Source organism: Agrobacterium sp. MA01 (assembly GCF_009650195.1).
GTDB lineage: Bacteria > Pseudomonadota > Alphaproteobacteria > Rhizobiales > Rhizobiaceae > Allorhizobium.
The window spans coordinates 115,343-230,685 of record NZ_CP045856.1; the positions used below are offsets into that span (position 1 = coordinate 115,343).

At 58.1% G+C, this 115,343-nt stretch carries 102 protein-coding genes, 1 tRNA gene and 4 pseudogenes (2 of these 107 running past the window's edge); 80 read left to right on the forward strand and 27 right to left on the reverse strand.

Annotated elements, in window-relative coordinates:
• Both GH983_RS23205 and GH983_RS23210 read right to left on the reverse strand, forming a co-directional pair.
• On the reverse strand, positions 1-129 hold the 5' end (the start) of the coding sequence (locus GH983_RS23205; RefSeq protein ID WP_194842867.1) for an Atu4866 domain-containing protein. 234 nt of this gene lie to the left of the window's left edge; the window shows 129 of its 363 coding nt (coding positions 1-129); it begins with the start codon at positions 127-129; its stop codon lies off the left edge, out of view.
• 46 nt (positions 130-175) lie between these two features.
• Positions 176-898 carry an SDR family oxidoreductase gene (locus tag GH983_RS23210; RefSeq protein ID WP_153763836.1) on the reverse strand — a complete coding sequence of 241 codons (723 nt, stop codon included), beginning with the start codon at positions 896-898 and terminating at the stop codon, positions 176-178.
• Positions 899-1,001: 103 nt separating this feature from the next.
• On the opposite strand from GH983_RS23210, the gene GH983_RS23215 reads away from it, so the two are divergent.
• The gene (locus GH983_RS23215) at positions 1,002-1,892 is read left to right on the forward strand and encodes a LysR family transcriptional regulator (protein ID WP_069044123.1); all 891 of its coding nucleotides are present in this window, start codon (positions 1,002-1,004) and stop codon (positions 1,890-1,892) included.
• Between the two features lie 130 nt (positions 1,893-2,022).
• Here the strand turns inward: GH983_RS23215 and GH983_RS23220 are convergent, their stop codons facing one another.
• The gene (locus GH983_RS23220; RefSeq protein WP_069044124.1) at positions 2,023-2,940 is read right to left on the reverse strand and encodes an AraC family transcriptional regulator; all 918 of its coding nucleotides are present in this window, start codon (positions 2,938-2,940) and stop codon (positions 2,023-2,025) included.
• Positions 2,941-3,131: 191 nt separating this feature from the next.
• Here GH983_RS23220 and GH983_RS23225 point away from each other — a divergent pair, with 191 nt between their 5' ends.
• Positions 3,132-4,214 carry an aldo/keto reductase gene (locus tag GH983_RS23225; RefSeq protein ID WP_069044125.1) on the forward strand — a complete coding sequence of 361 codons (1,083 nt, stop codon included), beginning with the start codon at positions 3,132-3,134 and terminating at the stop codon, positions 4,212-4,214.
• Between the two features lie 104 nt (positions 4,215-4,318).
• On the opposite strand, the gene GH983_RS23230 is transcribed toward GH983_RS23225, so the two are convergent.
• A complete protein-coding gene (locus GH983_RS23230) occupies positions 4,319-5,335 on the reverse strand; it encodes an NAD(P)H-binding protein (RefSeq protein WP_246727657.1) in 1,017 nt (338 codons plus the stop codon).
• A 286-nt stretch (positions 5,336-5,621) separates the two neighbouring features.
• On the opposite strand from GH983_RS23230, the gene GH983_RS23235 reads away from it, so the two are divergent.
• The 9 genes from GH983_RS23235 to GH983_RS23275 all read left to right on the forward strand — a co-directional run bounded on the left by GH983_RS23235 (position 5,622) and on the right by GH983_RS23275 (position 16,655).
• A complete protein-coding gene (locus GH983_RS23235; RefSeq protein WP_069044126.1) occupies positions 5,622-6,623 on the forward strand; it encodes an AraC family transcriptional regulator in 1,002 nt (333 codons plus the stop codon).
• 305 nt (positions 6,624-6,928) lie between these two features.
• The gene (locus GH983_RS23240) at positions 6,929-8,053 is read left to right on the forward strand and encodes a DNA repair exonuclease (protein WP_069044127.1); all 1,125 of its coding nucleotides are present in this window, start codon (positions 6,929-6,931) and stop codon (positions 8,051-8,053) included.
• The gene (locus GH983_RS23245; RefSeq protein WP_069044128.1) at positions 8,050-10,674 is read left to right on the forward strand and encodes a DNA-binding protein; all 2,625 of its coding nucleotides are present in this window, start codon (positions 8,050-8,052) and stop codon (positions 10,672-10,674) included. Before GH983_RS23240 ends, GH983_RS23245 begins: the two co-directional genes overlap by 4 nt.
• Positions 10,675-11,043: 369 nt before the next feature.
• A complete protein-coding gene (locus tag GH983_RS23250; protein WP_069044129.1) occupies positions 11,044-12,030 on the forward strand; it encodes a C4-dicarboxylate TRAP transporter substrate-binding protein in 987 nt (328 codons plus the stop codon).
• 70 nt (positions 12,031-12,100) lie between these two features.
• The gene (locus GH983_RS23255; protein ID WP_171901625.1) at positions 12,101-12,583 is read left to right on the forward strand and encodes a TRAP transporter small permease; all 483 of its coding nucleotides are present in this window, start codon (positions 12,101-12,103) and stop codon (positions 12,581-12,583) included.
• Positions 12,583-13,869 carry a TRAP transporter large permease gene (locus GH983_RS23260; protein ID WP_069044131.1) on the forward strand — a complete coding sequence of 429 codons (1,287 nt, stop codon included), beginning with the start codon at positions 12,583-12,585 and terminating at the stop codon, positions 13,867-13,869. Before GH983_RS23255 ends, GH983_RS23260 begins: the two co-directional genes overlap by 1 nt.
• Entirely contained in the window at positions 13,866-14,681 is an 816-nt protein-coding gene (locus tag GH983_RS23265; protein ID WP_069044132.1) for an NAD(P)-dependent oxidoreductase, read from the forward strand. Before GH983_RS23260 ends, GH983_RS23265 begins: the two co-directional genes overlap by 4 nt.
• Positions 14,678-15,775 (forward strand): mandelate racemase/muconate lactonizing enzyme family protein, encoded by a 1,098-nt coding sequence (locus tag GH983_RS23270; RefSeq protein ID WP_236759408.1) that lies wholly within the window; start codon positions 14,678-14,680, stop codon positions 15,773-15,775. The genes GH983_RS23265 and GH983_RS23270 overlap by 4 nt, the downstream gene beginning before the upstream one ends.
• Position 15,776: 1 nt before the next feature.
• The gene (locus tag GH983_RS23275; protein ID WP_083229769.1) at positions 15,777-16,655 is read left to right on the forward strand and encodes a hypothetical protein; all 879 of its coding nucleotides are present in this window, start codon (positions 15,777-15,779) and stop codon (positions 16,653-16,655) included.
• Here GH983_RS23275 and GH983_RS23280 read toward each other — a convergent pair.
• Positions 16,600-18,159 carry an IclR family transcriptional regulator C-terminal domain-containing protein gene (locus tag GH983_RS23280; RefSeq protein WP_194842868.1) on the reverse strand — a complete coding sequence of 520 codons (1,560 nt, stop codon included), beginning with the start codon at positions 18,157-18,159 and terminating at the stop codon, positions 16,600-16,602. The genes GH983_RS23275 and GH983_RS23280 overlap by 56 nt on opposite strands.
• A gap of 151 nt (positions 18,160-18,310) precedes the next feature.
• On the opposite strand from GH983_RS23280, the gene GH983_RS23285 reads away from it, so the two are divergent.
• From GH983_RS23285 to GH983_RS23295, 3 genes are read left to right on the forward strand one after another with little or no spacing between them, the layout of a single operon-like run.
• Positions 18,311-19,057 carry a dimethylmenaquinone methyltransferase gene (locus GH983_RS23285; RefSeq protein WP_069044134.1) on the forward strand — a complete coding sequence of 249 codons (747 nt, stop codon included), beginning with the start codon at positions 18,311-18,313 and terminating at the stop codon, positions 19,055-19,057.
• On the forward strand, positions 19,057-19,521 hold the full coding sequence (locus GH983_RS23290) for a nuclear transport factor 2 family protein (RefSeq protein ID WP_069044135.1): 465 nt from the start codon (positions 19,057-19,059) through the stop codon (positions 19,519-19,521). Before GH983_RS23285 ends, GH983_RS23290 begins: the two co-directional genes overlap by 1 nt.
• Positions 19,521-19,808 carry a YciI family protein gene (locus GH983_RS23295; protein ID WP_069044136.1) on the forward strand — a complete coding sequence of 96 codons (288 nt, stop codon included), beginning with the start codon at positions 19,521-19,523 and terminating at the stop codon, positions 19,806-19,808. The genes GH983_RS23290 and GH983_RS23295 overlap by 1 nt, the downstream gene beginning before the upstream one ends.
• Before the next feature lie 134 nt (positions 19,809-19,942).
• Here GH983_RS23295 and GH983_RS23300 read toward each other — a convergent pair whose 3' ends face one another.
• Positions 19,943-20,617 carry a GntR family transcriptional regulator gene (locus GH983_RS23300; protein ID WP_069044137.1) on the reverse strand — a complete coding sequence of 225 codons (675 nt, stop codon included), beginning with the start codon at positions 20,615-20,617 and terminating at the stop codon, positions 19,943-19,945.
• A gap of 78 nt (positions 20,618-20,695) precedes the next feature.
• On the opposite strand from GH983_RS23300, the gene GH983_RS23305 reads away from it, so the two are divergent.
• From GH983_RS23305 to GH983_RS23355, 11 genes and pseudogenes are all read left to right on the forward strand, one after another.
• A complete protein-coding gene (locus GH983_RS23305) occupies positions 20,696-22,414 on the forward strand; it encodes an IlvD/Edd family dehydratase (protein ID WP_150127573.1) in 1,719 nt (572 codons plus the stop codon).
• Complete coding sequence (locus GH983_RS23310; protein WP_069044139.1) at positions 22,411-23,172, forward strand: SDR family NAD(P)-dependent oxidoreductase; 762 nt, start codon at positions 22,411-22,413, stop codon at positions 23,170-23,172. Before GH983_RS23305 ends, GH983_RS23310 begins: the two co-directional genes overlap by 4 nt.
• Positions 23,173-23,239: 67 nt before the next feature.
• A complete protein-coding gene (locus GH983_RS23315) occupies positions 23,240-24,202 on the forward strand; it encodes a sugar-binding protein (protein ID WP_069044140.1) in 963 nt (320 codons plus the stop codon).
• Positions 24,203-24,265: 63 nt separating this feature from the next.
• On the forward strand, positions 24,266-25,771 hold the full coding sequence (locus GH983_RS23320) for a sugar ABC transporter ATP-binding protein (RefSeq protein ID WP_069044141.1): 1,506 nt from the start codon (positions 24,266-24,268) through the stop codon (positions 25,769-25,771).
• A complete protein-coding gene (locus GH983_RS23325) occupies positions 25,771-26,742 on the forward strand; it encodes an ABC transporter permease (RefSeq protein WP_069044358.1) in 972 nt (323 codons plus the stop codon). The genes GH983_RS23320 and GH983_RS23325 overlap by 1 nt, the downstream gene beginning before the upstream one ends.
• Positions 26,739-28,178: an aldehyde dehydrogenase family protein gene (locus GH983_RS23330; RefSeq protein ID WP_069044142.1), complete on the forward strand. Its 1,440-nt coding sequence runs from the start codon at positions 26,739-26,741 to the stop codon at positions 28,176-28,178. Before GH983_RS23325 ends, GH983_RS23330 begins: the two co-directional genes overlap by 4 nt.
• Before the next feature lie 180 nt (positions 28,179-28,358).
• Positions 28,359-28,805, forward strand: a pseudogene (locus tag GH983_RS23335) (transposase); the annotation flags it as partial.
• 300 nt (positions 28,806-29,105) lie between these two features.
• Positions 29,106-30,077, forward strand: coding sequence for an NAD(P)H-binding protein (locus GH983_RS23340; RefSeq protein ID WP_083229798.1), 972 nt, complete (start codon positions 29,106-29,108; stop codon positions 30,075-30,077).
• Positions 30,078-30,206: 129 nt separating this feature from the next.
• Positions 30,207-31,136, forward strand: a complete 930-nt coding sequence (locus tag GH983_RS23345) for an alpha/beta fold hydrolase (RefSeq protein ID WP_371418524.1) — start codon at positions 30,207-30,209, stop codon at positions 31,134-31,136.
• A gap of 483 nt (positions 31,137-31,619) precedes the next feature.
• Positions 31,620-31,847: a helix-turn-helix domain-containing protein gene (locus tag GH983_RS23350; protein WP_083229771.1), complete on the forward strand. Its 228-nt coding sequence runs from the start codon at positions 31,620-31,622 to the stop codon at positions 31,845-31,847.
• Positions 31,844-33,106, forward strand: coding sequence for a type II toxin-antitoxin system HipA family toxin (locus GH983_RS23355; protein ID WP_069044144.1), 1,263 nt, complete (start codon positions 31,844-31,846; stop codon positions 33,104-33,106). Before GH983_RS23350 ends, GH983_RS23355 begins: the two co-directional genes overlap by 4 nt.
• A gap of 208 nt (positions 33,107-33,314) precedes the next feature.
• Here the strand turns inward: GH983_RS23355 and GH983_RS23360 are convergent, their stop codons facing one another.
• The 3 genes from GH983_RS23360 to GH983_RS23370 form a co-directional block, all read right to left on the reverse strand.
• On the reverse strand, positions 33,315-35,117 hold the full coding sequence (locus GH983_RS23360; RefSeq protein WP_069044145.1) for an NAD(P)/FAD-dependent oxidoreductase: 1,803 nt from the start codon (positions 35,115-35,117) through the stop codon (positions 33,315-33,317).
• A gap of 118 nt (positions 35,118-35,235) precedes the next feature.
• Complete coding sequence (locus GH983_RS23365) at positions 35,236-36,309, reverse strand: 2,3-butanediol dehydrogenase (protein ID WP_069044146.1); 1,074 nt, start codon at positions 36,307-36,309, stop codon at positions 35,236-35,238.
• Positions 36,310-36,473: 164 nt separating this feature from the next.
• The gene (locus GH983_RS23370; RefSeq protein ID WP_236759409.1) at positions 36,474-38,168 is read right to left on the reverse strand and encodes a sigma-54-dependent Fis family transcriptional regulator; all 1,695 of its coding nucleotides are present in this window, start codon (positions 38,166-38,168) and stop codon (positions 36,474-36,476) included.
• On the opposite strand from GH983_RS23370, the gene GH983_RS24430 reads away from it, so the two are divergent.
• Positions 38,163-38,393 carry a hypothetical protein gene (locus GH983_RS24430; protein WP_236759410.1) on the forward strand — a complete coding sequence of 77 codons (231 nt, stop codon included), beginning with the start codon at positions 38,163-38,165 and terminating at the stop codon, positions 38,391-38,393. The two genes, GH983_RS23370 and GH983_RS24430, sit on opposite strands and share 6 nt — an antisense overlap.
• Positions 38,394-38,748: 355 nt before the next feature.
• Here the strand turns inward: GH983_RS24430 and GH983_RS23375 are convergent, their stop codons facing one another.
• The gene (locus GH983_RS23375; RefSeq protein WP_069044147.1) at positions 38,749-39,648 is read right to left on the reverse strand and encodes a LysR family transcriptional regulator; all 900 of its coding nucleotides are present in this window, start codon (positions 39,646-39,648) and stop codon (positions 38,749-38,751) included.
• Positions 39,649-39,929: 281 nt separating this feature from the next.
• Here GH983_RS23375 and GH983_RS23380 point away from each other — a divergent pair, with 281 nt between their 5' ends.
• The 10 genes from GH983_RS23380 to GH983_RS23430 all read left to right on the forward strand — a co-directional run bounded on the left by GH983_RS23380 (position 39,930) and on the right by GH983_RS23430 (position 50,586).
• Positions 39,930-40,706, forward strand: coding sequence for a 5-oxoprolinase subunit PxpA (locus tag GH983_RS23380; RefSeq protein ID WP_083229772.1), 777 nt, complete (start codon positions 39,930-39,932; stop codon positions 40,704-40,706).
• 12 nt (positions 40,707-40,718) lie between these two features.
• Positions 40,719-40,961: an acetyl-CoA carboxylase gene (locus GH983_RS23385; RefSeq protein ID WP_069044148.1), complete on the forward strand. Its 243-nt coding sequence runs from the start codon at positions 40,719-40,721 to the stop codon at positions 40,959-40,961.
• Entirely contained in the window at positions 40,958-42,340 is a 1,383-nt protein-coding gene (locus tag GH983_RS23390; RefSeq protein ID WP_153763837.1) for an acetyl-CoA carboxylase biotin carboxylase subunit, read from the forward strand. Before GH983_RS23385 ends, GH983_RS23390 begins: the two co-directional genes overlap by 4 nt.
• Complete coding sequence (locus GH983_RS23395) at positions 42,340-43,215, forward strand: allophanate hydrolase subunit 1 (RefSeq protein ID WP_069044150.1); 876 nt, start codon at positions 42,340-42,342, stop codon at positions 43,213-43,215. The genes GH983_RS23390 and GH983_RS23395 overlap by 1 nt, the downstream gene beginning before the upstream one ends.
• Complete coding sequence (locus GH983_RS23400) at positions 43,205-44,173, forward strand: biotin-dependent carboxyltransferase family protein (RefSeq protein WP_069044151.1); 969 nt, start codon at positions 43,205-43,207, stop codon at positions 44,171-44,173. The genes GH983_RS23395 and GH983_RS23400 overlap by 11 nt, the downstream gene beginning before the upstream one ends.
• A gap of 28 nt (positions 44,174-44,201) precedes the next feature.
• Positions 44,202-45,275 carry a TMAO reductase system periplasmic protein TorT gene (torT, locus tag GH983_RS23405; RefSeq protein ID WP_153763838.1) on the forward strand — a complete coding sequence of 358 codons (1,074 nt, stop codon included), beginning with the start codon at positions 44,202-44,204 and terminating at the stop codon, positions 45,273-45,275.
• A 74-nt stretch (positions 45,276-45,349) separates the two neighbouring features.
• Positions 45,350-46,864 carry a sugar ABC transporter ATP-binding protein gene (locus GH983_RS23410; protein ID WP_153763839.1) on the forward strand — a complete coding sequence of 505 codons (1,515 nt, stop codon included), beginning with the start codon at positions 45,350-45,352 and terminating at the stop codon, positions 46,862-46,864.
• The gene (locus tag GH983_RS23415) at positions 46,861-47,895 is read left to right on the forward strand and encodes an ABC transporter permease (RefSeq protein WP_153763840.1); all 1,035 of its coding nucleotides are present in this window, start codon (positions 46,861-46,863) and stop codon (positions 47,893-47,895) included. Before GH983_RS23410 ends, GH983_RS23415 begins: the two co-directional genes overlap by 4 nt.
• Positions 47,896-48,900: 1,005 nt before the next feature.
• Positions 48,901-49,626, forward strand: coding sequence for a DUF6088 family protein (locus GH983_RS23425; protein ID WP_153763841.1), 726 nt, complete (start codon positions 48,901-48,903; stop codon positions 49,624-49,626).
• 327 nt (positions 49,627-49,953) lie between these two features.
• Positions 49,954-50,586 (forward strand): hypothetical protein, encoded by a 633-nt coding sequence (locus GH983_RS23430; RefSeq protein WP_069044155.1) that lies wholly within the window; start codon positions 49,954-49,956, stop codon positions 50,584-50,586.
• A gap of 175 nt (positions 50,587-50,761) precedes the next feature.
• Here the strand turns inward: GH983_RS23430 and GH983_RS24500 are convergent, their stop codons facing one another.
• The gene (locus GH983_RS24500) at positions 50,762-50,884 is read right to left on the reverse strand and encodes a hypothetical protein (protein ID WP_256367286.1); all 123 of its coding nucleotides are present in this window, start codon (positions 50,882-50,884) and stop codon (positions 50,762-50,764) included.
• 295 nt (positions 50,885-51,179) lie between these two features.
• On the opposite strand from GH983_RS24500, the gene GH983_RS23435 reads away from it, so the two are divergent.
• Positions 51,180-52,106: an ArdC family protein gene (locus tag GH983_RS23435; protein WP_069044156.1), complete on the forward strand. Its 927-nt coding sequence runs from the start codon at positions 51,180-51,182 to the stop codon at positions 52,104-52,106.
• An 11-nt stretch (positions 52,107-52,117) separates the two neighbouring features.
• Here GH983_RS23435 and GH983_RS23440 read toward each other — a convergent pair whose 3' ends face one another.
• Both GH983_RS23440 and GH983_RS23445 read right to left on the reverse strand, forming a co-directional pair.
• Positions 52,118-53,353, reverse strand: coding sequence for a type II toxin-antitoxin system HipA family toxin (locus GH983_RS23440; protein WP_069044157.1), 1,236 nt, complete (start codon positions 53,351-53,353; stop codon positions 52,118-52,120).
• On the reverse strand, positions 53,346-53,942 hold the full coding sequence (locus GH983_RS23445) for a helix-turn-helix domain-containing protein (RefSeq protein WP_069044158.1): 597 nt from the start codon (positions 53,940-53,942) through the stop codon (positions 53,346-53,348). Before GH983_RS23445 ends, GH983_RS23440 begins: the two co-directional genes overlap by 8 nt.
• Before the next feature lie 525 nt (positions 53,943-54,467).
• Here GH983_RS23445 and GH983_RS24620 point away from each other — a divergent pair.
• A pseudogene (locus GH983_RS24620) lies at positions 54,468-54,647 on the forward strand (DUF6538 domain-containing protein); the annotation flags it as partial.
• Between the two features lie 93 nt (positions 54,648-54,740).
• Positions 54,741-56,300 carry a hypothetical protein gene (locus GH983_RS23450; protein WP_153763842.1) on the forward strand — a complete coding sequence of 520 codons (1,560 nt, stop codon included), beginning with the start codon at positions 54,741-54,743 and terminating at the stop codon, positions 56,298-56,300.
• Between the two features lie 424 nt (positions 56,301-56,724).
• Here GH983_RS23450 and GH983_RS23455 read toward each other — a convergent pair whose 3' ends face one another.
• The 5 genes from GH983_RS23455 to GH983_RS24215 form a co-directional block, all read right to left on the reverse strand.
• Complete coding sequence (locus tag GH983_RS23455) at positions 56,725-57,021, reverse strand: helix-turn-helix transcriptional regulator (protein WP_153763843.1); 297 nt, start codon at positions 57,019-57,021, stop codon at positions 56,725-56,727.
• Positions 57,022-57,032: 11 nt separating this feature from the next.
• Entirely contained in the window at positions 57,033-58,361 is a 1,329-nt protein-coding gene (locus GH983_RS23460; RefSeq protein ID WP_153763844.1) for a type II toxin-antitoxin system HipA family toxin, read from the reverse strand.
• A 367-nt stretch (positions 58,362-58,728) separates the two neighbouring features.
• Positions 58,729-58,974 (reverse strand): helix-turn-helix transcriptional regulator, encoded by a 246-nt coding sequence (locus tag GH983_RS23465; RefSeq protein ID WP_153763845.1) that lies wholly within the window; start codon positions 58,972-58,974, stop codon positions 58,729-58,731.
• A 619-nt stretch (positions 58,975-59,593) separates the two neighbouring features.
• The gene (locus GH983_RS23470) at positions 59,594-59,944 is read right to left on the reverse strand and encodes an antitoxin Xre/MbcA/ParS toxin-binding domain-containing protein (protein WP_153763846.1); all 351 of its coding nucleotides are present in this window, start codon (positions 59,942-59,944) and stop codon (positions 59,594-59,596) included.
• A gap of 313 nt (positions 59,945-60,257) precedes the next feature.
• Positions 60,258-60,611 (reverse strand): hypothetical protein, encoded by a 354-nt coding sequence (locus tag GH983_RS24215; protein WP_194842855.1) that lies wholly within the window; start codon positions 60,609-60,611, stop codon positions 60,258-60,260.
• Between GH983_RS24215 and GH983_RS23475 the strand changes: the two genes are divergently transcribed.
• Positions 60,603-61,547: a GGDEF domain-containing protein gene (locus GH983_RS23475; protein ID WP_194842856.1), complete on the forward strand. Its 945-nt coding sequence runs from the start codon at positions 60,603-60,605 to the stop codon at positions 61,545-61,547. The genes GH983_RS24215 and GH983_RS23475 overlap by 9 nt on opposite strands.
• A 602-nt stretch (positions 61,548-62,149) precedes the next feature.
• Here the strand turns inward: GH983_RS23475 and GH983_RS23480 are convergent.
• The gene (locus tag GH983_RS23480) at positions 62,150-62,356 is read right to left on the reverse strand and encodes a cold-shock protein (RefSeq protein ID WP_069044165.1); all 207 of its coding nucleotides are present in this window, start codon (positions 62,354-62,356) and stop codon (positions 62,150-62,152) included.
• Positions 62,357-62,501: 145 nt separating this feature from the next.
• Positions 62,502-62,684 carry a hypothetical protein gene (locus tag GH983_RS23485; RefSeq protein WP_153763848.1) on the reverse strand — a complete coding sequence of 61 codons (183 nt, stop codon included), beginning with the start codon at positions 62,682-62,684 and terminating at the stop codon, positions 62,502-62,504.
• 35 nt (positions 62,685-62,719) lie between these two features.
• On the opposite strand from GH983_RS23485, the gene GH983_RS23490 reads away from it, so the two are divergent.
• Positions 62,720-63,040, forward strand: a complete 321-nt coding sequence (locus GH983_RS23490; RefSeq protein WP_153763849.1) for a helix-turn-helix domain-containing protein — start codon at positions 62,720-62,722, stop codon at positions 63,038-63,040.
• Between the two features lie 125 nt (positions 63,041-63,165).
• Here GH983_RS23490 and GH983_RS23495 read toward each other — a convergent pair whose 3' ends face one another.
• Positions 63,166-65,226: an ATP-dependent helicase gene (locus GH983_RS23495; protein WP_153763850.1), complete on the reverse strand. Its 2,061-nt coding sequence runs from the start codon at positions 65,224-65,226 to the stop codon at positions 63,166-63,168.
• A 486-nt stretch (positions 65,227-65,712) separates the two neighbouring features.
• The gene (locus GH983_RS23500; protein WP_069044168.1) at positions 65,713-65,976 is read right to left on the reverse strand and encodes a helix-turn-helix domain-containing protein; all 264 of its coding nucleotides are present in this window, start codon (positions 65,974-65,976) and stop codon (positions 65,713-65,715) included.
• A 110-nt stretch (positions 65,977-66,086) separates the two neighbouring features.
• Here GH983_RS23500 and GH983_RS23505 point away from each other — a divergent pair, with 110 nt between their 5' ends.
• The 3 genes from GH983_RS23505 to GH983_RS23515 all read left to right on the forward strand — a co-directional run bounded on the left by GH983_RS23505 (position 66,087) and on the right by GH983_RS23515 (position 69,150).
• Positions 66,087-66,977, forward strand: a complete 891-nt coding sequence (locus GH983_RS23505; protein WP_153763851.1) for a LysR family transcriptional regulator — start codon at positions 66,087-66,089, stop codon at positions 66,975-66,977.
• Between the two features lie 427 nt (positions 66,978-67,404).
• A tRNA-Ser gene (locus tag GH983_RS23510) sits at positions 67,405-67,494 on the forward strand.
• A 390-nt stretch (positions 67,495-67,884) separates the two neighbouring features.
• On the forward strand, positions 67,885-69,150 hold the full coding sequence (locus GH983_RS23515) for an MFS transporter (protein ID WP_069044170.1): 1,266 nt from the start codon (positions 67,885-67,887) through the stop codon (positions 69,148-69,150).
• A 175-nt stretch (positions 69,151-69,325) separates the two neighbouring features.
• Here GH983_RS23515 and GH983_RS23520 read toward each other — a convergent pair whose 3' ends face one another.
• Both GH983_RS23520 and GH983_RS23525 read right to left on the reverse strand, forming a co-directional pair.
• The gene (locus GH983_RS23520; protein ID WP_246727639.1) at positions 69,326-70,168 is read right to left on the reverse strand and encodes a bifunctional diguanylate cyclase/phosphodiesterase; all 843 of its coding nucleotides are present in this window, start codon (positions 70,166-70,168) and stop codon (positions 69,326-69,328) included.
• A pseudogene (locus tag GH983_RS23525) lies at positions 70,120-70,629 on the reverse strand (transposase); the annotation flags it as partial. The gene GH983_RS23520 and the pseudogene GH983_RS23525, both read right to left, overlap by 49 nt.
• Before the next feature lie 104 nt (positions 70,630-70,733).
• On the opposite strand from GH983_RS23525, the pseudogene GH983_RS23530 reads away from it, so the two are divergent.
• From GH983_RS23530 to GH983_RS23695, 34 genes and pseudogenes are all read left to right on the forward strand, one after another.
• A pseudogene (locus GH983_RS23530) lies at positions 70,734-71,083 on the forward strand (DDE-type integrase/transposase/recombinase); the annotation flags it as partial.
• A gap of 135 nt (positions 71,084-71,218) precedes the next feature.
• A complete protein-coding gene (rfaH, locus tag GH983_RS23535; RefSeq protein WP_069044172.1) occupies positions 71,219-71,716 on the forward strand; it encodes a transcription/translation regulatory transformer protein RfaH in 498 nt (165 codons plus the stop codon).
• Positions 71,717-71,756: 40 nt separating this feature from the next.
• On the forward strand, positions 71,757-73,700 hold the full coding sequence (locus tag GH983_RS23540) for a nucleoside-diphosphate sugar epimerase/dehydratase (protein WP_069044173.1): 1,944 nt from the start codon (positions 71,757-71,759) through the stop codon (positions 73,698-73,700).
• A 424-nt stretch (positions 73,701-74,124) separates the two neighbouring features.
• Positions 74,125-75,132: an NAD-dependent epimerase gene (locus GH983_RS23545; RefSeq protein WP_069044174.1), complete on the forward strand. Its 1,008-nt coding sequence runs from the start codon at positions 74,125-74,127 to the stop codon at positions 75,130-75,132.
• 11 nt (positions 75,133-75,143) lie between these two features.
• Positions 75,144-76,418: a Vi polysaccharide biosynthesis UDP-N-acetylglucosamine C-6 dehydrogenase TviB gene (gene tviB, locus GH983_RS23550; RefSeq protein WP_069044175.1), complete on the forward strand. Its 1,275-nt coding sequence runs from the start codon at positions 75,144-75,146 to the stop codon at positions 76,416-76,418.
• Between the two features lie 7 nt (positions 76,419-76,425).
• Positions 76,426-77,478, forward strand: a complete 1,053-nt coding sequence (locus tag GH983_RS23555) for a Gfo/Idh/MocA family protein (protein ID WP_153763852.1) — start codon at positions 76,426-76,428, stop codon at positions 77,476-77,478.
• A 13-nt stretch (positions 77,479-77,491) separates the two neighbouring features.
• Positions 77,492-78,073 (forward strand): acyltransferase, encoded by a 582-nt coding sequence (locus tag GH983_RS23560; RefSeq protein WP_069044176.1) that lies wholly within the window; start codon positions 77,492-77,494, stop codon positions 78,071-78,073.
• Positions 78,070-79,164, forward strand: coding sequence for a DegT/DnrJ/EryC1/StrS aminotransferase family protein (locus GH983_RS23565; protein ID WP_069044177.1), 1,095 nt, complete (start codon positions 78,070-78,072; stop codon positions 79,162-79,164). The genes GH983_RS23560 and GH983_RS23565 overlap by 4 nt, the downstream gene beginning before the upstream one ends.
• A 54-nt stretch (positions 79,165-79,218) precedes the next feature.
• Complete coding sequence (locus GH983_RS23570) at positions 79,219-80,220, forward strand: NAD-dependent epimerase/dehydratase family protein (RefSeq protein ID WP_069044178.1); 1,002 nt, start codon at positions 79,219-79,221, stop codon at positions 80,218-80,220.
• 8 nt (positions 80,221-80,228) lie between these two features.
• The gene (locus tag GH983_RS23575; protein ID WP_335622549.1) at positions 80,229-81,401 is read left to right on the forward strand and encodes a DegT/DnrJ/EryC1/StrS family aminotransferase; all 1,173 of its coding nucleotides are present in this window, start codon (positions 80,229-80,231) and stop codon (positions 81,399-81,401) included.
• On the forward strand, positions 81,401-83,272 hold the full coding sequence (gene asnB / locus GH983_RS23580) for an asparagine synthase (glutamine-hydrolyzing) (protein ID WP_069044180.1): 1,872 nt from the start codon (positions 81,401-81,403) through the stop codon (positions 83,270-83,272). Before GH983_RS23575 ends, asnB (GH983_RS23580) begins: the two co-directional genes overlap by 1 nt.
• Positions 83,269-84,222 carry a methionyl-tRNA formyltransferase gene (locus GH983_RS23585; RefSeq protein WP_153763853.1) on the forward strand — a complete coding sequence of 318 codons (954 nt, stop codon included), beginning with the start codon at positions 83,269-83,271 and terminating at the stop codon, positions 84,220-84,222. Before asnB (GH983_RS23580) ends, GH983_RS23585 begins: the two co-directional genes overlap by 4 nt.
• A gap of 47 nt (positions 84,223-84,269) precedes the next feature.
• Positions 84,270-85,547 (forward strand): N-acetyl sugar amidotransferase, encoded by a 1,278-nt coding sequence (locus tag GH983_RS23590; RefSeq protein ID WP_246727640.1) that lies wholly within the window; start codon positions 84,270-84,272, stop codon positions 85,545-85,547.
• Between the two features lie 46 nt (positions 85,548-85,593).
• Entirely contained in the window at positions 85,594-87,174 is a 1,581-nt protein-coding gene (locus tag GH983_RS23595) for a hypothetical protein (protein ID WP_150127574.1), read from the forward strand.
• A complete protein-coding gene (locus tag GH983_RS23600) occupies positions 87,161-88,534 on the forward strand; it encodes a glycosyltransferase (RefSeq protein WP_069044183.1) in 1,374 nt (457 codons plus the stop codon). The genes GH983_RS23595 and GH983_RS23600 overlap by 14 nt, the downstream gene beginning before the upstream one ends.
• Positions 88,531-90,360 (forward strand): ABC transporter ATP-binding protein, encoded by a 1,830-nt coding sequence (locus GH983_RS23605; RefSeq protein ID WP_153763854.1) that lies wholly within the window; start codon positions 88,531-88,533, stop codon positions 90,358-90,360. The genes GH983_RS23600 and GH983_RS23605 overlap by 4 nt, the downstream gene beginning before the upstream one ends.
• Positions 90,357-90,965 carry an imidazole glycerol phosphate synthase subunit HisH gene (hisH, locus tag GH983_RS23610; protein ID WP_069044184.1) on the forward strand — a complete coding sequence of 203 codons (609 nt, stop codon included), beginning with the start codon at positions 90,357-90,359 and terminating at the stop codon, positions 90,963-90,965. Before GH983_RS23605 ends, hisH begins: the two co-directional genes overlap by 4 nt.
• A gap of 4 nt (positions 90,966-90,969) precedes the next feature.
• Positions 90,970-91,728 (forward strand): AglZ/HisF2 family acetamidino modification protein, encoded by a 759-nt coding sequence (locus tag GH983_RS23615; RefSeq protein WP_069044185.1) that lies wholly within the window; start codon positions 90,970-90,972, stop codon positions 91,726-91,728.
• A gap of 57 nt (positions 91,729-91,785) precedes the next feature.
• Positions 91,786-92,895 (forward strand): class I SAM-dependent methyltransferase, encoded by a 1,110-nt coding sequence (locus GH983_RS23620; RefSeq protein WP_153763855.1) that lies wholly within the window; start codon positions 91,786-91,788, stop codon positions 92,893-92,895.
• Positions 92,896-93,186: 291 nt separating this feature from the next.
• Positions 93,187-94,152: a glycosyltransferase family 4 protein gene (locus GH983_RS23625; RefSeq protein ID WP_194842857.1), complete on the forward strand. Its 966-nt coding sequence runs from the start codon at positions 93,187-93,189 to the stop codon at positions 94,150-94,152.
• A 246-nt stretch (positions 94,153-94,398) separates the two neighbouring features.
• Entirely contained in the window at positions 94,399-95,370 is a 972-nt protein-coding gene (locus GH983_RS23630; RefSeq protein ID WP_069044188.1) for a glycosyltransferase, read from the forward strand.
• 49 nt (positions 95,371-95,419) lie between these two features.
• A complete protein-coding gene (locus tag GH983_RS23635; RefSeq protein ID WP_069044189.1) occupies positions 95,420-96,295 on the forward strand; it encodes a bifunctional 2-polyprenyl-6-hydroxyphenol methylase/3-demethylubiquinol 3-O-methyltransferase UbiG in 876 nt (291 codons plus the stop codon).
• Positions 96,296-96,354: 59 nt separating this feature from the next.
• Entirely contained in the window at positions 96,355-97,203 is an 849-nt protein-coding gene (locus tag GH983_RS23640; protein ID WP_236759417.1) for an NAD(P)-dependent oxidoreductase, read from the forward strand.
• 132 nt (positions 97,204-97,335) lie between these two features.
• On the forward strand, positions 97,336-98,439 hold the full coding sequence (locus tag GH983_RS23645) for a glycosyltransferase (protein ID WP_153763856.1): 1,104 nt from the start codon (positions 97,336-97,338) through the stop codon (positions 98,437-98,439).
• Positions 98,440-98,446: 7 nt separating this feature from the next.
• A complete protein-coding gene (gene asnB / locus GH983_RS23650) occupies positions 98,447-100,333 on the forward strand; it encodes an asparagine synthase (glutamine-hydrolyzing) (protein ID WP_069044191.1) in 1,887 nt (628 codons plus the stop codon).
• A gap of 69 nt (positions 100,334-100,402) precedes the next feature.
• Positions 100,403-101,476, forward strand: a complete 1,074-nt coding sequence (locus GH983_RS23655; protein WP_153763857.1) for a glycosyltransferase — start codon at positions 100,403-100,405, stop codon at positions 101,474-101,476.
• Between the two features lie 45 nt (positions 101,477-101,521).
• Positions 101,522-102,634, forward strand: a complete 1,113-nt coding sequence (locus GH983_RS23660) for a glycosyltransferase family 4 protein (protein WP_069044193.1) — start codon at positions 101,522-101,524, stop codon at positions 102,632-102,634.
• The gene (gene wecB, locus GH983_RS23665; protein ID WP_153763858.1) at positions 102,631-103,725 is read left to right on the forward strand and encodes a non-hydrolyzing UDP-N-acetylglucosamine 2-epimerase; all 1,095 of its coding nucleotides are present in this window, start codon (positions 102,631-102,633) and stop codon (positions 103,723-103,725) included. Before GH983_RS23660 ends, wecB begins: the two co-directional genes overlap by 4 nt.
• A 54-nt stretch (positions 103,726-103,779) precedes the next feature.
• The gene (locus GH983_RS23670) at positions 103,780-104,577 is read left to right on the forward strand and encodes a hypothetical protein (protein WP_150127578.1); all 798 of its coding nucleotides are present in this window, start codon (positions 103,780-103,782) and stop codon (positions 104,575-104,577) included.
• A gap of 68 nt (positions 104,578-104,645) precedes the next feature.
• Positions 104,646-106,460 (forward strand): glucosamine 6-phosphate synthetase, encoded by a 1,815-nt coding sequence (locus GH983_RS23675; RefSeq protein ID WP_153763859.1) that lies wholly within the window; start codon positions 104,646-104,648, stop codon positions 106,458-106,460.
• Between the two features lie 6 nt (positions 106,461-106,466).
• The gene (locus GH983_RS23680; RefSeq protein WP_069044197.1) at positions 106,467-107,708 is read left to right on the forward strand and encodes a glycosyltransferase family 4 protein; all 1,242 of its coding nucleotides are present in this window, start codon (positions 106,467-106,469) and stop codon (positions 107,706-107,708) included.
• Position 107,709: 1 nt separating this feature from the next.
• The gene (locus GH983_RS23685) at positions 107,710-108,303 is read left to right on the forward strand and encodes a sugar transferase (RefSeq protein WP_069044198.1); all 594 of its coding nucleotides are present in this window, start codon (positions 107,710-107,712) and stop codon (positions 108,301-108,303) included.
• A complete protein-coding gene (locus GH983_RS23690; protein WP_069044199.1) occupies positions 108,300-108,932 on the forward strand; it encodes an acetyltransferase in 633 nt (210 codons plus the stop codon). The genes GH983_RS23685 and GH983_RS23690 overlap by 4 nt, the downstream gene beginning before the upstream one ends.
• 13 nt (positions 108,933-108,945) lie before the next feature.
• Positions 108,946-110,124 carry a DegT/DnrJ/EryC1/StrS aminotransferase family protein gene (locus tag GH983_RS23695; protein WP_069044200.1) on the forward strand — a complete coding sequence of 393 codons (1,179 nt, stop codon included), beginning with the start codon at positions 108,946-108,948 and terminating at the stop codon, positions 110,122-110,124.
• A 2-nt stretch (positions 110,125-110,126) separates the two neighbouring features.
• Here GH983_RS23695 and GH983_RS23700 read toward each other — a convergent pair whose 3' ends face one another.
• Positions 110,127-111,230: an NAD(P)/FAD-dependent oxidoreductase gene (locus GH983_RS23700; RefSeq protein WP_069044201.1), complete on the reverse strand. Its 1,104-nt coding sequence runs from the start codon at positions 111,228-111,230 to the stop codon at positions 110,127-110,129.
• Between the two features lie 302 nt (positions 111,231-111,532).
• On the opposite strand from GH983_RS23700, the gene galE reads away from it, so the two are divergent.
• Positions 111,533-112,525 (forward strand): UDP-glucose 4-epimerase GalE, encoded by a 993-nt coding sequence (galE, locus tag GH983_RS23705; RefSeq protein ID WP_069044202.1) that lies wholly within the window; start codon positions 111,533-111,535, stop codon positions 112,523-112,525.
• Between the two features lie 370 nt (positions 112,526-112,895).
• Positions 112,896-113,510 carry an IS5 family transposase gene (locus GH983_RS23710; RefSeq protein ID WP_069044203.1) on the forward strand — a complete coding sequence of 205 codons (615 nt, stop codon included), beginning with the start codon at positions 112,896-112,898 and terminating at the stop codon, positions 113,508-113,510.
• Between the two features lie 254 nt (positions 113,511-113,764).
• On the opposite strand, the gene GH983_RS23715 is transcribed toward GH983_RS23710, so the two are convergent.
• On the reverse strand, positions 113,765-115,027 hold the full coding sequence (locus GH983_RS23715) for a glycosyltransferase family 1 protein (RefSeq protein ID WP_069044204.1): 1,263 nt from the start codon (positions 115,025-115,027) through the stop codon (positions 113,765-113,767).
• Positions 115,024-115,343 carry the 3' end of an O-antigen ligase family protein gene (locus GH983_RS23720; protein WP_069044205.1) on the reverse strand. 1,039 nt of this gene lie beyond the right edge of the window, so the window shows 320 of its 1,359 coding nt (coding positions 1,040-1,359); its start codon lies beyond the right edge, outside the window; it ends in the stop codon at positions 115,024-115,026. Before GH983_RS23720 ends, GH983_RS23715 begins: the two co-directional genes overlap by 4 nt.

Consider the following 115,343-nt stretch of genomic DNA (forward strand, 5'->3'; position numbering starts at 1 on the left):
CTGATGTTGGGGGCTGCTGGTTGATTGGGTGGGCATTTCATTCTCTGTTTTTGCGTTTTGAGCCAGTGCGCCGAAAGCGGCGGCAGCGGCAATGATTGCGAGGACAATAACCGGTAGGAAATTTTTCATGACCTAGCCTCCGCAGGGTTGATGTCACCGTGCCTTACGCTGCTGCTCAGAATGGTGTCCGGGTCGGCCGGACCACCATCTCGTTCACGTCGACATCTTCGGGCTGCTCAACCGCAAAGCGCACGGCGCGGCCGATCGCATCCGGGGTAAGCGCAATGGCGCGATAGGACTTCATCGCTTCAGCCGCCACCGGGTCGGTGATGTTGTTTGCAAGCTCACTTTCCACGACACCTGGATGTATACAGGTGACGCGCAGCTTTTCGTTTTCCTGGCGAAGCCCATCGGAAATCGCGCGGACAGCGAATTTTGTCGCGCAATATACGGCCGCGGTCGGCGATACGGACAGGGCGCCGATAGAAGCAATGTTGATGATATGTCCGGAACCGCGTGCGTTCATCTCCGGAAGCACCGCGGCAATGCCGTAGAGTACGCCCTTGATGTTGACGTCCACCATTCTATCCCATTCGTCGACCTTCAATGACGACATGAGCGACAGAGGCATAACGCCAGCGTTGTTCACCAGCACATCGATGCGGCCGAATTCCTGGCGTGCTTCATCTGCGAAAGCTGCGACCTCAGCACGATTGGTCACATCGACCCTGCAGGTCTTGACCTTGCCACCCGCCCACCGAATTTCTTTTGCAACGTCCTCAAGGCGGTCAGTGCGACGCGCGCCGAGTACGACGGTCGCGCCTGCCCGAGCAAGTTCGCGGGCAATCCCGACGCCGATGCCACTGGATGCGCCGGTGATGAGAACAACCTTGTCCATGACTTTTCTCTCTCGCTGTTGAATGTTGAACATGAGAATAGACTTGGGGTATTGTCGCGATAAGCCGCTTTCTGTTTAACTCAGAGGGAAGAAAAACTAACCAATGCCGCCAGACCTGAACGCGCTTGCTGTCTTTGCCCTGGTCGCAGAAGAGCGCAGTTTTCGCGCCGCAGCAGACCGCATGGGCGTGACGCGTTCAGCCGTCAGTCAGACGATCCGTAAGCTGGAAGAGACACTCGGTATCGCGCTTGTTAATCGCACAACCCGTAGCGTCGCGCTGACGGAAGCGGGCGAGAGACTGTATGCCGAGGCCGCGCCGGCCTTGGCTGAGGTGCAAGGCGCGCTGGAGGGTGCGGCAAATCTGAGCGCAACTCCGCGGGGACGGCTTAATCTTGCGGTGTCATCGATCGCCGAAAGTTTTCTTTCCGGCCCGCGCCTCGCTACCTTCTTGGATCAGAACCCGGATGTGAAATTGCACATCACCGTTACCGACGATGAGTTCGACATCGTTGCGCAGGGGTATGATGCCGGCGTGAGGCTGGGAGAGGTGATCGCCCAAGATATGATCGCAGTGCCGGTCTCAGGTGAGCAACGTCAACTCGCTGTGGCATCGCCCGCATATCTTGAGCGTCACGGGACACCTCAGCATCCAAGCGAGCTTGCAGGCCGCCGTTGCATCGGTTGGCGCCGGTCGGCGAATATTGCGCCCTATCGGTGGGAGTTCTCAAAGAATGGGCGAGATTTTTCGGTAACGGTGGCGGATACGTTCACGACAACCGACATGGCGCTGATGATAAAGCTCGCGGTCGCTGATGCGGGCATCAGTTTCGGCATGGAAGATAGCTTTCGACCGGCGATCAGCCGCGGTGAGCTCGTTCCAGTTCTAGAAGATTTCTGTCCGTATTTTCCTGGTTTCTATCTTTATTACCCCAGCCGACGCAATATGGCGCCGAAGCTTAGGGCCCTGGTCGAGCATCTTCGTAGCTCCCGCTGAGTGACATGTTGATATCAAATGTCAGATATCATTTCTCCGGTCGAACGAATTGCCTCGAAGCGTTGGCTACCGTAGCTCTCGCTACAGCTACCGACGTCCCGCAAAAAACAGTCTTCAAACAAGCAATGGGTCAATCTCCAGACTGGACCGACCGTCTGAGGCTGACAATGCTAGAGATAGGAGGCTGGCCGAATTCGCGACGATACTCGCGACTGAATTGAGCAGGACTTTCGTAACCGACATCATACGCCGCAGATGCCGCGTCGAGGCCGGTTACAATCATCAGGCGGCGCGCTTCGTTGAGTTGTAAATGCTTGCGATACTGAACCGGGCTCATGTCGGTTATGGCTTTGAAGTGCCGATGAAAGGTCGACACGCCCATGCGAGCAATCTCGGCCAGATCATCTGTTGATCGGCGCTCACGAAAGTTTTGCCTGAGCCAGTCCAACACCCGGACAATCCCGCTGGAGGCTCCTTCCATCGACGCCAGGGCAACGAGGCGTGAACCGACGGAGCTCGTGATCAAGCGATAAATGATTTCTCGTTGTATGGGCTCAGCAAAGAGCGAAATTTCGTTCGGCCGCTCTGTCAACCGGCACAGACGGAACAATGCTTCGAGAAGATCAGGGGTCACAGTTGCGCTGGCTATGCCGAGAGGCGTCGCCTCCCCAAGCTTCTTGCGCTTGATCTCCGAGGTTAAGGTGCGAACAACGCTGAGATCTATCCGGAGCAAGGTTCCAAGATACGGCTCGGTCGGACTAGCATGCGTGACCCAGGCCGTCACTGGAAGGTCGATTGACGTGAGGAGGAAGTGCGTGAAGCCATAGTCATAGGTGTTGCTGCCAAGGACAACACGCTTTCTGCCTGTAATGACCAGCGACAGACTCGCTTCCATCATTCCGACATGAGGGGCTGTCGGTGACAGATGACGGTGGAAAGTAAGCCCGGGAACCTGCGAGTCGGTCGCGCCCTCGCTCGGTGCCCAGCGCTTGAAACCGTCTACCAGAGATTGCTGCAAATGCTCGATCATCTTCTTAGATGGTTCCATGGCCGTTGTACCGAGCTCTTTCGGTTAGAGGATCATTGGCTAGGGCACCCGCTCACGTCGGACAATCAGAAAATCATTGAGGAGAGAGGATCGTGCAATCATGCGAGTGAAACGTGCTACTGCTCCCTCATCCCGCACAAGTAGTTTCTTCAGGGGCGCGCAAACTGCTGCTGGCCCCGAGGAGAGATTAGATGCGCTATAATAAGTTGGGACGTACGGGCTTGCTTGTGTCTGAGTTGAGCCTCGGCACGATGACATTCGGGAAGAGCCAATGGGGTGCGATTGGCGGGGTAGATCAGACTGGCGCCGAGCAGATTATTCGGTGCGGGTTGGATGCAGGCGTGAACCTGCTCGACACAGCGGATGTTTATTCGAACGGTCAGTCTGAAGAAATCACCGGCTTCGCTCTTCGTAACCTGGGAGTACGAAGGCACGACGTTTTGGTTTCGACCAAGACATTTGGACAAGCGAGTGGCGGGCAAAATGACCGCGGATCGTCACGAGCGCATATTCTGGATAGCCTTCACGCCAGTCTCAAGCGCATGAAGCTCGATTACGTCGACCTTTACCAGCTGCATGGCTTTGATCCACTGACCCCAATGGAAGAAAGCTTGCGTGCGCTCGATCACCTCGTGCGCCAGGGCGCGGTACGCTATATTGGCGTTTCGAACTGGGCTGCGTGGCAGATCGCACAGGCCATGGGAGTGACCGAGCGCCTCGGGCTCTCTCCACTCTCCAGCCTGCAGGCCTACTATTCGCTGGCCGGGCGGGAAATCGAGCATGAAATCGGCCCCCTCGTTTCGGCCACCGGATTGGGGCTTGTCTGTTGGAGCCCATTGGCAGGGGGAATGTTGAGTGGCAAGTTCGATCGGGACTCCGAGGGTGACAAGCAGGCTCGTCGAGCCACGACGCCTTTTCCGCCTCTCGATCTCGACCGCACCTATGACCTCATCGACGAGCTGCGCAGCATTGCGGCTCCGCATGACGCATCGCCAGCCCAGATTGCATTGGCGTGGCTGCTCCACCGCAAGACCGTCTCGACGGTATTGCTCGGCGCGAAGAGGCTAGAGCAGCTGGAAGATAATCTCGGCGCGACGACGATCGAGCTGAAGCAGTCTGATCTTGACCGACTTGACGCAGTGAGCAAGCTCGCTTCGATCTATCCGCAGTGGATGCAAGAGGTTTTCGATGGCGGACGGAGTGAGCAGATCGCCTCGTTAGGTCAGCGTAATCGTCTGTCACTCGGTAACAGAAGTTTCCAGAGAGAAGTTTAGTTGGACGGCCCAAAACCGGGCGATGCAGTCAATTGACAATGTATTGGGAGCATTGCGAGCGACGTAGCAATCGGACGTCGCGGGCCTTTGATCGATCAACACGATCAGCAAATGCGCATATATTGCGGATAGGGCATATGAGGCAAGTCGTTGCATTTCGCGCTGTTGGAGGAAGGCTCAAAGGGCTTGGACGATCTCGGCGACAGTGAGCATGCGCCAAGATCGTCGGTAGCGGTTACCCCCCTCACCAGTGGAAGCAGCTCGCATGCGCACCACGTCCGGAATGTGGTCGGTGTGTCGCGCCTGGAGGCTGAAGTGACGAGGTGATCCATCCCTTCGTTCTTGGCCGTCAGCATTTCGACATAGGCTTGCGCCATACCGTCGCTCGCGCCTAACTCGCGCATCATCTGACCGAAATGGGCCATAGACAGTTCGGATGCCACGATCTCGCGACCGAGAACCTCCGACATAATCGCAGCCATCTGATCAAACGACAGGTCTTCAGGCCCGAGAAGCGGGATTGTCTCGACGCCCGTCCACTCTGGGTCCAGCAGCAAGTCTGCCGCAACCTGCGCCACGTCGGCCTTGGCCACATGTGGCAGCTTTAAGTTCGCTGGTGTCGGCTGGAAGAATTGGCCGATGGTGCGGATCGGTTCGGCCTGGCGGCCAATGTTGTCCATCAGTGAGGCGCAGGCCAGGGCGCGATAGTGGGCTCCCGTATTCGCGATCATATCGTCGACCGCCAGCGTAGCCGTCACATGACCGGCAGGCTTCGGCCAACCGCGGCCGAGAGCTGATATGCCGACGATATGGGTCACTCTGGATCCAGGAACTGCGTCACAAAATGCCTTGGAGACACCGCCATAGGCGGCCTCTGGCGAGGGCAGGGTGGCGTCGCCAGGCGGCAGCCAAAACACGCGGGTCACGCTGGGCAGCGCCCGCGCGATGGTATCGGCGTCAGCCATGGAGCCCTCGACAACGTCCAAGGCAGGATTTAGCGGCAGTTTCGACGCATTGCGGGCGATGACGCGCACACTGGCACCGGCTGTGAGCAGCCGAGAAAGGACGCGGCGACCGATATCGCCCGTGGGGGTTGTTAAAAGAATCAATGCGCTCTCCATAGGGGGTTTTTGACGTTAAGTTCGCGCCAAGGTTGTTGTTCATAGTCGAGTTGCTCAGCACAACGACCCTTTTGAAATCGACCGGAACCGAAACATGAGCCTTCGTTATCAGTGAGCGGCCAAATACGCGGCGCACAACGTTCGTTTCCTGCACCCACACATCGGTGTGCACCCGCTGAAGGTCATGACTTCAAGGCGAGCCAGAATACGTGCAGCTGCCAGATCACCTTGGTTGCCCTTTTGTTTGATGACCCAACGTAAACTCGGTTGAATGAACGATCTATATATGTCAGTTCTCATTTCTGTAGAGTTCGTTCAGGATCATGTCGTGAGCCTCGCTGTCGCCGATCCCCTTTCCGACATTCTTGCTTTGCTGAGGCCACACGACTGCATCGCTGCGGGCCTTGATGCGGGTGGCGACTGGTCAGTACGGTATGCCCATCACCCAGGTGTAAAATGCATCGGAATCCTGAAGGGGGGCTGCTGGTTGGCGATCGAGAGCCGGGGCAAACCCGTCTGGCTCGACACCGGCGACTGTGTGATGCTGCCGCGCGGCAGAGCGTTCGTCATATCTGCAAGCGGCAGCCGTATTGGTGATGCCGCAGAGACGGTGCATTCCGCGCCATCGCATGGTGATACTGCGACGCTTGGTGGCGGCGGTGACTTCTTCATGACCGGGGCACGGTTTCTGCTGAATGGCCCGGCCTCGGAGATTTTGATGGCGACGCTGCCAGATGTGATCGCGATCCGTGCTGCGGCCAACGACCAGTCTGTAAGTGGGGAGACCGTACGCTGGGCCATTGCACAGATCGGCGTCGAGCTTCAGTTGCGCCGCCCCGGTTACGCGAGTGCGATCGAGCATCTGTCTCATATTCTACTTACTGAGCTAATGCGGCGGCACCTGGAGGAGGGCGATGGGGGGCAGGTTGGATGGACCGCCGCGCTTGCGGACCCATTCCTTCGACGTGCTTTTGCCGCCATGCATCACGACCTCTCTAACCACTGGACCGTCGCGACACTAGCCGAGCGGGCAGGCCTGTCACGTACCGCTTTCGCGGTTCGGTTCGCGCGGATCGTCGGGCAACCGCCGATGAGCTACATGACACTTTGGCGGATGCTATGGGCAGCCAAGAGGCTCGATCGGGATGGTACGACGGTTGCCGAAGTTGCAGCTGAGGTCGGATACTCCTCAGAAAGTGCCTTCACTGCAGCGTTTAAACGGACTTTAGGAAAGACGCCGCGACGGTTCGTTGGCAGCACCGTGAACTCGACCTCCGGCCAAAGCTAAGCGGCTCGGCAACTGGTTTTCAAAGTCAGTGAACTGCAACGACGTGTTCGTTGAACAAGATCTTTGCACGCGCCTGTCAAGCGCCCAAGTTTCGACAGCCGTCCAATATGCCGAGGGGCCTCGGCTCGTCTTTCTATCGGCTTGGCTCTTTTTAGAGCGCCGGAAACTTGCGGTGGAAACAACGATTGAAAACGACTGCGCATTGCGCGAGACATACCGCGTCCGCTTCAGTTCAAAGCGCAGTTAGAGGGTACGGTCAATCTGTCGCCGCTGCACATGTCAGCCGTCCCATCACTCGAGTAGCTATGTTTCATTTTATCCATTCCAGCGATCTTCATCTCGGAAAGCGTTTCGGCAACTTCGAGGGTGACCTGCCCAGCCGGTTGCGCGAAGCGAGGCACCACGCAATCGCGCGGCTGGCTGCACACGCCCGCGAGCAAAACGCCAAAATGGTCCTGCTGGCTGGAGACACCTTCGATACTGAGACACCTGCACCGCATGTGCGACGACAGGCGTTTGCCGAGATGGCGGATGATCCTGCGATCAAGTGGGTGATCTTGCCAGGTAATCACGATTCCTTGCAGGCCTCACAGCTCTGGACAGCGTTGAATGCAGAAGCGCCAGAAAACGTCGTCCTCGCCGTTGAGCCCCGGCCGATCGAACTTGCGACAGGTGTGGTCCTGTTTCCCGCACCGTGCACGACGCGCCGGCCTGGCCGAGACCTGACGGAGTGGATGGACGGTCAAGCCACACCCGATGGGACGCTGCGTATTGGGCTTGCCCATGGTGCCATTCGCAATTTTTCGGAAGAGGCAGCCGCCTCCGAGGTTATTGCACCAGACCGGGCAAGGCGCGCAGGGCTCGACTATCTCGCGCTCGGCGATTGGCATGGCATGGTCAGTGTGGACCCGCGAACCCATTATTGTGGGACGCCAGAGCCGGACCGTTTCAAACATGATGCGCCCGGTACGGCTCTGCTGGTCACGATCGCCGGCCCATCGAGCATACCGGATATTCGAGCCTTGCCCACGGAGACATTCGCCTGGCGTCGCCTCGATCTTCATCTGCTTGAAGGCGACGCTCCAGAGCCTGCTCTCAATTCCTTGCTACCCGCCTCAAGGGAACGCAGGAACTCGCTGATCCGGGTGGTGGCATCAGGGCATAGCCGCTTGGCAGGGCGCGCGGAGCTTGTCGCTGCCGTGGAAAGGGCAGTTCCGGATTTCGCTTTTCTGGAGCTGGACCAGGATGGATTGGTCACGGAATGCGAGCTGGAAGACCTAGACCAGATCGATCGCGGCGGCGCCCTGCGTGAAGCTGCCAATGCGCTGCTTGCCGAGTCTACAGATGAACGTCGACCCTTGTCTGAGCGCGGGATCGCGCGGGCGGCCTTGATGCGCCTCTACTCCTATACGCAGGCGGTCACATCATGAAGATCTCGGCCATACGCCTCTTCAATGTCAAACGGTTCGCCGGTCGCGGCGTTGCCATCGAAGGTATCGGAGATGGCGTGAACGTGCTTTGCGCCGCCAATGAGTTCGGCAAGTCGACGAGCTTTGAAGCCTTGCATGCACTCTTTTTCCAACCTCATTCAGGCACTCCGGGCGATGTCCAGAAATTGCGCCCCTATAGCGGTGGGAATCCGTTGGTCGAGGCCGATATCACGACCGGCGAGGGCAGCTTCCGAGTTACCAAGCAATACTATGGTGGGCGGTCAGCCCGAGTGGTGGATCTGGCATCGGGCCGGCTCGTCGCCCAGGCCGATGAGGCAGAAAACTTCATCACCAGCCTGATCAGGGGAGGGACCTCCGGACCTGCGGGTCTCCTCTGGGTGCGCCAAGGCATCACCGGTATTGAGAAGCGAAGCCGCACCGAGGAAGAGGGGGAAAAACAGGTTCGTCAGAGCTTGCTCGAATCCGTCCAGGGAGAGGTGGAAGCCGTCACCGGCGGGCGCCGGATGGCCGAGATCATGGCGGCAGCCAAGGAAGCCCTCTCAGACATGGTCACGGCGACCGGCAGACCGAAAGCTGGCGGTCGCTATGCAGCTGCGATTGAGGAACGGGATAGGCTCGCCAATGATGAGGCGCGGCTGGCAGCTGACGTGAGCCGCTTGCGCCAAGCGCTGGACCAACGTGCGAACGCTGCAGCGAGGCTTATCGAAGTCGACAGCCCTTCAGAAAGAGAAGAACGCAGGGCGGCCATTCAGAAAGCCCAGAGCAGATTCGATGCCGTCAAGGCGCAGAACGAGAAACTTAAGACGGCGGAAGCGGAACTGAAGCTCGTTCGTGAGAGGCGAAACGCAGCAGAGCGGGAACTGAAGGCGTTCATCGAAGCTCAGGAAAGGGCAGCCGTTCTGCAAGAAAATCTAGCTTCTGCACAGAGCAAGAGGACCGAAGCGATAACGCGGCGCCGCGAGGCAGCTGACACTATTAAAAAGACACGTGACGACGTTGAGCGCGCGGAGACTGAGGAGCAGGAGCTCCGGGAGCGGCTTGCCCGCTTCGACGCGGCAACAAAGGCACGCGAGGCGTACGAGCGTCTGGCAGACCTGAAGCAACGCTTGGCCGAGGCAGAGAAGGTCCGTCAGAGCATTGAAGAGAGTGAGGCGCAACGCGTCCTCCTGCAAATCTCGGCAAGGTCCATCGAAGAGCTGCAAGCATGCGAAGTCGAAATCGCCAAGCTCCGTGCCTTCGATGAGGCCGCTCGCCCCTCAGTCTCAATCCACTACGAGGCAGAGGCGGCCGGAAGGGTGACCCTCGACGGCAAGCCTTTGACAGATGGGGAAGACCGGACCTACGACGGACAGGCTTGGCTTGAAGTCGAAGGAATTGGGACAATCATCCTGCGATCCAACCGCCCTGGTCGGGATGATAATCAACTGGCGCTGGGAGAAGCGGCACGAACCGCCCTCCTGGCTTCAATGGGCGTCGATAGCCTCTCTGCAGCGCGAGACAGGCAAGCCAGGGCACAGCTGGCCGATGGTGACCTGCGGGGATTGCGGGCCCGGCTGTCCTTCATTGCTCCAGAGGGTTTGGCGAAACTCAGACAGGACGTGGCTACGGGTGACGCGATCAGCCTCGAGGTTCTCGACCTGAGCGAAGATCCGACATTGCTTAGCACCCAGCTGGCACAAGCCGAAGACCGCCGCAAGCAGGCGCGTCTCGCCCTCCGAGAGGTAGAGCCAGACCAGTCTCGTGCCGATGAAGCTTTCGTCGCCACTGAAACGACATTGACCTCCCTCCTGTCCGATCGGGCGCAGGTGGATGCTATCCTGGGGCCGGAAGAAGCTCGTGCAGAGCGCGCGCGCTCGTTGTCGACCACGCTGACCGATCTGGATCAATCCCTTTCTGAGGCGGAGGCACATGTCCTGAAATTGGGTGCAGATGCCGGGGATCTCGCGTCGATCGAGGCGGCGCTGACGCGTGCTCGCTCGATCGAAGCAGCAGTCGACAAAGAGATAAATGCGCTGCGGGAGACCATGGCCGGACTGAACGCAGAGATACGGGCGCAATCCGAAGAGGCCGTGGAAGAAAAATGGCGCGAGACTTCGGAGGCGCTCACTGCGGCGACCGCGCGGGTGGCTGCATACGAGAAGGAGGTGGCGGTCCTGCAGCGTGTGACTGCCGCCTTGGAAAATGCCAGGTCTGAGGCTCGCGAACTCTACCTCAAGCCTGTCATGGCTGAGCTCGGACCGCTGCTGAGACTTCTTTTCGACGATGTCTCGATCACCTTTGATGACAGGACGCTTCTGCCCCAGACCATTTTGCGTAATGGACAGGAAGAAGACGTCGACCGCCTGAGCGGCGGTATGCGGGAGCAGCTGTCCATACTGACGCGATTGGCCTTTGCGAGGCTTCTCGCACGTGACGGCCGGCCCGCGCCCGTCATCCTCGATGATGCCCTGGTCTATTCGGACGACGACCGCATTGAGAAGATGTTCGACGCCCTCCACAGGCAGTCTCGGGACCAGCAGATTATCGTGTTCTCCTGTCGGCAGCGTGCGTTTCAGAAGCTCGGAGGAAATGTGCTGCAAATGAAGGACTGGCAGACGTAGGGCCGCTTCGACAGCGTTCTATGTTCGTATCCCCCTCAAGACCTCAGTGAAGAACGTATCAACAGATACTGCCTTGTGACCGCGTGGCCCGATGGACCGCGAAGCTTGAGCGTCACACAGCGATGCAAGTCGGGCTGACCAAACCTCTGAAAAGTGCCTGGATCAATGACACGTCAATAGGCGCTTGTATGGACGCGAGGCTCCTATGATTGCGAAAGCAGGCCGCTCGTCTGAATTCCCCACGTGATCGACGGCTCTTACAATGTGAGACGCAATGGAAAGCCAAGATTGCGGACGAAGTCCCTTTCTGTAGGCTTGCACAAGAGCTGGATCATGCCAATCGTGCCAGTCGACAATAGGGAGGATACTATGAGACACACAATCTTCGGAAGCATCGCTGCACTCGTCATTGCGGGTTTGACCGCCTCTGCAGGTCCGACTGCAGCGCAAGAACACAGTCTTCGCATCGGCTCGGTTCAAGCTGAAAACGATCCAATCATTCGCGGCTTTAACGAATTCAAGCGTCTGGTCGAGGAGCGTTCGAACGGCCGGATCGAGATTCTGGTATATCCAAACGGCCAATTGGGCGACACGCAGGAAGTCCAGGATCAGGCATTGGCGGGTGGAAACGTCGCGGCCTTTACCGACCCAAATCTTCTGGCGACCTTCAAGCCTGAATTCGGCATTATCGGTGCACCCTATGTCTTTGAGAGCTACGAAGACGCTGACCGCTTCACTTCATCGCAGACCTTCAAGAAATGGGCTGAAGACCTGCGAGCTGAGAGCGGGTTCGTGACGCTTGCCTTCAACTGGTATCAAGGTCCTCGCAACTTGATGACCAAGAAGCCGATCGCAAGTCGAGCTGATGTGAACGGTTTGCGGATACGCACCCCGGGCGCGCCTGTTTGGGTCGCCGCGGGCAAGGCGCTTGGCGGCACGCCAACCCCCATGGCCTGGGGCGAAGTCTATTCCGCACTGCAATTGGGAGCCATTGATGGTGTCGAATCCCAGCCTTCGGGCGCCGTCGGATCGAAGTTTCACGAAGTCACTACGCACGTTACCAAGACGGAGCACATTCACCTGATTACCGGGATAGTGGTGGGAGACCTCTGGTGGAAGACACTTTCCCCCGAAGATCAGGCTTTGGTGCAAGAGGCGGCAGTTGAGGGAGGTCGCTTCATGTCGAACCTTGTTGTCGGCCAGCTGGAGCAAGACTTTGCAAAAATGCAGGCTGCCGGCGTCACCATCTCCGATATCGATAAGGCTGAGTTTAAGGCTGCTGCCGCCGTAGAGCTTGAGGCACTCGGACTGATGCCGGCCCTGGAAGCCGTCCGGTCAGAACTCGGTCGAAACTGAGCGTTCAGGAATTAAGGCGGCGCCGGCTTGAATGGAGGCGGCGCCGTCGTCTGTGAGGAGGCAGAACAAAATGGGCGAATTCTATCTCAGACTGCGTAAGGCTGAGGTTTGGCTCGCGGCGCTCGCACTTTGTGGCGTAGTCGGGCTGGTGACATGGGCGACCCTGACACGGGTTCTGGGTGTACCCAGCATTTGGGTGATCGAAGTAACGCAGATACTCTTCGCCTGGACATGCCTTCTATCGGCATCAGTGGCTTATCGGAACGCGACCCTGTTTTCTGTCGATTTCCTCTCGATGCGGTTACCGAAACGGTACAGGGCAGCCTTGCGGCTTGTTCAAGCGATACTTGTCCTTGGTATGGTCGTTTGGCTTGCAATCGTTGCGCTCGATTTTGTTGCTTTGGCGGATCGCCGGACGCTCCCTTTGACCGGGATACCGTTTTCCTTTGTGGCGGCAACCATCCCTGTTGCATGCATAATGATGGCACTGACCAGCCTTGAAACAATCATGGACGTCCTGCAGAGCGCGAGTGCGCCGGAAGAGAGCTTGTAATGCTGCTGCTTGGTGTCGGACTTTTTCTCTTGGCCGTCTTGATCGGCTTGCCTGTAGCCTTTGCGCTTCTCCTAGCATCAGCACCAACATTCCTGACGGGCGAATACCTGCCGCCGCAAATCGCCGTTCAAAAAATGGTAGCGGTGACGCAATCCTATTCCTTGATGGCAATTCCGTTCTTTGTCTTGGCGGGCAATATCATGGTTGCCTCCGGCATTGCCGAGCGTCTGGTTCAGTTCAGCAAGGTGATGGTGGGTTGGACTGTGGGAGGCCTTGCCCAGGTGTCCATCATACTGAGCCTGGTCATGGGCGGGATATCAGGATCTGCCGTCGCAGATGCGGCCATGCAATCGCGCCTGCTCGGGGGGCCGATGATTGCCAAGGGGTATTCTCGCGGCTTTGCAGCCGGCGTCATCACCTATTCATCGATCATCACGGCCCTTATCCCGCCGTCGATTGGGTTGATCGTTTTTGGTGTGATTGCAAATGTCTCGGTTGGCCGTCTTTTGCTTGCGGGGATCATTCCCGGACTGATTCTGACGGTCGCCCTGATGGTTTACACCTGGATTGCTGCCGCACGCGCTGGTTACGGCGCTGATGACATGCCACGGCCGACCTTGAAGGATGTGACCAATGCCACGCTGCGCGCGTTCTGGGCGTTGATGTTCCCGGTCTTTCTGCTCGTGGGTTTCCGTTTTGGGATCTTCACCGCCACAGAGGCCGGTGCATTCGTGGTGTTGTATTCTACGTTTATCGGCTTCTTCGTCTATGGTGAATTGACCTTCTCCAAATTGGTCGAGGCTCTGCGCCAGTCCCTTTCCGATATCGGCATGATCATGTTCATAATCATTGTCGCGGCTGTGCTGGGCCACGTAATCGTTTTGGAACAGGCTCCCGCCGGAATGGCGCAAGCGCTTGGGGCGGTAACGCAGAACCCCACGCTCACTCTTTTGCTGGTGCTGGGTTTCCTGGTGATTGCAGGCATGCTGATGGAGGCAACGGTGAACGTACTTTTGTTGACGCCGATTTTCCTGCCAATTCTCACCGCCCAAGGTCATGATCCGATCCATGTCGGTGTACTCATGGTGACAATTATCACGATGGGCAGCAACACGCCGCCACTTGGAATATCTATGTTTACCGTCTGCGGTATGCTGAATGTGACGATCAGGGAATATATTCGGGGATCAACGCCTTTCTTTCTGGTTATGATGGCCGTCTTCCTGTTGCTGGCATTGGTGCCGGCACTGGTGACCTGGCTACCCTATCAGGCGATGGGCCAATGAGGCGGCTGTTGATCACAGGGGCCGCCGGTGGACTTGGGCAGGGCATTCTCGACTTTTTGCGGCCGCACTTTGCGCTGCGCCTTTTGGATATTGTCCCCGTGTCTAAGCTTCATCCGGGCGATGAAGAGGTCACAGGGGATCTGGCGGATCCAGATTTCGCGACACGAGCGGTGGCCGGCTGCGAAGCAGTCCTTCATTTGGCCGCCGTTCATGGACTGACGATCCCCTTCGAAGCCACGCTCAATAGCAATTACCGAGCGGTCCTGAACTTGATGGAGGCGGCGCGGGTAGAACGCATTCGACCGATTGCTTTTGCAAGCAGCAATCACGGCTGGGGATTTCATCCACGAACAAGTGCTCCTTTGGCTGTGACATCTCCCCCTCGTCCGGACGGCTGGTATGCCGTCTCAAAGGTCTGGGGTGAGGCGGTCATGGCGCTCTATGGTGATGCCTATGGAATGGCGACCACGAGCCTGCGGATCGGAAATTGCGGGCCGGATGTCCCTGATGAGCGACGAAGTCACATGTGGATCTCATATCGAGATCTCGCTTCGCTCATTGTCATCGCTCTGCAGCGAGAGGATCCTGGGCATCGTGCGCTCTTCGCCTGTGGTGAATGCCCGGATCCTTTTTTTGACACGAGCAGCGCCAAGGAATTAGGCTTCAGTCCGCTTGACCCTGCCATTGATCATTTGGCCGATCCTGGGATCGCCGATCAGTCGCCATCGGATGGTATGGCTGGCCTTGCTATAGGCGGTGCTTTTGCTGCGGCGAACTTCCAGGCCGACATTCACAACTGGAGCAAATCGTGAGATCTGAGACCATCCGCAACGTTGAGACAATCTTGCTGTCGATTCCATTTACCGATGGCGGCGCGGGGGAGGGATTGACCCCTTCGCGTTGGAACGCGCTCGATATCGTGCTGATCCGCATCGAAACCAGCGAAGGCCGCGTTGGCTGGGGTGAAGCATTTGGTTATTTTTGCGCAGAGGCCGTAAAGGCGATGATGGACAGATCCATTGCACCTTTGCTGATCGGTCAGCCCACCTTTGATCCAGCAGCCCTGGGAGAGGAACTTCAGAGGCGGATGGCCTTATTTGGACGCTACGGTATAACGATGTTCGCCCTTTCGGGTGTGGATATCGCGCTTTGGGATCTAAAAGCAAAAGCTGCGGGGCAGTCGCTGGGAGACCTCTTGGCTGTTACTCCCCGCGACAGCATTCCTGCCTATGCGAGCCTCGTTCGCTATGGAGATGCAGACGTGGCGGCAGCATTTACTGAGCGTGCGTATAGCGAAGGTTATGGTCATATAAAGTTGCATGAGGTCACAAGGCCTGAGATCGCAGCCTGTGATGCCGCCCGCGGCACGAGCGCACTGATGGTCGACGTCAACTGCAGTTGGTCCATGAGCGAGGCGCGCAAAATGGCGCGGTGGTTGGGCGAAATCGGATGTTTCTGGTTGGAAGAACCGATTTTTCCTCCGGAAGATTTCAGCGGTCTTGCGGATCTGGCAGGGCATGGCCTTGCCCTTTCGGCGGGCGAAAACCTCTGTACCCACTGGCAATTCGCTCAGATGATTTCATCGGCAGCCGTCAGCTATCCGCAGCCATCGGTCACAAAGGTTGGGGGTGTATCGGAATTCCTCAAGATTGCCGCGCTTGCGGAAACGGCCGGACTGACCTTGATGCCCCACTCACCGTATTTCGGTCCGGGTTATCTAGCCACCTTACAGCTCTGCAGCATTCTGTCAGGCGACGCGATCTTCGAACACTTGTATATATGGCCGGAGGCAGAGCTCTACCCCGACATGCCGTTGCCGATCTCTGGACGCATCACGCGTCCGAAGGGGCCAGGGCTGGGGATCGAACCTGATCCGGCTGTTATTGCCCAGTATCGCACGACGTAATATGGTGGACGTTGTCCTGCAGGCCGGGCCCCTCAGCCTCACCTTGCGGCCGGCCTGGGGAGGTCGGCTCACTTCTTTTTCTCACAGGAGCGGTGGCGATATCTTGCTGCCGGTTGTCGACACAGTTTTTGATCCTGAAAACTGGCCCCGCGCCGGAGCCTATCCGCTGGTCCCTTTTCACAATCGTGTCGCCAATGCTCGCTGCCAATTCGCGGGGCGTGAAGCGCAACTGGAGCCGCACCCGTCCAGTCTTCCCCATGCACTCCATGGGATGGGTAGCCGATTGCCGTGGATGCTTGGCAGGCGGACAGGGCAAATGGCCGAATTGAAGCTGTGCCGCCGCGGTGACAAGACATGGCCATGGAGCTTCGAGGCAGCTCAGGTGCTTGAGCTTGACCCAAACGGTCTATACGTCACTCTGCGCCTCACCAATATTGATGAGGTCCCGATGCCAGGGGGGCTCGGCTGGCATCCCTATATTCCACGCCCGATCCGCATTCGCGACGATGCATTGATCGGCTGGCCAATCCAGGCGGACTATCTGCCCGGCTCCGGCCCTGTTGAGCGTGGCGAACTGAGCGGCGAAACGCTTTATCTTGCACAATGGACCCGCGTGCGCCTGGATCTTCCCACTGGATTATGTTTGAGGTTTCATAAACCAGTTGAGTTGCCGCATTTGGTGATCCATCAACCGGTTGGGCGCCATGCTTGTGTGGAGCCGGTCAGCCATTTGGCGAATGCCCTGACACAGCCAGGCATACCGGACATGGGGCCGATTGCGCCGGGTGCCACCATGGTATGTCATTTCCGCTTTGATGTTATGCTCAACCCGTTCCCACCGGTAGACGGAATACATGACCGGATAACGGCGCGTGAATGAGCTCTTCACGACGCAGTCTGTGACGCGCCGAGGTCACGAAGAGCGCTCGACCATCCTCGCCGACACACAAGCCGGTCGCGTCTGCAATTGGCAATGCCGAGCTTTGAGAAATTTCACCGACATCATTCAGGCGCAGAACGCTCCAACCACCAGTCAGTGCCAGCCAGTATCCTCCATCGCCGGCGTCTGCCACTCCTGAAGGCATCCCCGCGGCGCGTGAGATGTTCGCAAACAATCTCAGTCGACGCGTCGTCGGGTCAAAACGATGCAGGCTGCCGCCTTCTGCCGATACAACAAAAACGCTTCTATCCTGCATGGCCGCGAGGGATGTCGCTGCGCAGGGTAAATCGATCGTGTCGATCAAACTTCCGTCTGCGCGCAAACGCCCGAGCCGGTTCTCAGATGTGGAAACCCAGAGATTGTCAGCCTGATCAGCACATCCTGCCAGGACCTTGAACCCGATAAAGGGCGTGCGGCGACCGAGTTCTGGAAAGACGACCTCGTCTTCATGGAAAACGGCAGGTCCTACTGCTTTTGTCATCGCGAACGCCTCAATTCGCTTCGAAAAAGTAGCAGCTTCTGTCACCAGGCCCGATGTATCCCGCTGGAGCAATGCAGAAGCATAGCGATCTGCCCAACTCAAAACCCCCGATTTTGCGTTCCAATGAGGATCAAGTCCATGAAATCCTGGTTGTTCCGTCACAGGCAGGTAGTCGAGCGCACTGACCTGCCCCACCTTGCGAGGGGTCAGTCGTGCAGCGATATGGTGAGCGGCCTCCTTAACCTCCTGCCCAAGATACTCTGTCCGCGCGAGAGTTATGCGAAAACTTGGACCGGCCACCGAGACCGCAGCAATGGGCATTCCGCTATCGTCAAGCACTGGTGCGCCAACGCAACGAGTACCCATGACGATCTCTTCGTCATCAAGCGCATATCCACGCGCACGGGTCTTGGCGAGCTCAACGTCAAGGAGAATAGGGTCGGTAATCGTGCGCTCAGTCAGCGCGACCAAGGAGCCCTCAAGCAGGCGATCCCGCTGAGCCTGCGGTAAATGTGCCAGAAACGCCTTGCCTTGGGAGGTGCAATGCAGCGGTTTGACTGAGCCAAGTGCAGCTGAAGAACGTTTGGAATGCGCACCCTGAAACCGACCTATCGAAAGTACGCCCGCACCTTCCATCACAGCCAGATAGGCCGTCTCACCAGTGATATCTCGCAGGCGCTTCAGTTCGCCGGCCGCAACCGTGGTCAGATCGGAAGACGCCCATACCTGGGTTGCCATATCCAGAAAGCCGTATCCAAGCATGAACTGACTGTCAGCTGGACGAACGAGGCCGCGCGCAGAGAGCGCCTGTAGAATACGGTAGAGTGTCGGTCGCGACAGATTGCAGGATTTCGACAACAGCGCATGATCAGCCGCCCCCCCATTGTGGCTGATGGCTTCCAATATATCAATCGCCTTGCCGATCAGTGCGGCTCCGGCAGGTATCGCCTTGGGATCTTTCACACTGATGGTGTCCCTTTGGTTGAGGGAGCGGCATAGACGCTCGACCATCTCATATCATGAGACTCCTGATCCGCCTACTGTTGAAGTCCTGTGATCTCCATGACACCGTTCCCTGACGCCCTCACCGGACCAGTCGATACAGGAGAAAGACATGGATAGAGGTTTTCGGGACAGTGACCCGGTTTCTGAGGCTGTGCTCGACATGCTGAGGCAATGTGGACAGGGAACGCTGACGACCCAGCTGTTCAAGCGAGGCTACCGTCAACAGTTCCTGGTCGGATTGGCCCCGCTGAGCCCAACCACTGGACGCTTTGCCGGCGAGGCCTTCACGTTGAGGTTCATTCCCAGCCGTGAAGACAAGGACTGGGACCTGGGGGATCTGCACAAACGCGGTGTGGATAATCTGCAATGGGAAGCCGTTGAAACCATAGGTCCTGGCCAGGTTCTGGTCATCGACAGCAGGAATGATCCGCGTGCAGCGTCAGCAGGAAATATGCTGCTGACACGGCTCATGCGGCGCGGTGCTGTGGCTGCGATCACCGACGGTGCTTTCCGAGACGGCACCGAAATTAAAGCCATGCCAATTCCCGCCTATTGTCGGGCCAATACGGCATCGACACGGCCGGCATTCCACCGTGCTGTCGGTATCAATGAGCCGATCGGTTGCGCGGATGTGGCGGTGTATCCCGGTGATATCATCGTGGGCGATGCTGACGGTGTGACGGTAATACCTCGCCATATTGCCGCAGATGTTGCCCAGGACGCGCTGGAACAGGAACAGCGTGAAGCATTCCTGTTTACCAAGATCGATGCCGGGGCGCCTCTTTGGGGGACTTATCCGGCTAACTCCGAAACGCTGGCCGAGTTTGAAACTCTGCGGTCCAAGGGAGCTCCATGATGACTGGTCCAGAGAAGGCTGAAGCGCTGATCCGTCACTATTTCATGATGTGCAATGCGGCAGATCGGCAAGGATTGATCGATTGCTTTACACCGGATGGAACCCATTACTTTCCTCCCGGTTTGCCGGGCGCTCCATGGCGGGGTGCCGAGGCGGTCGCGGACGGATGGTTGCGGTGTGTGGAGAATCTAGGCTCGAAGTGGACAATCGAAAAGGTTTTGGCAAGCTCTGACGGGCGCGAGGCGGTGATCGAGTGGACCCATTGGAAAACGGCGCTCGGCCAAGTCTTGCGCGGCGATGAGTGGTACATCTTCAACCATGACATCACGCGGATCGTTGAGATACGTGCCTATTATGCGAGCCCTGTGAATCATGATCGGCCGATCAATTGTTTGCAAGACTTCGATTATGAAGAAAGGGGATATCACCTGTCGCCCCCGAGCGTTCCGGGGAGATCCGACTGATGCAATTCGCACTGATCTGCCGTGATGGCACAAATGCACTTGGTCGCCGTCTTTCTGCTCGCACGGAGCATCTGGCAAGCGTCAAACGCCTCAAGCAACAGGGTAACATCATCGATGGCGGAGCCATTCTGGATGACGTTGGTCGCATGGTGGGCTCTGTGGTTCTGTGCGACTTTCCAAACAAAGAGGCCCTTGATGCTTGGCTATTGACCGAACCGTTTGTACGTGAGGGGGTCTGGGAGCAGATTGAAATCCTCGAGTTTCAGCGGGTAAACTGGGATCTATAGCATCGGCCATTGTGACACGGCATGAAAGCCGGATGTAACGCATCGCGCGCTTTCCTCATCCACGCTATGCGCAATCATGTTTCTTCCCGCTTGCCGCCTCAAGCGGCAGCGAGTCGCTCGTGTAGCTAAAAAACTCAATCACGCCGGCGCTTCAGTGAAGCGCTTGCAATGTAAACGTCACGCGATGGTAGGATGTGCGATCTGCAAAGCTCCACCAGGGCCTTTCTGTCACCTTGCTCCAGTGCACCGATGATGCCCCAGTGCTCTTTCCGCGCGCGCTCGAGATAGTCCGGATTGACCGCGGTGAGCGAGCGTGCGCCATGTACTTTCTGTGCGGACAGACGGATCATTTCGGCCAGATGCAGGTTGCCGCAGGCGGCGAAGAAGGTTGAGTGGAACTGCATGTTTGCCCGAAAAGCCCCGCGGGGATCCGCACCGGCGACAGCCCCGTCATGTCTGGCCTGAACCCGACGGAGTTCCTCGAGAATTTCCGGTGGTGGTGGCAAGGGAATTCGTTCGGCAGCGAGGGTCTCGAGGGAGATGCGCACTTCATAGATCTGTGCGACCTCATCCGGATCCAGTACGCGAACAAACGCGCCCTTGTTGGGCTGTCTTTCTGCGAGCCCCATCCGCTCCAACTCGAAGATAGCCTCGCGTACGACATGTCGCTTGACCGAAAACCGTTCGGCAATCGTCTCTTCGACAAGCCGTTCGCGCGGCTGGAGCCAGCCAAGGACGATTTCTTCTTCTAGTGCGCCGACCAGTTGGGCAAGGCGATCGGGGGTGTCTGCAGGCGTCGATTCAAGCATGATGGCACTTCTGCGAAAATTGTTGACAATCTTGTTAGCAATCTTGTAGCTCTGTTATGGAGAATGGCGGAGGTTAACATGGCACACAAGACCGGGATGCAAAAAGCGCTGGCAAACTACGGCGACGCGGCATTCTCGGTGTTCCTGCGCAAGGCCTTCATCAAGGCTATGGGATATACCGATGATGCGCTTGAAAGACCCATCATCGGGATCATCAATACAGCTTCCGACTACAATGCCTGCCATCGTAATGTTCCGGACCTCATTGAGGCCGTGAGCCGAGGCGTATTGCTTTCTGGTGGTATTCCGATGAGCTTCCCGGTGATCTCCATCCATGAAAGCTTTGCATCGCCCACTAGTCTTTATCTTCGCAATCTGATGGCGATGGACGTAGAGGAAATGGTCAAGGCTCAGCCCATGGATGCCGTGGTTTTGATCGGTGGCTGCGACAAGACTGTACCTGCTCTCCTGATGGGCGCTGCCAGTGCCAACATACCTGCAATCTTATTGGTGACGGGGCCAATGCTTGCTGGCAACTGGCGCGGTGAGCGGGTCGGTGCATGTACAGACTGCCGCCGCTTCTGGGCAAGGTTTCGGGCAGGTGACCTCGATGAGGGCCAGATCGCCGAGGTGAACTCTGAACTGGCTCCAACCGTTGGCACCTGTGGTGTCATGGGCACTGCAAGCACCATGGCTATGGCAACCGAGGCGATGGGAATGATGTTACCAGGCGGCGCTGCCATTCCCGCCGTATTTGCAGAGCGCCGCCGCAGCGCTGAGCGCACCGGCGCACGCGCAGTGGCAATGGCCGCAGAAAACCTGACACCGGACAAGATCATTACACCGGCTGCCATCCGTAACGCATTGCGGGTTGTTCTGGCGTCAGGTGGATCAACAAACGCGCTTATACATCTGACGGCCATAGCTGGACGACGAGGCATCAGCGTCAGCCTGGACGAGTTTGATGCCATGGGGCGACAGACCCCAGTACTTATCGATCTGAAGCCAAGCGGACAACACTATATGGAAGACCTGCACGAGGCCGGTGGATTAGCACCACTCCTGCGGGAACTGGGTGACCTGATTGAGGGCAATTGCTTGACCGTCACCGGGCGCACGCTCGCAGACAATCTGGCGGACGCCCCACCGTCGTTTGCCCAGCATGTGGTTCGTCCGATCTCCGACCCTGTCTATAGTGGCGGTGCCATGGCGATCTTGCGGGGCAATCTGGCGCCAGGCGGAGCCGTCATCAAGCAGGCGGCGGCCTCGAATGCCTTAATGAACCATGTCGGGCCTGCTATGGTCTTCAGCGATCTGGCCGATCTGGCTGCACGCATCGACAGCGACGATCTCGATGTAACGGCGGATAGTGTTCTCGTCTTGCGAAATGCAGGTCCCAAGGGAGCACCGGGCATGCCCGAGGCAGGCTATCTGCCGATCCCCCGTAAGCTTGCACGCCAAGGCGTCAAGGACATGGTCCGCATCTCCGACGCGCGCATGAGCGGAACGGCGTTCGGGTCTATTGTTCTGCACATCACGCCTGAGGCCGCAGTCGGCGGACCACTTTCTTTGGTACAGACCGGTGACTTGATCCGGCTCGATGTGCCGGGACGGCGGATCGATATGCTGGTTGACGACGCTGAGCTGTCACGCCGCAAAGCAGCCTTGCCTTCCCCTGGACCAAGCGCCACACGGGGGTTCGAATGGTTGCACATGCATTCTGTGCTGCAGGCCGACAGGGGCTGTGACTTCAACTTTCTTACCTTTGAAGGAATTGATGAGGAGGCTGGTCGATGACCTATGCAATTTACCCCGATCTTGCAGGCCGAGCCGTTTTGATAACCGGGGGTGCCAGCGGTATCGGCGAAGGACTGGTCGAGGCCTTCGCATACCAGCAAGCCAAAGTTGGATTCATCGACATCGATGAGGCGCGGGGCAATGCCTTGGCCGATACTCTGACCAAAAAGGGTTTCCTCGTGAGGTTTGAAGCGGCCGATCTGACAAGTACGGCCGCGCTTCAGGCCGCAATCGGGCGCATCCGCACAGTGTTTGGCCAGATAACAGTGCTTTTGAACAACGCTGCCAACGATGAACGTCACCGGATCGAGGATTTAACAGACGCCTATTTCGAATCCAGGATCTCGGTGAACCTCAAGCATCAGGTCTTTGCAGCGCAGGCAGTATTGCCAGACATGATCGAGGCCGGAGGCGGATCCATCATCAATTTCGGATCGCATTCCTGGATCCTCGGGATGGGGGGGATGCCTCTTTACTCGGCCTGCAAGGCCGCAGTCCTCGGCTTAACTCGAGCAATGGCTCGTGATTATGGCCGCCACAGAATCAGGGTGAACCACTTCGCGCCCGGTTGGACGATGACCGAACGACAGCTGACGCATTGGCTCACTCCGGAAGCCGACGCAATGCGCGCCGAGCGCCAGTGCCTGCCGGAACGACTTTACCCAGCCGATATTGCGCGCGTCGCACTGTTCTTGGCTTCTGACCAATCTGCCGCGATCACTGCGCAAAGTGTGATCGCTGATGGCGGCTGGGCCTGACACCGAGCTTCAAAAACAAGAAGCGGGAAACCGCCACAAGTCATTCAACCCCGAGGAGGAGAACTCGATGACCACCAAACTGACCCGCCGTATGGCTCTCATTAGCTGTGCAGCAGCCATTGCACTGACCTCGCTTCCCGCTCTTTCGCAGGAGAAGCCGATCCTGGCCTTCGTGACGAATGCATCAGCCGATTTTTGGACAATTGCCCGCCGTGGCGCTGAAAAGGCGCAAACTGAGCTTCCCGACTATCAGGTCGAATTCGTCGTACCTGCCGAATCCACGCCGGCCGAACAGCGTCGTATCATTGATGACCTTCTGGCGCGGGGCGTGAAGGGCCTGGCGATCAGTCCGATCAACCCTGAAAACTCGACAGAGATTCTCAATAAGGTCGCTGCCGCTGGCGTGTTGTTCACGTCCGACAGCGACGCGCCGAATTCCAATCGTACGGTCTATATCGGGACCGATAATGTTGCCGCCGGAGTACAAGCGGGCGAGCTGATGAAGGAGGCCATGCCCGAGGGAGGAGATGCCATGCTCTTTGTCGGCACGATGGACAACGCAAACGCTCGCGAGCGGGTTGAGGGGATCCGCAAAGCACTTGAGGGCTCGAACATCAAGATCATCGATGTCAGGACGGACGAGATCGACTTTGTTAAGGCGCGTCGAAATGTCGAAGATACCCTGACGGCCTTTCCGGACATCGATATGCTGGTTGGGCTCTACAGCTACAACCCGCCACAGATTGTCGAAGCTGTGGCCGCCGCTGGGATGACAGGCAAGGTGAAGATTATTGGCTTTGACGAAGATGTTGTCACCCTGCGTGGCATCAAGGATGGTGCTGTCTACGGCACGATCGTGCAGCAACCCTTCGAGTTTGGCTACCAGTCGATTATCGGCATGGCCAAAGTGATTGGGGGCGACAGTTCCTGGATCCCCGAGAACAAGCTTTCGATCGTCCCCACCCGGGCTATCACCGGGTCTAACGTGCAGGAGTTCGAAGACAGCATGAAGGCGATGCTGGCGAACTGAGGCGCGTCGGGGCTGGCTACACCTCCCTGGGTCAGCCCCCATCTTCATCGAAAGAGCTTTCCCATGATCCCCGTTTTGTCGATGCAGGGTATTTCCAAGACCTATCCCGGCGTCACAGCCCTCAATGGCGTGTCTTTTTCCGTGTCGGCTGGCGAAGTGGTCGGCCTGATTGGCGAAAATGGTGCAGGCAAGTCGACATTGATGAAAATCCTGGGTGGAGTCCTGGCACCCAGTGCGGGGACCGTAACGATCGACGGCGTATCCTTCAGTCGCCTGACGGTCAGCCAGAGCCAAGCGGCCGGTATCGCGTTTGTTCACCAGGAGCTCAACCTGTTTGAGAATCTGGACGTCGCGGGAAACATTTTCGCAGGCCGTGAGCCTCGCAACCGTCTCGGTTTGCTTGACCGTGGGCGGATGAGATCAGAGGCCCGAGAGTTTTTGGCGCCGCTATCTGTATCCTATGGACCCGATACGCTCGTGGAGAGCCTGTCCATCGCTGAGCGCCAGATGCTTGAGATCGCGAAGGCTCTCTCGATGCAATCGAGGTTGATCATTATGGACGAACCAACCTCTAGCCTCTCCTTGACCGAGACGGAGCGTCTTTTGACGGTGGTGCGCGGTCTCCAGGCACGCGGCGTGGCCGTCATATTCATCACCCATCGTCTCTCTGAGGTGCGTAGTATCGCCGACCGGGTGGTCTGTCTGCGTGATGGGCAGGTGGCTGGGCATCTTGCCAAAGGCGAGATCACGCAGGACGCTATGGTGCGCCTGATGATTGGCCGCGAACTGCAGTCGCTTTACACGGCTCCGAAGGTGTCGACGTCAGAAGCGATCTTGACTGTGACAGATATGGTCATGGGATCTTTTCCCGCGCGCGAGCTGTCTCTGGAGCTGCGGGCGGGTGAGATACTCGGCCTGGCGGGCCTGGTCGGATCGGGACGGACAAGCCTTGCCAATACGCTTTTCGGCATCACCCCAGCCTTGTCCGGTCAGATAACTTTGGGTGGTACCCCTCTCAAAGTGACCTGTCCTGGAGACGCAATTCAAGCTGGCATCTTTCTCGCGCCGGAGGATCGCAAACGGTCCGGTGTCGTGCTTGATATGTCGATCCGCGAAAACATAAGCCTTTCAGACCTGCCTCGATTGTCGCGCTTCGGTTTGATCCGCCAAAAGGCGGAACTAGCGCTGGCTGAAAGCCAAAAATCTGCATTGAAGGTCAAGGCCCCTAGTGTGGATACCTTGGTAGTTACGCTCTCAGGCGGCAACCAACAAAAGGTGGTTCTCGCCAAATGGCTTGCTATGTCCCCGCGTGTCCTGATTTTCGACGAACCAACACGCGGCATCGACGTGGGTGCGAAAGCGGAAATCTACACATTGATGCGCAATCTCGCAGATCAAGGCACCGGTGTGTTGATGATCTCCAGCGACCTGGAAGAGGTCGTCGGCGTCTCTGACCGCATCGCTGTGATGTGCGAGGGGAGAATTTCTGGCCTCCTGAACCGTCCGGAGTTCAGCGAGGATGCGGTCATGCGATTAGCTGTCGGAATGCATGAAAGGCACGTGGCATGATTTCGAAGAAGGAACTGGCTCTGATCGTGCTGATCTTGGCAGTGGGAGCGGTGACGTATGCACTCAACCCGCGCTTCCTCTCGCCAGTCAACATCATCAATATGGCCAATCTAACCGGCCTTTTTGGTATATTTGCAATTGGGGTCGGCCTGGTCATCATCTCTGGTGGGATCGAGCTATCGGTCGGCTCTATGTTTGCACTGTTAGGCGTGGTCTTTCTGGATCTTTTCGCCAATGCCGGTCTGCCATGGACGGCCGCGTTGCTACTGGCTGTGGGCATGGGTCTTCTTTTGGGACTCATTCACGGTCTGCTGGTCACCAAGGTCGGCCTGCAGCCGTTTGTCGTGACGCTTTGCGGCTTGTTGATCTATCGGGGTATTGCCCGCTACTACACCTCAGATTCCACCATGGGCTTCGGTTATGGGACCGATGATGAAACTCTGCGTTGGTTGATGTCGGGACGAACACTAGAGGTCCCCCACACGTTCATCGCCTTTGTGATAATCGCTATCGTCATGGCTGTCGTGCTGCATGGCTCGGTCTTCGGTCGACATCTGTTCGCGACGGGAAAGAACGAAGAAGCGGCTCGCTATTCAGGCATCAACACCACCCGCGTGGTGGCGGCGACATACGTCATTTGCGGTGGGCTTGCAGGCCTCGCATCGGTGTTTATCGTCTTCTATACCAACTCAGTATCGCCATCATCTCACGGCAATTTTTACGAGCTCTATGCGATCGCTGCGGCGGTGCTGGGCGGCTGCTCTTTGCGGGGAGGTGAAGGCTCCATCCTTGGCATCGTGTTGGGCACGGTGTTGCTACAGATCCTGCAAAATCTGGTCAATCTGCTCGGCATACCGTCTTCGCTGAACTTTGCGGTTATGGGCTCGGTGATTTTGCTTGGCGTCCTGGCAGATCAGGAACTGACGAGGCGGCGAAAGCGAGTGCTGGCACAACGGGGAGCAAAACTATGATGGCACATCCGAATTATATCGGCGGCAACTGGGTAACCGGGGAGGCTGTTGAGAACATCAACCCATCCGATACGTGCGAGGTGGTTGGACTGTATGCCGGTGGGAGTGCCCTCGATGTGGCGTCGGCAGTCGACAGTGCCCGCACAGCTTTTGCGGCATGGTCTACTTCAGTCCCCCAGACCCGCGGTACCATTCTCGCCCGCGTCAGTGCTGAAATCGGCGCACGTTCCGAAGAGCTTTCCACGCTTTTGGCGCGCGAAGAGGGAAAAACCCTCGTGGATGCGCGCGGAGAGATTGGTCGGGCCGCCGACATTTTTGCGTTCTTCTCAGCTGAATGTGTAAGGTTGACTGGCGAAACGTTAGCCTCCACGCGCCCTGGCGTCGGAGTTGACGTCACGCGCGAACCCGTAGGTGTCATTGGTCTGATCACACCTTGGAACTTCCCAATGGCAATTCCGGCATGGAAAATCGCGCCGGCTCTGGCTTACGGAAATTGTGTCATCCTGAAGCCAGCCGAGATCGCAAGTGCCTGTGCATGGGAGCTTACCAAGATCCTTTCCGATTGTGGTCTTCCTGCAGGTGTATTCAACCTTGTTATGGGCAAAGGAAAAATTGTCGGCGAGGCGCTCGTCAATCACCCGGGCATCGACGCGATCTCATTCACCGGATCGGTTGACACCGGCCGATCTATTGCGCTCGCCTGCATCTCCAGCAATCCGATGAAGAAGATCCAGCTGGAAATGGGTGGTAAGAATCCACTGGTAGTTCTAGATGACGCTGATCTTGATCAGGCGGTGTCCGTTGCCTTGAACGGAGCCTTCTTTCAGACCGGGCAACGCTGTACGGCATCCTCGCGATTGATCGTAACTGAAGGTATTCACGACCAGTTTGTCGCTGCCTTGACCTCCGCAATGGCAAAGTTGCAGATTGGCCATGCCCTTGACCCAACCAGTCAGATTGGCCCGGTGGCAGACGCCCGGCAGCTCGAAACCGACCTGCGATACATTGCTCTTGGCCAGTCGGAAGGCGCGCGGCTTGCGTTTGGCGGAATGCTCTTGAACCGGCCGACCCCAGGTCATTATCTGCAACCAGCGCTGTTTACGGAGACGACGCCGGAGATGGCAATTGCACGCGAAGAGATTTTCGGACCAATCGCCTGCATCATCCGTGTGCGGGACTATGATCATGCTTTGGCGGTGGCCAATGATACGCCATTCGGTCTCTCTTCTGGCATTTGCACTACCAGTTTGAAACATGCCACCCATTATCGTCGCCACGCCCAGGCAGGGATGGTTATGGTAAACCTTCCAACAGCAGGAGTGGATTTCCATGTACCTTTTGGTGGTCGAAAGGCTTCAAGCTATGGCGCACGCGAGCAAGGTCGCTACGCACAAGAATTCTTTACCACCGTCAAGACTGCGTATTCGTTTGCTTGATTGAGCTTGCCTTCAGTCTGAGGTGAACCCCCAGTCTGTTGGGACTTTGAGGGATAGGTGTGAAGCCTATTGTCCTTGGTCGTGGATCGTGTCCCGGGAAGTGGTGTAGCTGGATTTCATAGCCATCGGTGATTTCCGGTGGGGTCAGGTTGCTTAGAGCCAACCTGAGGGACACCACCGATGACCGACGACATGATGAACCTGCGCTCACTCGTTGAGAAGAGCGCTGACGCCGATTTGCTGCGCGAGATGATCGGCTTTGCTGCCGAGAAGCTGATGGCGCTGGAGGTCGGTACCAAGACCGGCGCGGGCTATGGCGAGAAGAATGGCTTCCGTCTTGCCCAGCGCAACGGCTACCGCGATCGAGACTGGGAGACGCGTGCAGGAACAGTCGAGCTGCGCATTCCCAAGCTTCGCACAGGCAGCGACTTCCCGAGTTTCCTGGAGCCGCGCCGGGGGGCGGAGAAGGCTCTGACGGCGGTCATTCAGGAGGCTTACATCCAAGGCGTTTCGACCCGATCCGTCGATGATCTCGTCAAGGCCATGGGCATGAGCGGCATCTCCAAGAGCCAGGTATCGCGGCTCTGCGAGGAGATCGACGAGAAGGTGAAGGCCTTCCTCGACCGTCTCTTTCGCCCTTTACTCTCCCGGCTGGCCTCCGGGCTAGTCGGCGACGATCAGGCGTTTTGCTGCGCTTGAAAGTCAGCAAAGGCCGTTGAACAAGAGGTGCGGTTTCGCCGGGTCGTTGTTCGCTTTTGGATGACTGGCAATTGCTGCGTGGGCTTTCGTTAGAAACGCGACTAAAACAGGTGGCTGTAAACTGCACCTACTGCAGGCTCACGCGATGGGGGCAATGTGACTGGCACTCGCACTGGCACTTCGGTAATACCGGGCCGTTCCGGCCTGCAAGCGTCTAAGCGTGTTTGCCTGCTGGGCGCCACCGGCACGATCGGTCGCGCGACATCTGCGGCTCTCGTGCGGCAGGGATATGAGGTGGTCTGTTTTGTCCGGCCGCCCGCTGGTTCCAGTGGAGCGAGCGTGACAACGACACTCTCTCATGTGCTAGAGGGTGCATCCGTCCGGTTGGTCGATGTTTCCGATCCGGTATCACTGGATCGCGATGGATTTTCCGGCTCCAGGTTCGATAGTGTGATCTCGTGCATGGCCTCACGCACCGGGGCGCCCAAGGATGCCTGGGCCATAGATCACCGCGCGCAGCTGAACGTGCTGGAAGCGGCACAGCGTGCAGGCGTTGAACATTTCGTCCTTTTGTCTGCCATCTGCGTGCAGAAGCCGCTTCTCGCCTTTCAACAGGCCAAGCTGGCGTTTGAGGCAGCCCTGATGGCATCCGGTCTTCGCTATTCCATCGTGCGCCCGACCGCTTTCTTTAAATCCTTGTCCGGCCAGATCGAACGCGTCCGCAATGGTCGCCCCTTTCTGATCTTCGGAGACGGCACACTGACCTCCTGCAAGCCCATCAGCGATGGCGATCTGGGCGGTTATCTTGTCGACTGCCTGGAAGATGCACGCCTCTGGAACTGCATCTCGCCGATCGGCGGGCCGGGTGAGGCGATCACCCCACGCCAGCAAGGTGAGGCACTCTTTGAACTTCTCGGGCGCCAGCCGAAGTTCCAATCCGTTCCAGTCGCCTTGCTCGACGGCATTATCGCTGGCCTTTCAACCCTTGGTCTGGTCGCACCGTCGCTGCGCGAGAAGGCGGAACTGGCACGGATCGGCCGCTACTACGCAACCGAATCCATGCTTGTGCTCGATCCGCAGACAGGGCTGTACGATGCAGAAGCCACGCCTTCGACAGGGACCGAGACTTTGTTCGACTTCTACCGCTCGGTTGTGGCCGGCGGCGACCTGCCTGACAGAGGCGACCATGCCGTCTTTTAGACTGCTGTGAGGCCGGGACGATTTGCGGTCTGATTATGTAGGAGGCCATTGCCATGTCAGCGCCCGGTGGACGTTGGTTTGGTATAATCTGAAGGCATCACGGGGGAGGACATGGCCAGAAGAGGGAAGATGATGATGACGATCTTTGCCTGGCTGGCCGGGTTCATTGTCCTTGGGATCATCGCCATGGCGGTCTGGCTTTATGAGCCCGACAAACAGCGTGCCGCATTGGAGGAAATCTATGCAGGGGAATATCGCATTGTCGACGGGGCTCGTCTGCGACTGCGCGACACCGGCCCTACGGCCGCCCAGGCCATTGTCATGCTCCACGGTTTTGGCGCCAGCCTGGATACCTGGGAGGATTGGGCACAGGCCTTGTCGACACGGTACCGGGTTATTCGCTTCGACTTGCCGGGATTTGGGCTGACCGGTCCAGATCCGACGGGCGACTACACCGACGCTCGCAGCATGAAGATCCTGGGCGACCTGATGGACCAGCTGGATGTGGCCCGCGTCAGCCTGATCGGCAATTCCCTGGGTGGACGTATTGCCTGGCACTTTGCCGCCTTGCATCCGGATCGGGTTATCAATCTCGTCCTGGTCTCCCCCGATGGTTTCGCCAGTCCGGGCTTTGGCTATGACAAGCAATCAGAGACGCCGCTGATCATGCGTGCTTTGCCCTACACGGCACCGCGCAGCATGTTGAAGGCCAATCTGGCCGCCGCATATGGAAATCCGGACGTCCTGAGCGAGGCAAGCGTGACCCGCTACCACGACATGATGCTGGCACCTGGCGTGCGGCCAGCAATCCTCGCACGCATGAGCCAGGTAATCCTGCGCGAACCCGGTCCAACACTCGCCCGCATACAGGCCCCGACGCTGCTTCTATGGGGTGAGAAAGACAGCATGATCCCGACCAGCAATGCGGATGATTATCTGCAAGACCTGCCAAATGCCACGCTGGTGCGCCTGCCGGGCCTTGGCCATCTGCCCTTTGAGGAAGATCCGGTTCAATCACTTGTTCCCTTGGAGCGCTTCCTGTCAGGCGAGACGCCATAGAGCCTCCATTGAGGCTGCGTTGCAAAGTCTGGATGGCGTACGCTTACCAACCAAATCTTGCCGCCGTCTCAAGGATCCTTGGCGCCTGTGGTCGGCCGGCGAATGATTTAGCGCCCTTCATGAGCTGGCTCGAAACGCAGACAGACACGCCAAGTGGATGTTGGCCCTATCTTCCTGCCACCTTAGCTTGACCTCAGCATGCGCACTAGCAGACCGTCCTTGAGCCAGAACTGGTGATGGAGCGAAGCGGCGACATGCAGCGCTATGGGGACGATGAATGGCCTGCTGCCGGTTAGTGGTCAATGCACATATGCTCGACGACGGCGACCTTGAGCATTTAGAGTAGTCCTGCGGAGTTGTAGATTCATCCCGATCGGTTCTATTTCGGTCAGTTGGCGCTATTAATCCTAAAATCATCCCGATCGGTTCTTTTGACTTCCCTTCATACCATCTGATGATATCATCATCCCGATAGGGGTGATTATGGAAACGATCAAAGATACGAAAAGCCTCGGAATGCTGATCCGTGAGGAGCGCAAACAGCAGGGTTTAACCCAGGAGCAACTCGCCGGGGTGATTGGTGTGGGCGTACGGTTTGTGCGTGAACTCGAGGCTGGCAAAGAGAGCTGCCAGATTGGCCGTGCGATGCAAGTCTTGGCTGGTTTGGGCCTCGTTGTTTCGGTCGGGCGTCGCCAGGGCCCGCGATCATGACACGCGTCTTGGACGTCTATTTTCGCGACACCAAGGCGGGCGTACTCGGCCGGCTTGATGACGGCCTGCTGACTTTTGCCTATGACGGCGCGTATCTCCTGGACCAACGATCGCGTGCGATCTCGTTCTCGATGCCCCTGCAAGAAAAGCCATTTGGTGATCAGGTGGTGCGCCCGTTTTTCTCCGGCCTCTTGCCGGACGAAGGCGCACGGCAACGCCTAGCCGGCGCGCTCGGCCTTTCGGCAGGCAATGCTTTCGGGCTACTGGAAATTATCGGGGGTGAATGCGCAGGTGCCTTGTCACTCTATCCCCCCGGCACGGCGCCCGAACCTCCCGGCCAGTCCCAAGCCGAAATTCTCACTTCGGAACGTCTGGATGAAATTCTCAGCAGGTTGCGGACCCGCCCTTTGCTTGGTGGAGACGAGGGCATTCGCTTATCGCTCGCCGGCGCGCAGGATAAACTGGCGGTCATTGTCGATGGAGATTCCATTGCCTTGGCGAGAGATGGTCGACCAACGACCCATATCTTGAAACCGCTCATCCAGGCGTTGGAAGGCACGGTGGAGAACGAGTATTTTTGTATGCGGCTGGGTGCCCGCCTCAAGCTGCCGGTACCCCATGTCGAGATACGCCTAGACGGGGCGACTGCCTTTCTCCTGGTTGAACGTTATGATCGGACGAAGGCTGCAGACGGCATCATTGAGCGCCTACACCAGGAAGACTTTTGCCAGGCCCTTAGCGTACCGCCGGAGCTGAAGTATGAGGCCGAGGGCGGACCGGGAACAGAACGGGCTCTCGGGCTGATCGACCAGGTCTGCGCTAGACCTGCCGCGGATCGGTTACAGTTCATCCGCATGCTGATCTTCCACTATCTCGTCGGCAACGCCGATGCCCACGGCAAGAACTACGCCCTGCTTTACGGCTCCGATGAACCGGATCTGGCACCGATCTACGATGTCGTTTGCACGGCCGTTTATCCTCGCTTGTCAAAGAGGCTCGCCATGAAGATTGGCGGCCGCGATGTGCCCGACACGATCCAGATGAAGCATTGGACGACATTGGTGCCCGAAACCAAATCTTCTCAGCGCATCCTTGTTCGCGATCTTGCCCAAATGGCCGAAAGGATTTTGAGCGAGGCCGATGCCCTTGTTGCAGAACTGGCCGACGAGGGGATCAGGCACCCCATCCTGAGCGCAATTCGCAAGGTCATCTCTACTCGGGCTGGTTTGCTACAGAAAGCCGCGGAGCAGGTGTCTTAAGCAGTTAAGGGTCGCGGATATCCACCGCTTTGTCCTTGGACAAACGGGTCGGTGGTTCGAATCCTTTCAAGATCGAAGACGACTGGTATCGCACAGAACGCGGAGACAACTATCCCATTCGCCAAGAGCATCGCCGATTACGATTACGACGACGCCACTGGCGGGGAAATCCGGGGGCGCCGGCGGAACCGGCGCCCTTTGATCGGCATCACGACATATGGTGCGGCTCGCTGAGGCCGTAGACGGGGGTGTCGATCCCGGCCTGACGTGCCTTCAATTGCAGTGACAGGTATTGCGAGTAGTGGCGTGACTGGTGAAGGTTGCCGCCATGGAACCACAGCGCTTCCTGTCGCGTCGGCTTCCACATGTTGCGCTGTTCACCCTCCCAGGGACCGGGGTCCTTGGTCGTGTTCGAGCCGAGGCCCCAGCACTTGCCGACCTTGTCAGCCACTTCGCGCGAGATGAGATCGGCAGCCCAGCCGTTCATCGAGCCGTAGCCAGTCGCGTAAACGATGAGGTCCGCCGGAAGCTCCGTGCCGTCCTTCAGCACGACGGCATTCTCCGTCAGGTGCGAGACATCGACGCCCGACTTCAGCTTGATCGAGCCGTCGATGACGAGATCGCAGGCCCCGACATCGATGTAATAGCCCGACCCCCGGCGCAGGTATTTCATGAACAGGCCTGAATCGTCATCGCCGAAATCCAGCATGAAGCCAGCCTTTTCGAGCGCCCGATAGAACTCAGCATCCTGCTCGCGGATCCTGTTGTAGATCGGGATCTGGAACTCGTGCATGATCCGGTAGGGCAGGGACGCGAAGATCAGGTCCGCCTTTCGCGTCGTCATGCCGCTCTGGACTGCCCGTTCGGAGTAAAGATCGCCTAGTCCGATCTCCATCAGCGAGTCCGACTTGACGATATGGGTGGACGAGCGTTGCAGCATGGTGACGTCGGCGCCGGCTTCCCAAAGTGCCGCGCAGATGTCATGGGCGGAATTGTTGGAGCCAATCACAACGACTTGTCTGCCGGCATAGGCATCCGGTCCTGGATGCTGCGAGGAATGCTGCTGTTCGCCCTTGAAGATGTCCTGACCTTCGAATTTCGGAACATTGGCCTTGCCCGACATGCCGGTTGCCAGCACCAGCTGCTTAGGTTTGAGCACCACTTCCTTGCCGTCGCGCTCGACCACCACCGTCCATTCGCCTGTCGCCTCGTCATATTGCGCTGACTTCGCCGTGGTCGAGCCCCAATAGTTGAGCTCCATGACCCGGGTATACATTTCCAGCCAGTCGCCCACCTTGTCCTTCGGCGTGAAGACCGGCCAATTTTCCGGGAAAGGGATATATGGCAGGTGATCGTACCAGACCGGGTCGTGCAGGCAGAGTGACTTGTAGCGTTTGCGCCAGCTGTCTCCGGGTCGTTGGTTCTTCTCTATGATAATGGTCGGCACGCCGAGCTGGCGAAGACGCGCGCCGAGCGCAATGCCACCCTGGCCGCCGCCGATGATCACGACATAGGGCTGGATGGTGTAGCCGAGTTCGGCTGCCTCGGTGTCCTGCTTCTCCTTCCAGGTCCGGCGGTTGCGGTCATGGCCGTGCTCTGCCCCCATTGGGCGACGGAAACCCCGGGGCTCCTCGTGACCCTTGAGTTCCGTCATGGTGGTCAGAAGCGTCCAGATCAGGCCCTCCCTGAGGCGGATATGGCCATAGCCACGGGCAACGTCGGTTTCAAATTCGAACCAGCCCTCGGTGACGCCGCCGGCTTCGGACGCCGCCTCTTTGCTATCCTGGACAAAGTTGGAAGGTTTGGTTGTCGCAAGCTGGCTCGCCAGCATGTCGCGGATCTGCTTATGGCCTTCCAGCGTCTTCAGGTTCCAGGTGAAGGTCACCAGGTCGCGCCAGTAGCAGTCGGCCTGAAACAGGTTGACGGCGGTGTCGATGTCGCCGCTTGCAAGCACCCCCTCGAGTTTTGCAAGTGCCGTATCGATCTTGGTTGCGGGGCTGATATCAAGCATGTCTTCTCCTCCATGAATGCTTGGGTGTGGTCAGGAGAACGCCCGTGCGGGGCGTTCCGTCAAAGCGTCCAGGCCGCCGCCTTCTGGGCTCCTCTCCCTGAAGGCTTGGCCAAGGTGCTTATTTCGAAAGATCGATGAGGATCTTCAAATGGGTGCCGGCTGGGTCAAGGAGGGCGTCGAAGCCCTCCTTGACCGCCGAGCCGAGCGTGATGCGCTTGGTGACTATCTTGGTCGCCGGCAGCAGGCCGGAGGCGATCAGGCTGATGACGCGCGGCCAGTAGTGGGTCGGATAGGCCCAGGAGCCCTTCACCTCAAGATCCCGAAATGTGACCTGGAACCAGTCGATGGGGTTTTCGTGCGGATGCAGACCTGTCTGCACGACGACGCCCTGCTTGCGTACGGCATCGACGCAAGCCTTCAGCGCATGCTCGTTGCCCACGCATTCGATCGCGACGTCGCAACCGACCTGGCCCTCGGTCTGGGCGCGCACGACATCGCCGACCTTGTCGCGCTTCGGATTGATCGTGATGACGTCGGGCAGCACCTTCCTGGCAAGTTCGAGCCGTGAGTCGTTGAGATCGGAGACAAACAGCTTGGTCGCGCCGGCCGCGCGGGCGGCGAGCAGCGTCAGCATGCCGATCGGGCCGGCGCCGGTGACGAGAACGCTGTTGCCGGCGGTCACGCCGCCGCGGTCGCAGGCATAGACGGCAACGGCCGTCGGTTCGACGAGCGCGGCCTCCTCATCGGTCATCTCGTTCGGGATCTTCTGGACGTTGTATTCGTTGACAGTGGCAGCTTCGGCCATGCCGCCGCCGTCCCAGCTCAAGCCCACCAGTGCCAGCTGCGTGCTCAGGTGGAACAGGCCTCGGTCGGCGAAATAGTCGCCGGAGCGCGGCATGACGAGCGGCTGGATCGAGACGCGATCGCCAACGGCAACCGAGTTCACACCTTCCCCGACGGCTTCGACAACGCCGCCGAATTCATGGCCGAGCACCTGCGGGCCGTGGGCGCCGGTAAAAGGATGCGGCTTTGTTGGGATGAAGATCGGGCCATAGCTGTATTCGTGAAGATCGGTTCCGCAGATCCCGACGAAGCGGTTGCGAACGCGAACCTGACCTGGTCCCGGCATCTTCGGCTCGGGGATATCTTCGAGCCGCAAGTCCTTGGCGGCATAAAATCTCAGGGCACGCATGTTTCCTCCACAAGGCTGCTTTTGATATCCTCAAGGAGAGCAACCCCTGTGCCAGCTGTGCAGGTCGTCGAGATGACTGAAATTGCAGCGCTTTTAGAAACCACGCAGGTGGAGGGCGCCACAGGTGTGGCGCAACAGCTGTGGCCGGTGCCGCAGTGGCCTGTTTAGTGTGGGCGGTCTATGCCAAATCGCTTCATCCGACGATGAAGGGTCGTGCGATCGATGCCGAGACGGCGTGCGGCTTCCGAGACATTGCCCTTGCAGCCGATGAGTACGGCCCTGAGCTCCGCTTCCTGTCCATGTTTGTGACGGTCCGGAGCCGATCGGATTAATTGATCCGGCAGGTCCGTGACCTCGATCATGCCGTCGTCGCAAAGGGCTGCCGCAAAGGCTATGGCATTGTCGAGCTCGCGGATATTACCCGGCCAGCGATGGGCCAGAAGCAGCGTCCGGGCCACGCCGGAAAGCGTGAGGGGCCGGCCGCGCGTGCCGTGTTTATCGAGCATTCGTTCGAGTAGCCAGGGCAGGTCCTCGCGTTCGCACAGCCGTGGCAGCGCCAGGACGGCGGTGTTCAGCCGATAATAGAGATCTTCCCGAAAACCGCCCGATGAGACCATGTCGGCCAGCGCATGATGCGATGCGGAGAGGATGCGGAAGTCGATCTTGCGGGCGACCGAGCCGCCGACGGGCAAAACCTCGCCTTCGGCCAAGACCCTCAGCAAACGGCTCTGCGCCGCATAGGGCATGTCGCCGATCTCGTCGAGGAACAGCGTTCCGCCTTCGGCCTCCTCGATCAACCCCTTTCGCCCCTTGGCCAAGGCGCCGGTGAAGGCGCCCGGTACATAGCCGAAGAGCTCGCTTTCGATCAGCTGTTCTGGGATGGCGGCGCAGTTGACCGCCACGAAGCGGCCGGAAAGGCCGCTCACCTCATGAATGATGCGGGCGAGATATTCCTTGCCGGTTCCGGTCTCTCCCTGCAGCAGGATCGGCAGGCCGCTGGGGGCGAGCCTTGTTACCTTGCGCCGGAGGGTGTCGATCGAAGGCACGATGCCGCCGAGCCGGCTGAGAGCCGGCGGCCGGTCAGACGAATGGACAAGCGGCAGGCTCGCCGTACGCTGCTGCGGCTCGATGGCATGGGCAAAGAGCAGCGAGCCGTCGCGCACCGCGATCCGCCGGTCCTGAGGCAGGCTGGCGCGGGTGAGCGAAGCGAGTTCGTCGAGCCCGGCCTGGAAGAAGTGAGTGACCGGCTGTCCGATCAGAAGCTCGGGCGATCGCCAGTCGATCCCGGAAGATGTGGCCAGAAGTCGGGCGCCTCCGTGGGTCATGCCGGTGATCCGTCCCGCGCCGTCGACGGAGATCGCGGCTTCCGGGTCGACGTCGAGAAACTCCGGCGCCCCTGCAAAGCGCAGTACCAGATCGTGGCGGCTGTTTGCCATGAGATTGGCCAGTTCGATGCGCCGCACGGTCGATGAGACGAGATGGCGCGCCATATTCTGGCTTGTCTTGAGGATGGGTGAGCTCAGAAGCGAGATATCCAAGACGGCAGCCAGCGTCCCTTGCGTATCGTAGATCGGCGCGGCAGTGCACGAGAGCGGCGTGTGGGTAATGTCGAAATGATCGGTCTGATGGATGGTCAGGGCCTCGCCGGTCGCGAGGCAGGCACCCACTGCACAGGTGCCGGCGCGTGGCTCGGACCATTCCGAGCCAAGATAGAGCCCCGCCTTGCGCAAATTGTTGTTGAAGGACGGGTCGCCCAGAAATTCAACGGTAACACCCTGCCGGTCCGATAGCAGCAGCACATAGTTCTGCTCGGCAACCTGCCGGTAAAGCCGCTCCAGACCGGAGCGGGCGATATGCACAAGGTCTTCTGCCTGCTGGCGATGTTCGCGCAGCCGAGTCTGAGAGACGATGACCGCCTCGCGCGCCTGCGCAGGATCAAGCTGATAGGTTTCCAGGCAGCGGCGCCAGGATTCAATGACAATGGCGTCGCGACCCGTGTTGCTCCCTCGTCCAACCTGCTCGATTTCTTTTATGTGATCCGCAAAACCCATCAAATCACCGGCCTTCAAGGCCGCCTCCCGTGATCACAGATTGGTCGTAGACGCATCGGCTTTGCTGCCTTACGCTCACTGGAAATGTCGCCTGCATCTGGTGCGCCTTCGGCCCACAGAGACTGCGATGTTTCAACGCCAAGAGCAACCCTGGCCCTAACCTGATTTCCTTGGCAACGGAGAAGTCGCGGTTCTATTGCATGCCGCGACAGAGCCGCGGTCGCATCCCGTAGATCCCATTCTCAGACCTCTGGAGCGAATAGGGTTGTCTGGGGTCGAAAGAAATCACGCTTAGAGTGGGTGACGACGGGGGAGTCCGTGAGTTTCCCTTTGAAACCTTGACTGCCGGAGCGAAGGCTTTCATCGGGTCCGCCCATCGAACTTTTTGTCATTCAGGCACGTTGAACGAACGGCGGAAATAGCCTCTCACCGCATCCATCGCGGGGCTGAACTCCGCGTTCAGTTTCCAGGCGAGGCCCACATCCATCGACGGGATCGGATCGGTAAGCGAGATGGTTTCGATCCGTTTGCCTTCCAGCGACCAGGGGCGATGCACCATGTCCGACAGGATGGCCACGCCCTGGCCGTTTGCCACCAGCGAGCGCACGGCTTCGACCGAGGAAGTGCGCAAGGATATTTTCGGCAAATAGGGGGTCTGGCTCCAATATTTCATTGAACTATGTGAGGCCTCGTCCACTGTCAGCATGATATAGTCTTCCTCGGCCACCTCCTTTAGGCCGATCTGGTTTTCGCTGAGTAGCCGGTGGCGCGCCGGCACCCAAAGGCGACGTTGCGAACTCAAGAGCTTTTCGGCGACCAGCTCCGGGTTTAGGATGTTGGAGGTCAGCATCACCGCAATGTCGTAGCGATTGGCAAGCAGCCCTTCCTCAACCGATTCCCGGTTCATCTCGAATAGCTGGATCGACAGGTCGGGGAACCGACGTTTCATCCGCTCGATATGGAAGGGCAGAAAATAGCCGATGACGGTATAGGTCGCCGCGATGCTGAGCGTGCCGCTGACCTCTTCCGAAACAAGGCTGAGCTGCGTTGCCTCCTCAACCTTCTGCAGGATTTCATAGGCTTGGGACAGAAAGCGCCGACCGGCGCCGGTCAGGTCCATGCCATGCGGCGTGCGCTCAAAAAGAGCAGCGCCAATCGTTTCTTCCAGATCCTTGATCGCGGTTGTCACCGCCGATTGCGAGATCGCCAAGTTGACGGCGGCCTGGGACACCTGGCCCGCTTCTGCCGTTGCGACGAAGTAGCGAATTTGGCGAAGGCTGAGCGACATCACAGTTCCATTCTGTTTCGCGGATATCCTGTATCGGAAAACCAGATGAATATTCCAAAAAATTGAAATTATGCGCTGCGCAACCGAGACTGTCTCTCGCCAAATCCCTATTTTCGAGAGCTATTTGGCTTTGGAGCGCAATCGTGGCGCCATCTGAATTTTCGATATGATGCTTCTGAAAATAGAATTTTTCAAATGAATTAATTCTTCCTACCATCTTCTGACCAAAACAAAAGCACCGCTGTTATGTGCGTAAAAATCAGGCAAGGCAGGGACGAAACGTGGCACTCGAAGTCGTGGACATCAATTGCGATATGGGCGAAGCCTTTGGTCGCTGGCGCGTCGGGGATACGGACGACGATGTGCTGATGGGGCTGATCAGTTCCGCCAATATCGCGACGGGCTTTCATGCCGGTGACCCCAATCTGATGGACCATACGGTGCGCATCGCTGTCCAGCATGGGGTCGGGATCGGTGCGCATCCCGGCTATGACGATCTGCAGGGTTTCGGTCGTCGCAAGATCAATGGCACGGCCCGCGAACTGGTCAACGACATGGTCTATCAGGTCGGAGCCTTGCGCGAATTTGCCCGCCGTCACGGCGCGAGCCTCCAGCATGTGAAGCCACATGGCGCGCTCTACATGGAGATGGCGGTCAATCCCGAGTTGGCGCAGATCTTCGTCCAGTATATGCGCACCGTCGCACCCAATGCCTATGTGCTGTGCATGGCAGGGTCTGCCACAGAAAGGGCAGCGATCGAAGCGGGCCAGCCGGTCGTTCGCGAATTCTATGCCGACCGGGATTATGACGAGAGCGGATCGATAGTCTTTACTCGCGATGTCGGCCGCCCGGATGCTGCAGCGATCGCCCGCAAGGTGGTGCGGGCCTGCACGCATGGCACCGTCACGACGGTGACCGGCAAGGACATAGACATCCCCTTTGAAAGCATCTGCTTCCATTCCGACACGCTCGGCGCACTCGATATCGTCCGCCAGATGCGTGAGGCGCTGGTCGCGGAGGGCATTCGTATCGCGCCCCTGTCCGAAATCGTCAAGTAACCGGAGACAAAGATGAGCAAGCTCGAGATCAGATCGCCACTTCCCGGCACCTTCTACCGCAAGCCGGCTCCGGATGCCGCTGAGTTCATGGCCGATGGCGCAACCGTCGCCGTTGGCGACGTGATCGGCCTCATCGAGGTCATGAAGACCTTTCACGAGATCCGCGCCGAAGTTGCCGGTGCAGTCGTCGTCTTCATCGCCGAAGACAGTGAGCCGATCATGGCGGGCCAGGTGATTGCCGAGGTCGAGGCATGACCATCCGCTCGATCCTTATCGCCAACAGGGGCGAAATTGCGGTCAGGATCATCCGGGCCGCCAAGGCGCTTGGCATCCGCACCGTGCAGGTCTATTCCGCCGCCGACCGAGACATGTTGGCGGTTAAGATGGCTGATGCCTCGGTCGAGATCGGGCCGCCGTCTGCCGCCAAGTCCTATCTCAATATCGCTGCTGTGATGAAGGCGGCGGTCGATGCGGGCGTCGACGCGGTCCATCCGGGTTATGGCTTCCTGTCGGAAAACGCAGCCTTTGCGCAAGCGGTGGTGGATGCTGACCTCATTTTCATCGGGCCGAGTGCTGACGCCATCCGGTTGCTCGGCGACAAGGTCGAAGCCCGCAAGGTCGCGAAGACTGCCGGTGTGCCGACTGTTCCCGGATCGGATGGTCGCATCGAAGATCTCGACGCCGCCCGCGCTGTTGTCGCCGGGATCGGGTTTCCGGTGATGATCAAGGCGGCTGCTGGTGGTGGTGGTCGCGGCATCCGCATCGCCGAGACCATGGAGGATTTCGAACGCCATTTTCCGCAGGCTTCCGCAGAGGCGCTCGCTGCCTTTGGTGATGGCGGACTTTATGTCGAGAAGGTCATCACCCGCGCCCGCCATGTCGAGGTCCAGGTACTCGGTGACGGCGTGGATGCGGTCCACTGCTTCGAGCGCGAGTGCTCGCTGCAGCGTCGCCGGCAGAAGGTCTGGGAAGAGGCCCCCGCCTTTCGCCTGCCGGATGCCGTGCGTGCGAACCTCTGCGCCAGTGCGGTCGCGCTTGCCCGCGAGGTCAAGTATCGCGGCGCCGGCACGGTCGAGTATCTCTATGACGAGGCGAGCGGCGAATTCTATTTCATCGAGGTCAATACCCGTATCCAGGTCGAGCATCCGGTGACGGAAATGGTGACGGGCATCGATCTCGTCCAGGAAATGATCCGCATTGCAGGCGGCGCCAGGCTTTCTGTCCGTCAGGACGAGATCAAGGTCCAGGGACATGCCATCGAATGCCGCATCAATGCCGAGGACCCGGCGCGCGGCTTCCTGCCGGCACCTGGCACGATCGAGGCGCTGACGATCCCGGAAGGCGAGGGCATCCGTTTCGACACCATGCTCTATGCCGGCTACCAGGTGCCACCCTTCTATGACTCGCTGCTCGGCAAGCTGATTGTCTGGGGCGAAACGCGCGAAAGCTGCATTGTCCGCTTGAGCAGGGCGCTTCAGACCCTAGAGATCAAGGGGCTCGCCACGACGATCCCGTTGCACCAGGCGCTGGCCGCGGACCCCGCCGTTGCCTCTGGCGATGTCCACACCCGGTTCCTCGAACCCTGGCTGGACACCGCGTTCCAGACCGCTGTTCCACCAAAGGAGGTTGCGTGATGCCCATGCGATATACATTCGGCGGCGATGAACACCTGTTCGTCGAATGCTCGGACGAAATGTCCCTCGATGCCTTCTTCAATTCGATGTCGATGACCAGCGGCATCCGGCAGGCCGGCATCAAGGGCGTTACCGAAATCTGCCCGGCCAATGCATCCTTCCAGATCAAGTTCGATCCCGACGTCATTCATCCCAACGACATTTTGAAGGAAGTGCAGGCGATCGAGCTGGCGGCGGCCAAGGCCGAGCCGGTGATCTCCACCCGCATCGTCGAAATCCCGGTCTTCTATAACGATCCCTGGACCCATGAGACGTTGATGCGTTTCCGCGAGCGCCACCAGGATCCCGTAGGCACCGATCTCGACTATGCAGCCAGGATCAACAATTACGGCTCTGTCGACGATTTCATCAAGGCTCATGCCGGTTCACCCTGGTTCGTCTCCATGGTCGGCTTCGTATCCGGGCTGCCTTTCATGTATCAGATGGTCGAGCGCCAGCGGCAGATCGAAGTGCCGAAATACTTGCGCCCCCGCACAGATACCCCGCGCCTGACCATCGGTCATGGCGGCTGCTTCGGCTGTATTTATTCGGTGCGTGGTGCTGGCGGCTACCAGATGTTCGGCATCACGCCGATGCCGATCTACGACCCGACCCAGACGACGTCCTACCTGAAGGACTTTATGGTCTTCTTCCGCCCCGGCGACATCGTCAAGTTCAAGCCGGTGGATCGCGACGGCTATGACCAGGCGGTGGAAGACGTCGACAAGGGCCGCTTCTCCCCGCCCATCCGCGAGGTGAAGTTTGACCTCACCGAATTCAGCAAGGACATCGACGGCTACAACGCAAAGCTGGAGGGCATTCTCCATGGCCATTAAGGTTCTTCATCCGGGTCTTGCCACCTCCATCCAGGATCTCGGCCGCCCCGGCTATTTCCACCTCGGCATCCCGCTTGGCGGCGCCATGGATCGACTGGCGCTCAAGGCCGCCAATCTGCTTGTCGGCAATGACGAGGGAGCTGCCGGCCTCGAAGCCGTCTTCATCGGACCAAAGCTCGAGTTTGAAACGGATGTCATGGTCGCCGTCACCGGCGCCGAAATGCCGATCAAGGTCGATGGCGAGGAAAAGCCCGGCTGGACGGCCTTCAAGGTCAAGGCAGGCCAGGTGCTGACCTTCGACTACCTGAAAACCGGTGCCCGTATCTATATCGCCGTCTCCGGCGGTATCGACGTGCCGCTTGCACTTGGCTCCCGCTCGACCTATGCCATCGGCGCGCTCGGCGGCCTGAACGGGCGGCCGCTGGCTGCCGGCGACGATCTGCCCGTCGGGCAAGCGCGGGATGCCGTTGAAGGAAAGTCCATTCCGGAGGCCCTGCGGCGCAGGCCCGGAATGCCGGCTGAACTGCGCGTCCTGCCGGGTCTCTACTGGGATCGCATCACCGAAGAGGCCGGTCGCAACTTCTTCGAGGACACCTGGAAAGTGGCGCCGGAAGCCGACCGCATGGGCTACCGCTTCCGCGGTGGTCGCAAGCTTGATTTCGTCGATCGCACGCCGCCCTTCGGCGCAGGCTCCGACCCCTCGAACATCGTCGACAGCTGCTATCCCTATGGCTCTATCCAGGTGCCGGGCGGAACAGAGCCCATCATCCTCCACCGCGATGCCGTCTCCGGCGGCGGCTATTTCATGCTCGGCACGGTGATTTCCGCCGACATGGATCTGATCGGCCAGTTGCAACCACACACACCCACCCGCTTCGTCAAGGTCGACATGGAAACCGCCCTGACGGCGCGCAAGGACCGCACCGCGCTGATCGACCAGATCCGCGCATTCTTCTGATCATCAATAACCAATAAGGGGAACGATCATGACGCATAAACTCGCATTGACACTGGCAAGCTCGCTGCTTGCGCTGTCCATCGCCAGCCCGAGCTTTGCCGATAGCTGGTATCCCTATCCGGCCCAGGCCATGGAACCGCCCTTTGCCGCCGATGCCAAGCCCGTCGGCGTCGAATACACGCCGCTGGAAAAGGCTGAGAAGTCCTGGAATATCTGCGTTTCCTTCCCGCACATGAAGGATGCCTACTGGCTCGGCGTCGATTATGGTGTCGCCGAACAGGCCAAGGACCTCGGCGTCAAGATGAACCTCGTCGAGGCCGGCGGCTACACCGAGCTCAACAAGCAGATCAGCCAGATCGAAGACTGCGTCGCCGGTGGTGCTGAGGCCGTGGTTATCGGTGCCATCTCGTTTGACGGATTGAACAACCTCATCGGCGAGATCAAGAAGAAGAACATTCCGGTGATCGACGTGATCAACGGCATGTCATCTCCGGATATCACGGCGAAGTCGCTCGTCTCCTTCTACACCATGGGCTACGAGACCGGCGCCTATCTCGCCAAGAAACACCCGGCGGGTTCGGAAGAGGTCAAGGTCGGCTGGTTCCCTGGTCCGGCCGGTGCCGGCTGGGTGGAGGCCGCCAATAGCGGTTTCCTTGATGCCATCAAGGGCTCCGCCGTCAAGGCACTGGAGCCGAAATATGGTGATACCGGCAAGGAACTGCAGCTGAAGCTGGTCGAAGACATGCTGCAGGCTGAGCCGGATGTCCGCTATGTCGCCGGCACTGCGGTGACTGCAGAAGCCGCCCAGGGCCTCATCCGAGAACGTGGCCTGCAGGGCAAGGTCGATCTGCTCGCCTTCTACATGACGCCCGGCGTCTATGAAGGCATCAAGCGCGGCTTTATCCTCGCAGCCCCTGCCGATTCCATGGTCATCCAGGGTCGCATCGCCATCGACCAGGCGGTTCGTGCGCTCGAAGGCAAGGAGCTGGTCAAGCATGTCGGTCCGAAGATCTTCGTCGTCGATCCGGACAACATTGCAACCGTGCCGCAGACCAACATTCTGCCGCCGGATGGCTTTGCACCGGTCTTTTCGGTCAACTGATACCTCCCCCCGAGGCAACCCCGGCGCGCGAATGCGCCGTGGGTATTTATTTGAGCGTTGAGGAACCAGTGCGGATGACCGTGACCGAAACTCTTGTGCAAATGTCGGGCATCGCCAAGGTCTATCCGGGCGTGCGTGCGCTCGACGGTGTCGACTTCGATCTAAGATCGGGGGAGGTGCATGTCTTGTTCGGGGAAAACGGCGCGGGCAAGTCGACGCTGATCTCGATCCTCGCCGGTGTAACTCCCCAAAGCGAAGGCCGGCTGGTCATCGATGGTAAGGAACGGCATTTCCAGTCGGTGGTTGATGCGCGCCGGGCCGGCATCGGCGCCGTGTTCCAGGAGTTTTCGCTTGTCCCGACCATGAGCGTGGCCGAGAACATCTTTCTCGGACAGGAGCCCCGCCGCTTTGGCCTCGTCGACCGCAGCCGGATGAACCGCGAGGCGAAGGCGCTCTTTGTCCGGCTGGGCTTTGATATCGACATTCGCCGCTCGGTCATCTCCCTGTCGCGCGCCGAGCAGCAGATGGTCGAGATCGCCAAGGCCCTGCACCAGGACGCACGGATCCTGATCCTCGACGAGCCGACCGCCTCCCTGACAGAGCGCGAGACGGAAAGACTCTTCGAATTCATCGGCAATGCGAAGGCGGCAGGCGTTGGCATTGTCTACATTTCGCACCGGATCCAGGAGTTCAAGGCAATCGCCGACCGTATCACGGTGCTGAGGGACGGACGTCTGATCGGCACCATTACCGGACACGAGCTGACGGAAACCCGACTGGTCGAGATGATGACCGGACGCCGTATGGAGGAGACCTATCCGCAGATCATCCGCAATCCTGCCCCGCACCCGATCATGACTGTCCGCGGCTTGAGGGCCTGGGGTGTTGCCGGCGTCGATATCGATATTCACCGTGGCGAAGTGCTGGGCGTTGCAGGGCTCGTCGGATCGGGCAAATCGCGCAGCTTCCGCGCCCTGATGGGTCTCCTGCCGGTTCAGGCAGGTTCCGTTACACTGAACGGCGTGAGCTGCACCGGGGCCACCACCCGCCACATGATGCAGCATGGTGTCTTCTTTCTGCCTTCCGACCGCAAGGAGGAGGGACTGGTGCTTGGCGCCAGTGCCCGCGCCAATATTGCGCTCTCGGTCATCGATCATAAGGACAGCCGGTCCGGGCTCGGTTTCCTGTCGACACGCGCCATGAACAGGCAGACCAGCGCAATCGGCGCAAGGGTTGACCTCACCGAGGCCTTTCTCGAGCGCGGAACCGCAAAACTATCCGGCGGCAACCAGCAGAAAATCCTATTCGGCAAGAGCTTCGGCCAGGACTTCGACATCTACATCTTCGACGAACCGACGGTTGGGGTCGATGTCGGCACGCGCGCGGCGCTCTACAGGATCATCAAGTCCATCGCCGAGGCCGGAAAGGCAGTCGTCGTCATCTCCTCCGATCTGCCGGAGGTTATGCATCTCTCCCATCGCCTCATTGTCTTCAGCCATGGCCGCATCGCCGCTGAATTCGAACGCGAGGGCATACAGGAACAGGCGGTCCTTGCGGCCTTCTTTGATCAGGAAAGACAACGGGCATGACCAGCGTAGACACTTCACCCGCAGCACAGGCCTCTCAGGGCAGGGCATTTGGCGCCATCATCAAGACGGTCTTCATCAAGCTCGGCGTGCTGCCATTTTTCCTGCTCGGCGCGCTCGTTCTCTTCACCTTGACGTCAAAACAGTTCCTGACGCTCGACAATCTCACCAATGTCGCCCGACAATCGGTTTTTCTGGTTCTGGTTTCGCTCGGACAGATGCTGGTGCTGGTCACCGGCGGCTTCGATCTCGCCGTCGGCACAGCGATTGCGCTGACGTCTGTGGTCTCCGCGCTTGCGATGGTCTACTTCGCCGCCCAGTTTCCCGAACTGATCTGGTTGGCGATCCTGCTCGGCATGTCTGCGGGCTTCCTGGCAGCCCTCGCCCTTGGCGCGCTGAACGGAGTTGGCATTGCCCAGTTCGGTGTCTCTCCCTTCATCATGACGCTGGGCGTGCAATCGGTCGGCGCGGGCTTTGCGCTCTTCCTGACCGGTGGCGTGCCGATCGGCAACCTTCCCCACGAGTTCGGCAATATCTTCGGCTTCGGTCGCCTGTTCGGGGTGCCGGTGCCCGTCCTAGTGGCAATTGTCGCGATTATTGCCATGTGGATCCTGATGAACCGGACCCGCACCGGTGCCCGCATCTATGCCGTCGGCGGCAACATCAAGGCCGCCAATCTGTCGGGGATCGACACCAAAAAGACCTTGTTCATCGCCTATCTCATTTGTGCCTTCCTGGCCTCGGTCGCCGGTATCCTGCTCACGGCACGGGTCGAGAGCGGCGAAACCAATCTCGGCGGCTCGATCGCGCTTGAATCGATTGCCGCCTGCGTCATCGCCGGCGTGTCGCTGCGCGGCGGGATCGGCCGTGTCGAAAGCGTCGTGCTGGGTGCCTTCTTCATTGTGCTGGTGCAAAACGGCATGAACCTTATGCAGATCGGCTCCTACATGCAGATGGTCCTGCTCGGCTCGCTTCTCATTCTGGCCGTGGTCATCGACCAGTTTCGTTACCGCATGCTGGTCGGGGGGCGTTGACTGGCCTCTCATCCGCTGAAAAGACAATAGGCTGTTCAGGGGCATGGAGAGAGGCAAATGAAAGAAGGGCTCGGGTAGCTCGGGGACCACCGTTGCAGTAGCTGCCTAGCTTGATGACGCTCAGGCTCGCACAGCCAACTGCCGTTTGGGGTCAAGCTATTTTAGGTGCCGATTTGCAGCACGACGAGCCGCTTGCGGTGCCTGTGTTGTAGACAAAAAAATTCGTTACTCCGATCATTGGCATGCGTTGCTGGCGAATAGAATCTGATCATCAGTCACTTCAAGGATGCCGCGTTTCGACCCGTGCTTGCCGTGAATGTAGAACAGAAGAGAGAGAATAATTCGGGCGCGTGCTGAGGGCCAGATCCACACAATTCAATCAACAAGACAAAAGTGTCTTCAGTGGATTTGATCTTCTACAAAGAAAATCCAATGTCTAAACATTCTTATCGATGCATCTAAAGGCAGAGTGGTCGGTCTAGGGGTCTACTATAGCATAGGGAGACAGGATCGGCCTGTGTTTCGAACCGGTAAATTCTTCCGAGCGACATCGAAGAGCAACGCGGCCGTGTTCACAAACCCACATGTGTGCCCATGTTGGCATCTTCATTTCTGGAGCAAGCAAGGTGAGCCGATTGACGATCGACATAATTGTTCAATAGCATCAAAGCTTCGGGCTCGCGGATTTGCAGGGCAAAACAACCAAGCCGTATGCACTTGACGCCTCGTTCCCGGTGACATCGATGGAGAACGAGCCTGGGTGGAGTTGAAGACATTGATGAACACGCAGGTCAATGACGGGCTTCCAGCAAAACTATCGATTAAAACCGTAGTTGAGATCCTGATGAGGAGATTACCGAGGGTAACGCTTGAGACCTGCACTTTCACCGCAGAGACGGAATCGAAGCTAAATTCGCTTATCTGCTTCACACATGTGCAATGTAGTGCCTTCCAGGCACGCCGCTACGTCTCGACTCCGCTCTATCCGCCCTTACGAGTTCCTGGATGATCGACCTTTCAAATACCTGCAAGCCTCGACAAGATGAAACAGCAGGCGTTGCAGAGCACATCCTCACGCGAATCCAAGAGGCCGCCCCATCTGGCGTGTGGTCACGGACCGACTTTCTGGATTTCGGCAGCTCATACGCAGTGGAAAAAGCTCTGCAACGCCTGGTGCAGCGAGGGAAAATCCGCAGGCCTTTGCGTGGCCTTTATGACCGGCCCACAAAAGACCCCAACACCGGAAGGTGGAAAAACCCTTCCATTCTTTCCTTTGTTGATGCGATTGCTAGACGTGATCGCCTGACGGTTTTGGTCGACGGAATGACGGCGGCGCATGCACTGGGGCTCATCCCTACGAGACCTTTTTCGACGGTTATATACGCAAGGATCCGTCCTCGGCTTGTCACGATAGACGCCAGCATCGACCAAAAGGGCAGTCACGTGCCGACTATTTACAGGCTGGATTTTAAGAGATTTTCTGAGAGGACGCCTGTATTCTGGGCGGGTCGACCTTCCATGCTTTTGATCCAGGCATTTCATCTGATGCGCGATCGGGATCAGGATCTTAATGCCGTTGCGGAAAAGGTCGTTGAAACCATGCGGATGAACGGGAATGGACATGCGGTAGCGATGGATCTCCGGTTGAACACGGCCGCGCTGGACACCTGGATGAAGCCCTTCATCCTCAAGATCGCAGACGCACTGCATCAGCCGGAGGACGCACGATAAAGCAGCATCAGCTGACCTCTCCCTTCTTCAGTCATCAAAGGCGAAGGGTCGAATGATTGCTTATGGAAAAGACATGCCAGAAACGCGATGCTGGCTCCGGTCGAGTTTGCGCAGCAGCAGAAATTCTAACCCGATGAATCTCAAAAAATCGGGGCTGTCCGGACGGTCAACTGCTCAGTTTCCTTGTGGACCAGAAGCGAAGCAAACAAAGCCATGGGTAAATGCATTCCCTTTGGACCTTCGTCACTTATCTGTCGTGGCAGAAGTCGAATTCGGTCTGTCTTAGACCGTTACCTAACGGCTTTCTGGGCAAACAGGCACTGAAACATGAGAGCAATTGAAGTAGAGGATCGCTGTTTTAAGATTGAGACAGCCTTCGGCAACAATCCTGAAGAGCCTAAGATTCTGGAATTTTCTGTCGAGTTGCGCCAAGATGGGGCCGCTCATGACATAGTTTGCCCTGCCATCCTGGGATATCTCGGCGGTTTTGTGGTGCGGGCAGGGTATCTCCCTCAAGGCGATGATAATTGGTACTTTGACATCTTCGATATGCGCAGCGGTCACGCAATGGAGGCATTTCATATTCTGGCGGATGAAAGGTCTCTGTTGCGCAGAGCTTTGGGGCGAAGGGGAGTATTGGATGAATGCACCTGCGTTGCCCATTTGGAGCAGATATCCGTTCATCCATCGCTTTACGGTCATGGGGTCGAGCTGCGTTTGATCCGCGAGGCGCAGCGTGTGCTCGCTCGTCCTGGGCTGCTTGCGGTCATGAAGGCCCACCCACAAGGTGCCTCCATATCGGACGTCGACTGTGCTCGACTCGCGGCTCACTATCAGTCGGATCACCAGCTTGGCTTCATTGCCATATCGCAGCAGAGATATCCCGGGTGGTTGGCTGCAATCTGGAACCGACCCTTAGGCGAGCCAGCTGATGAAACAGTGTTGCATCGGTTGACCTGACGCGCAGACGCCTATTGAGGTTGCCGGTCGGGCTAGATCGCTTTGATTTGCTGTGCGGGTATAAGTCGTTGCTCGGAGTTCTGTCGTTGTGTCGAGCGCCTTCCAGCGTGTCGTGCATCCATTTGTCATCCGCCTCTTCCCCCGGCCCCCGACCGACCCATCGTGCCAACGCGTTTCAGGTCGCCTCGGCAATCAGGAACTCGACAGGATCGCCTGCGGTCATACTTCCTGCCGCACAGCGCTCGAGATCAAGGCCTGAGGGTGGCGTCAGTTCGGAGGAGTGAGATGCCGGTCTCATGCGCTGCAGTCGAGCGAGAATGTATAATGTCCGCACGCAAAGGTTTGACTCCAGGATGATATGTCCGCGGATCCGTCGATGTGGGACATTGGCGACCTGGTCGTTCGTTTCGCTAAGTGCCACACCATGGCTGCCTTCTTCAGGCTGTCCTGACAGTTCCTCCCATCCCATGCAACGGTTTGCACCGTCTTTTCGCTTCGCCCGCCCCTTCGGGGTGCATGGGCTGTTTTGGCCTGTCTCTCCGGACGCCATCAGGCCGCGATGGTCGTGGTCTCAAATGCGAAAGGAGACGATCATGTCCAAATCATCTTCACCCAAATTCGATATCCATCAGGAAATCACCAACCGCATCGTTGATGCTCTCGAAAACGCTGGCGAATTCCAGCTACCCTGGATCGCCAGCAAAGCGGCAAGCTTGGCTCGTCCCGTCAATGTCGCATCGCGCAAGCCCTATCACGGCGTGAATATCTTGAGCCTCTGGGTGTCTGCCCAGGCATCTCACTATCCCTCGAATGTCTGGGGCACGTACCGACAGTGGCAAGATGCCGGTTGCCAGGTGCGCAAGGGTGAAGGATCCTCACTTGTCGTCTTCTACAAGACATTCGATGTCGAAGAGATCAATGACCATACCGGTCAGGCCGAACAAGCCGAACGCATGGTTGCGCGTGCCAGCTGGGTCTTCAATGCCGGCCAAGTGGATGGCTTCCCTCTTGATCAGGCAGATATCCCGGACCAGCCCTTGTTCGATCCTATCGCTCAGGCCGAAGCCTTCGTGAAAGCAACAGGTGCTGTTATCGAGGAAGGGGGCGACAAAGCTTGCTATGTCCCATCAGCTGACATCATCCGCATACCGGAGCGTCGCCGCTTCACCGGTACCGCTACCACGACTGCCAGCGAAGGCTTTTACAGCACGCTATGCCATGAGCTCACCCACTGGTCAGGTGCGAAAACCCGGCTTTCTCGCGATCTGTCCACCCGATTTGGTACTGAGGCCTATGCCATGGAAGAACTCGTCGCCGAACTGGGTGCAGCCTTCCTGTGCGGCGATCTTGGCTTGGCGCTTGAGCCGCGTCTCGATCATGCCCAATACATCAAGAACTGGTTGACCGTGCTGAAGTCCGACAAGAAGGCGGTCTTCACCGCAGCTTCGAAAGCCTCTGAGGCCAGCAACTGGCTGATCTCGCTGGCTTCTAATCATCGAGACAAAGAGGGTGCGGCTTAGGCCGCATCCTTTCACTCTTTACCGGTGACAACAGGCAACGTCGTAAGATACTTGTCGATGGTTTCGACAACATTCTTATGCATTGGGAGGTTGGTCCTTTCGCTCCCCCATCGCTCCATGAATAGGGCGACGGTTTCCTGAGCCGTGTCGAGCACAAGCTTCTTGGGAAGGTTGGCTTTCGCGGATAGATGCGCCAGCTCGTCTGTTGTAAACCCGCTGAACTCCTTTGTCCGGCTGAAAGTCAGCGCGGATTTGTCATTTGCGATATACGTGATCGTCGACACAAAGTCATAGGCCGGAGCGAGGCGGGCGCTGCGACGGTCTGGATAAATGAGCGACCAGTTTTTTAGGTGCATGTCGCCATTGCCGATCAGAACATTAAATGTAAGGCGGCGAATGAACTCGGCCACATCATCTGGACCGGATTCCGAGGCGATCACTGATATCACATTGCGGTAACTGGCCTTCTTGTACTTATTCTCAGGGTAGACATTAAAGACCTGCGCGAAATCCTCGATATGCGTCGCACTGCCATCCTCATTGCGATCGAAGCGTTCGATGACGAAGGCCTGTTGCCCGATCGTCTCAATCCCGTCCGGCAAATTTCCGATCGATCGCACATCGATCAGTCCGATCGCTGGCACGTTGATCCCGACCATCCTGGCAAGGCTCATCATCGAGAACTCGTTTTCCGGGACGTTGGCAAACTCGCGCGAGGGGAGTTTGACGATCCGATTGCCGCCGATGCCGCTTGTCGGAATGGTCAGGCCGCCGCTGGCACTTTGTACCGCCGAGAATTTGAGCTGCACACCCGCCAATGAAAACCGCATGGCATCTTCCGCAGCTTCTTTCGCTGCTTCGCCTTCCAAGACGTTGTGCGCTTCGTCCGGCCATTCTTCGCCGTCCGCGGGGTTGATGGTGATCGCGCCGGGCAGGTCCTGCCCGAGCACCCATAGGAGGAAGAACTCCCGATCAATATGGATATCAGCCTTCTCGGCCAGGTATCGGCGCAGATGCCCCTCCGGCAGGAGGTTCGAGAAGTATGGCATCAGCTTGATCTTGTATGGTCGAAAATCCGTGATCAGGTCGCCGAGGCTATCCTTAAACTGCAGGCCGAGGGTCGGTCTTTTTGGGTTCTCGACATAGGCATCGTTGAACGCAAAAAGCGTCTTTTCGGCTCCGACATAAGTGATAGTGCCGATTTCTTTGCCATAGAGGCGCACACTCAAGACGGATACATCAGGCATCGTCATCCTCCTCATCTAGCGAGTAGGCTGGACGGTTTGCATTCCGTTGTTCGCTCGTCGGCCCGAAATGAGCGATTTGGTTGCGGAGCGCCTTCATGCCGTTAGCTGCATCGAAGATGCCGTTCCACTGCTCTGTGATATTGGCGCGTTCAATGGTGCGCCGAAGAGAGCGGAGATTGTCCAAGAACCGCGTATCGACCTGCAGGCGCTGGATGGACGCTAGGGCTTTGCGCAGATCCTGCAGTTCTGGAAGTGCCGGCGCTTCGATCTGAAGTGTGCGGATTGCCTTTTGCAATCGCTGCATTTCCTTGTCGATTGCTGTTGATTGGATCACATTACGATCCGTCGTTTGGCGCATGATTGACTTGATCGCAGGCACCGCTTTGCGCGGGACCAGTGCGATCTCCAAGTCAAGCGCGTTGGCAATCGCGACGAGGCTCGACAGGCGTAAATCTACGTTATTGGTTTCGATCCGTGAAATCTGTGCTTGCGGAACGCCAGCCAAGCGGCTCAGTTCGCGTTGACTGAGCTGTTTGGCTTCTCTGGCTTCGCGTAGGCGGTCCGCGATTTCTTCGGTTTCATATCTCATTGATGTTTATTTCTGCATCGTAATCGATTTTTGATATCGTTTTCAATATCAAAAATTGTGTCGTATGGCAATCGATATCGAAAGAGACATCGAATTGCTTTTTTGATGTTTATTTCGACATCAAAAATGATGCGTTGTAAATTCCTTCTCACCCGTATCTGGGCACGATACCCAGAACTTCAGGTGCTATCCTCCGATACGAAGCCGCATCGATTAAGGTTGGCTTGGTAACTGCAAAACTAGCCTTCAAGCTGGGTAACTCTCTCAGACATCTGGGAGGCTGTCAGCATTTGGGTCCAAATGCCCAGAGGCAGGGTCCACACCGATCGGTTGCCGTTATCAATCCCGCAAGATCTCACCCTATGCGCCTTACCATTCGAGCCCGATACTGACGGCGGCCCTGCATTCGACGAGCCCAGCATTTGACGCGCCAAACAATCTACTAGCCGGGACCTCAACCCATCTCGCCAAGCGTGGATCACGCGGCATCGTGAACGTAAGCAACCCGCAGGCCGATGGAGCCCGATGTCAGAAAACCGTCCAGGCCGCTATCTTACGCAAACATCTTCCTCCTACATGTTTCAAATCAGGCTTCCGTCTACGCTTGACCCGCAACGGCCGCTCATCCGGATTAGTCTTCGAACACGCAGGCTTGCAGAGGCGCGTTGGCTGACTGACACCTTGGCCGTCAGAGCGCGACTGCTCTTCAATGCGGCGATCTCACAAGCCTTACGCACTGGTAAGAGCCCTCTGGCGACGCCTGGAGCAGAGTCATCGCTGGTAGGCATTGAAGCCAGTATGCGCATCGCGGCTGCCATCAAAAATCGCCTGAAGGATGATCTGGCGCTCATCGCGGCCGGCCAACCGCTTGCTGCGCGCGACACAGGTGAAAAGCCTCTTCCGTTGCTACAGCCTGATCTTGAGGAAAGGATCAAACTTGCAGCCCAGCTGGCGGTTGACGCGTTCTTGATGGAAGCGGCTGAGCGCGTCAGGCAGAAGGCCGAGCGCAAATTGGCAGAGGTTTACCCGCCAAATCTGCGGAGGAAGCTCTGCCAATCTGGTGCTGCAACCCCAGTCCCCCCAGACAATTCTGCTAAGCGACTACCGGGGAAGAAGAGGGGGGCCGCATTCAATCGAGACGGGTATCTGCTGTCGCCGCCGGATCCTGACGGGCTGCTTGGCGATACAGTTCCGGCCTATCTGCAGGATAGGAGGGCGGTCTTACGCAAGAGGTCGAAGCTGCCAAGGTTCAGCATTATCGCTGCCGACTATCTGAAACTTCGCGCCATGGTCACGCCTGGCAATATGAAGGATGTCCAAAGTGCAAGTTCGAGAATTTCGGTCTTTCTGGACCTGATCGGCGACCATCCGGTCGACCGCTACGAGGCCGCCGATCTGCAGGCCTTTATTCTCCTGATGGCCGACTGGCCAGCCAGAGCGAGCCTTAGAAAGCGAGGCTCGGCCAGGGAGGTGATTGACGAGGCAAGGCGGCTTGGTCATCAGCCTTTGGCTGAAAAATCAGTCAAGGACGGCTATGTGGCAGCCGTCCGAGCAGCAATGCGATCGGGGATGACGTCCCATTCGTATCGGGATCCTTTCCATGATGTGTCCGTACGCTATCCATCAAGTCTCGCGCCATCGCGACAGACCGCATCACTCAATGCAAAACAGCTGACGACCCTGTTCCGCATCGGCACTGACTCGGGCCACTTGGATGCAGCCATGCTGCCGCTATTAGCGCATCTGACAGGGAGGCGGCTTTCGGCTCTGATCTATCTCAGAGGGATCGATATCGTTGAAAAATTCGACAATGTCTGGGTCGTGCAACCGACGAGCCTCGTTGAAATCGAGGGGCGGGCGCGTCGGGTTCCCTTGAAGACCAAAGCGAGCTTAAGCTTTTTCGTGCTGCACGAGTTTTTCCATCGTATCGGTTTCATTGACTGGGCCTTGAGCCGCAGCCATCAGTTTCTGTTCCCGGATCTGATGCGCCTTGCCGATCCTTCCAAGAGCGCCTCTCAATATATGCAGCGCCTGTTCAAGAAGGCGGGGATTGCGCCCGGCTGCGGCGAGGTCTTTCATTCTCTGCGTGCTCAATACATCGATGATTTGCGTGATCATCAGGTTAGTCTGCGAGCAGGCAGGATCCAGGTTGGCCATTCGGTCGGGGCTGACGTCAACGCACATTACGGCTTGAAGTCACTTAACGAGGCATCAGCGGTGGCTCTTGCCCGTCTGCAGATGAGATCCGATGTGGACTACTCGGTGTTCGAGGCGCTCGATTTCAGGCGGATGGTCCGGAACCGTCGTAGCAAAGGGGTGCGTGGCTATTTGCAGGGGGCCGGGGAGCAAGGTGACTAGGATTCTGATCAGTTCAGTTTCGGTGTAAACCAGATCACCGCAACTGCTCCATCTCCCCGATTCATCAAAGCCCGGAGGCAAAACCGTTGACGCACTTCTGCTGGACGTGCGCACGTGGTGCGGTACCCATTGTCCCTAATGATGGCCAGCTTGTTAGTGTCCGGCACCAAGCCGTCGAAAGATGGTCTTAAATCGTCATGACCATGCTCTCATTGTCGAAACTGTCGGCTCAGTGAGCCTGGACGATGCCCCGCCTTGGGGGCCAGTCCCTCCAGCCAGTCCGTTGGTGGGGTAAACATCTGACAGCCATGCCTGTCTGGCACCCGGTCAGGACAACAATAGACCGCATACGAGCCTTCAGCCCTTGAGCGACCTTAACGCTTGCCTGTCGGACGCGTGTCACCTCACGCTGGTCCGCTGCAGGTTACGAGAGCCGATTGACCTCACGCGCCTTTGGTACAAGTCCGACGCTCAGACCGAACAGGCGGGCAATTCTGTCGAGCGTTTCAAGCGTTGGGTTTGCCGTACCGGCCTCCATTTCAGCCACCTGACGTCTGGTGAGTGATAGCATGTTGGCGAATTCTTCCTGGGTCATGCCGATACCCTTGCGGATTTCGACAACTGCACCGGGCAGTCTGAGATCGCCGGCTCGAGCGCGCTCAGCCAGTGCCCGGCGATTTTCAAGTATCGCTTCCTTCGAAGGCTTCTTCCACCGGGCCATAACCTAATCCTTCACCATGACTGACAAGCGTCCAGGACGCTGCTTGCGATGGCTGTACAGCGTCCCATTGCATGATCGAGTATCTCAGGTGCAGCGCGCATGTTCTTCGCCATCCTTGGGGCCTGCTGCAGACGTTCGGCAAACTCTGATAGCGCGCGCACGAGTGCTTCTTGCTCTTCGCGATCCGATACGAGCCCGAGACAAATGCGCTTCCAATCCGGCGAATGATCAAGGCCGAGATCTCGCATCATCGCCCATCGCGTGGAACGGACGATCCCCTCCCTGGCGAGCCGCATGGGCGCGAAATCAAAAAGGGGAGAAAGGCGGATTGTACCATCCTCAAGCTTGCTGAGAGCGGAATTGCGGCCATGATTGTCGGGATTGCCGAGCGCCAGATTGGCGATATCGCGCTTCAGGTATTCGACAATATCCGCGAAGGGATTGGCAGAATATCGGCTGAGAACATCGATATAGGCCTCATGCGTGCCGACATGGCCGAAATCGGCGACGCCGATCGCTGACACAAGACTTTCCTGGCCCAGACGAATGGTTCCGCCACCCTCCTGCTTCTTCCGGTCGAAACGGGGAATGATCAGGACGCCCTCAGCATAGGTCGACGGTTCGCTGACATGAAGGCCGATGTCTTGCGCGATCCGCGAATAGAGGGCTTCGCCTTCGAGGATCAGGCGGTCTACAGGCTCGTTGCTGCGGAGCAGCTTGACGATGACATGGCGCACGGCCTCGTCATCGGCCACGAAGCTATCGGGATAAAAGAGGCCGTCATTCGCCTGGGTCATCGCGACCTTCGGCCACTCTCCTTGCAGGCCGCTGGAGCCTGAAGCGAGTATTCCAAAACGATCAGCGACTTCCATGAAGCGATCAGACCGCGAAAGAATGTCCGCTTCTGTCACCCCTTGCCGTTCGACACCCCGCAACCGCTCCGCTTCGGCGTCCGACGCTTCCTTGATCCTGATATTGCCTATGCCGCCTGTTGCCGATCGCAAAAGCAAGGGCAAATCGGAAGCGCTAGAGCTTTCAGTCAGGCCGAGATATTCTGCAAGTTGTCGCTTTGCATGCCCCTGGGGCATAAGATCCAATAGGAAAGGTGGCCAGTTGCGACTGTATCGATTTTCGAGATCGACGGGATAACCGACAGACAAGGCGCGATGGTCCCGGACCTGTTTCCCGACTGTGAATTCCGCCGACGCTACCGCGATAAAATAGTCGAGATCATAATCGACAATCGACGCACCCTTGAAGCCGGCCGTGTCGTCCTTGAGCTCTAGCGTTGCGGCGTAGTGCCACTCGCCATCAAAATGAGTTTGGAGCGTGAGTTGCATTAATTGACCCTTGAGATGGTATTATTAATGCGAGAATGTAGATTATTCAACCCATCGAACTGGGTCATATAGTCTTATGCGGCCCTATCAGGTCTCAGCCCGTCGCCGAAGATCGGCGAACCGCACGCGTATTCCATCGCCTAGAAAGAGCGCTGATAAATGACCTGGTCTTGCCCTCCCGTTCGTTGCCAAGTTCTTGAGGAATGGAAGGTCGAGCAGCAACACTCTTTGGTTCACCATCTAGTCAAGTCCGTCTGCGTTTTCGGTTGGGCTTATATGGGGGGCATCCCGGTCGCCCCCTAGGCGGCCTCCATTTCCACGTCCAGAGTGCCCACGTGACGGCCGTAAAGTCGCATAGAGGCCGGCATCAGAGGATAGCCTCCTCGTCCGCTATGCTGGCTGGCTCGGTTGCGCTCGCTTCCAACCTGATTCCCAGAACCGATATCATCTTCAGCACCATGTCGATGGGCGGGTTGACCCTGCCACGCTCAAAGTCCGAAAGCCACTTTTGCGAGTAGCCGACCAAGCCTGCCGCGCGAGACTGGGTCAGCCGACGCCTTTTCCGTTCCTTCTTCAGCAGTTCACGCAGGTCATCGACCGTCAGGACGAGCATTTTATAACCGATCCATTATAGAGTTCTGTTGGATGCTGCATTATTACCGAATGGTTATAAGGCGAGCTGCTCTTAGCTTGATAACTGTTCGGTTAAGTGGGTCCGCGTCCGCAGACTCTGTCCTCAAGCAAGATGGTTCTCATCATCTATTGCCGCAAGGCGCGATGTGGTGCGTCTTCGCCCCGTGCCAAAAACGAGATTGGGATCGCTCCAAAAAGCACCATATTCCAACCTTCGCGCGAGCAGTACGCCTTTGCCGCTTCGCCCTGAAGCTAGGCAAAAAACCCGTGTTCTAGCGTCGCGGTTCACCTTCATCTGGTCGGGCCTGGTGATGCCTGCGCGTTCTGCAGCACCCGTTGGGTAAGCCGCTAAAGCGTAATTGTCCTGGCGGGTAGAGATCCGCTCGAATTTTCAGCCCTATATCGAACGATTGCCGACGGTTGTAAGCTTACGACCTGGTTGACCATCTCGGATGGCGGTCATAATCGAAAGGCAAGTGTAGAGCCCGGGAACGCCCCTATTGCTGAATTGCCCGCCAGAGGCTGCGCGCTCTCGCCTCACCGTGGCTCACGGGCCCATACGGATTAAGTGCGCTGAGCAACTTCCCCTTGAACATCGATCAGGCGTGGATACCAGTACCGACGGCGTCGACATAATCGCGCACATCGTCGGCTCGCCCATCTTTGACAAGCTGCATCGCTGTAAACCCGAAGAACCCGGGAAGAGGTTGGGATCGGTACCAGGCATAGGCCATCAGCGCAGAGCCGAAACGCGGCTCCACCTTGTTGATGGTTTCCACCAAGTCGCGCAAACGAGCTTGCGCCTTGTCTGAACGAACCCGATCCTTGCCTTGAACCTCGTCCTTGCTAAGGCCCGCTGTTCGGCAGATGTCCTCAGTGGTCGTCCGCAAGGTCTCCGCAATCCTGGCCGGAGAAAAGAACCCGTCGTCGGCGTATTGGGCAAGGCTCACAGTGACTGTCCCCACTCTGTTCGCTGACAAATCTGACGCGATGTCGCGTCAGATTTATCGGGTTTCAGGAACAGTATGCTTGTGTCATGCCGTCAAAGAATGGGCCGCGCCTTCTGAGCAAGTGGCATCGTTCTTCTGCCATTCTGTCAAAAGCAGTGACACGGGTGAGGAGCGAGCAACAAATTGGCGGCTCCGCAGGCCTTAGTTTCCTCACTCTGGGTGAGAACCAGTGGGGGTGGGTCTTGGCCTTTGCGGGGCAATGCCGAAGACGTGAGATGGGCTGCAAGGAAAGCTTTGTCTCGAACATTATAAATTAATCTTTGCGAGCAATCTTCTCCCCTAATATCAAGGGGATAAGGCCTTCATCGGTCGTCAGCCGATCCGCCTCTTCTGCAATGCCTGAAATTTTTGCCGAGTAGTTTTGATGGACGCCAAAGACCTGCTTTTCTACTTGCCTTTGACCGTCTTTATGGGCCTTTCGGTGTTTTTTCTGCTCTTGTGGCGCCTGGGCCTGGCATCGTCCTGGCATTGGTCGGCGGGCTTCTTGCAAACCGGGCTCGGCTTTGCCCTTTCGACTTTTCCGGTGGAACCGCGATTTGATCAGCTGGCATCCGGGATCTTGTTCATTGGCGCCGCCTATTGTTACGGCAGCGCCTTGATGATCCATTTCGGCGTGGATCGCGCAGCTCTGTTAAGGCGCGGCCTGGCACTCTCCTTCCTTGCCCCTCACATCTATTTGGTCTTCTTCGATCCCAATCTCCGGCTTGTCCTTTTCGTGATCGAGATGGTCTTTTCGAGCCTCTTGGCAATCGCGGTCTTCAAGGTGATCGGCCGCAGCAAAAATACAGCCGATCGTTTTCTGATCTTTGCCAGCTTTCTGGTAACGCTCGATAGCCTGGTTCGTGGCGTCGTCTTCACCTTCATCTATCCCACCGGTGAAGCGATGAGCGAATTCGTCGAGTCCGCCTATAACCTTTCGGTCCATGTGACGACGCTGACGATCTGTCTGCTCTTCCCCTTCTCTGCGATCACGGCACTTGCCTTGAAGTCGGTGGACAAGCATAGGCTTGCAGCAGCCCGCGATCCCATGACCAGCCTGTTGAACAGACGTGGATTTGAGACGGCCGTCGAGCAAATGGCAAAAAGCGGCAAATCCGCAGGCGCCGTCATCGTTGCCGACATTGATCACTTCAAGGCCATCAATGACAGCCAAGGCCATGATGTCGGCGATCAGGTGATCATCGACATGGCAAGAAGGCTCAAGCAGATGGCCGGCGAAAACACAGTGCTGGCTCGTTTCGGCGGAGAGGAATTCGTTATCCTTTTGCCCGGTGCCTCAGAAGCGGACGCGAAACACTGGGCAGAGATGATGCGCAAAAGTCTGAAGGACACTTCGATCACCAGGTTTCATGCGCAGTCGTTTACCGCGAGTTTCGGGGTCAGCGAAGTCGCAGACCTGAAACATGATGTCCTCACTGCGATCGGCCGCGCCGATGAAGCGCTTTATCTTGCCAAGCGCATTGGTCGGGATCGTGTAGAATGTGCATCGACCGTCAGGGAACGCTCTGTTGATGGCCGGGCTCAGGTTACCGCATTTGCTTGATTGGCAATGTGCCGCCCGATCGAGAGCTCGGGTTTGAGCGCGACAGCCGGGTTCAAGATTAAATATCATCCCAGACGTTTTTCGCGATCCCCTCGCGTCCGGCGCCGCCTGACTGTCTGGCAGGAGGCCTGAAGGCAGGCTTGCTCACATCTTGCGTGCTCGCTTCAGATATTTGAGGGGTCACTATGTCGACCAGGCAGCGCTTGTTTCGGGGCTCTGCGAAACAAGGTCGAGCGGGCAGGCCTCGTAGGTGCTGGCAATAGGACAAATTGCGTTTTTCAGGTGAGTTGAAAGGCTCAGTTACTTATCCTATCGCAAGGCTTGAACACGCCAGAGCTGGTGATCGTCACGCCGGCCAGAGTGCAGGCGACGGCAGGTCACTGTTCGAGATTGGACCTTGCAGAGATCTGCAGCAACCTTCGTCGAGTCAGCGTTCTGTTGCCGAATGCGATTGTCTGCAATGGTCGCTTTAGAGACGCGCTTTGGCCGCGAAACGGCAGAGGCATATGAGGCGCAGACGTACGCCACCCCTGCAGGTTGAGGGGACGCGCACTTTGCCCTGATTTGGCCAGTCGCGCGCGTCGCCATTGGGCTCAATGATATCAGCGCAGAACGGTGACGTTTTCCGCCTTGGACTTGCCGGTCTTGCGATCCTGGCCAACATCGTAGTTCACCTTCTGGCCATCCTGCAGCGGGCTGCCCGTGCTGATCGCAGAAATGTGGACAAAGACGTCAGGGCCGCCCGCGTCGGGGGTGATGAAGCCGAAGCCCTTGTCCTGGGCGAAGAATTTGACGATGCCGGTTGCCATAATGGTGCTCTCCTAGATGCATTCTTGCACAATTCGCATAGCGGTTGAGGCCGGAGACGGCAAGTCGCCAGAGACGTGCTGCAGCTTTTTGGGGGCATCGACGCCGGATGCGCGTCTGGGTTCGGTTGCTTTACGAAAGGCCCGGTCAGGTCATTTGAGAGGCAGTTGCGCGTTCGGTGTGAATTCCAGCGCCTGGTACACCCACGAAGCCCTGATGTTGTATCGCCTGCGGATTGTCCGCATAGGCAATATCGGCCATCACCGCCCTGAAGAAAGACTGGCTGCGCTCCGGGGACTTGCTTGACAAGTTTGAGCCTGTCTTGAACATCAAGGCTCGTGAAATTTACTGCATAAGGCATTGTCGTGGCGGCGGAATCAGAAGACCTCCTGCTTATCGGCCAGAAACTGAAGGCGACCCGCAAGGAGCTTGGCTATTCGCAAAAACGGGTGGCAGAAGAGGCTGGAATTTCGCGGCTGCGTTATCAGGACATCGAAGCCGGTCGCAGTTCTGCCCGAACCACAACCCTGATCAACATCGGACGTGCAATGGGCCTCGAACTGATGTTTGTGCCCCAGGTCTGGGTGCCGGCCGTCACTGCGCTGTTGAGGCCGGATAACTTTGTCGATGATACGCCGGGCCTCGTCTTCACCCAGCTTGATGATGAGGAGGAGGAGGAGGCTTGATTAAGCCGTTGTTGGCCAGTGATCGAGCCCGATGCTCATTGACGCTTACTGAGGCCAGGAAACATCGCTTCACGGGCGATCCCTCTGGTCGAGACGCATGATCGCCCAGGTCGCCCTTTTGGGCGTCAATTCCACATGCCGCGCATCTTGGCGGCAACGTCAATCCTGATCTGGCTGGCACTTCGTCCCGTGGTGGTCGTTACCACCTTCGGCCAACTTGTCTGCTCGAAAAACTGCAAGAGCATGGCCGGGATGAACCGGCTGCGGGATGCATAGACATGCCGGTCGCCGCGGCTGTTCTGTCCATGGGTGTAAAAGCGCTGCGGCACAATCAGGCTGAGACTGTCTCGAGCCCTGGTCATGCCGACATAAAGCAACCGGCGCTCTTCCTCGAGCTCATCCGTCGTTCCCGCTCCAAGGTCAGAGGGCATGCAGCCGTCAACGACATTGAGCATGAAGACGGCACGCCATTCCTGGCCCTTGGCGGAATGGATCGTCGAGAGGATCAGATAGTCTTCGTCAAGCAGGGGAACGCCCGCCTGATCGCTTGTTGCATCCGGCGGATCGAGTGTCAGTTCGGTCAAGAAGCGTTCGCGGCTTGGATAGCCGGATGCGATCTGCTCGAGCTGCACGAGATCAGCCTTGCGGGTCTCAGGATCCTCGTGGATCCGTTCGAGATGCGGCTCATACCAGAGCCTTGCCTGTTCGATGTCTCCGGGCCAGCCATGTTCATCTCTGCGAAGGCCGCAAAGCAAGGTGACGAAGGGCGCCCAGTCATCGCCGGTCTTCGGCGGCGGCGGGATCTCGCCAAGCGATGCTAGGGGCTCAGGATCGGCGGCAATCGTGTCGAGGATTGTGGCAGCCCTTTGCGGCCCGATACCAGGCAGCATCTGCAGCACCCGAAAACCGGCGACGAGATCACGCGGGTTCTGGGCAAAGCGGATGATGGCCAGGAGATCCTTGACATGGGCGCTGTCGAGGAATTTGAGCCCGCCGAACTTGACGAAGGGGATATTGCGCCTGGTCAGTTCGACCTCGAGCGAACCGCTATGGCTCGAGGTCCGAAAGAGCACGGCCTGTTGCTTGAGCGCAATGCCGATCTCCCGGTTTGCCAGGACCTCTTCGACGATAAAGCCTGCCTGGTCGTTCTCGTCCTTGACTGTCACCAGACGGGGCTTCTGTTCGGATTGCCTGTCGGTCCAGAGGTTCTTGGTATAGCGCTCGCGGGCCAGGCCAATCACGCCATTGGCTGCAGCCAGGATCGGCTGCGTCGAGCGATAATTGCGGTCAAGCGTAATCACGTCGGCCGGCTTTGGTGAAAACTCATTTGGGAAGTCGAGGATGTTTCGGATGGTCGCAGCCCGGAATGAATAGATCGACTGGGCATCGTCGCCGACAACGGTCAGGCCCCGCCCACCCGGTTTGAGTGACATCAGGATCTGTGCCTGCAGCCGGTTGGTGTCCTGATATTCGTCGACAAGCACATGGTCGAAGCGGTTGCCGATATCGTCGGCCAGCTCTGGATGCGAGACCATCTGTGCCCAGTAGAGAAGGAGGTCGTCATAGTCGAGGACGCCTTGTGCCTGTTTGGCCGCGACATAACCGGCAAACAGCGCCTTCAACTCCTCTTCCCAGTTGATCGCCCATGGATAGGCGGACTTGAGCACCTCTGCGATCGAGCTTTCGGCATTGACGACGCGCGAATAGATCGCAAGGCAGGTTCCTTTGGTGGGAAAGCGGGTCTCGGTCTTCGACAAGCCCAGCTCGTGGCGCACCAGGTTCATCAGGTCGGCGCTGTCTTCGCGGTCATGGATCGTGAAATCGACGGTAAGCCCAATCTGTTCGGCATAGAGCCTCAGCAATCTTGCCCCGATCCCATGGAAGGTGCCCGACCATAAAAGACCGTCAGCAAGTGCCTTGTCGCCGAGCACCTGTCGGCAGATGCGATCGACGCGGCGCGCCATTTCGGAGGCTGCGCGACGTGAGAAGGTCATCAGCAGGATCCGGCGTGGATCGGCGCCATTGAGGATCAGATGGGCGACACGATGCGCAAGCGTGTTTGTCTTGCCGGAACCGGCACCTGCGATGATGAGAAGAGGACCTGCTGCTGACGGGTCGCCCGGGCCGGTGCCGTGTAAGACCGCGTCCCGCTGTCGTTCGTTGAGGCTTTCCAGATGGGCGGTCATGCTGTCTCGTCTGATGTTTGAAGCAGGTGTGCGATGCTCATTCTGTGGCCGCTGGTGCAGGATTGCATGCTGCATGAACAAAGATAGAACATATCAGGTTTGGGTGGCTGTTCAAGCGGCGTGTACGGATGTGAGGAGGGCCCCGCTGGCTTTGAGCGCAAGCGGCGCGTCGATGGCAGTGGAGGTCATCCCAGCGCAAGCGGGAGCTGGATGTCCTGTGACCGGCTCAGGCGGCGTGGCTGCGAGCAGCTTTACGGGACGCGGACTGATGAGTTGGTCGCCGGTAGTGTTTCACTTAGCCGGGGTCGCTTGAATGGCACGATCGCCGCGGGATGGCTTATTGGTCGACCCCTGCCGACGGGACGCCAAGCCAGGTTCGTTGTCAGCCGTACAGATTGCGAATTTATTGTTGCGCTGAGTCAATTTAAGGGGTGCTTTGGCCTCCCTCAAGGGCCTCCCCAACTGTCGCCTCTGCAGAAAAACCGGTTAGCCTTTCGGTTTCCGTCCAACCTTGAGTGGCCGGGCTGCTTGCTCATCCGCTGAGGGTATAAGAAAAAACACTGAGATATCCACTTCTAAGGCCGAAGCGAGCCTGTCGAGCAGATCGATAGAAACATTGTGTCTCGAGCGCTCAAGGTCGCTAATGACGCTCCGGTCGACTACAGCGTCGACAGCCAAACTTTCCTGCGTCAGGCCCTTGGCTATCCGCAAGTGTCTCAGATTCCACGCTATGCGAGCACGAGTGTCCATGAAGCATGGCCACCATCTTGCATTGTATTAATCCATCGGATATAACCGACATAATGCGTTTTCTAATGCCCTCTGTCGTTTAGTGCTCGTCAGTGCGGCTGGAGGCATAGATGGAACTCCGCCAACTCTCCTATTTTGTCGCTGTCGCCGAGGAGCTCCACTTCGGTCGTGCCGCCATGCGGGTGAACATCGCCCAGCCGGCACTGAGCACACAGGTCCAGGCGTTGGAGAAGGGGCTTGGAGTCCAGTTGCTGACACGCTCAACCCGCAAGGTGGAACTGACGCGGGCAGGGGAGGTGTTCTACGATCGCTGTGTCAGGATGCTGGGAGAACTGGATCTGTCTGCGGAGATGGCCCGGGCTGCAGGAGGCAGAACCATGCGGGAGATCAGGATCGGCACGATCTATCCGGCAACGACTGGCGTACTCCCGGCATTCCTTGCCCGGATCGGCCGGAAGTTTCCCGACATCCGTCTGCATGTCTCGAATGGTTCGACATCAGAAATCATCCGGCAGCTGGAATGCGGCAAGCTGAACCTCGGCTTTATTCGACCGGTCGAGAACATCGACTCGCTGCGCTTCTTCTCGATTGCCCATGAGCGGTACCTGCTGGCCGTGCCAATGGGAAACCCACTTGCCGCGAAACACGAGGTGACGATCGAGGATCTGAGGGCCGAGAAGATCATCGCCTTCAAACGACAGAACCTGTCCTTCACCGAGCGCTATTTTGCAGAGACCTTCGAGGAGCATGGGCTGAATGACAATGTCGCCTATACCTGTGACGACACCTTCTCGCTGATCTCGCTTGTCTCCTCAGGTCTTGGCGTCGGCTTTGCGCCAGAAAGGACGGCAGATTTGCCGGGCAGGGACGTGGTGCTGAAGAAGGTGACGGGGATCGATCTGAAGATCGGGCTTGGTGTCGCTTGGAGCAAGGATGATCCGACGGCCGCCCGTGATGACATCATCGACATTGCCCGGACGCTCGGGCGGCCGGGCAGGTGAGGGCAGCGGTGGGTGAGACTTTGCCGACGACGCTCACTGCCCCTTCACACGGAACGCCATGGCCGGGTGAAGGCGGTCCCGCCTGACCCTGAAGGGTCGCTATGCTCAGGCTCCTGCGGCTTCCATTTTTCCGGCCCTGACGTGACGAGAATTCCCGGCGTCCCGGGCTTTGGCCCGTCGCTATGCTGACGCCTCCGATGTTCTTCATTGTCTGACCCGGATCTCGCGCAAGCGCGGCTTTGATCCGGGTCCGCGTCGCGACAGTAGGTTGAAGAGAGGCGGAGAGATTGCTGGCTTTCTTGCGACTTCTGCAGGGGTGTGCGCTTTTCCTAAAGCGAAATAGAAAAACGGTCATATTCGCGCTTGCATGGGGGGTGAGTTGCCGCTAAGAGACAGCCCGCGCCAGTGAGCGCCGACCAGTGTGACCGGAGAGGTGGCTGAGTGGTCGAAAGCACCGCACTCGAAATGCGGCATACTCGCAAGGGTATCGTGGGTTCGAATCCCACCCTCTCCGCCATCGTGGACCCTTGAGATGCAAGGGCTTCCTTTAGGTCAATTAGCTGCTGCTGATCGTTAAAATCAATCATAAAATTGACCAAGGCCACGTTTGAGGCACGCCCTCGCGTTGGGGCTTTGAGCGACTAGTGATCTAAACATTTTCTGCTGTGTGGCGTGCCGATCGATGCCAATCGCGATCGATGATTTTCTGAGGCTATCTGAGCTCGCGGTATCCCGGTGCGGTGGATTGGGACATTCGTCTTGTCAGTCGATTGAAGGCAGACGAGGAAGTTATCTGTGATTGCCTGTCGTAAACGGATCCGGATGCGGCGCTGCAACAATCAGGTCATTGATCTGCCTATGCAAACCTGAGCAACTGCTTGCAGTCCAGCCCATGAAAGAGTTCCTCATGATAGCGGTATTGTTACGGGTTTGGGCTCTCTTGCTTGGCATCGTGCTCATCATGCTGGGCAACGGCATGCACTTCACCCTCATTGGCCTTCGAGGTGGGATTGAAGGTTTTTCGCCAGCCGAACTGGCCATTGTTACCTCCGGCTATTTTATGGGCTTCCTATCCGGTGCCCGGATCGCGCCGGTTATGATCCGACGAGTGGGTCATGTGCGGGTGTTTGCAGCACTCGGTAGCTTCATGTCAGCTGGACTGATTGCCCTTCCTCTGCTGGCCGAACCTTGGGCCTGGACTTTACTCCGGTTATTGATCGGGTTTTGCATGTCCGGGATCTATGTCGCCGCGGAGAGCTGGCTCAACGACGCTGCTACCAATGAAACGCGTGGCAAAGTTCTGTCGGCCTACATGATCGCGCAGACGCTGGGCATTATTGGTGCACAAGGTTTGTTGTCGCTGGGTGACGCCGGGACTTCGGTTTTGTTCATTGTGGCCTCCATCCTTGTCTCTATCTCCTTTGCACCCATCCTTCTGTCCGTAGCTTCCGTCCCTGCGGTTCAAGTCGCGCGGCCCATGCCTTTGCGCCAACTCTTCAAAGGTTCCCCTCTGGGCACGGTAGGAATATTCCTTCTTGGCAGTGTTTACGCCACGCAATCCGGGATGGGGGCCGTGTTCGGCACTCAGATTGGCATGACGTCGGCGCAGATTGCTCTTTTCGTTGCCATGCTTTTTGCAGGAGCACTGGTCCTGCAATATCCCATAGGCTGGCTTTCCGACCGCATGGACCGTCGCAAACTGATTTTGGGGGCATCCCTTGTTGGGGCAGCCTTCTGCGCGCTTGGCTTGGTCTCCAGCGGCGAATTCTGGCTTCTGATGGTTTCCGCCTTTTTTGTCGGCGGCGTCACTACGCCGCTTTATGCCTTGTTTTTGGCTTACACTAACGACTCTCTCTCAGCGGAGGATATGCCGGCTGCCTCCGGAGGGCTTGTATTCACGTTTGGGCTTGGTGCGATCGTGGGCCCGCTCGTAACCGGATGGGCGATGCAGGCGATTGATCCTTACGCATTCTGGCCGGTGCTCGGGGCAACATTCATCGGAATAGGACTCTATGCGCTTTATCGAATGACTCAACGGGCGCCCGTGCCGATTGTTGAAACGGAGAGCTATCTCAGCGTCCTGCCCACTGCGACACCGGTCGCGGTAGAAGCTGCGGGTGCTTGGTCTTCGGAACAAGCAGAAAGCGAACGCGAAGCGGTAGCCAAACCCTGATTGGTGCGCGCGAACTGCAGCATACCGTGAGCTGCGATGCCTAAGCCGTCTGAGAAGTGACTGAGCTGGGGCTTGGGCCGATCACTTCAGTTCTGCAACCGATAGCGCACCGCGCGATTGCGAAGTGTGGTGCATTCTAAATGCTTGGGGTTTCAACGATCTGGCCGGAACTGAGCTAATATTGATTGCCGAGAAGCGCATCAATGGTGAGAACACAGACGGGACGGCTGTAGAAATAGCCCTGCCCGTGTTCACATCCCGCCAGGCGCAAGAACTGCGCCTGCTCGATGGTCTCAACGCCCTCCGCCACGACCTGAAGCTTGAAGCTCCTCGCCAGGTCCAAGATGGCCGTGACAATGGCACAGTCTTGTTCGCCGTCTGGCGTGTTTGTGATGAACGATCTATCGATTTTAAGACGGGAGAACGGGAGCTTTTTCAGCATATTCAAGCACGAATAACCGGTTCCGAAATCGTCAATTGCGAAAGTGACTCCCATATCGGTGAGCTCTTTCATCACGCCCACGGCCGAACCGATATCACGCATGACCGAACTTTCGGTAATCTCGATTTCAAGGAGCGACGGGTCCAAACCGCTCTCCCTGAGTGCAGTTTTCACGTGATCAACCACACCTGCATTTTGAAACTGCTTCGGCGACATGTTGACGCTCACCGGGACGCGGGCTCGACCATTCATGCTCCATTTTTTGGCTTGGTGGCAGGCTTTCTTGAGGACTGCTTCACCCAGCTCGACGATTACACCCGTTTCTTCCGCAAGACAGATGAACTCGGATGGAGGCAACATACCTTCCAACGGATGATTCCATCTGACGAGCGCTTCAACGCCGGACACAAGACCAGTTTTCAGTTCTATTTGCGGCTGGAAATGAAGCAGAAACTCATCGTTTTGGATCGCCTTGCGCAGTTCTTCGGCACGAAGAAATTTCTGCCGTGCGCGATCGAGGAGTTCCTGCCGCGACGAACCTTCAGATAGGTGGCATCGATCCAGAGGTATGGCCATTCCCCCTCAATGGGCCGGTCGAGGAAGGCCTTCACCTTCTCGTCGATCTCCTCGCAGAGCCGGGATACCTGGCTCGTGGAGATGCCGCTCATGCCCATCGCCTTGACGAGGTCATCGCCGGATCGGGTCGAAACGCTCTGGATGTAAGCCTCCTGGGTCACAGCAGTCAGGGCCTTCTCCGCCATGCAGCGCGGCTCCGGGAAACTCGGGAAGTAGCTGCCTGTGCGAAGCTTCGGAATACGCAGCTCGACGGTGCCCGCCCGCGTCTCCCAGTCCCGGTCGCGATAGCCGTTGCGTTGGGCAAGTCGGAAGCCGTTCTTCTCGCCATAGCCCGCGCCGGTCTTCGTCCCGACCTCCAGCGCCATCAGCTTCTCGGCAGCAAAGCCGATCATATCCCGTAGCAAATCGGCGTCGGCGCTCTTCTCAACGAGTGAGCGCAGGTTCATGATGTCGTCGGTCATCGGTGGTGTCCCTCAGGTTGGTCTTGAACAATCCGACCCTACCGGAAATCACCGATGGCTATGAAATCCAGCTACACCACGCGCTGGGACACGATCAGGCCGCCGCCGCGACCAATTTTTTCGCCCGCACCATCGAGAATAATGGCTGGCCCGAAAAGGTTGTCATCGACAAAAGCGGTGCGAATTTGGCAGGGTTGCAAAACATGAATATCCTGCTGCTATTGCGTGGTTGGCTCTGGCTGATCGAAGTTCTGCAAGCCAAATATCTCAACAACATGATTGAACAGGATCACCGTTTCATCAAGAAGCTGACAAGGCCAATGAAGGGCTTCAAATCCTTTCAAGCCGCATCAGCGACACTGGATGGGATGGAAGTCGCACATATGATCCGCAAGGAACAGTTTGCGACCAATGGCCATCAGCCTTTCAACAATTCGCCGCCCTCGCCGCATAACTGTGTCCAGCGATAGCCGTTTTCTGCGCCCCTGCCAAAAGTTTGCGACAGAACCTTTGGGTTTGCGTCGATGGCCGGGCCGGTTGACGAGAGGTTAACGGCAATCTACTGGTGACGCTTTGATGGGGGTTTGCAGTGCATTGGTATCTGGTTCACACGAAGCCCAGGCGCGAGCTCTGCGCTCTGGAAAACCTGGAGCGTCAGGGTTATGAATGCTACCTGCCTGCATATACAGCCGAGGTGGTGCGTTCAGGCACGCTGGAGGTTGCCGTTCAGCCGCTGTTTCCGCGCTATCTGTTCGTCCGCCTGGGGCGTGGCCCGACAGCCAAGAGCTGGACCCCCATCCGCTCGACGATCGGCGTCAGCAGGCTGGTCAGCTTCGGCACGGAGCCAACGCCGGTCGATGACAGGCTGATCGAGATATTGAAGGCCCGTGAGGCGCGACATGGTGCCGAACCGGTGCCCCTCTTCCGGAGCGGCGAAAAGGTGGCTCTCACCCACGGCGCATTCGACGGTATCGAAGGGGTCTATCAGATGACGGATGGCGATCGAAGGGCGATGGTGCTGATCGAATTGCTGAGCCGTCGGGTTGTACTGCGCGTGGCTTCTTCGAGCCTGCGCAAGGTACCGTGAGAGGTAGGCAGGGCATTTCGTGCTCTGAGAAGCAGGCAGATTGAGATACAGTCTCTCAGATTTCGCATTTCCGGTTCTGGCTCTGTCGCGGGCGTCGAAGCGCACGGTTGTTCTCTGCCTTGACACGGGCCTGTGCGTTCTGGCGCTTTGGTTCGCCTATTATCTGCGGTTGGGCGAGTTCGTTGCATTGTCGGGCAACGCCCTGATCGCCGCAGCGGCGTCCGTCGGTCTGGCGATACCGATCTTCATCGTTTCAGGGCTTTACCGCGCCATCTTCCGCTACAGCGGCTGGCCGGCCATGGTGACGGTCGCACGCGCGGTCGGCATTTACGGCGTGCTTTACGCCTCATTCTTCACCGTGATCGGTCTGTCCGACGTGCCCCGAACGGTTGGCCTCATTCAGCCGATACTGCTCCTGCTTCTGGTGGGTGCTTCCCGTGTGTTCGCGCGGGTATGGCTCGGGGACCAGTACCGCGACATTCTCAAGCGGGCGGCTCGGCCAAAGGTTTTGATCTATGGTGCGGGGCACGCGGGCCAGCAATTGGCGCAGGCGATGGCCAACAGCATAGAGATGCAGCTGATCGGCTACCTTGACGATGACCAGCGGTTGCACGGGCACGTCCTGAACGGCCTGCGGATATACGACCCTTCGGATCTGGAGAATCTTGTCACAACGTTGTCGATAAACAGCGTTCTCTTGGCAATGCCCCGCATCACCCGCCGGCGCCGCAACGAAATCCTCATGAGCATCCGCAAGGTCCATGTCGCGGTCAGAACGCTTCCGAGTCTGGTGGAGCTGGCGCAGGGCAAGGTGAGCGTGTCGGACCTGCGGGAACTGGACATCGAGGATCTGTTGGGGCGGGAGCCGGTATCGCCCAATCATATTCTCCTGTCACGCAATATCCTTGGCAAGGTCGTGCTCGTGACCGGAGCAGGCGGCTCCATCGGCAGCGAGCTATGTCGCCAGATTATCGCCATTGGGCCGGCGAAGCTCCTCCTGGTCGAGCAGTCCGAATTCTCGCTCTACGCCATCAATCAGGAGCTTGAGGAGAAGCGCAACGAACGCAACATTGCCTTGGTGCCGCTGCTGGCAAGCGTTCAAGATCGCGTTCGTATGCAGGAGATCATGTCGACCTGGTCTCCTGACACTGTCTATCATGCCGCGGCCTACAAGCACGTTCCGCTCGTCGAGCACAATCCTGCGGAGGGGCTGAAGAACAATGTATTCGGCACGCTTCATACGGCGCAGGTGGCTGCCGAGAACGGCGTGGCGGATTTTGTCCTGGTCAGCACCGACAAGGCCGTCCGGCCTACCAATATCATGGGAGCCAGCAAGCGGCTCTCCGAGATGGTGCTGCAGGCGCTCGCGGACAACTCGTCGGGAACGAAGTTCACGATGGTCCGCTTCGGTAACGTGCTCGGTTCGTCCGGCTCCGTGGTTCCTAAATTCCGTCAGCAGATCCGCGAAGGCGGTCCCATCACTTTGACGCATCTTGAGGTGACCCGCTATTTCATGACGATCCCCGAGGCGGCGCAGCTGGTCATTCAGGCGGGAGCGATGGCAAGAGGCGGTGATGTCTTCGTGTTGGACATGGGGCAGCCGGTGAAGATTCTGGACCTAGCTCGGCGCATGATCGAACTCTCGGGCCTGTCCGTCCGGGACGAGGACAATCCGGACGGGGACATAGAAATCACCGTGACAGGTCTGAGGCCTGGAGAGAAGCTTTATGAGGAGTTGCTGATAGGCGACAATCCCACGCCGACGTCGCATCCGCGCATCATGCGGGCGAAGGATGAGTTCGTTGATTGGAGCGAGTTGGAGGTGCGGCTCGCAAGTCTGGAGCTTGCAACCAATATCAATGACGTCGGGGTCATCCGTCAAATCATTCAATCGCTGGTCTCGGGCTATGTCCCCGATGCGCCTATTGTGGATCTGGTTTATCTCGAGCATGAATCGGAAGCCGAAGCGCTGCAACATATCTAGGGTCTTCCTGCAAATTGGATGTGACGCGCGGTGCGCTTGGTCTCTTGCAGGGCAGGTGGTGGCGCTTGCGAGGGTGTTGATATCGACAAGAGCTTCGCCGATGGCTTTTCAAAGCTCCGGTGATGCGCTATCAGGGACGCGCGTAGCCTGCAGCGGCGGCTTCGACAGAAAGGTGCCGCTGAAGGTCGATTGACCGGACTGACGTGTATGCGCCTGCGGCGCATGGCACTGCGGTAGCTTGTTCGATGGCCGCTACGCATTTTCCGCCCTTGCTGCTCTGCTGGCTCGCGATGGCGAGACGAACGGGGACTGCTCTCTGTTCCGAGCGACCGATGGCCGGGAGTGCTCCTAGCGACTGTCGTTCGCGCAGGGCTTTGAGTATTCGCAAGTGTCGGATTTAGGTTCGGCCGGGAAGGAAACGATTGTGAAGGTGCTTGTTACCGGTGCCGCGGGCTTTATCGGGGCAACTCTCGTCATGCGTCTCCTGCAGCGCGGAGACAGCGTTCTCGGCGTCGACAATCACAACGCTTATTACGACCCCTCCCTGAAGGAGGCGCGCATCGCGCGGTTTGCGAACCATCCTGCCTACACGCATCTTCGGCTCGATCTGGCGAACCGTGAGGGAATGGGCGAGTGCTTCGAGCGGTATCGGCCGGACCGGGTCGTCAATCTTGCCGCGCAGGCGGGCGTACGCTACTCGATCGAGAATCCCTACGCCTACATAGACAGCAATATTGTCGGCTTCCTGAATGTGCTCGAGGGCTGCCGCAACAACGGCGTGGAACATCTGGTCTATGCCAGCACGTCGAGCGTCTACGGGGCGAACACGGCCATGCCATTCTCCGTGCACCAGAACGTTGATCATCCGCTGAGCCTGTATGCGGCGAGCAAGAAGTCCAACGAGCTCATGGCCCATACCTACAGCCACCTGTTCGGGCTGCCCACGACAGGTCTGAGGTTCTTTACAGTCTACGGGCCCTGGGGACGACCCGACATGGCCCTCTTCAAGTTTACGAAGGCCCTGATGGCGGACGAACCACTACAGGTCTTCAATCATGGCAGGCACCGGCGGGATTTCACCTATGTGGACGATCTCGTCGAAGGCATACTCCGCGTCATCGACCGAACCGCGCGGCCCGATCCGAACTGGCAGAGCGATAACCCGGATCCGGGCACCAGCAACGCGCCGTGGCGGATCTACAACATAGGCAATAGCGCCCCTGTGGATCTGATGGATTATATCAGGGCGCTTGAAAATGTGCTGGGGAAAAAGGCCCGACTCGAGATGCTGCCGTTGCAGGATGGAGATGTGCCGGACACTTATGCCGACGTGAACGATCTCGTGGAACAGTTTCAGTACAAGCCGTCCACCACGGTTGCGGACGGCATTGCTCATTTCGTGAAGTGGTATCGTGACTATTACAGCGTTTGAGGAATATTGCATTGAAACTTAAGGATGTTAAGCTCGCCGTTATCGGCCTTGGTTATGTTGGTCTGCCGCTCGCCGTCGAATTCGGCCGCAAGAGGGAGGTCGTCGGTTTCGATATCAACCAGAAGCGTATCGACGATCTGAGGAACGGCGTGGACGCCACCTTGGAAACGACGCGCGAAGAACTCGCTGCCGCAAGACATCTGACATTCAGCTCATCAATTGATGACCTGCGCGACTGCAACTGCTACATCGTGACGGTGCCAACGCCCATCGACGCCTTCAAGCGCCCCGACCTCACACCGCTCCTGAAGGCGAGCGAGACGGTCGGCAAGGTGCTCAAGAAGGGCGATATGGTCATTTATGAATCAACGGTCTATCCCGGCTGCACGGAAGAGGATTGCGTACCGGTTCTAGAGCGGCACTCCCGTCTGAAGTACAACGCTGATTTCTTCTGCGGCTACAGTCCGGAACGCATTAATCCAGGCGACAAGGAGCACCGGGTCACAACGATCCGTAAGGTGACCTCCGGCTCGACGCCCGAAATAAGTGACCTGATTGACGCGCTCTACAATGAGATCATCACGGCAGGAACGCACAAGGCCGAAAGCATCCGGGTCGCCGAGGCGGCGAAGGTCATCGAAAACACTCAGCGAGACCTGAACATCGCCCTGATCAACGAGTTGGCGATCATCTTCAACAAGATGGACATTGACACGGAAGCGGTTCTGAAGGCTGCGGGCAGCAAGTGGAATTTCCTGCCGTTTCGTCCCGGTCTGGTGGGTGGGCATTGCATCGGAGTTGATCCCTACTATCTCACCCACAAGGCGCAGGCGATTGGTTATCACCCCGAAATCATTCTCGCCGGGCGCCGTCTGAATGACGGCATGGGCACCTATGTGGTGGCTCAACTCGTCAAGGCGATGACCAAGAAGCGCATCCAGGTCGAGGGCGCACGCGTGCTTGTTATGGGCCTCGCCTTCAAGGAAAACTGTCCTGATCTGCGCAATACGCGCGTCGTCGACATCGTGGGCGAACTGCGCGACTACAATTGCGAGGTCGACGTGTACGATCCCTGGGTTTCTGCCGAAGAAGCCAGACATGAATATGACATCACGCCGGTGAACGAACCGGCAAACGGCGATTACGACGCCGTCATTCTCGCGGTCGCGCATCAGCAGTTCAAAAGCATGGGGGCTGAGGCCGTCCGTGCACTGGGCAAGGCAAAGTGCGTGGTTTACGACCTGAAATATGTACTGTCGGCCGAGCAATCCGACATACGCTTGTGAGACAGATATGATTGACGCAATTTTGGACAGAAAGATCCGCATCGCCATTGTGGGTTGCGGACGCATCTCCAAGAACCATTTCGGTTCAGTCGAACGCCACGGCGCGCATATGGAATTGGTCTCAGTCTGTGACACCGATGAGGCGGCCCTAAAGGAGCATTCCGAGCGATACAATGTCCCGGGCTACAGTGACATGGAAGAAATGCTTCAGAAGGAGCAGATCGATCTTGTCGCCCTCTGCACGCCGAGCGGCATTCATCCGTCACAGGCCGTGCTCGCCGCCAAGTACAAGGTCCATGTGATGACCGAGAAGCCAATGGCGACGCGCTGGGCTGACGGCGTGCGCATGGTCCGCGCTTGCGACGAGGCGGGCGTCAGGCTTTTCGTGGTCAAGCAGAACCGCCACAATACTACATTGCAGCTGTTGAAGCGCGCGATGATGGAGAAGCGCTTCGGAAAGGTGCACATGGTGCATCTCAATGTCTTCTGGACTCGGCCCCAGTCCTATTACGATCAGGGTCATGGCTGGCGTGGCACATGGGAATTTGACGGCGGCGCCTTCATGAACCAGGCCAGCCATTACGTCGATCTCCTCGACTGGCTGATCGGTCCGGTTGAGAAGGTGCAGGCAATGATGAGCACCACGCGCGACATCGAAGTCGAAGATACGGGCGTTCTCAACGTGAAATGGCGCAATGGCGCCCTCGGCTCCATGAGCGTCACGATGCTGACCTTCCCAAAGAACCTCGAGGGAAGCATCACCATCCTGGGCGAGAAGGGCACGGTGCGCGTGGGGGGCGTCGCGGTGAACGACATCCAAATCTGGGATTTCGACGAGTCGATGGATTACGACCAGGAGATCATGGCGGCCAATTACGAAACTACCTCCGTCTACGGTTTAGGCCATCCGCTCTACTACAAGAATGTGGTGGACGTGCTGCGTGGCGAGGCCGAGCCGGAAACCGACGGCCGCGAAGGTCTCAAGTCGCTGGAGCTTTTGATCGCGGCCTACATTTCCGCGCGCGACGGCAAGACCGTTTCGCTTCCGCTTGAATATTGAGAGGCGGGGCATCATGACCTATCAGGTTCACCCGACCGCCATTATCGACGATGGCGCGGTGATCGGCGAGGGAAGCCGTGTCTGGCACTGGGTGCATGTGTGCGGCGGGGCGCGGATCGGCAAGGGTGTATCGCTCGGCCAGAACGTCTTCGTCGGCAACAAGGTGACCGTGGGCGACCGCTGCAAGATACAGAACAACGTCTCGCTTTATGACAACGTCACGCTGGAAGAAGGCGTGTTCTGCGGACCCAGCATGGTGTTCACGAACGTCTACAATCCGCGCGCGCTGATTGAGCGCAAGGACGAGTATCACAATACGTTGGTTCAACGGGGTGCTTCGCTCGGGGCCAACTGTACTATTGTCTGCGGCACGACGATTGGCGCCTTCGCCTTCATTGGCGCCGGTGCGGTGGTGAACAAGGACGTCAAGCCCTACGCGTTGATGGTCGGCGTGCCTGCGCGGCAGATAGGCTGGATGAGCGAATATGGCGAACAGATCCCCCTACCGGTGAAAGGGGAAGGGTCCTATACCTGTCCTCACACCGGAAAGCGTTACGAGCTTGCGGGTGACGTGCTGAAAGGTGTGAGCGCATGACAATTCCCTTCATCGATCTCAAGGCGCAGTATCAGGCTTTGAAGCCGCAGATACAGGAGCGCATCAACCGCGTTCTTGACCACGGCCAGTACATCATGGGTCCCGAGGTCAAGGAACTGGAGGACAAGCTGGCGGCCTATACCGGCGCGGCGCACTGCATCACCGTGGCAAGCGGCACCGAGGCGTTGCTGATCAGCCTCATGGCGCTGGGTCTGAAGCCGGGCGACGAAGTCATAACCACGCCTTTCACTTTCGTTGCCACTGCAGAGGTCATAGTTCTCCTCGGCTGCAAGCCGGTTTTCGTCGATGTCGAGCCTGACACCTGCAACATCGATGTCAGCCTAATTGAAGCAAAAATCACCGAGCGGACGCGCGCGATCATGCCCGTCAGCTTGTATGGCCAGCCGGCCGATATGGACGAAATCAACGCGATCGCGGCTCGGCACGGCAACATATCCGTTATCGAGGACGCAGCCCAAAGCTTCGGCGCGCTTTACAAGGGACGCAGAAGTGGACACCTGTCGGCGATTGGCTGCACAAGCTTCTTTCCAAGCAAGCCACTTGGTTGCTACGGGGACGGCGGCGCGATCCTGACCGACGACGACGCGTTGGCCCAAGCATTCCGCGAGATTCGTGTACATGGCCAGAGCAAGCGTTATGTGCACACCCGCATCGGCGTCGGCGGGCGCATGGACACGTTGCAATGTGCCGTGACCCTCGCCAAGCTCGACCGCTTCGAGTGGGAGATCGAACAGCGCCTTCAGATCGGTGCTCGCTACAACGAAATGCTGGATGCGGCTGGCGTGAAGCGCGTCCAGCAGCGCGCGGATCGCACAAGTGTGTACGCTCAGTATACCGTTCTGCTGGACGACCGGGACGCGACGCAGGCAGCCTTTCAGCGGGCCGGCATCCCGACTGCGGTCCACTATCCTGTGCCGCTGAACGAGCAGCCCGCCTACCAAGCGCTGAGCAACAGCGAACCCACACCGGTCGCTTCAAGCCTGGCCCGACAAGTAATGTCACTGCCCATGTCCGCGGACCTCACCGCAGAGGCGCAAGAGGCAGTCGTAGCCGTCTTGCGCGCCGAATAGGCCTGCCGGCTTCGTTATATTCATCACTGTCATGCATTGAACAGGGGAAACAGAATGGATCTTAAGGGCAAGAAGCTCGTTGTTGTAGGTGGTGCTGGTCTCATCGGCTCCCATGTTGTGGATCGTCTGATCAAGGAGGACATCAAGGAAGTCCTCGTTTACGACAACTTCGTTCGAGGAAGCCGCGAAAACCTTCAGGAAGCCCTGAAGGATCCGCGCGTCAAGATTTACGATGTCGGCGGCGACGTCATGCAGACGGATATCCTGGAATCGGCTTTCGAGGGCGCGGATGGCGTGTTCCATCTCGCCGCTCTGTGGCTTCTGCAGTGCCACGAATTTCCGCGAACCGCTTTCGACGTTAATGTGCGCGGCACGTTCAACGTCATGGAGGCCTGTGTCGCCAAGGGCGTGAAGCGTTTGGTGTATTCCTCTTCTGCTTCGGTCTATGGCGATGCATTGCGCGAGCCGATGGATGAGGATCATCCCTTCAATAATAAGAACTTCTACGGTGCCACCAAGATCGCCGGCGAGGCGATGCTGCGGGCGTTCCATCACCGCTACGGCCTGTCCTATGTCGGCATGCGGTACATGAACGTCTACGGTCCGCGCCAGGACTATCATGGTGCTTACATCGCGGTGATCATGAAGATGCTCGACGCGATCGATCGCGGCGATAGCCCGACGATCATGGGCGATGGATCTGAAGCATTCGACTTCGTTGCTGTTGAAGATTGCGGCCTTGCCAATATTTGCGCGATGAAGGCGGACACCGTCGACACCAATTATAACGTCGGCACGGGCAAGCGGACGTCACTAAAGGAGCTTGCCGAGATGCTCCTTGAACTTACCGCTTGTGAAAAGCCGATCAATTACGCGCCGCGCAGCCAGGCCACCCTTGTGCGCAACCGTATTGGTTGCCCGAAAAAGGCAAGCGCCGAAATCGGCTTCAACGCCACCATCGATCTGCGGGAAGGCCTGAAACGACTGATCGCCTGGCGGGCCAATCACAAGGCGGAAGTAGCTGCTCGTCGCGCGGCTGTGGGGCTGGAAGGATGAGCGAGCCCGTGGCACTGAACGTTCCTATCGCGCGGACGAACCTGACCCAAGAGGAAATCCTGAGCGTTCTGGAACCGCTGCGAAGCGGCTGGCTTGTGCAGGGGCCGAAGGTGGGCTCCTTCGAGGACAAGTGGTCGGCCTTTACAGGCGCCGCCCATTCCGCGGCTACGACATCCTGCACCACGGCGCTTCATCTGTCATTGGCCGCACTCGGATTCGGTCCCGGAGATGAAGCCATCGTTCCTGCCTTCACATGGATCGCCACGGCCAATGTCGTGGAGCATCTCGGCGGCAAGACAGTGTTTTGCGACATCGACCTCAATACGTTTAACTTGAACGTCGAGGATGCGGCAGCTCGCATCACGCCGCGCACCAAGGCCATTCTGCCCGTGCACCTCTTCGGCCTTTCCGCCGACATGGACCCGGTGATGGAACTGGCCCGTGCTCATGGTCTGCATGTCATCGAAGACGCTGCTTGCGGCTTCGGCAGCCGCTACAAGGGCCGTCATGTCGGCACGATCGGCGACGCCGGCTGTTTCAGCTTTCATCCGCGCAAGGCGATCACGACGGGCGAAGGCGGCATGGTCACGACCAATAGCGCCGACCTGGATACGCGAGTTCGCCGGCTTCGCGATCACGGGGCCGCCATGAGCGACCTGCAGCGCCATCACGGTCCGCGTCCCTATCTGCTCGCGGATCATCCCGATGCAGGCTACAACCAGCGCATGACCGATGTGCAAGGGGCACTCGGAGCCGCACAGATGGACCGCGCCGAGGCGATTATTGCCGAGCGCCGCCGCTTGGCAACAGTCTATGACGAGGCTTTTGCCGGCCTCTCCTGGCTGCGCACGCCCACCGTTCCTCAAGGATACGAACATGGCTACCAGAGCTATGCCTGCCTGTTCCAACCGGAACCGGTGACCGGAGACTCGATCCGGCGGGTCAACGCGCAGCGTAACGCCTGGATGGACGAGCTGCAGCGGGCAGGCGTTTCGACCCGGCCGGCGACCCACGCCGTGCACATGCTGTCCTACTATCGTGAAACCTACAAGCTGCGCGAAGAGGACTTTCCGATGGCCTGGGCGGCTAACGACTGCAGCATCTCGCTACCGCTTTTCCACGGCATGACCGAGGCCGAGCAGGCGCATGTGATCAAAACGGTACTGGCGAGAGCCCTCTGATGTGTGGTCTGGCGGGGCTTCTTCATCTGGACGGCGCACCGGCATCGCCGGTCGTCCTGAAAGCTATGACCGATGCCATCGCCCATCGCGGTCCTGACGGCGAAGGCCAATGGATCGAGGGCAATATTGGCCTCGGTCACCGCCGATTGGCAATCATTGACTTGTCGCCGGCCGGTCATCAGCCGATGATCAGCACCGATCATCGCTATGTGCTGAGCTATAATGGCGAGGTCTACAATTACCGCGAGCTTCGGGCTGAACTTGAGGCCGAAGGCATCTGGTTCCGCAGCCAGAGCGATACGGAAGTTGTTCTTTACGCTCTGGCGCATTGGGGGCCGGAGGCGTTGCTGCGCTTCAACGGCATGTACGCGCTTGCCCTCTGGGACCGCAAGGAGAGGCGCCTTCTTCTCGCCCGCGACCGATACGGCATCAAGCCGCTCTATTACTGCGAGCAGGGTCGCACATTGGCCTTTGGCTCCGAGCAGAAGGCGATTACCGCCCAGCCTGGCTTCCAGCGCCGGCTGAACAAGCCTGCGCTTCTGGAATACTTTACCTTCCAGAATCTCTTCACCGATCAGACGCTGCTGGAAGATGTTCATCTCCTTCCGGCTGGACATTACGCTACCCTCAGCCTGGACCAACCGACCCTTCAGGTTCAACGCTACTGGGACTACCGGTTCCGCGAGCCCGATGGTCCAGTCGACCGTGTGGAGTATCAGGAAGAGCTTGCACGGCTTTTCCGGCAGGCCGTCAATCGTCAGCTGGTCAGCGATGTCGAACTCGGAGCCTATCTCAGCGGCGGCATGGATTCCGGTTCCATCACCGCGCTTGCCGCACAGCAATTTCCATTTCTCAAGAGCTTCACCTGCGGTTTTGACCTCAGCTCGGCCTCGGGCATCGAGCTGGCATTCGATGAGCGAACCAAGGCGGAGGCCATGTCCGCCCGGTTCAAGACCGAGCACTACGAAATGGTGCTGAAGGCCGGCGATATGGAACGCTGCCTGCCCAAGCTGGCATGGCATCTGGAAGAGCCGCGCGTGGGGCAGAGCTATCCGAACTTCTATGCCTCCAAGCTTGCCAGCAAGTTCGTCAAGGTCGTCCTGTCTGGCGCCGGTGGCGATGAGTTGTTCGGCGGTTATCCCTGGCGCTACTACCGTGCGGCGATCAATCAGGATTTCGAACACTATATCGACCAGTACTATACATTTTGGCAGCGATTGATTCCGAATAAGGCGCTGGCGAAGGTCTTTGCGCCGATCTGGGGCGACGTGAAGCATGTCTGGACGCGCGACATTTTCCGCAATGTCTTCCTGACCCACGACAACGAACTGGATCGGCCGGAAGACTACATCAATCATTCGCTCTACTTCGAGGCGAAGACCTTCCTGCACGGCCTGTTCGTTGTCGACGACAAACTCAGCATGGCACACGGCCTTGAGGCCCGCGTGCCGTTCATGGACAACGATCTGGTTGACTTCGCCATGCGTTGTCCGGTGAGCCTGAAGCTCAATAATCTCCAGAACGTGCTGCGCATCAACGAGAACGAACCCGGGAGCAAGGCGGGGCTGTATTTCCAGAAGACCAACGACGGCAAGCAGATCCTGCGTGACGTGATGTCAAAGCTGATCCCGCAGGACGTTACCAAGGCTGAGAAGCAGGGATTTTCGTCGCCGGATGCCAGCTGGTTCAAAGGTGAGAGCATCGATTTTGTCCGCGCGACCCTGCTCGACCCCAAGGCGCGCATCTACGATCTGTTCGACCGTGATGCGGTGCTGTCGCTGGTCAACGAACACATGCGTGGTGAACAGAACAGGCGGCTGCTGATCTGGTCGCTGCTCAATGTCGAAGCCTGGATGAAGAGCTCGCTGTGAAGCTGGTATTTGTTGGTGCAAGCCGCTTCGGATTGCGGTGCCTCGATCTCGCATGCCGTCTGCCGGGGATCGATCTGGTTGGGGTTGTAACCGCGCCGCAGACGTTTTCGATTTCCTACCGTCCCGAGGGCGTCACCAACGTTCTGTATGTGGATGTTGCCCAATTTGCCGAGGAGCGTGGGCTGCCCTGCGCTGTCCTTCAGAGCGCCATGAACGATCCAGCGCTTTTCGAGGAAGTACGATCGTGGAAGCCTGACGGCTTCTTGGTCGCTGGGTGGTATCACATGATTCCCAAGGCGTGGCGCCGGCTGGCCCCGGCCTACGGCTTGCACGCTTCGTTGCTGCCGGACTACAGCGGCGGCGCTCCGCTTGTATGGGCCATGATCAACGGCGAGACGCGCACCGGTATCACCTTGTTCGAAATGGACGACGGGGTTGATACCGGGCCAATTCTCGGCCAAGCGGAAGAACCGATCTTCGAAGACGACACGATTGCTACTCTGTACGCCCGCATCGAGGACAGGGGATTGGCGCTTCTGTACGATGCGCTGCCCCGCATGGCCGATGGTACGCTGAAGGCGCATCCGCAGCTGGCGGGCGGGCGCCGGGTCATGCCGCAGCGGAGCCCGCAAGACGGAGTGCTCGACTGGGTGCGCGATAGCCGCTATCTTCAGCGCTTTGTGCGGGCGCAAACTAGGCCCTATCCCGGCGCATTTACCTGGCTTCGTGGAGAAAAGATGTATGTTTGGGCGGCGCGAGGACTGGACAAGAGCGCTGCTGCAACGCCGGGGATTGTGATCGCGACGGATGAGGACGACCGTGCGGTGGTCTGTGGGCAAGGCATGCTGCATCTGCAAGAGGCGGAATACCAGGGACGGATATTACGGGGCGAGGAACTTGCCGCGTTCGTCCAGCCGGGAGACCGGCTTGATCTGGGCCCGGCAGAATGAGTGCAGCGCGTTGTCGCTTTTTCATTGTTTGACAGGTTGATGCGATCATGACTCTCTCCGAACAGGACACTCGCATGCGGGCCGGACATCAGGCAACGGTTCCACCTTGCCAAGGCGATCCGGACACGCAGAATCGTACTGGCGGAGTGCAGAGGCTCAATCCGGATATAGACAAGGCAGGGTTGCGCATCTGCAGCCGTTGCATCTACGATGAGCGAGTACCGGCGATCCAATTCGACGAAGCGGGCGTCTGCAACTATTGCCGGCAGGTCGAGATGCTCAAGGAGCAGTATGGGACCGGACAGCCCAAGGGTGAAGCCGCTTTCGCCGCGATAATCGAGGACATCAAGCGTGACGGACGCGGCAAGCGCTACGATTGTATCGTTGGTGTCAGCGGCGGGACAGACTCATCCTATCTGGTCTACATGGCCAAGCAATGGGGCTTGCGTCCTTTGGCCGTCCACTACGACAACACCTGGAATTCCGCGATTGCGACAATGAACATTCACAAGGTCCTGAGCGGCCTGGACGTGGATCTTTACACGCATGTAGTGGCCAACAAGGAAGCCGATGATATCTTTCGCTCCTTTTTTCTGGCAGGCGTGGCGGAAATCGAAGCCTCGACAGATTTGGGGTATGCCTATCTGCTAAGGATGGTCGCCGCAAAATATTCGGTCGGATACATTCTCGAAGGGCACTCCTTTGCCGAGGAGGGCATCACCCCCTTGGGGCGCAATTACTTCGACGGCCGATACATTCAGGGGATTCATGCCCGCTTCGGTCGTCAACCGATCGAGACTTATCCGCTGATGACATTCTCGCGCTTCTTGTGGTCAGCCCTGTTCCGCCGTGTAAAATTCATCCGCCCGCTGTGGTATCTGCAATATTCCAAGGAAGATGCAAAAGCCATGCTGGCGGAGCGTTTCGGATGGCAGTACTACGGTGGGCACCACCTCGAAAACCGGATGACTTCATTTTTTCACAGTGTCTATCTGCCGCAGAAATTCGGCGCGGACATGCGCAACAATACGCTTTCGGCGCGTGTCCGCAACGGGACCCTGTCGCGCGCCGAGGCATGGGCAGAGTACAACACACCCCCTTATATAGAAGAGGAACTGGTCTCCTACTTCAGGAAGCGCCTGGACATCAGCGACGAGCAGTACGACGCGGTCATGTCGGAACCGCCGAAGAACTGGACGGAATATCCGACCTACAAGAAACGGTTCGAACTCTTCAGGCCGCTATTTTTTGTTCTGGCGAAGGCCAACCTTGTTCCGATGAGTTTCTACCTGAAATATTGCTTCCCTTCGAAAGTTCCAGCCTGATGAAGTCAGTTGTGTACAAGGCCCGGCGGCGATCTGGCGAGGTAATATGAGCATACTATCGGTCGTTATATTTTCTGCTGCATTTGCACTTTTTGTGCGGATCTTTCTTATTGCATTTTACAGGAAGTGGTTCGCAGAAGGAATTTTCGGGGATGCCGCATATCACTACTGCATTGTGCGCACGATGTGCGGCGCGAGCGGATCTTACCGGGGTGTTCCCGAATTCTACTTGAAGAACGGACCTGACCGTTATCCGGTGCTGTTCCACAGGTTTGCAAGTCTGTTCGGTCTGCGCCTCGTTGAAGCGCGTCCCTACTTGCCCAACCTCATTGTCTTTGTTGCCTTTTCTGTAGCGTTTCCGGTGCTGGTCTCCTTTTTCGAGTCGCCGCTTCGGCTGCTTTACCAGTCATCGGCAATACCGGGCGGTTTTCCGTTGATGGCCGGACTTTCCGTGCTGCTTTTCGTCCTCAGCGTGCCTAACAACGCTCTTCACGGCCATGGCATCCTGCTTCTGTCCTTGTCCGAGCGGCTGCTGGCCAAGCTTTCCGTCGGATTCTTCTACGTCGGCGCGCTGCTTTGGCGCCTGGACGGCAACAGTGCGTTTCTTGTGGTGAGCATGCTGAGCGGCTCCGTTGCGCTCTCGACATCGATGTTTGCGAGACAAGCGCTCTTTTTCGTGTTTCCCCTTTGGGCGCTCGCCAGCCTTGACGGCGCGCTGCTGCTGGCCTTGCTCGGAGCGTTCGGGCTGGCGATGATACTGGGAGGCAAGACCTTTCTGCTCGGATTGCAAGATCAATGGGAATTCTCTAAGTCGTACCGGCTCTACACCGCTAAGAGCCGCGTCTTTGCAGAGTCGCTGAGCAAATTTACGGCGCTCTCCGAGTGGCGCGAGCTGGTTGACCTGCTTTTCAAGTTTGCGCTGAGATCGATTTTCTTCCGCGTTATCAGCTATGAGCCGGGCAAGTCGATTGTCCGGCATACGGACGTCTTTCTCATCCTCATCGCTGGATGGGGACATCTGCCGGCGACGTTTGTCGGATTGCTTGTGGCGACTGTTGCGGTCTACCTCGCGACGACGACGAAGGCGTTGCGCCATTTCGGTGAATCCGAACGATATCTGGATTACGTTCTGGCCTTTGTCCTGCCTTTCATGCTGGCTTGGCAAATTCTTCAGCAACCCACGGCAGCCGGTGCGGTTACCCTGTTGGCGGTAGCGCTGTTTCTAAGGCTGGCATTCATCGGGCTTTCGCTCTGGCGGGACGCAGGCCGAACGGTTGCCGGCAATGACAGCCTCGTGGAAATATTGGCGGCGGGTAATGTCACCCGTGAGAGCCGGGTGTTGCCCCTCCCCATCAACCTCGGCCAGGTCATCTCCGCGCGCACAGGCTGCGGCGTTGTCTGCTACCCCGGTGTTTACGGTTCCTGGATTTTCGAGCGCTATATCGACGAGTACCCGCTTCTCAAACGTCCGGTCGAGCGCTTCATAGAGGAATTCGGCATCTCCAAGATCGTGTTGCACAAGGCGCAAATCGATCACTACGCTCGCATCGTTGGATGGTCCTACGATCTGGAGGGGTTCCGCAAATCCGCCGAAAATGGCCATTGGATCTGTTATGACGTTGAGTAAGCTGAAGCAATATGCGTTGCAACTTGCTGCCTTGACTGCGGATGTAATGCTCTTTCCATTCCTTTTGGTGGGGGTGATTTGCGTTGGTGGTGCCCGTCTGTGGTGGGCATGGCTGCAGCGGAAAAAAACATTCCGCCCGGCGACCATCCCGACGCTGCTCGCCGTTCAGCCAGGACTCATCAACGCCTATCGGCTTCAGGGGGAAGAGATCATTTCCTACTTCACCTCGCCCGTCGCGTCCGAGGTTCATATACTTGATCCCTATGCGGACAAGGACGAGGAGTTCAGTCCGTTGCCTGGAATCCGAATTGTCGGTTGGCGTACGCCGCGCCTTTTCATCGGAATGCAGGCGTTGGGTATGCGGGAAAGCCCGTTTCCGTTGCGCGAGCTGATGACAACCTTACGCATGCTGAACTACGTGACAGATAAGGGAGTATTCTGTATTCGATCCATGCAGCATGCAAACAGCGCCCTGTGCGCAGGGTTGGTTTCGGCCGCCCTGAATGTTCCTCATGTCATCGAAATTGCGGGCAATTACGAGATGCTGCGCCGCATCTGGGGCTGGCCGTTTTATTTTCAGTGGTTCGGCCGAATTCCCGGGCTGAGAATCGTGTTCCGCGCATGCAACGATGCACTCCTGGGATGGCCCATAAAGCACGCCTTTTGCGTCATCGGACGCAACAAGAACAATTATGAACATGCGTTTGCGTTGGGTGCACCCGTCGAGCGCCTTACGATGATCCGCATTCATCTGGCGACTTCCTTTCTTAATCTCGAGCAGAGGCCCGCGCCGCTAGCAGGGCGCTACATGCTTTTCGTCGCGCGTATCACGACAGAAAAGTTCCCGCTGGATGTCGTTTCGGTATTCGCGATCCTTGCTGACCGCTATCCCGATCTGTCACTTGTCGTCATCGGCGATGGCATTCTGCTTCCCGAGGTGAAGCGCCAGGTCGCCGGAATGGCCTGCAAGGAACGGGTCCATATCTTGGGCAACCAGCCCTATGACGAGGTGATTCAGTGGACTCGGGGCGCGGCGATCGCCTTCGAAACCTATTCAGGTTCGGCTCTTGCGGAGAAAATGATCTGTAACGTGCCCGTTGTCGCCTATGACGTCGAATGGATGGCGGAGGTGGTAATCGATAGTTTTTCCGGCAAGCTCGTTCGCTTCCGTGATATCGACGCCGCTGCGCAAGCTTGCAGCGAGCTTCTTGACGATCCGCAGGAGGCGCGGCGGCTCGCTGAAATGGGCCAGAAGCTGGCAATTGCCATGTTTGATAACGAGACGATCACAAGAAAGGAAAACGCGATCTTCAGTAGTGCCCTAGATCATGTCAAGGAGAACTACGGGATGGCGCAATGAGTGGATTGATGCCGGATAATGCGCAAGCCGTGGATCATTTGAACCGGTCCTTCTTCAGCAATTTCATCGGGCTGGTAGGAAAGCTCGAGCGACGTCGCGCGTGGCAGCTTGCTGGACTTGTTCTGCTGGCGATCGCAAGTTCGTTCATTGAGGTGATGAGCATCGCGGCGCTGTTTCCGTTCCTCGGACTGCTCGGTGGCGGCCAGGTAGGCGCGAATTCGGGACTGTTCGAAGTTCTTTATGAATGGGTGCCCGCATTGCGCGGCCAGCAGACGATCTTCATTGCCACCGCATTGCTGGTCGCCGTTCTGACGGTAGCGGCCGTCAGCCGTATCATGGCCAATTGGGTAAACGCCCGGATGACGGAAGCCATCGGCACCGAGATCGCGACGCTGATCTTCCGCCGCATGATGTATCAGGCCTATTTGCGGCACGTTTCGCGAAACAGCAGCGAAATCATCGCCGCGCTGACGGGTAAGGTCGGGACCGTGGTGTCGAACATCATCGCCCCGACGCTTCTCCTGGTCCAATCGGCCATCATCGCAGTGGGCATCGTGACGACGCTCATCGTTGTCAACTGGCTTGTGGCGTGCCTGATGATGGTCCTGTTTGGCGTGCTCTACGCCGGCATCATCTTCACCACGCGCGAGAGGTTGGCGGTCTACAGCGTAAGCCTGAGCGCGCTCAGCAACGAGATCATCAAGCTCCTTCAGGAAAGTCTTGGCGGCATCCGCGACGTCCTCATCGATGGGTCGCAGGAGGTCTATTGCACCCGATTCCACAAGCTCAGCGCCGATCTTCGGCGGGTGCAGGCGAATGTCATGATCGTCAGCACCAGCCCGGCCTACATCATTGTCACCTTGGGCATGATCATCTTGTCCGTCATGGGCGCCTATTTCGTGGGGCGTGACGGAGCAGCCAGTAACGCACTGCCGCTTCTGGGCGCCTTTGCACTGGGTGCGCAGCGTCTCTTGCCTATGCTTCAACAGATCTACTCGTGCTGGAGCATCATCCGGAGCAGCAATCAGGCATTCGTTGATGTGTTGAACCTGCTTGACGAGCCCATGGAAAATCCCGAAGTGGTGGCAACCGAACCTCTGCCGCTTGCCCGTTCCATTGAACTGTCCAACGTGGCGTTCTGCTACCCCGGGCGAGACGTTCCTGTTCTCAAGAACTTCAACATGCAGATCGCCTTCGGCCAGCGTGTTGGGATCTGCGGCGTAACGGGCGGCGGCAAGAGCACTTTGCTGGATATTCTGATGGGGCTGCTTCCCCCTACCGAAGGTGCGCTTGTCATCGACGGCGTGCCCGTTAAGTCAGCGACGCAGCCGGCGTGGCGCCGCAACATCGCTCACGTGCCGCAGGTCATCCATCTGGTAGATGGCTCGCTTCTTGAGAATATCGCATTGGGTGTTGCCCGATCGGAAGTCGTGATGGAGCGAGTTCTGCAGGCAGCGAGGGGCGCGCAGATTGCCGACACGATTGCAACATGGCCCAAGGGTTTCGAGACGGAAGTGGGCGAACGCGGTGTGCGACTGTCCGGTGGCCAGCGCCAACGCATCGGCATTGCGCGTGCGCTCTACAAGAATGCCAGTGTCGTCGTTTTCGATGAGGCAACCAGCGCCCTCGACACGGAGACCGAATCCGGCGTTATCGATGCGCTGAATGCATTTGGACGCGACATAACGGTGATCATGGTTGCGCATCGCCTGACGACCCTAATGCAATGCGACGTCATTTATGAGTTGGCCCACGGGACGATCGTGCGAAGCGGCAGCTATGCGGAGTTGTTCGGTGCAGCCGCTGTTCTAGAGGACGATCAATGATTACCATCGTCGATTACGGGATGGGGAATCTCGGGTCGCTGGTAAATATTTTCCGGCGTATCGGTGTTCAGGCGAGGACAGAATCCGATCCGGAACGGATTCGGAATGCGACGAAACTGATCCTTCCCGGGGTCGGCGCCTTTGATGCAGCGATGGGGCGCATCGGCGATATTACCGGCTTGCGCGACGTCCTCGACCGCAAGGCGCTTGTCGAAAAAATACCGGTTCTGGGTGTTTGCCTGGGTATGCAGCTGCTGACGGACGGGAGCGAGGAAGGCAAAAGGCCAGGACTTAGCTGGATTTCTGGACGCGCTCATCGCTTTCCCCCCGGTACTGGATTGAAGGTTCCTCATATGGGCTGGAACAGCGTTATCCCTCTTCAGGAGAATGAGCTGACAACTGGGCTGGGCGAGGAGTTGCGTTACTACTTCGTTCATTCATACTATGTTCGTGTCGATGATCCCGCCAGCGCGATGCTCCAGACAAGCTATGGACTCGCCTTCGACTCCGGTATCTGTCGCGACAACATCTTCGGGCTGCAATTTCACCCGGAGAAAAGTCATCGTTTCGGCATGAACATTCTGAAGAACTTCGCGAGGATGTGACACCATGCTGCGCGTTCGGGTCATTCCGTCACTTCTGCTGCGACATGAAAGTCTGGTGAAGACCAGGAGATTCGGCGACTTCACCTATGTGGGCGATCCCGCCAACACGGTGCGGATATTCAACGAGCTTGAGGTGGACGAGCTCTTTTTCCTCGATATCGTCGCCTCAAAGGAGGGACGTGGCCCGAATCTCAGAATCCTGAGGAACATCGCCGATGAATGCTTCATGCCGCTGGGCTATGGTGGAGGGATAGGTTCGTTCGATAATGCGAAGTCCGTGTTCGATATAGGATTCGAGAAGATTTCGCTGAATACGACTGCTGTCGAAAAGCCCGAATTGATAACGCAATTGGCTAACCACTACGGCAGCCAGGCGGTGGTGGTGTCCATTGATGTGAAAGCAGGCCCATTGGGAAAGACGACGGTCCGGACGCGCGCCGGAGAAAACAATACGCATCTGGAGCCGGTCGCTTGGGCCAAGGAAGTCGAACGGCGAGGGGCGGGAGAAATTCTGCTGACATCGATCGATCGCGAAGGGTCGTGGTCAGGATTTGATCTCGATCTTATCCTGGCAGTTTCCTCGGCGGTCTCTATTCCCGTCATTGCTCATGGCGGAGCTGGAACGGTCGACCATATAGGGCAGGCAGTTCACCAGGCTGGCGCGTCGGCGGTGGCGCTTGGCAGCATGGTCGTCTTCCAGAAGAAGGATATGGGCGTTCTGGTCAATTATCCAAACCAGGATGCACTTCGGCGCGTCTTGTAGCAGGGCGGGGCCTTGCAGGGCCCTAAGATAAAAGCTGAGAACAACGTGGGGGCCATCGTGAATTTCGACGAGCAGTTTATTCGGTCGGCGTATGAAAAGATCAGCGCACAAGGCGCAGAAATACGTGACGTGCCGGACAATTTCGTCACGTTGAGTGCGTGGTTCCACAAGGAACAGTTATGGCGCGATTATCTGGACCTGTTCAAGATGGTTCCTTCGTTGAAAGGTTGCAAGGTTGTCGACTTTGGCTGCAAGTTTGGCCATACCTTTCCTATCTTCCATGCTCTAGGCGCGGCCGCCGTGATTGGCGTCGATGTGGAGGACGAGTACCTGAGGGTGGGAAATCTGGTCTTCTCCGCCATCGGGTTCCCTTGTGAGCTGGTTAAGTCTGATGAAGGCTATCTGCCGATAGAGAGCGAAACCGTCGATTTTGTTCTCGTCAACGAGGTCATCAGCCATATCAATCCCACCTATCTCGACACGGTCTACGCCGAAATTGCGCGTATCTTGAAGGTCGGCGGAAAGGTACTGATTTCAGACGGCAATAATCGCGCCAGCGAAAGTTGTGTGGCCGATCTGCGCAACCTTTACGCGGCGTGGGAGAACGGACCCGCTGGCACCAGTACGGGCCGCGACACGGTTGACGAGCCGTTTCGCGGAGCCCGCAGGGACATAATTGCCGGGCTCCATCCGGACATGAAGCCAGAGGAGATCGACTACCTCGCCGACAATACGTCAGGACTGTTTGGCGAACGGCTTGCGATCGAAGTGGGGAAGTATATTCGCAGGGAGGGATGGGTAGCTCGTCCCTACCGCGACGGATGCTGTCCGACCAATCCTGGCGCCGGCGGTGTGGTCATGGAACGCGCTCTTCACCCTGTTCAAGTCGAACTTGGTCTGGCCGAGCACGGCATTGCTGCACAGCAGCTGTTCTCTTACGCGACGACGCAGCAGAAATCCCTTCGCTACACGCTGGCTGTCGCTGTCTACAACCTGCGTCTGCGGATGACCAAGATGTTTGCGCCACACAAGCTCTATGGCCGGACATGGGCGCTGTACGTCCTGGGCACGAAAGTTGGTACGCCTCCAGCCGATTGGGACGTACGCAAGGGCGTAAAGCTGTTTCATCCGCCAACTGTGGTCAATGTCGCGGCACAGCAGGCGTGAAGCGGTTGTTTCGATGAAGCCGAAACGATTAGTGCCTGGACAAGGACCTGAGATTTCCACCCTCTCAGGTCGTTTCGTTATGATGGCGACCCGTTTCTCATGACGCGGAAGAACATGTCCATCTGCTTCGCAACAGCGGGCGTCTACCCGATCCTGAAGGCCGTCGGCGCCTACGGGGGATCGGAGCTGCGTGCGTGGCGGCTTGCACGGTATCTCGCAAGGAGGCCCGGTTTCACCGTTTCGATGCTTGCATATGATTATGGTCAGCCGCGCAGTGAGGTGATCGAAGGCGTGCGCTTTCTGCGCGACTCTGCCTGCGTCTTCGAGCGAAGCCTTGTCGGCAGGCTCCGATGGCGTCTTTTGCAGGCGGTGCGGCGTGGCCGTATCGAGGGGGTTCCGCTATTGCTGGAGCCGGATTATCACATCTGGGATCAGGCGGATGCCGACATCTACCTTGCGTTCGGCGCGACGAATTACTCCGCAAGGCTGGCGCGCTGGTGCGCGGTTCGCAACAAGCCATTCATCCTGATGCAGGGCGGCGACATGGATCTTGCGCCCAAAGAGCCCTTCGCGGAACGCGTCTACGGTCTCCCTGGCCTGTCTGTCGCACAGACGCCTTTCCAGCAGGAAGAGCTTTTGAAGCGGTTTCACCGCAGTTCGGAAGTGCTGCAAAACCCCATCGCCATTCCTGCCGGTGGTCCTTACCTGGAGCCGCGTAAATTTGCGCTCTGGGTGGGCAAATCCGACCGCATCAAATGCCCTGAAAGGATGGTGGACCTGGCGCGCCTGTCGCCGGATGTACCTGTGGTCATGGTGATGAACCGCGCCGATGGCATGGTCTTCGATGCTGTGAAGGCGCAGGCCCCTGCCAATGTCAGCTTTGTGGACGCCGTTGCGCCAGAAGAGATGCAGACCTATTATCGTGACGCTTGCGTGTTGGTCAGCACATCCATCACGGAAGGTTTTCCCAACAGCTTCCTAGAAGCCGGCGCGAACGGAACTCCGATCCTTTCGCTCGACGTCGATCCCGCCGGCATGCTTACAGACCACGGCGCCGGCGTCGTAACCGGTGGTTCGCTGGAACGCGCTTCCGGACTCTTGCAGCAATTGTGGGCTGAACGCGGTTGGGAACCGGGATGCAGCGCGCGTGTCATGGGCGAGCGGGGATTTCGTTACGTTGAGGAACGGCACGCGCAGGACAGGGTATTTGAGCGTTTCGAACGGATCCTGTTGTCGTTTTCGAACAGGAGCGGTTAAACGTGGCGGATTCGCGGACCGTTTCGCAGAGTCCGTGCGTTCCGCTTCGTGGTGACCGCGAAGGAGCATCTTGCAATGCCTAGATTTCGACCGCGCAACATCAAGCCTCTGATCGTCAGGACCGCTTATGCTGCTTCGATGTTAGTTGTCCATCCGCTGAATTGGCTTCTGGCCTCGCTATTGACTTTGCAGCCACGGCCAAAATCTGTTCTGCATGTGTCCTATATGGTGCATGAGCCCTGGCACATGACGCGCATTCTGCGAAAGTACGGGTGGCACAACGATTATATGGCGCTTGGTGACAGTCCGCACTGGAATCGGTGTGACCACCACTTCAAGGGCTACAATCCGTTGTTGGCGCCTTGGTACGAGTTCTATTTCTTCTGGACGGTTCTGGCGCGGTACGAAGCCGTGCATTTTCATTTCATGATCACGATGACGCGCAGTGGCTGGGAGGTCCCTCTGCTGAAGCGCCTAGGTCGCAGGGTTGTGGCTCATTATCTCGGCTGCGAGGCCCGTAACCGCGAGCTCAATATGCGTCTTCATCCAGCACTGAACATCTGTCAGCAATGCGACTACAACGCGACGATCTGTACAAGCCCGCTCAACCGTGACCGTCGCGCACTTGCCGCGCGTTGGGCCGATGCAACGATGGTCACCACGCCGGACATGCGTGATTTCATGCCCGAGGCGGTTGTGTCTTCGTTTTTCGCCCCTGATGGGATCGATGCGCCAGCGAAGGCACCCTGGGACGGAAGGCGGCCTCTGAAGCTCGTTCACGTCACCAATCATCCGGGCATAGAGGGCACGGAGCGCATCCAAAAGGCGGTCGAGGCCGTGCGGGCCAGAGGTCACGACATTGAATTCGTTTACCTGCGCAACGTTCCGCATTCTGAAGTCATGGCCGCAATGCGCGAAGCGGATCTCGCCATCGGCAAGATGAAGATGGGCTACTATGCGAACGCCCAGATCGAGAGCATGATCTGCGGTGTTCCGACCATCACATGGATCCGCCCCGATTTCATGACGGATGCCCTGCGTGAATCCGGCTTCATCATCTGTCACTTGGACGATCTCGAGCAAACCTTGCTTCATTATCTCTCCGACCCGGAAGCACTTGCGCGGAAGCAGAGCATTGCCCGGTCCTCCATACGAGCCTTGCATGACGAGAGCGCCATAGCCAAAACCTTTATCGCCTGCTATGCCGGGCCAAGCTGACGGCGCGGCTAACGAGGCACCTGTCAGTGACCAACACAGGAGTTTCTTCATGAGCGACAACACCGCCCGCAGCTTCCGCGACAAGTGGGAGAACAACACGGACGCCTTTTACGCGGAGACGCTGCGCGAAGGGTCGGATACCCAGCGTTGGATTCTGGAACGTAATGGGTTCTCGTCTGCGGACGCATTTGGGGCCTATCTCGCCGATCGTGGCCGCATTCTCGATGCCGGTTGCGGCAATGGCCGCGTGACTGCGTTGCTCAAGAAGCTCGCGCCGGAAAGCGCCGAGCTCGTCGGCATCGACCTAGTGGGTGCCGATGTCGCGCGCGAACATTTCAAGGACGTCGAACGCGTCCGGTTCGATACGCGTGATCTTCTGGGCGATCTCTCCGGGTTGGGAGAGTTCGACTTCATCTATTGTCAGGAAGTCTTGCATCATACCGCCGATCCGGCGCGCGCCTTTCACAATCTGCGCACCCTTCTCGCTCCCGGGGGGGAGATTGCCATTTACGTATACAAGCAGAAGGCGCCGGCGCGGGAATTCGTGGATGACTATGTTCGCGGGAAGATCGCCGAATTGCCCTATGAAGAGGCGATGAAGCATTGTGCGCAAATCACGGAGTTCGGCAGGGCGCTAACCGAAGCCGAACTGACCGTGAAGGTTCCGCCGATCGACGTGCTCGGGATCGATTCAGGTACTTACGACGTGCAGCGCCTGATCTACCATTTCTTCGCAAAATGCTACTGGAATCCCAACATCTCCCAATCGGAGAATGTCATGGTCAACTACGATTGGTATCACCCGCAACTGGCTACTCGGCACACTCTGGGCGAGGTCGAAGAATGGTTCGAGGGGGCGGGGCTTGATATCGTGCACCGAACGGTTGATTTTTACGGGATCACGGTTCGAGGGCGCGTCCGGTGAATAGGCCGACTGGCGATAGCCGGCGCGCACGGACTGAGATCAAGGATGCGCGGTTGATCGTGACCGGCGCCAATGGCCTGCTCGGTCGGCAGGTCGTGAGTGCACTCGCGCCAACGAACGAGGTCGTGGCGCTGGTGCACAGATTGCCGGAGAACCCGGTAGCGGGTGTCCGCTATCAGGCGATCGATTTCTCCACCTCCTGGGACGCGGGTCTGCTTCCGGAGCGGGCGGACGGAATTGTTCATCTGGCGCAATCGGCGCATTTCCGGGATGTTCCGGCCAAGGCGCTGGAGGTTTTCCAAGTCAATATCGCGTCCACGGCGCGCCTTCTCGACTACGCCTGGCGCAAGGGTGTGTCGCGCTTTGCCTACGCATCCTCAGGCGGCATTTACGGAAGTGGCGATCCTGCCTTCCGCGAAACCTCTCCGGTCATCCAGCCGGGTACGCTAGGATACTATCTCGGCAGCAAAGTCAGTTGCGAGGCGCTGGTTTCCAGTTATGCCGCGTTCATGAAAATCATGGTGCTGCGCTTCTTCTTCATCTACGGCGCCGGCCAGAACCGCACGATGCTCATCCCGAGGCTCATCGACAACATTCGCGAGGGCCGCCCGGTGACTATCCAGGGCGAGCGAGGGCTGCGCCTCAATCCGGTTCACGTGAGTGACGCCAGCGCTGCGGTGGTCGCTGCCCTGACGAGCGAGGCGGACGGCGTTTACAATATCGGAGGACCGCAGGTGTTGGCTCTGCGGGAGCTCTGCGCTGAGATCGAGCGGTTGACGGGCCGATCGGCGCTTATTCACACAACGGAAGGCGTCCCCTCGGACGTGGTGGGTGATATCACACGGATGAGCCAAAATTTACACGCGCCTCTGGTTTATCCGCGCGACGGATTGAAGGATGTGTTGTGATGAGGCGCGCCCTTTCCTGGCAGAGGCGCTTTGCCTGAGGTTTCAAACGGGCGCATGACTGAACCGGTATCTTATCGTGTAGCGCATCTCCCAACGTCGGTCGGTGGCAATGCGCCTTCGCTCAGCCGCCGGTTGAATGAGATCGGTCTGCGAAGCGCGTGCTACATCTACGATGTGAACGCATTCGGGTATAAGGGAACTGTCCCCATCTGGAAGCCGGAAGACGGATCTTTGACGCGCGAACTGAAGCGATGGAAGGCGATTGTTCGCACCGCGCTGTTTTCCGACGTCGTTCACTTCAATTTCGGCGGTGGATGGGCGACGCCGGTTCCGCTTGCGCGGGCTGCCGACCGCGGGCTGGCCCGAAAGGCGAAGAGCGTCTTGGGCGGCATCTACCTGCAGATGCTTTCCGTGGTTGAACTGAACCTCTACAGGCTTTTTCGACGTCCCATGTTCGTGCATTACCAAGGAGACGACGCGAGGCAGGGCGACGCTTGCCTGGCGCTGTTCACGGACTCGATCGCACACCACGTGGAGCCCGGCTATTATACCACCGAGACGGACGCGCTAAAGCGTCTGATGATCAAGCGCATGGAGCGCTATTGTTCGGTCGTTTATTCCGTCAACCCCGACCTGATGCACGTTCTCGGCGAAGGGGCGCGGTTCATTCCATATTGCCACATTTCTCTCGAAGATTGGCGCCCCGTGGGCGTGACGCTTGAGCAGAGACCGCTGCGGATCGGCCATGCGCCCAGCCATCGCCGCGCCAAAGGTACCGACATCATATTGGCGGCCCTGCAGGCGCTCGCGACGGAAGGTTTCGAGTTCGAACTGGTCCTTGTGGAAGGGCTGTCGAATGAGGCCGCCCGCCAGAAATATGAGCAGGTGGACATCATGATCGACCAGATTCATGCCGGTTGGTACGGTGGACTGGCGGTGGAGTTGATGGCCATGGCCAAGCCCGTAATGGTCTACATTCGTGAGGATGATCTCGGGTTTATCCCTCCAGAGATGCGGGAAGATCTTCCTTTCGTGAGGACCTCTTCAGCGTCAATCAAGGAAGACCTGCGCAGGCTGCTTGCCATGCCTCGGGAAACGCTGGCGGAAATCGGCAGGAAAAGTCGCGGTTACGTCGAAACCTGGCACGATCCCCGCCGCATAGCGTTGGAGATCAAGGCTGATTATGATAAAGCGCTGCGCCGGCTTGGTCTGGGTCCAAAGGTCGGCGGGGAATGACGAGAGCATGTGCGGTATATTAGGGGTTTTCAGCCGGAACGATTCCGGAGCGCTTGACCGTCGCGTTGCCGATGGATTGAAGGCGCTCGCGCATCGCGGCCCGGATGCCCATGACCGACGCACCGTAGCGCTGCCGACCGGCGTTTGCCATCTCGGTCATGCGCGCCTGTCCATCATCGATCTGTCATCGGCCGGCCTGCAGCCGATGGCCAGCGCTGACGGTCGCTATGTGATCGTCTTCAACGGCGAGATATACAATTACCTTGAGCTGCGGGCGGAACTGCAGACGCTTGGCTGCGGCTTCACTTCACAGTCCGACACGGAGGTTCTCCTCGCCGCCTGGGCAACCTGGGGCGAGGCCTGCCTGCCACGACTTACCGGAATGTTTGCCTTTACCGTGCTGGACCGTGAAGAGGCGACGCTGACCTGCGTGCGCGACGCCTTCGGCATAAAACCTTTCTTCTACAGTTGCAATTCCGACATGTTCTGCTTCGCGTCCGAAGCGCCCTCACTGCTGACGCTCAGGGGCACGAGGGCGGCACTCAATCCGCAGCGCGCATATGACTATCTGGTCCACGGTGACTACGACAGCACCGAACAGACGTTCTTCGCGGGCGTCTTTCATCTTGCCCCGGGCCACCTCTTGCGCCTCAACCTGACGGAAAGGCTGGCGACCCAAGCCTGCCGTTGGTGGACGCCCGACATTGCAGAAAGCCGTGACCTTTCCTTCACCGAGGCAACGGAGCGTGTCCGAGCCTTGTTTCTGGACAGCGTTCGTCTGCATCTGCGCAGCGACGTACCGCTTGGCGCAGCGCTGTCAGGCGGGATTGATTCCTCCGCCGTCGTCTGTGCCATGCGCCACGTCGCTCCGGACCATCCGATCCACACGTTCAGCTATGTCGCCGAAGGGACAGCGGTGAACGAGGAACCGTGGGCCGACCTGGTCAACGCACATGTCGGTGCCACGGCGCACAAAGTCACCGTGACGGCCGAGGAGCTTGTTCGCGATCTGGACGACATGATTGGCGCCCAGGGCGAGCCGTTCGGGTCGACGAGCATCTACGCGCAGTATCGTGTGTATCAGCTGGCACGGGACAACGGCATTACCGTTACGCTTGACGGGCAGGGCGCTGACGAAATGCTCGCGGGATACGACGGTTATCCCGGCCAGCGGATCGCCAGCCTGGTGGACACGGGAAATTGGGTCGGTGCGGCGCGCTTTGCGCGGGAATGGGCGGATTGGCCGGGACGCCGCCTTGGCGATGCGGCAAAGCTCGCGGCCGCAGCCATGACAGATGGGTGGCTGTACCAGGCGCTGCGCCGTGTTAGCGGGCGTGCGCCGTTGCCGGAATGGATGCACGAGGATGCGCTGTTGGATGAAGGCGTTAATCTGCGCCATCCACGGCAACGTCCTGCAGTGACTGCACGCGGACGGCGCGTGACGGCGGAACTGGCTCATTCGCTTACTCAAAGGGGGCTGGCGAGCCTGCTGCGCCACGGCGACAGGAACTCCATGCGATTCGCCATCGAAAGTCGCGTGCCCTTCCTGACGCTCGCTCAGGCCGAGCTCATGCTGTCCCTGCCCGAATCCTACCTGATTTCCGATGCCGGGGAAACAAAAGCCGTGTTTCGCGCTGCGATGCGCGGCATCGTTCCGGATGCCATACTGGACCGTAAGGACAAGATCGGCTTCCAGACGCCGGAAGCCGCATGGATCGGCACGATGTCTGATACGATCCGTGGCTGGCTCGCCGAGGATGTCGGCGTCAGCTTCTTTGACCAGACAGCGGCGGTGAAAGCCTTTGACGCGATCGTCGCCGGGCGCCGGCCGTTTTCGTGGCAGGCCTGGCGCTGGGTGAATTTCGTACGCTGGCATCAGCTTTTCTTGGCCTAACCTTTAGGACAACCCTTGCAAAAGGTTCTCATCATCTCATTTTCGCCGATCCGCAACGATCCCCGTGTCATGCGGCAGATCCGGCTGCTGGAGTCTCAGTATGACCTGACAGTGCTGGGCTTTGGCGAAAAGCCGGATGCACGCTGCACCTTTATCCCGGTGCGCAAAAAAACACTCGGCCCCGCAGCGAAATTTCTGCGGGGGGTGGGGCTGTTCCTGGGCGCGCACGAGACCTATTATTGGGCTCAGGGGCATGTCCGCGCTGCCGCAGAGTTGCTGCGTGAGACGGATGCCGATCTCATCCTTGCAAATGACCTGTCCGCGCTACCGCTAGCCCTGAAATACGCGCGGGGAAGACCTGTCATTTACGATGCGCACGAATATGCGCCCGGAGAATATGCTGACGCGTTGAAGTGGAGGCTTACGCTTGGCCGCATGAACCGGGCGTTCTGCGCAAAATATCTGAAGCAGACCTCTTCGATGCTGACCGTCTGCCAAGGCATTGCGGACGAATATGCGCGACACTACGCCGTTCGTCCCAAAGTCGTCCATAACGCCCCTTCGCTGCAGCATCTGAGCCCGGCGCCCCTGCGAGAGGGGGCGATCAGGATGATCCATCACGGAGTGGCCAGCAGCGTCCGGAAGCTGGAGCAGATGATCGAAATCCTGAATAAGCTGGATGACCGCTTTTCGCTGGATCTGATGCTTGTCGAGGAAGATCCCGGCTATATGGAACATCTTCGGCAGCTCGCGGCTTCCAATTCGCGCATTCGGTTTGTCGCTCCGGTACCGATGCCGCAGATCTGCCAGCGCATCAACGATTACGACGTAGGGCTCTATCTGCTGCCGCCCGACAACTTCAATCACCAACACGCCCTGCCGAACAAATTCTTCGAGTTCGTTCAGGCGCGTCTGGCCGTCGCGATCGGCCCATCTCCCGAGATGGCCGCCCTCGTCCATCGTCATGGCTGCGGCATCGTGGCTGATTCATTCGAGCCAGCTGCGCTTGTCCGGGCGCTTTCCGCTCTCGACGCGCGTTCCCTGGCGGCGCTGAAGCTGGCGTCGGACGCGGCGGCGCAACTCTTGTGTTTCGAGCATGAAGGCAAGGTTATCGAGGACGAGATCAGGGCGCTGTTGAAATGAACGTCGTGCCCTCATCAAGGGTGGAGTAATGGACGGGAGGTAGCCATGCGTGTTGCTCACATGACATCGGCGCATTCGCGCGATGACGTCAGGGTTTTCCTCAAGGAATGCCGCTCTCTGGCGGGAGCGGGCCATGATGTCACGCTCATTGTCGCCGATGGTCTGGGCGATGACGTTTGTTCGCAGGTGGCGATCCGCGACGCGGGTGCGTCTTCCGGGCGCGCAAACCGCATGCTGGGCGCGCCGCGGCGGGTCTACCGCCTGGCGGTCGAAGCCGACGCCGACGTCTATCATCTGCACGACCCGGAGTTGCTTCCATTATGTCCCCTGCTAAAACGCCGGGGCAAGCGTGTCATCTTCGATGCTCATGAGGATGTACCCAAACAAATCCTGGGCAAACATTATCTTCCGCGGATGCTCCGCGGTTCCATCGCGGGGTCGTTCGCGATCTTTGAGCGGTTCATATGCCGCTACACGGACGGTATCATCGCCGCCACGCCGACCATTCGTGAAAAATTCCAGGCGTTTCATTCGCATGTCGAAGACGTGAACAATTTTCCGCTTGTGGGGGAACTTGACCCGCCGAAGCAGCACAAGCTTTCGGGAACAGGCGTCTGCTACATCGGCAGCATTGCCGGCATCCGAGGAATCCGCGAAGTCGTACGCGCGCTCGAGTTGAGCCGGTCTGACGCGCATTTGCTTCTGGCGGGGGGGTTCGCAGAAACGGACACGGAAGCCGAAGTGAGGGCCGCGGCCGGCTGGTGCAAGGTTGAATATTTGGGCATCCTCGGCCGCGAAGGTGTGAAGGAAGTGCTGGCCGGCTCGGTCGCGGGGCTGGTGACGCTCTATCCCACGGCGAATTATCTGGATTCGCTTCCTATCAAGATGTTTGAATATATGGCTGCGGGGATTCCCGTGATTGCCTCCAATTTTCCGCTTTGGCGTGAGATCGTTGACGGCAATCATTGCGGCGTCTGTGTGGATCCAAAGGATCCTGCTGCAATTGCCGCTGCCATCGACGATTTTGTTCTCGATCCGGTGCGCGCCAGCGCCATGGGTGACAACGGGCGCCGGGCCGTCCTCGGTCGATACAATTGGGATAGGGAAGAGAGCAAGTTGCTGGCGTTTTACGGTCGGTTGGAGGCTGCCGGAGCATGAAAAAAATCGTCACCATTCTCGGCGCGCGACCGCAGTTTGTAAAGGCCGGCGTCGTGTCACAGGCGCTAGTTCGCTCCGGCGAGTTCACCGAAGTGCTTGTACACACCGGACAGCATTTCCATCCGAACATGTCGGACGTGTTCTTTTCGGAACTCGGGCTGTCGCAGCCGGCGTACAATCTCGGGATTCATGGAGGCGGCCATGGTTCTATGACGGGGAAGATGCTTGCCGCCCTGGAAGAGGTATTGATTCGCGAGCGGCCGGATATTGTGCTCGTCTACGGTGATACCAATTCCACCCTAGCTGGTGCCCTTGCAGCAGCCAAGTTGCATATTCCGGTGGCTCATGTCGAAGCAGGATTGCGCAGCTTCAACATGGCCATGCCGGAAGAGGTCAACCGCATCTTGACCGATCGCGTGTCCACCTGGTTGTTCGCACCGGGCGAAGCGGCGGCGGAAAACCTGCGTCGGGAAGGCATGCCGGAGGCATCGATCCATGTCGTCGGCGACGTCATGTACGATGTCGCTTTGCAGTTTTCCGAGAAGATCGACGCTTCTGGACGGCAGTTAGCCCGCCTGGGCTTGCAGCAAGGCAGCTATGTCCTGGCGACCATCCATCGTGCCGAAAACACCGACGACGAGAAAAGGCTTCTGACGATCGCAAGCGCCTTCGAGATGATGGCCGCGCAACGCCCTGTGGTTTGGCCGCTGCACCCGCGCACGAGAGCTGTGCTGTCTAGGTTGGGTCGGCTGGACGAAATCTCGCGGCGCCTGCATGTGCTGGAGCCGATCGGTTATCTCGACATGATCCAGCTCGAGAAATACGCCTCTCTCATCGCGACCGATTCCGGCGGCGTGCAGAAGGAGGCCTACTTCTACGGCGTACCCTGTGTGACGCTGCGGAACGAAACCGAATGGAGCGAGCTAATCTCTTCGGGCTGGAATCGTCTCGTTTTGGCCAATGATCCAGCAATGATCGTTGAAGAAATGGGTAAGGCAATGCAATCAAGGGGCAACGCGTTGAGTCTTTTCGGAGATGGCAAGGCCGCTGACATAATTGTTGATCGAATTAGGGTAAAAGGCGGAGGTTAATGCCTAACCTCGGTAAATTCATGCACGAGAAGAAGAAACACCCGACGGGTTGACGTGACAGCCCTACTGGATGGAGGAATATGGGGCTATGCGCTTAGCTGGTTGCAAAAAATCTGCGCGATTTATCTTCTGGTCGTAGGTGTGTATCGGCGCAAGATCTGGATGTCGGTGTTTGCGCTCATCATATTGCTGTTTCTCTTCGGGGTTCTGGCTCAGAAATCGATCCTGTTCGCCGCAGTGGTCGCGCTTGGAATCTTGGCGACGTGGTGGCTTGTTGAAGTTGGCTCGGCGATCGCTCTGGCGTTGGTCGCTCTTTTGCTGGTGGTTTTAGATGTCGGTTATTTCGCCTTCGGGTCGACAGATCTGTATCTCAGCATTTTCACGAGACGGCTTTTCTTCGTTCCTGCCCGCCTTGATTTCGTATATTTTCATTTCTTCGCCGATAAGGCGCCGCTCTACTTCTCGAACGGCTTTATGCGGTCTCTTCTGACGTACCCCTTTGACAAGAATCACACCCTTCTGATCGGGGAGTTTGCCAAGATCGGAGGCGAAGGTACCGCTGCAAACAATGGCTTTCTCGCGACGGGCTACATGCAGCTCGGCTGGGCGGGAACTGTGATCTACCCGGTCATCGTTGCGGCCCTGTGTTGGCTTGCGAAGGTGCTTTCGAAGGGAAATTCGCTCAAGCATGTCGCTGCTGTTTGTTTCTATCCGTTCGCCTCCCTGTTCACCAGCGCCGATCTGCCGACGTCCATCCTGACGCACGGTATCGGCTTGTTGCTTTGCCTGTTGTGGCTTGACAGTTGGGGGCTGCGCGCCCATGGCTCAACGAATGGCCATTCGATTAAATAACATCGCGACCCGGCGTTCATGGCCCGTCGCATTGCCGGCGTTGGCGCCGGTGGGAGTAGCTGACTGAAATGTGTGGCATATTCGGTATCATTTCCGATTCACGCGTCGAGCCGCAGGATCTCGGCTTGCTGGTGACGCATTCGCAGCAGCGCGGGCGGGATTCAAGCGGTCTCGTCACCTTTAACAGCCTTGGTTATCACATCTACCGCGCGGATTATCGCATCACCCGGCTGCTGAGCGAGGTGGGTCCGATAACGAGTTCCATGGTGCTCGGCCACAGCCGCCTCATTACCAATGGCCTTGCCGACAATCAGCCCGTGATTCGCGGCGGAATTGTCGTGCTGCACAACGGGATTGTGGTCAATGACGCATCGATCTGGGAGGTGATCGGCAAGACGCCCGCCCAGACCGTTGACACCGAAGCGATTGCCGCCATTGCCGAAGCACACCTGGAGGCTGGCGGCGCGCTCGAGGACGTGCCGCGCCGCGTACTTGATCTGTGCCGCGGTATCGTCGCTTGTGCAATGTTCGTGCCGCGTCTCGGCAAACTGCTTTTGTTTTCCAACAATGGCAGCCTCTATGTCGGTCGCACGGGAACCACCGTCTATTTTGCGTCCGAAAGCTATCCGCTTACGCAGATCGGTTGCAAAAGCATCGAGCAGGTCATGCGCGACGCGGCGATCATCGATATCCCGACTTCGGCCGCAACCCCGCAAGTGGTGGACAGGCGCGAGCGCAAGACGGATCTTATTCCGACGCTTGGACAGTCGGTGGCCGAGGAGAAACTGCTTAAATACCGGCACCATACGTTGCGGCGCTGTACCCGATGCATTCTTCCCGAGACCATGCCCTTCATCCGCTTCAACAGAGAGGGTGTGTGCAACTATTGCCTCAATTACAAGCCTCGCAACCGTCCGCGTCCGAAGGAGGAATTGTTCCGCCTTGTCGAGCCTTATCGCAGAGCCAAGGGCAACGATTGTATTGTGCCGTTTTCGGGCGGACGCGATAGCTGTTACGGTCTTCACCTGATCGTCAAGGAACTGAGGATGAAGCCCGTCACCTACACTTACGACTGGGGGATGGTGACTGATCTGGGTCGACGCAATATCAGCCGCATGTCGGCTGAACTCGGCGTGGAGAACATCATCGTCGCCGACGACATCGCCAAGAAGCGCGAACATATCGCCAAGAACCTGCGTGCCTGGCTGAAATCGCCGCATCTGGGAATGATCAGCATCTTGACAGCAGGCGACAAGCATTTCTTCCGTCACGTCGAGACTGTCAAGCAACAGACGGGCATCAGTCTGAACCTTTGGGGCATCAACCCCTTGGAAGTGACACATTTCAAGGCAGGATTCCTGGGCGTTCCTCCTGATTTCGAGGAGGAGCGGGTCTATTCGCATGGCGCGATGAAACAGTTGCGGTACCAATATCTGCGTCTGCGCGCGATGCTGCAGAGCCCCGGCTATTTCAACAGTTCTTTGTGGGATACGCTTTCGGGCGAGTATTACCGTAGCTTCACCAAAAAGTCGGACTACTATCACATCTTCGACTATTGGCGCTGGGACGAGAAGACGATCGACCAGACGCTTGCTGAGTACGATTGGGAAAAGGCGCCCGACACGAAGACGACCTGGCGCATTGGCGACGGCACGGCCGCGTTCTACAACTACGTCTATTACACCGTTGCGGGCTTCACCGAGCATGACACGTTCCGCAGCAACCAGATTCGCGAAGGTGATCTCAGCCGCGAAGAGGCGCTAGACATGGTTCTCGACGAAAATGCGCCGCGCTACCCCAATATAAAGTGGTATCTCGATGCGGTTGGCGTGGATTTCACCGACGCCATACGGACGGTCAACACCATTCCTGCGATGTACTAACGCGCCATGGCCTGTATCTGGTACCTTTCCAAATATGTTGCGCCGCCTGCCAAAGCCAGCGCGGGCGGACGCGGCTACCTGATCATGTGCGAACTGGCCCGCATGGGCCATCGCTGTGTGGTCATTACCTCTGACTCCAACATGTTGACCGAGGTCCCGAAGCTTGAGGAGGCCTATCTGCGGCAGGACGTTGACGGCCTCGAGCTCTGGTGGGTGCGCACCTTGAAATACCAGTTCGCCAAGTCGTCCCGGCGCATCCTAAGCTGGCTGGACTTCGAATGGCGGCTGTGGCGTATGCCGAAGGCGTCTCTTCCACGGCCTGACGCCATCATTGTTTCCAGTCTGTCTCTGCTGACAATCCTCAATGGCTTTCTGCTGCGTCGCCGGTACAAGTGCCGCCTAGTCTTCGAGATCCGCGATATCTGGCCGCTTACGATCGTTGAAGAAGGCGGTTTCAGTCCGCGCAATCCGTTGGTGCGCCTGCTCGGCTTCGTGGAGAAGTTGGGTTATCGCCATGCAGACGCCATCGTCGGTACCATGCCCAATTTGGCTGAGCATGTCCGCGAAGTGCTCGGGCGGTCGCGACCTACCTTCTGCATCCCGATGGGTGTTGACGAGGCGGCCTTGGAGGCTGGAGAGCCTCTGCCGGAGGCCTATGTGGCGCAGCATATGCCGCAAAGCCCTTTCGTCGTGGCACATGTTGGCAGCATTGGTATTACAAACGCGTTGGATACGTTCCTCGAATGCGCAGCGTCGATGCAAGACAGGCCGGACATTCATTTTCTCCTGGTCGGGGAGGGCGATCTGCGCAAGCGCTATCAGTCCCTCTACGGGCACCTGCCAAACCTTACCTTCGCGCCGCGTGTGCCGAAGGCTATGGTCCAGTCCGTGTTGTCACGGTGCGATCTCGTCTATTTCGCGGTCCACAAGTCGGCGGTCTGGCGCTTCGGCCAGTCGCTTAACAAGATCATCGACTATACGGTTGCCGGAAAGCCCATTGTCGCTTCCTACACCGGCTACCCGTCCATGATCAACGAAGCCGGCTGCGGGACCTATGTCCCCGCCGGCGATCTCAAGGCGCTGAAAGCCGAAATCGCGCGATATTCCGCAATGGACCCGCAAACGCGCAAAGAGATCGGGCGGCGCGGTCGGGAATGGATTCTCGCGAACAGGCGTTATGCCACGCTTGCAAGAAATTATGAAACCGTCCTCGGACTTGAAACTCCCTCTCTTACTGAGGGCCGTTGAGATGAAGAGAACCTTCGATGTGTTCGTTGCCCTTCTCGTCCTGATCGTCCTTTGCGTGCCCATGGTCTTTCTCGCCATTCTGGTGAGAGTAGGTCTTGGCGGCCCGGTTCTGTTCCGGCAGGTCCGGCCAGGACTTCACGGTCGGCCGTTCACCATGGTCAAGTTCCGCAGCATGACGGATGAGCGCTCTGCGGACGGAACACTCCTTCCGGACGTGCAACGTTTGACATCGCTTGGGCGATTCCTGCGTGCGTCGAGCCTGGATGAGCTGCCGGAGCTCTGGAACGTTTTGAAAGGCGAAATGAGCCTTGTGGGGCCGCGGCCTCTTCTGATGGACTACCTCTCGCTCTATACGCCCGAGCAAGCGCGCCGCCATAATGTCCGCCCGGGCATCACCGGCTGGGCGCAGATCAACGGTCGCAATGCGATCAGCTGGGAGGACAAGTTTGCACTCGATGTTTGGTATGTCGATCATCAAAGCATGGCACTTGACCTGCGTATACTCTGGCTGACCGTGGCCCGGGTGCTCGCCCGTAAAGGCATCAATGCGGAAGGCGAAGCAACGGTGAGCCGATTTACGGGGAGCGGATCATGAAGAGGCTTGCGCTGCTCGGAGCGAGCGGCCACGGGAAGGTGGTCGCCGATGCGGCGCTCAGCGCGGGCTGGACGCATGTGGACTTCTTTGACGACAGCTGGCCCGGGCACCGGGAAAACGGTCCCTGGCCGGTGGTCGGGACGAGCGCAGCGCTACTTGAACGCCTGAAGGACTACGACGGCGTGACTGTTTCGATCGGCAATTGCGCAATACGTTGGAAAAAACAATGCGAGCTCGAGGCAGCCAGCGCTGCCCTGGCGACCGTCGTTCATCCCGCCGCGTCCGTGAGTCGGCATGCCGTTCTCGGAGCCGGCACTGTGGTTTTGGCCGGCGCCGTCGTCCAGATCGATGCTTCCATCGGACCTGCAGGGATTATCAACACCGGTGCAACGGTGGATCACGACTGCAGACTTGCCCACGCCGTGCATGTCGCGCCCGGTGCAAACCTCTCCGGCGGCGTCACGGTTGGCGCTTGCAGCTGGATTGGCGTGGGTGCGGCGGTCAGGCAGGGCATTGCGATCGGTTCACAGGTCCTGATCGGCGCGGGCGCTGTCGTTGTTCGCGCAATTCCCGACGGTCAGACATTGATCGGCAATCCCGCTCGCCGCATGTGCGGCGAAACCTCCTAACTGAGGCATCGACATGCTCAACATCCCCTTTTCCCCCTGGCCCAGCTTCAGCGAGGAAGAAGCTGACGCAGTCCGTCAGGTGGTCTTGTCCAACCGGGTCAATTACTGGACAGGCACGGAAGCGCGTGAATTCGAGAAGGAGTTCGCGGCCTGGTGCGGTACGGCCCATGCCATAGCTCTGGCGAACGGGACTGTAGCGCTCGACCTCGCGTTGAAGGCGCTGGAAATAGGGCCGGGCGACGAAGTGGTCGTAACGCCACGCACATTCATCGCAAGCGTCTCCTGCGTCGTGAATGCCGGCGCAGCGCCGGTCTTCGCCGATGTCGAGCCAGATAGCGGAAACGTCTCGGCCGCGACGATCGCCGCAGTGCTGACACCGCGGACCAAGGCCGTCATCTGCGTCCATCTGGCCGGTTGGCCATGCGATATGGATTCGATCATGGCGCTCTCGGCACAGCGCGGCTTCAAGGTGATCGAGGACTGCGCGCAGGCACACGGTGCACGCTATAAAGGCCGCAATGTCGGAAGCATCGGGCATATCGGCGCCTGGAGCTTTTGTCAGGACAAGATTATCACGTCGGGCGGCGAAGGCGGGATGGTGACCACTGACGACGAGGCGCTGTGGCGGGTGATGTGGGCCTTCAAGGATCATGGCAAGAGCTTCGAAGCCGTGTACGAGCGGTCCCATCCGCCCGGCTTTCGCTGGCTCCACGAGAGCTTCGGCACAAACTGGCGTATGCTCGAGACGCAGGCGGTGATTGGACGGATCCAACTGCGGCGGCTGGCGGACTGGCGCAAAGCCCGCACGGCGAATGCCGAGCGAATTCGGGCTGCATGCCGCCGCTTCCAGGTCGTCGAAGTTCCGATCCTGCCCGAAGGCAGCGAGCATGCCTTCTACAAGTGCTATGTGCATGTCAGGCCGGACAAGCTCGCGCCCGGCTGGAGTCGGGATAGGATCGTCGAAGAAATCGTGGCGCTCGGTGTTCCATGCTACCAAGGCACTTGCTCGGAGGTCTATCTCGAGAAGGCGTTCGACGGTACCGGTTCGCGCCCACCGTCGCGCTTGGCCGTGGCGCGGTCCTTGGGAGAAACCAGCATGATGTTTCTCGTTCATCCGACCCTGACCGAAGCCGAGATCGACCTGACCTGCCGGGTAGTCTCGGAAGTGCTGACCCGGGCCGAGGCGGGCTGACGTCAATGGGCCATCAGTGCCTTGACATGCTCCGCAATCGCAAGTGATGCGGTAAGTCCGGGCGATTCAATGCCGAAGAGATGGATAAGGCCGTTCACACCGTGGTCCTGCGGGCCCGTGATGCGGAAGTCCTGTTTGGCCACGGAGGGAGGCACAATCTTGGGCCGGATGCCGGCATAGGCCGGAACCAGGCAACCGTCCGGGAGTTCCGGCCAATAGCGTCTTATGGCGGCGTAAAAGCCTGCCGAACGGCCGGGATCGACGCTGTAGTCGATGGACGGCACCCATTCTACGTCCGGCCCAAATCGGGCTTGGCCGGCTAGATCGAGCGTCAGATGCGTCCCCAGTCCCCCCGGGACTGGAACCGGGTAGATCAGATGCGAAAATGGCGCGCGCAGGCCCGATAGGGAGAAATAATTGCCTTTGGCGAAATAGGTCTCCGGAACTGCCGATTCCGGAAACCCGCTGATCGCCCCTGCCACGGCAGGCGCGCGCAACCCCGCGCTGTTGATCAACCATCGGCAGGCAAGCTTGATCGGCTGATCGCCCCCCACTTGGACGGTCAGCGCGTGCCCCGCTTCGGCGGCGCCGAAAGGGGAACGCCAGGCAAAAACCGCACCCTGATCCTCGGCCTGGCCGATCATCGCCTGCATGAAGCCGTGGCTATCGACGATGCCTGTCGAAGGCGAATGCAGCGCCGCGATCGCCGAAAGCTTCGGCTCGATCTGCCGAAGCTGTTCCCGCGCGACCATCGTGATATCGCCGACTCCATTGTCGGCGGCGTGCGCGGCAATCAGTGGAAGTCTTGCCGCCTCGTCTTCGTTCGTGGCGACGATGAGCTTGCCGCACGCCTTGTGTTCGACGCCGAAATCGCGGCAGAAGTCGTACAGGCGATTTTTCCCCTCCACGCAAAGCCTGGCCATCAGACTGCCCTTCGGATAATAGATGCCGGCGTGAATGACCTCGCTGTTGCGCGAAGAGTTTCCACTTCCGAAACTGTCTTCAGCCTCAAGAACAATGACCTCGCGGCCCGCTTGCGCCAAGCTCCGGGCAATCGCAATCCCGACGACTCCGGCCCCGACAACGATGCATTCGACAGTTTCCAAAGTTCCTCTCCGGCCATGTTTGAGGCAGCTTTGTTGCGCGGCCTGCGCGGCAGAAGTAGACGATTTTGCTGGACTTGCAACACGCCGGTCGACAGGACAGGGCGCGATCGTCGCTGCGCGCAGAAAGAAGACTTGACCGGTCCATCTCCGATCAGTCCGGTTTTCCAAACCTCCGGGGGGCTGCGAAGGCTTGCTTTTTGAGCGGTTGAAGTCCAAATAGGCGCGATGTTCGGACGCTGGCGGGGTGGTTCGAACCCGTGGGCTCCTCGGCCTCCTGATCACACAAACGACTTGAGAAACTGATGCCAGTACTTATAACGGGAGGAGCTGGCTATATCGGCTCACACATGTGCTGGCACTTGGTAGATCAGGGCCAACAGATCGTCGTTATTGATAGATTAAGCACGGGTTTCAGTTGGTCCCTGCCCAAAAATGCAGAGTTGATTATTGGTGATGTTGCTGACCAGCGCTTAGTGGAAGACACAATCAAGCGGAACAATGTTGATTCAATCATTCATTTTGCAGGCTCCGTAGTAGTGCCGGAATCCGTAGCCGATCCCCTTTCTTATTACAGAAACAACGCTGTTGCTTCTATGTTGCTTATTGAAAGCGCTGTGCGCTGCTCGGTACGCAATTTTATATTTTCATCAACCGCCGCGGTGTACGGAGACAGTGCATTGCCACTTGTCGCTGAGGATACACCGCTTAGGCCGCAGTCTCCGTACGCCAGTTCGAAAATGATGACCGAGATGATGCTGTCCCACGCGGCAGCTGCGCACAACTTGTCATACACGATACTACGATACTTCAATGTCGCGGGGGCTGATGCGCTGCTTCGGACCGGGCAATCTACTCGTGGAGCTACGCACCTGATCAAAGCCGCAGCAGAAGCTGCCGTCGGCAAGAGAAGTCACCTGTGCGTTTATGGTAGTGACTATCCTACGAGAGACGGAACCTGTGTCAGAGACTTCATTCATGTCAGCGATCTTGTTGAAGCCCACTCCCTAGCTCTTGAAAGGCTCCGCGCCGGGGGAGGAAACCTTACGCTGAATTGTGGCTACGGCAAGGGCTACACTGTATTTGAGGTAATTGCTGCCGTGAGGAGACACGCACAGTTCGATTTCAGCACAGTAGTACAAAATCGGCGTCCGGGCGATATTGTATCTGTCGTCGCCGACACATCAAAGATCCGAGCAGAACTGGGCTGGAAACCGAAAAAAAATGACCTGGACAAAATCGTCCAGGATGCGATCGGTTGGGAGAGTAAGCTAGCTCACCAAGACGGTCAGAAGTGACACAAATGTGAAATGGAGCCTATTTTGCACTTGTGTTCACTGTATGAAATGAAATGGATTATGATTGTGCTTGCTACGGTCACGGTGATCACGACTTACTTGTTGTGGTATCCGGGAGCGTTGTCGTTTGATAGCTTTGGGCAGCTTTCGCAAGCACGTAACGGAGTCTTCAGCGATGGGTGGCCGCGACTTTTTTCGCTGCTGTGGGGATACCTTGATAGTGGAGTTGCCCCTTAAAGACCGGACAGGATCAGGTTTCTGTTTGACGGTTTAAGAACTGACGAGGCGACCGATACCCTAGGCCCTGTTGACAAAGTGGATTCCCAAATCAGCGGAAGCGCGGTTCAAGGTTGTCTTTTAGGAGGCGGTTTTGGCTCGCAGCGACCTGACGGATATGGAATGGCGGATCATCGAGGGACTGTTGCCCACCGAACGCGGCAGGAAGTCCCGGCCAGCGCACGATAATCGGCAATATCTATATGGCATGTTGCGTGTTCTTCGGGTCGGCTGCCCCTGGCGCGACATGCATGAGCGCTACGGAAATTGGAATTCGGTCAATGTGCGCTTCCGCCGTTGGGCCGAGCAGGCCCACGCCCGAGCAGACGGTCAGGGCAGCCCTCTTGGCTTCGTCCTGACATGCGGCGAGGTTTCGGACTATAACGCCGTTCCAGAGTTGCTGGCGATACCGGTCGGCAAACTGAGGCTTTTCCTTGCTGACAAAGCCTACGATGGTGATTTCCTGCGCGAGGAACTCCTGATCCGTGGGATCAGGCCGGTCATTCCGCCGAAGGCCAACCGGAAGAACCCACCTGCCTGCGACTACCAGGCTTACAAGGATCGAAATCGCATCGAGCGGATGCTCAACCGCCTCAAACAGTTTCGGCGCGTCGCGACCCGATACGACAAGACCCGAAAATCCTTCGCAGCATTCCTTGCCCTGGCCGCCGCAAAGATATGGTTGCCATACTTTATCAACACGACCTAGAAATGCACCGCCAATGTCAAACGCTCGCTTAAAAAGCATTGATGAGTGATCCAAAATAAATCTGCGGAACCCGATGAGCGGGTCTTTACGGCAAGTTACCAAAAATCGGCAGCGCTGAAAGCAGACGCTACTCGCGAAAGTCGCCAAGAGTCTTATCCTTCCCGCTGGCTATAGCGACCTGCGGGATGATGATCGCATTTATCTGCCTCGGTGATACATAGTGGTCGCTGGTTTGTCGTGCTGCGAGGCGGGGTCTATCTCAACGCTTGGATAGAATACAGCGTCTCACGGGCAACGGTATTCCACGTTCTCAGCGTCGGCCTCGCCTCGTTGATGCGCTTCCGAAGCTCATGATTGAATGTGATATCCGCCGCTAGCTTCTCTATGATCTGTGCAAGACGAGATGCGTCATCAGGCTGGAAGTAAATTGCCAGATCCTCGCAGACCTCTTGCAATGCTTCCGCTGTCGAGCAGATTGCCGGGGTTCCGCACCAGAGCGCTTCGCCTGCCGGCAGTCCCCAGCCTTCCAGCTTGCTCGGCATCACCAGAGCAAGTGCTCCTTTATAGAGCTTCACAAGATCAGTCTGGTTGGGATTATCGATGAAAATCAGCTTTTCCTGAATGTCCCTGAAAGCTGGCCTTGATGCATAGCGACGTAGGCGCTTTCTGTGGGAGCCGGCAATCACGAGCTGCGGCACGGGCTTGCCGTTCGCATGCAGTTGCCGCAGGGCCTCCAACACGACCTCGATGTTCTTTCGGCCGAGATTAAGGGCAACTGTCAGGATATAGGGTTCTGTCGGTATAGAGACCTCTGGCGGTTCGGTTCCATCAGGACAGTGGTGGACAAGTTGCACCACACTGACGGGGCCGCGCGGTTTCGGCAGGATGCCCTTTTCGACGAAGCTTTGGAGCTCTTTGGCGGTGAAGTTCGAGTTCGTCAGGATCTGACTGGCCCGCTCGATCAGGAACCGGTTGTCGGCCAGGAAGTTCCGGTCGAGCTTGCGAAAGCGTTTCGTCGCCCCATCATGAAGTGGCATGAAATCGTGCAGCAAGGGGACGATGGCCGCTTTCGATCCTCTCTCACGGAGCACCCTCACCATGTCCACGATCAGCTTCGGCCGGGCTGCGGAGAAGAAGGTGCCATGTTCGATTGCAACGGGTTTCAGATGTCCGGCATGTTTCAACCAGTTGTCCCTGTTTTTCTTCGGCGTCATCAGGTTCAAGAGGCGAAAGATGATTGGCAGGATGGGGTTCTTGCCGAAATACGACCTAACCCATTTCTGGCCCACGTCCTTCGGTAGATCAAACTCTGGGCTCCCGTCCTCTCGCTTTTGCCAGTTGACTTCGTAGAATTCCTGCGTGCCGAAGGAGAAGACAACGAAGCGGATGTCTTCGCTGAGCAAGGCAGCTTCTCGGCCGATTTCGTGGACGGTTCGGGCAATCCCGTAATACTGCGTGCGCTTCCCCGATGTGGAGAGCAGCGCCTCTGTCAGATCGAAATAAAGAAGGCCGGTCAAGTGGGTGCTCTTTCCTGCATGCTGTTCGACAGGGCATAGAGTACACCGCAGAGCAGACAGAAGTAGTGCGTATAGAATTTCAGGTTCAGGAATGAATCGAACATCATCGCAATGCCCCAGAAGAGCGACACTCCGGTCGTCAGGAGTATTCTATCGGCAGTCGACAGACCTTTGGAAACAAACCACGGGATCGCAAGGAAGATCAGGCCAAGCACAAGTTGGAGCAATCCACCGGTTACGAGCCAGGTGAGGTACTGATTGTGATTGTGCTCGAAGCCGTATTTCGCGTGTATCAGTTTCTGAAGATAGAGTGAGC

What these genes read in the sequence shown, in the direction of transcription:
- GH983_RS23235 (WP_069044126.1), top strand. Translation starts at nt 5,622, where the DNA reads ATGTCAGTTCTCATTTCTGTAGAGTTCGTTCAGGATCATGTCGTGAGC.
- GH983_RS23595 (WP_150127574.1), top strand. Translation starts at nt 85,594, where the DNA reads ATGAGCATACTATCGGTCGTTATATTTTCTGCTGCATTTGCACTTTTT.
- GH983_RS23555 (WP_153763852.1), top strand. Translation starts at nt 76,426, where the DNA reads ATGATTGACGCAATTTTGGACAGAAAGATCCGCATCGCCATTGTGGGT.
- GH983_RS23385 (WP_069044148.1), top strand. Translation starts at nt 40,719, where the DNA reads ATGAGCAAGCTCGAGATCAGATCGCCACTTCCCGGCACCTTCTACCGC.
- GH983_RS24430 (WP_236759410.1), top strand. Translation starts at nt 38,163, where the DNA reads ATGCACAAGGTCTTCTGCCTGCTGGCGATGTTCGCGCAGCCGAGTCTG.
- asnB (WP_069044180.1), top strand. Translation starts at nt 81,401, where the DNA reads ATGTGTGGTCTGGCGGGGCTTCTTCATCTGGACGGCGCACCGGCATCG.
- GH983_RS23480 (WP_069044165.1), bottom strand. Translation starts at nt 62,356, where the DNA reads ATGGCAACCGGCATCGTCAAATTCTTCGCCCAGGACAAGGGCTTCGGC.
- GH983_RS23505 (WP_153763851.1), top strand. Translation starts at nt 66,087, where the DNA reads ATGGAACTCCGCCAACTCTCCTATTTTGTCGCTGTCGCCGAGGAGCTC.
- GH983_RS23515 (WP_069044170.1), top strand. Translation starts at nt 67,885, where the DNA reads ATGATAGCGGTATTGTTACGGGTTTGGGCTCTCTTGCTTGGCATCGTG.
- GH983_RS23565 (WP_069044177.1), top strand. Translation starts at nt 78,070, where the DNA reads ATGACAATTCCCTTCATCGATCTCAAGGCGCAGTATCAGGCTTTGAAG.
- GH983_RS23440 (WP_069044157.1), bottom strand. Translation starts at nt 53,353, where the DNA reads ATGCCTGATGTATCCGTCTTGAGTGTGCGCCTCTATGGCAAAGAAATC.
- GH983_RS23255 (WP_171901625.1), top strand. Translation starts at nt 12,101, where the DNA reads ATGGGCGAATTCTATCTCAGACTGCGTAAGGCTGAGGTTTGGCTCGCG.
- GH983_RS23240 (WP_069044127.1), top strand. Translation starts at nt 6,929, where the DNA reads ATGTTTCATTTTATCCATTCCAGCGATCTTCATCTCGGAAAGCGTTTC.
- GH983_RS23695 (WP_069044200.1), top strand. Translation starts at nt 108,946, where the DNA reads ATGCTCAACATCCCCTTTTCCCCCTGGCCCAGCTTCAGCGAGGAAGAA.
- GH983_RS23320 (WP_069044141.1), top strand. Translation starts at nt 24,266, where the DNA reads ATGATCCCCGTTTTGTCGATGCAGGGTATTTCCAAGACCTATCCCGGC.
- GH983_RS23460 (WP_153763844.1), bottom strand. Translation starts at nt 58,361, where the DNA reads ATGCAACTCACGCTCCAAACTCATTTTGATGGCGAGTGGCACTACGCC.
- GH983_RS23295 (WP_069044136.1), top strand. Translation starts at nt 19,521, where the DNA reads ATGCAATTCGCACTGATCTGCCGTGATGGCACAAATGCACTTGGTCGC.
- GH983_RS23475 (WP_194842856.1), top strand. Translation starts at nt 60,603, where the DNA reads ATGATCCATTTCGGCGTGGATCGCGCAGCTCTGTTAAGGCGCGGCCTG.
- hisH (WP_069044184.1), top strand. Translation starts at nt 90,357, where the DNA reads ATGATTACCATCGTCGATTACGGGATGGGGAATCTCGGGTCGCTGGTA.
- GH983_RS23655 (WP_153763857.1), top strand. Translation starts at nt 100,403, where the DNA reads ATGCGGCAGATCCGGCTGCTGGAGTCTCAGTATGACCTGACAGTGCTG.
- GH983_RS23390 (WP_153763837.1), top strand. Translation starts at nt 40,958, where the DNA reads ATGACCATCCGCTCGATCCTTATCGCCAACAGGGGCGAAATTGCGGTC.
- GH983_RS23435 (WP_069044156.1), top strand. Translation starts at nt 51,180, where the DNA reads ATGTCCAAATCATCTTCACCCAAATTCGATATCCATCAGGAAATCACC.
- GH983_RS23635 (WP_069044189.1), top strand. Translation starts at nt 95,420, where the DNA reads ATGAGCGACAACACCGCCCGCAGCTTCCGCGACAAGTGGGAGAACAAC.
- GH983_RS23265 (WP_069044132.1), top strand. Translation starts at nt 13,866, where the DNA reads ATGAGGCGGCTGTTGATCACAGGGGCCGCCGGTGGACTTGGGCAGGGC.
- GH983_RS23410 (WP_153763839.1), top strand. Translation starts at nt 45,350, where the DNA reads ATGACCGTGACCGAAACTCTTGTGCAAATGTCGGGCATCGCCAAGGTC.
- GH983_RS23605 (WP_153763854.1), top strand. Translation starts at nt 88,531, where the DNA reads ATGAGTGGATTGATGCCGGATAATGCGCAAGCCGTGGATCATTTGAAC.
- GH983_RS23465 (WP_153763845.1), bottom strand. Translation starts at nt 58,974, where the DNA reads ATGCTCGTCCTGACGGTCGATGACCTGCGTGAACTGCTGAAGAAGGAA.
- GH983_RS23355 (WP_069044144.1), top strand. Translation starts at nt 31,844, where the DNA reads ATGACACGCGTCTTGGACGTCTATTTTCGCGACACCAAGGCGGGCGTA.
- GH983_RS23400 (WP_069044151.1), top strand. Translation starts at nt 43,205, where the DNA reads ATGGCCATTAAGGTTCTTCATCCGGGTCTTGCCACCTCCATCCAGGAT.
- GH983_RS23600 (WP_069044183.1), top strand. Translation starts at nt 87,161, where the DNA reads ATGACGTTGAGTAAGCTGAAGCAATATGCGTTGCAACTTGCTGCCTTG.
- GH983_RS23675 (WP_153763859.1), top strand. Translation starts at nt 104,646, where the DNA reads ATGTGTGGCATATTCGGTATCATTTCCGATTCACGCGTCGAGCCGCAG.
- GH983_RS23315 (WP_069044140.1), top strand. Translation starts at nt 23,240, where the DNA reads ATGACCACCAAACTGACCCGCCGTATGGCTCTCATTAGCTGTGCAGCA.
- GH983_RS23290 (WP_069044135.1), top strand. Translation starts at nt 19,057, where the DNA reads ATGACTGGTCCAGAGAAGGCTGAAGCGCTGATCCGTCACTATTTCATG.
- GH983_RS23395 (WP_069044150.1), top strand. Translation starts at nt 42,340, where the DNA reads ATGCCCATGCGATATACATTCGGCGGCGATGAACACCTGTTCGTCGAA.
- GH983_RS23520 (WP_246727639.1), bottom strand. Translation starts at nt 70,168, where the DNA reads ATGGCCATACCTCTGGATCGATGCCACCTATCTGAAGGTTCGTCGCGG.
- GH983_RS23260 (WP_069044131.1), top strand. Translation starts at nt 12,583, where the DNA reads ATGCTGCTGCTTGGTGTCGGACTTTTTCTCTTGGCCGTCTTGATCGGC.
- GH983_RS23220 (WP_069044124.1), bottom strand. Translation starts at nt 2,940, where the DNA reads ATGGAACCATCTAAGAAGATGATCGAGCATTTGCAGCAATCTCTGGTA.
- GH983_RS23215 (WP_069044123.1), top strand. Translation starts at nt 1,002, where the DNA reads ATGCCGCCAGACCTGAACGCGCTTGCTGTCTTTGCCCTGGTCGCAGAA.
- GH983_RS23285 (WP_069044134.1), top strand. Translation starts at nt 18,311, where the DNA reads ATGGATAGAGGTTTTCGGGACAGTGACCCGGTTTCTGAGGCTGTGCTC.
- GH983_RS23275 (WP_083229769.1), top strand. Translation starts at nt 15,777, where the DNA reads ATGGTGGACGTTGTCCTGCAGGCCGGGCCCCTCAGCCTCACCTTGCGG.
- GH983_RS23630 (WP_069044188.1), top strand. Translation starts at nt 94,399, where the DNA reads ATGACGCGCATTCTGCGAAAGTACGGGTGGCACAACGATTATATGGCG.
- GH983_RS23485 (WP_153763848.1), bottom strand. Translation starts at nt 62,684, where the DNA reads ATGTTCAAGACAGGCTCAAACTTGTCAAGCAAGTCCCCGGAGCGCAGC.
- GH983_RS23500 (WP_069044168.1), bottom strand. Translation starts at nt 65,976, where the DNA reads ATGGACACTCGTGCTCGCATAGCGTGGAATCTGAGACACTTGCGGATA.
- GH983_RS23360 (WP_069044145.1), bottom strand. Translation starts at nt 35,117, where the DNA reads ATGCTTGATATCAGCCCCGCAACCAAGATCGATACGGCACTTGCAAAA.
- GH983_RS23425 (WP_153763841.1), top strand. Translation starts at nt 48,901, where the DNA reads ATGATCGACCTTTCAAATACCTGCAAGCCTCGACAAGATGAAACAGCA.
- GH983_RS23365 (WP_069044146.1), bottom strand. Translation starts at nt 36,309, where the DNA reads ATGCGTGCCCTGAGATTTTATGCCGCCAAGGACTTGCGGCTCGAAGAT.
- GH983_RS23430 (WP_069044155.1), top strand. Translation starts at nt 49,954, where the DNA reads ATGAGAGCAATTGAAGTAGAGGATCGCTGTTTTAAGATTGAGACAGCC.
- GH983_RS23680 (WP_069044197.1), top strand. Translation starts at nt 106,467, where the DNA reads ATGGCCTGTATCTGGTACCTTTCCAAATATGTTGCGCCGCCTGCCAAA.
- GH983_RS23230 (WP_246727657.1), bottom strand. Translation starts at nt 5,335, where the DNA reads ATGGAGAGCGCATTGATTCTTTTAACAACCCCCACGGGCGATATCGGT.
- GH983_RS23660 (WP_069044193.1), top strand. Translation starts at nt 101,522, where the DNA reads ATGCGTGTTGCTCACATGACATCGGCGCATTCGCGCGATGACGTCAGG.
- galE (WP_069044202.1), top strand. Translation starts at nt 111,533, where the DNA reads ATGCCAGTACTTATAACGGGAGGAGCTGGCTATATCGGCTCACACATG.
- torT (WP_153763838.1), top strand. Translation starts at nt 44,202, where the DNA reads ATGACGCATAAACTCGCATTGACACTGGCAAGCTCGCTGCTTGCGCTG.
- GH983_RS23330 (WP_069044142.1), top strand. Translation starts at nt 26,739, where the DNA reads ATGATGGCACATCCGAATTATATCGGCGGCAACTGGGTAACCGGGGAG.
- GH983_RS23455 (WP_153763843.1), bottom strand. Translation starts at nt 57,021, where the DNA reads ATGGCCCGGTGGAAGAAGCCTTCGAAGGAAGCGATACTTGAAAATCGC.
- GH983_RS23685 (WP_069044198.1), top strand. Translation starts at nt 107,710, where the DNA reads ATGAAGAGAACCTTCGATGTGTTCGTTGCCCTTCTCGTCCTGATCGTC.
- GH983_RS23570 (WP_069044178.1), top strand. Translation starts at nt 79,219, where the DNA reads ATGGATCTTAAGGGCAAGAAGCTCGTTGTTGTAGGTGGTGCTGGTCTC.
- GH983_RS23210 (WP_153763836.1), bottom strand. Translation starts at nt 898, where the DNA reads ATGGACAAGGTTGTTCTCATCACCGGCGCATCCAGTGGCATCGGCGTC.
- GH983_RS23450 (WP_153763842.1), top strand. Translation starts at nt 54,741, where the DNA reads ATGCGCATCGCGGCTGCCATCAAAAATCGCCTGAAGGATGATCTGGCG.
- GH983_RS23690 (WP_069044199.1), top strand. Translation starts at nt 108,300, where the DNA reads ATGAAGAGGCTTGCGCTGCTCGGAGCGAGCGGCCACGGGAAGGTGGTC.
- asnB (WP_069044191.1), top strand. Translation starts at nt 98,447, where the DNA reads ATGTGCGGTATATTAGGGGTTTTCAGCCGGAACGATTCCGGAGCGCTT.
- GH983_RS23350 (WP_083229771.1), top strand. Translation starts at nt 31,620, where the DNA reads ATGGAAACGATCAAAGATACGAAAAGCCTCGGAATGCTGATCCGTGAG.
- GH983_RS23300 (WP_069044137.1), bottom strand. Translation starts at nt 20,617, where the DNA reads ATGCTTGAATCGACGCCTGCAGACACCCCCGATCGCCTTGCCCAACTG.
- GH983_RS23445 (WP_069044158.1), bottom strand. Translation starts at nt 53,942, where the DNA reads ATGAGATATGAAACCGAAGAAATCGCGGACCGCCTACGCGAAGCCAGA.
- GH983_RS23615 (WP_069044185.1), top strand. Translation starts at nt 90,970, where the DNA reads ATGCTGCGCGTTCGGGTCATTCCGTCACTTCTGCTGCGACATGAAAGT.
- wecB (WP_153763858.1), top strand. Translation starts at nt 102,631, where the DNA reads ATGAAAAAAATCGTCACCATTCTCGGCGCGCGACCGCAGTTTGTAAAG.
- GH983_RS23415 (WP_153763840.1), top strand. Translation starts at nt 46,861, where the DNA reads ATGACCAGCGTAGACACTTCACCCGCAGCACAGGCCTCTCAGGGCAGG.
- GH983_RS24215 (WP_194842855.1), bottom strand. Translation starts at nt 60,611, where the DNA reads ATGGATCATCAAGGCGCTGCCGTAACAATAGGCGGCGCCAATGAACAA.
- GH983_RS23245 (WP_069044128.1), top strand. Translation starts at nt 8,050, where the DNA reads ATGAAGATCTCGGCCATACGCCTCTTCAATGTCAAACGGTTCGCCGGT.
- GH983_RS23305 (WP_150127573.1), top strand. Translation starts at nt 20,696, where the DNA reads ATGGCACACAAGACCGGGATGCAAAAAGCGCTGGCAAACTACGGCGAC.
- GH983_RS23560 (WP_069044176.1), top strand. Translation starts at nt 77,492, where the DNA reads ATGACCTATCAGGTTCACCCGACCGCCATTATCGACGATGGCGCGGTG.
- GH983_RS23225 (WP_069044125.1), top strand. Translation starts at nt 3,132, where the DNA reads ATGCGCTATAATAAGTTGGGACGTACGGGCTTGCTTGTGTCTGAGTTG.
- GH983_RS23345 (WP_371418524.1), top strand. Translation starts at nt 30,207, where the DNA reads ATGATGATGACGATCTTTGCCTGGCTGGCCGGGTTCATTGTCCTTGGG.
- GH983_RS23250 (WP_069044129.1), top strand. Translation starts at nt 11,044, where the DNA reads ATGAGACACACAATCTTCGGAAGCATCGCTGCACTCGTCATTGCGGGT.
- GH983_RS23590 (WP_246727640.1), top strand. Translation starts at nt 84,270, where the DNA reads ATGACTCTCTCCGAACAGGACACTCGCATGCGGGCCGGACATCAGGCA.
- GH983_RS23495 (WP_153763850.1), bottom strand. Translation starts at nt 65,226, where the DNA reads ATGACCGCCCATCTGGAAAGCCTCAACGAACGACAGCGGGACGCGGTC.
- GH983_RS24500 (WP_256367286.1), bottom strand. Translation starts at nt 50,884, where the DNA reads ATGAGACCGGCATCTCACTCCTCCGAACTGACGCCACCCTCAGGCCTT.
- GH983_RS23310 (WP_069044139.1), top strand. Translation starts at nt 22,411, where the DNA reads ATGACCTATGCAATTTACCCCGATCTTGCAGGCCGAGCCGTTTTGATA.
- GH983_RS23375 (WP_069044147.1), bottom strand. Translation starts at nt 39,648, where the DNA reads ATGTCGCTCAGCCTTCGCCAAATTCGCTACTTCGTCGCAACGGCAGAA.